Annotated in this window: 101 protein-coding genes, 1 tRNA gene, 1 other RNA gene, 2 pseudogenes and 1 riboswitch (2 of these 106 cut by a window edge); of the genes and pseudogenes, 59 read left to right on the top strand and 46 right to left on the bottom strand. The window is 61.1% G+C overall.

Translation table 11 applies throughout. The annotated features are described in order from the left end of the window. The 7 genes from ACOYO3_RS11565 to ACOYO3_RS11535 form a co-directional block, all read left to right on the top strand. A protein-coding gene (locus tag ACOYO3_RS11565; protein WP_002512850.1) for an acyltransferase crosses the window boundary here: on the top strand, positions 1–336 show its 3' portion. The gene continues 282 nt to the left of window position 1, outside the view; 336 of the gene's 618 nt are visible here — the last part of the coding sequence; its start codon lies beyond the left edge, outside the window; the stop codon is at positions 334–336. An 83-nt stretch (positions 337–419) separates the two neighbouring features. Beyond that, positions 420–1,532 (top strand): DegT/DnrJ/EryC1/StrS family aminotransferase, encoded by a 1,113-nt coding sequence (locus tag ACOYO3_RS11560; protein WP_002512851.1) that lies wholly within the window; start codon positions 420–422, stop codon positions 1,530–1,532. Further along, positions 1,532–2,524, top strand: a complete 993-nt coding sequence (locus ACOYO3_RS11555; RefSeq protein WP_002512852.1) for a Gfo/Idh/MocA family protein — start codon at positions 1,532–1,534, stop codon at positions 2,522–2,524. Before ACOYO3_RS11560 ends, ACOYO3_RS11555 begins: the two co-directional genes overlap by 1 nt. A gap of 101 nt (positions 2,525–2,625) precedes the next feature. After that, a complete protein-coding gene (locus ACOYO3_RS11550; RefSeq protein ID WP_002512853.1) occupies positions 2,626–4,008 on the top strand; it encodes an O-antigen ligase family protein in 1,383 nt (460 codons plus the stop codon). A 159-nt stretch (positions 4,009–4,167) separates the two neighbouring features. Further along, positions 4,168–5,790: a peptide MFS transporter gene (locus ACOYO3_RS11545; RefSeq protein ID WP_002524614.1), complete on the top strand. Its 1,623-nt coding sequence runs from the start codon at positions 4,168–4,170 to the stop codon at positions 5,788–5,790. Between the two features lie 126 nt (positions 5,791–5,916). Next, positions 5,917–7,218 (top strand): NAD(P)/FAD-dependent oxidoreductase, encoded by a 1,302-nt coding sequence (locus ACOYO3_RS11540; RefSeq protein WP_002524615.1) that lies wholly within the window; start codon positions 5,917–5,919, stop codon positions 7,216–7,218. Between the two features lie 15 nt (positions 7,219–7,233). After that, positions 7,234–8,034, top strand: a complete 801-nt coding sequence (locus ACOYO3_RS11535; protein WP_002522898.1) for an SDR family NAD(P)-dependent oxidoreductase — start codon at positions 7,234–7,236, stop codon at positions 8,032–8,034. 63 nt (positions 8,035–8,097) lie between these two features. Here the strand turns inward: ACOYO3_RS11535 and ACOYO3_RS11530 are convergent, their stop codons facing one another. Genes ACOYO3_RS11530 through ACOYO3_RS11520 form a run of 3 tightly spaced genes read right to left on the bottom strand, consistent with a single transcriptional unit; the run spans position 8,098 to position 11,387 of the window. Next, the gene (locus tag ACOYO3_RS11530) at positions 8,098–8,355 is read right to left on the bottom strand and encodes an HPr family phosphocarrier protein (RefSeq protein ID WP_002512857.1); all 258 of its coding nucleotides are present in this window, start codon (positions 8,353–8,355) and stop codon (positions 8,098–8,100) included. 35 nt (positions 8,356–8,390) lie between these two features. Beyond that, a complete protein-coding gene (locus tag ACOYO3_RS11525; RefSeq protein ID WP_002512858.1) occupies positions 8,391–10,403 on the bottom strand; it encodes a PTS fructose transporter subunit IIABC in 2,013 nt (670 codons plus the stop codon). A 9-nt stretch (positions 10,404–10,412) separates the two neighbouring features. Continuing rightward, complete coding sequence (locus tag ACOYO3_RS11520) at positions 10,413–11,387, bottom strand: 1-phosphofructokinase (protein WP_002522899.1); 975 nt, start codon at positions 11,385–11,387, stop codon at positions 10,413–10,415. A 129-nt stretch (positions 11,388–11,516) separates the two neighbouring features. On the opposite strand from ACOYO3_RS11520, the gene ACOYO3_RS11515 reads away from it, so the two are divergent. Continuing rightward, complete coding sequence (locus ACOYO3_RS11515) at positions 11,517–11,702, top strand: hypothetical protein (RefSeq protein WP_002515812.1); 186 nt, start codon at positions 11,517–11,519, stop codon at positions 11,700–11,702. Here ACOYO3_RS11515 and ACOYO3_RS11510 read toward each other — a convergent pair. Continuing rightward, positions 11,692–12,453 (bottom strand): DeoR/GlpR family DNA-binding transcription regulator, encoded by a 762-nt coding sequence (locus ACOYO3_RS11510; protein WP_002515873.1) that lies wholly within the window; start codon positions 12,451–12,453, stop codon positions 11,692–11,694. The two genes, ACOYO3_RS11515 and ACOYO3_RS11510, sit on opposite strands and share 11 nt — an antisense overlap. A 164-nt stretch (positions 12,454–12,617) precedes the next feature. Between ACOYO3_RS11510 and ACOYO3_RS11505 the strand changes: the two genes are divergently transcribed. From ACOYO3_RS11505 to ACOYO3_RS11475, 7 genes are all read left to right on the top strand, one after another. After that, a complete protein-coding gene (locus ACOYO3_RS11505; protein ID WP_002524617.1) occupies positions 12,618–13,916 on the top strand; it encodes a nucleotide sugar dehydrogenase in 1,299 nt (432 codons plus the stop codon). Further along, positions 13,900–15,159: an O-antigen ligase family protein gene (locus ACOYO3_RS11500; protein WP_002517283.1), complete on the top strand. Its 1,260-nt coding sequence runs from the start codon at positions 13,900–13,902 to the stop codon at positions 15,157–15,159. Before ACOYO3_RS11505 ends, ACOYO3_RS11500 begins: the two co-directional genes overlap by 17 nt. Positions 15,160–15,277: 118 nt before the next feature. After that, positions 15,278–16,393: a glycosyltransferase gene (locus ACOYO3_RS11495; RefSeq protein WP_002550553.1), complete on the top strand. Its 1,116-nt coding sequence runs from the start codon at positions 15,278–15,280 to the stop codon at positions 16,391–16,393. A gap of 97 nt (positions 16,394–16,490) precedes the next feature. After that, positions 16,491–17,564, top strand: coding sequence for a non-hydrolyzing UDP-N-acetylglucosamine 2-epimerase (gene wecB, locus ACOYO3_RS11490; protein ID WP_002522903.1), 1,074 nt, complete (start codon positions 16,491–16,493; stop codon positions 17,562–17,564). Then, entirely contained in the window at positions 17,564–18,685 is a 1,122-nt protein-coding gene (locus ACOYO3_RS11485; protein WP_002524619.1) for a glycosyltransferase, read from the top strand. The genes wecB and ACOYO3_RS11485 overlap by 1 nt, the downstream gene beginning before the upstream one ends. A gap of 77 nt (positions 18,686–18,762) precedes the next feature. Beyond that, a complete protein-coding gene (locus ACOYO3_RS11480) occupies positions 18,763–18,906 on the top strand; it encodes a hypothetical protein (protein WP_002518636.1) in 144 nt (47 codons plus the stop codon). A gap of 1 nt (position 18,907) precedes the next feature. Continuing rightward, positions 18,908–19,855: an endonuclease domain-containing protein gene (locus tag ACOYO3_RS11475; RefSeq protein ID WP_002525533.1), complete on the top strand. Its 948-nt coding sequence runs from the start codon at positions 18,908–18,910 to the stop codon at positions 19,853–19,855. A 343-nt stretch (positions 19,856–20,198) separates the two neighbouring features. On the opposite strand, the gene ACOYO3_RS11470 is transcribed toward ACOYO3_RS11475, so the two are convergent. Beyond that, positions 20,199–20,495 carry a hypothetical protein gene (locus tag ACOYO3_RS11470; RefSeq protein WP_427305896.1) on the bottom strand — a complete coding sequence of 99 codons (297 nt, stop codon included), beginning with the start codon at positions 20,493–20,495 and terminating at the stop codon, positions 20,199–20,201. Next, complete coding sequence (locus tag ACOYO3_RS11465; RefSeq protein WP_002522907.1) at positions 20,492–21,874, bottom strand: NAD(P)/FAD-dependent oxidoreductase; 1,383 nt, start codon at positions 21,872–21,874, stop codon at positions 20,492–20,494. The genes ACOYO3_RS11470 and ACOYO3_RS11465 overlap by 4 nt, the downstream gene beginning before the upstream one ends. A 126-nt stretch (positions 21,875–22,000) precedes the next feature. Here ACOYO3_RS11465 and ACOYO3_RS11460 point away from each other — a divergent pair, with 126 nt between their 5' ends. The 4 genes from ACOYO3_RS11460 to ACOYO3_RS11445 all read left to right on the top strand — a co-directional run bounded on the left by ACOYO3_RS11460 (position 22,001) and on the right by ACOYO3_RS11445 (position 28,179). After that, a complete protein-coding gene (locus ACOYO3_RS11460) occupies positions 22,001–22,648 on the top strand; it encodes an NUDIX hydrolase (RefSeq protein ID WP_002512869.1) in 648 nt (215 codons plus the stop codon). Beyond that, positions 22,630–25,146: an ATP-dependent helicase HrpB gene (hrpB, locus tag ACOYO3_RS11455; protein WP_014172411.1), complete on the top strand. Its 2,517-nt coding sequence runs from the start codon at positions 22,630–22,632 to the stop codon at positions 25,144–25,146. The genes ACOYO3_RS11460 and hrpB overlap by 19 nt, the downstream gene beginning before the upstream one ends. Before the next feature lie 169 nt (positions 25,147–25,315). Continuing rightward, positions 25,316–25,419: riboswitch (TPP riboswitch) on the top strand. Between the two features lie 34 nt (positions 25,420–25,453). Continuing rightward, positions 25,454–26,083 carry an ECF transporter S component gene (locus ACOYO3_RS11450; RefSeq protein ID WP_002512871.1) on the top strand — a complete coding sequence of 210 codons (630 nt, stop codon included), beginning with the start codon at positions 25,454–25,456 and terminating at the stop codon, positions 26,081–26,083. Further along, positions 26,080–28,179, top strand: coding sequence for an ATP-binding cassette domain-containing protein (locus tag ACOYO3_RS11445; protein WP_427305894.1), 2,100 nt, complete (start codon positions 26,080–26,082; stop codon positions 28,177–28,179). Before ACOYO3_RS11450 ends, ACOYO3_RS11445 begins: the two co-directional genes overlap by 4 nt. A gap of 12 nt (positions 28,180–28,191) precedes the next feature. Here ACOYO3_RS11445 and ACOYO3_RS11440 read toward each other — a convergent pair whose 3' ends face one another. Next, positions 28,192–29,367: a glycosyltransferase family 4 protein gene (locus tag ACOYO3_RS11440; RefSeq protein ID WP_002512873.1), complete on the bottom strand. Its 1,176-nt coding sequence runs from the start codon at positions 29,365–29,367 to the stop codon at positions 28,192–28,194. 92 nt (positions 29,368–29,459) lie between these two features. Beyond that, positions 29,460–29,879: a DoxX family protein gene (locus ACOYO3_RS11435; RefSeq protein WP_002512874.1), complete on the bottom strand. Its 420-nt coding sequence runs from the start codon at positions 29,877–29,879 to the stop codon at positions 29,460–29,462. Between the two features lie 138 nt (positions 29,880–30,017). Between ACOYO3_RS11435 and ACOYO3_RS11430 the strand changes: the two genes are divergently transcribed. Continuing rightward, positions 30,018–30,242, top strand: a complete 225-nt coding sequence (locus ACOYO3_RS11430) for a hypothetical protein (RefSeq protein ID WP_002521019.1) — start codon at positions 30,018–30,020, stop codon at positions 30,240–30,242. 203 nt (positions 30,243–30,445) lie between these two features. Here ACOYO3_RS11430 and ACOYO3_RS11425 read toward each other — a convergent pair whose 3' ends face one another. From ACOYO3_RS11425 to ACOYO3_RS11415, 3 genes are read right to left on the bottom strand one after another with little or no spacing between them, the layout of a single operon-like run. Beyond that, positions 30,446–31,453, bottom strand: a complete 1,008-nt coding sequence (locus ACOYO3_RS11425) for a dihydroorotate dehydrogenase-like protein (protein ID WP_002524623.1) — start codon at positions 31,451–31,453, stop codon at positions 30,446–30,448. 23 nt (positions 31,454–31,476) lie between these two features. Further along, positions 31,477–35,091, bottom strand: a complete 3,615-nt coding sequence (gene nifJ / locus ACOYO3_RS11420; protein WP_002524624.1) for a pyruvate:ferredoxin (flavodoxin) oxidoreductase — start codon at positions 35,089–35,091, stop codon at positions 31,477–31,479. Positions 35,092–35,106: 15 nt separating this feature from the next. Next, entirely contained in the window at positions 35,107–36,924 is a 1,818-nt protein-coding gene (locus tag ACOYO3_RS11415) for an NAD(P)-binding protein (protein WP_002518640.1), read from the bottom strand. A gap of 248 nt (positions 36,925–37,172) precedes the next feature. On the opposite strand from ACOYO3_RS11415, the gene ACOYO3_RS11410 reads away from it, so the two are divergent. Beyond that, positions 37,173–37,490: a thiamine-binding protein gene (locus ACOYO3_RS11410; RefSeq protein WP_002515786.1), complete on the top strand. Its 318-nt coding sequence runs from the start codon at positions 37,173–37,175 to the stop codon at positions 37,488–37,490. Between the two features lie 21 nt (positions 37,491–37,511). On the opposite strand, the gene ACOYO3_RS11405 is transcribed toward ACOYO3_RS11410, so the two are convergent. Beyond that, positions 37,512–38,174 carry a FadR/GntR family transcriptional regulator gene (locus ACOYO3_RS11405; protein ID WP_002522913.1) on the bottom strand — a complete coding sequence of 221 codons (663 nt, stop codon included), beginning with the start codon at positions 38,172–38,174 and terminating at the stop codon, positions 37,512–37,514. 493 nt (positions 38,175–38,667) lie between these two features. Between ACOYO3_RS11405 and ACOYO3_RS11400 the strand changes: the two genes are divergently transcribed. The 5 genes and pseudogenes from ACOYO3_RS11400 to ACOYO3_RS11380 form a co-directional block, all read left to right on the top strand. Continuing rightward, positions 38,668–40,356, top strand: a complete 1,689-nt coding sequence (locus ACOYO3_RS11400; protein ID WP_002524626.1) for an L-lactate permease — start codon at positions 38,668–38,670, stop codon at positions 40,354–40,356. A 42-nt stretch (positions 40,357–40,398) separates the two neighbouring features. Continuing rightward, entirely contained in the window at positions 40,399–41,205 is an 807-nt protein-coding gene (locus ACOYO3_RS11395) for a (Fe-S)-binding protein (RefSeq protein ID WP_002524627.1), read from the top strand. A 3-nt stretch (positions 41,206–41,208) separates the two neighbouring features. After that, positions 41,209–42,744 (top strand): LutB/LldF family L-lactate oxidation iron-sulfur protein, encoded by a 1,536-nt coding sequence (locus tag ACOYO3_RS11390; protein ID WP_002522917.1) that lies wholly within the window; start codon positions 41,209–41,211, stop codon positions 42,742–42,744. Continuing rightward, positions 42,741–43,421, top strand: a complete 681-nt coding sequence (locus ACOYO3_RS11385) for a LutC/YkgG family protein (protein ID WP_002522918.1) — start codon at positions 42,741–42,743, stop codon at positions 43,419–43,421. Before ACOYO3_RS11390 ends, ACOYO3_RS11385 begins: the two co-directional genes overlap by 4 nt. Before the next feature lie 133 nt (positions 43,422–43,554). Beyond that, positions 43,555–43,773: pseudogene (locus tag ACOYO3_RS11380) on the top strand (ATP-binding cassette domain-containing protein); the annotation flags it as partial. Here ACOYO3_RS11380 and ACOYO3_RS11375 read toward each other — a convergent pair. Together ACOYO3_RS11375 and ACOYO3_RS11370 are read right to left on the bottom strand one after the other, a co-directional pair. Beyond that, complete coding sequence (locus ACOYO3_RS11375; RefSeq protein WP_002522919.1) at positions 43,767–43,964, bottom strand: hypothetical protein; 198 nt, start codon at positions 43,962–43,964, stop codon at positions 43,767–43,769. The pseudogene ACOYO3_RS11380 and the gene ACOYO3_RS11375 overlap by 7 nt on opposite strands. A gap of 19 nt (positions 43,965–43,983) precedes the next feature. Then, a complete protein-coding gene (locus ACOYO3_RS11370; protein WP_002522920.1) occupies positions 43,984–44,355 on the bottom strand; it encodes a hypothetical protein in 372 nt (123 codons plus the stop codon). Between ACOYO3_RS11370 and ACOYO3_RS11365 the strand changes: the two genes are divergently transcribed. Then, the gene (locus tag ACOYO3_RS11365; RefSeq protein ID WP_002522921.1) at positions 44,344–44,532 is read left to right on the top strand and encodes a hypothetical protein; all 189 of its coding nucleotides are present in this window, start codon (positions 44,344–44,346) and stop codon (positions 44,530–44,532) included. The genes ACOYO3_RS11370 and ACOYO3_RS11365 overlap by 12 nt on opposite strands. Before the next feature lie 586 nt (positions 44,533–45,118). On the opposite strand, the gene cydC is transcribed toward ACOYO3_RS11365, so the two are convergent. The 7 genes from cydC to ACOYO3_RS11330 form a co-directional block, all read right to left on the bottom strand. Further along, the gene (cydC, locus tag ACOYO3_RS11360; RefSeq protein WP_002522922.1) at positions 45,119–46,723 is read right to left on the bottom strand and encodes a thiol reductant ABC exporter subunit CydC; all 1,605 of its coding nucleotides are present in this window, start codon (positions 46,721–46,723) and stop codon (positions 45,119–45,121) included. After that, positions 46,720–48,288, bottom strand: coding sequence for a thiol reductant ABC exporter subunit CydD (gene cydD, locus ACOYO3_RS11355; protein ID WP_002525776.1), 1,569 nt, complete (start codon positions 48,286–48,288; stop codon positions 46,720–46,722). The genes cydC and cydD overlap by 4 nt, the downstream gene beginning before the upstream one ends. Before the next feature lie 75 nt (positions 48,289–48,363). Further along, positions 48,364–49,437 carry a cytochrome d ubiquinol oxidase subunit II gene (cydB, locus tag ACOYO3_RS11350; RefSeq protein WP_002517210.1) on the bottom strand — a complete coding sequence of 358 codons (1,074 nt, stop codon included), beginning with the start codon at positions 49,435–49,437 and terminating at the stop codon, positions 48,364–48,366. 12 nt (positions 49,438–49,449) lie between these two features. Further along, positions 49,450–50,970 carry a cytochrome ubiquinol oxidase subunit I gene (locus ACOYO3_RS11345; RefSeq protein WP_002522924.1) on the bottom strand — a complete coding sequence of 507 codons (1,521 nt, stop codon included), beginning with the start codon at positions 50,968–50,970 and terminating at the stop codon, positions 49,450–49,452. A 199-nt stretch (positions 50,971–51,169) separates the two neighbouring features. Next, positions 51,170–52,675, bottom strand: a complete 1,506-nt coding sequence (locus ACOYO3_RS11340; RefSeq protein WP_002524632.1) for an APC family permease — start codon at positions 52,673–52,675, stop codon at positions 51,170–51,172. Between the two features lie 110 nt (positions 52,676–52,785). Next, positions 52,786–54,786: an ABC transporter ATP-binding protein gene (locus ACOYO3_RS11335; RefSeq protein WP_002522926.1), complete on the bottom strand. Its 2,001-nt coding sequence runs from the start codon at positions 54,784–54,786 to the stop codon at positions 52,786–52,788. Next, the gene (locus ACOYO3_RS11330; RefSeq protein ID WP_002525526.1) at positions 54,783–56,519 is read right to left on the bottom strand and encodes an ABC transporter ATP-binding protein; all 1,737 of its coding nucleotides are present in this window, start codon (positions 56,517–56,519) and stop codon (positions 54,783–54,785) included. Before ACOYO3_RS11330 ends, ACOYO3_RS11335 begins: the two co-directional genes overlap by 4 nt. Positions 56,520–56,790: 271 nt before the next feature. On the opposite strand from ACOYO3_RS11330, the gene ACOYO3_RS11325 reads away from it, so the two are divergent. Beyond that, positions 56,791–57,900 carry a helix-turn-helix domain-containing protein gene (locus ACOYO3_RS11325; protein WP_002517109.1) on the top strand — a complete coding sequence of 370 codons (1,110 nt, stop codon included), beginning with the start codon at positions 56,791–56,793 and terminating at the stop codon, positions 57,898–57,900. Between the two features lie 206 nt (positions 57,901–58,106). On the opposite strand, the gene ACOYO3_RS11320 is transcribed toward ACOYO3_RS11325, so the two are convergent. Beyond that, positions 58,107–58,616, bottom strand: coding sequence for a hypothetical protein (locus ACOYO3_RS11320; protein WP_002524635.1), 510 nt, complete (start codon positions 58,614–58,616; stop codon positions 58,107–58,109). Between the two features lie 132 nt (positions 58,617–58,748). Here ACOYO3_RS11320 and lysS point away from each other — a divergent pair, with 132 nt between their 5' ends. Then, positions 58,749–60,281 carry a lysine--tRNA ligase gene (lysS, locus tag ACOYO3_RS11315; protein ID WP_002517110.1) on the top strand — a complete coding sequence of 511 codons (1,533 nt, stop codon included), beginning with the start codon at positions 58,749–58,751 and terminating at the stop codon, positions 60,279–60,281. Positions 60,282–60,319: 38 nt separating this feature from the next. On the opposite strand, the gene ACOYO3_RS11310 is transcribed toward lysS, so the two are convergent. After that, a complete protein-coding gene (locus ACOYO3_RS11310; protein ID WP_002517214.1) occupies positions 60,320–60,601 on the bottom strand; it encodes a cell division protein CrgA in 282 nt (93 codons plus the stop codon). A 121-nt stretch (positions 60,602–60,722) separates the two neighbouring features. On the opposite strand from ACOYO3_RS11310, the gene ACOYO3_RS11305 reads away from it, so the two are divergent. After that, entirely contained in the window at positions 60,723–61,553 is an 831-nt protein-coding gene (locus ACOYO3_RS11305; protein ID WP_002517097.1) for a DUF881 domain-containing protein, read from the top strand. A 90-nt stretch (positions 61,554–61,643) separates the two neighbouring features. Here ACOYO3_RS11305 and pknB read toward each other — a convergent pair whose 3' ends face one another. The 8 genes from pknB to ACOYO3_RS11265 form a co-directional block, all read right to left on the bottom strand. Beyond that, positions 61,644–63,542 (bottom strand): Stk1 family PASTA domain-containing Ser/Thr kinase, encoded by a 1,899-nt coding sequence (pknB, locus tag ACOYO3_RS11300; RefSeq protein ID WP_002524636.1) that lies wholly within the window; start codon positions 63,540–63,542, stop codon positions 61,644–61,646. A gap of 46 nt (positions 63,543–63,588) precedes the next feature. Beyond that, on the bottom strand, positions 63,589–65,016 hold the full coding sequence (locus ACOYO3_RS11295; RefSeq protein WP_002524637.1) for a peptidoglycan D,D-transpeptidase FtsI family protein: 1,428 nt from the start codon (positions 65,014–65,016) through the stop codon (positions 63,589–63,591). Next, positions 65,013–66,404, bottom strand: a complete 1,392-nt coding sequence (locus tag ACOYO3_RS11290) for an FtsW/RodA/SpoVE family cell cycle protein (protein ID WP_002524638.1) — start codon at positions 66,402–66,404, stop codon at positions 65,013–65,015. The genes ACOYO3_RS11295 and ACOYO3_RS11290 overlap by 4 nt, the downstream gene beginning before the upstream one ends. After that, complete coding sequence (locus tag ACOYO3_RS11285) at positions 66,401–67,888, bottom strand: PP2C family protein-serine/threonine phosphatase (RefSeq protein WP_002517157.1); 1,488 nt, start codon at positions 67,886–67,888, stop codon at positions 66,401–66,403. The genes ACOYO3_RS11290 and ACOYO3_RS11285 overlap by 4 nt, the downstream gene beginning before the upstream one ends. Before the next feature lie 3 nt (positions 67,889–67,891). Further along, positions 67,892–68,380, bottom strand: a complete 489-nt coding sequence (locus tag ACOYO3_RS11280) for an FHA domain-containing protein FhaB/FipA (protein ID WP_002524639.1) — start codon at positions 68,378–68,380, stop codon at positions 67,892–67,894. A gap of 2 nt (positions 68,381–68,382) precedes the next feature. Continuing rightward, positions 68,383–69,072: an FhaA domain-containing protein gene (locus ACOYO3_RS11275; RefSeq protein WP_002517207.1), complete on the bottom strand. Its 690-nt coding sequence runs from the start codon at positions 69,070–69,072 to the stop codon at positions 68,383–68,385. Positions 69,073–69,243: 171 nt separating this feature from the next. Then, complete coding sequence (locus ACOYO3_RS11270; protein WP_002522937.1) at positions 69,244–70,287, bottom strand: hypothetical protein; 1,044 nt, start codon at positions 70,285–70,287, stop codon at positions 69,244–69,246. A gap of 73 nt (positions 70,288–70,360) precedes the next feature. Further along, positions 70,361–71,323: a phosphotransferase gene (locus ACOYO3_RS11265; RefSeq protein WP_002524640.1), complete on the bottom strand. Its 963-nt coding sequence runs from the start codon at positions 71,321–71,323 to the stop codon at positions 70,361–70,363. Between the two features lie 388 nt (positions 71,324–71,711). On the opposite strand from ACOYO3_RS11265, the pseudogene ACOYO3_RS11260 reads away from it, so the two are divergent. Continuing rightward, positions 71,712–71,920, top strand: a pseudogene (locus ACOYO3_RS11260) (rRNA methyltransferase). Here ACOYO3_RS11260 and ACOYO3_RS11255 read toward each other — a convergent pair. From ACOYO3_RS11255 to ACOYO3_RS11230, 6 genes are all read right to left on the bottom strand, one after another. Next, positions 71,917–72,618, bottom strand: coding sequence for a hypothetical protein (locus ACOYO3_RS11255; RefSeq protein WP_002525523.1), 702 nt, complete (start codon positions 72,616–72,618; stop codon positions 71,917–71,919). The pseudogene ACOYO3_RS11260 and the gene ACOYO3_RS11255 overlap by 4 nt on opposite strands. 9 nt (positions 72,619–72,627) lie before the next feature. Continuing rightward, a complete protein-coding gene (locus ACOYO3_RS11250; RefSeq protein ID WP_002524315.1) occupies positions 72,628–73,539 on the bottom strand; it encodes a hypothetical protein in 912 nt (303 codons plus the stop codon). A gap of 40 nt (positions 73,540–73,579) precedes the next feature. Next, a complete protein-coding gene (locus ACOYO3_RS11245; RefSeq protein ID WP_002525522.1) occupies positions 73,580–78,343 on the bottom strand; it encodes a DUF6531 domain-containing protein in 4,764 nt (1,587 codons plus the stop codon). Between the two features lie 119 nt (positions 78,344–78,462). Next, on the bottom strand, positions 78,463–79,185 hold the full coding sequence (locus tag ACOYO3_RS11240; protein WP_002524643.1) for a hypothetical protein: 723 nt from the start codon (positions 79,183–79,185) through the stop codon (positions 78,463–78,465). A 205-nt stretch (positions 79,186–79,390) separates the two neighbouring features. After that, positions 79,391–79,475: transfer RNA gene (locus ACOYO3_RS11235), tRNA-Ser, on the bottom strand. 79 nt (positions 79,476–79,554) lie between these two features. Beyond that, positions 79,555–79,920 carry an RNA-binding S4 domain-containing protein gene (locus ACOYO3_RS11230; protein ID WP_002522945.1) on the bottom strand — a complete coding sequence of 122 codons (366 nt, stop codon included), beginning with the start codon at positions 79,918–79,920 and terminating at the stop codon, positions 79,555–79,557. Between the two features lie 127 nt (positions 79,921–80,047). Between ACOYO3_RS11230 and ffs the strand changes: the two genes are divergently transcribed. The 8 genes from ffs to ACOYO3_RS11190 all read left to right on the top strand — a co-directional run bounded on the left by ffs (position 80,048) and on the right by ACOYO3_RS11190 (position 88,679). After that, positions 80,048–80,144: signal recognition particle sRNA small type (gene ffs / locus ACOYO3_RS11225), an RNA gene on the top strand. Between the two features lie 37 nt (positions 80,145–80,181). Then, positions 80,182–80,559, top strand: a complete 378-nt coding sequence (locus ACOYO3_RS11220; RefSeq protein WP_002518667.1) for a hypothetical protein — start codon at positions 80,182–80,184, stop codon at positions 80,557–80,559. A 94-nt stretch (positions 80,560–80,653) separates the two neighbouring features. Then, complete coding sequence (locus ACOYO3_RS11215) at positions 80,654–83,500, top strand: DNA polymerase III subunit gamma and tau (RefSeq protein WP_002524644.1); 2,847 nt, start codon at positions 80,654–80,656, stop codon at positions 83,498–83,500. Between the two features lie 109 nt (positions 83,501–83,609). After that, positions 83,610–83,933, top strand: a complete 324-nt coding sequence (locus ACOYO3_RS11210) for a YbaB/EbfC family nucleoid-associated protein (RefSeq protein ID WP_002522947.1) — start codon at positions 83,610–83,612, stop codon at positions 83,931–83,933. A 30-nt stretch (positions 83,934–83,963) separates the two neighbouring features. After that, complete coding sequence (gene recR / locus ACOYO3_RS11205; protein ID WP_002524645.1) at positions 83,964–84,569, top strand: recombination mediator RecR; 606 nt, start codon at positions 83,964–83,966, stop codon at positions 84,567–84,569. Positions 84,570–84,676: 107 nt separating this feature from the next. Then, positions 84,677–85,252: a PadR family transcriptional regulator gene (locus ACOYO3_RS11200; protein WP_002524646.1), complete on the top strand. Its 576-nt coding sequence runs from the start codon at positions 84,677–84,679 to the stop codon at positions 85,250–85,252. Between the two features lie 5 nt (positions 85,253–85,257). After that, positions 85,258–86,040 (top strand): ABC transporter ATP-binding protein, encoded by a 783-nt coding sequence (locus tag ACOYO3_RS11195; protein WP_002524647.1) that lies wholly within the window; start codon positions 85,258–85,260, stop codon positions 86,038–86,040. Further along, positions 86,040–88,679 carry an FtsX-like permease family protein gene (locus ACOYO3_RS11190; RefSeq protein ID WP_002525519.1) on the top strand — a complete coding sequence of 880 codons (2,640 nt, stop codon included), beginning with the start codon at positions 86,040–86,042 and terminating at the stop codon, positions 88,677–88,679. Before ACOYO3_RS11195 ends, ACOYO3_RS11190 begins: the two co-directional genes overlap by 1 nt. A gap of 3 nt (positions 88,680–88,682) precedes the next feature. Here the strand turns inward: ACOYO3_RS11190 and ACOYO3_RS11185 are convergent, their stop codons facing one another. Next, positions 88,683–90,149 (bottom strand): threonine/serine ThrE exporter family protein, encoded by a 1,467-nt coding sequence (locus ACOYO3_RS11185; protein ID WP_002524649.1) that lies wholly within the window; start codon positions 90,147–90,149, stop codon positions 88,683–88,685. Between the two features lie 479 nt (positions 90,150–90,628). Here ACOYO3_RS11185 and ACOYO3_RS11180 point away from each other — a divergent pair, with 479 nt between their 5' ends. The 6 genes from ACOYO3_RS11180 (at position 90,629) to ileS (ending at position 99,358) form a co-directional block, all read left to right on the top strand. After that, positions 90,629–91,429 (top strand): HAD-IIB family hydrolase, encoded by an 801-nt coding sequence (locus tag ACOYO3_RS11180; RefSeq protein ID WP_002524650.1) that lies wholly within the window; start codon positions 90,629–90,631, stop codon positions 91,427–91,429. Between the two features lie 9 nt (positions 91,430–91,438). Beyond that, on the top strand, positions 91,439–92,248 hold the full coding sequence (locus tag ACOYO3_RS11175; RefSeq protein WP_002524651.1) for a Cof-type HAD-IIB family hydrolase: 810 nt from the start codon (positions 91,439–91,441) through the stop codon (positions 92,246–92,248). Positions 92,249–92,850: 602 nt separating this feature from the next. Continuing rightward, entirely contained in the window at positions 92,851–93,585 is a 735-nt protein-coding gene (locus ACOYO3_RS11170) for an ATP-binding cassette domain-containing protein (protein WP_032499998.1), read from the top strand. A gap of 50 nt (positions 93,586–93,635) precedes the next feature. Continuing rightward, entirely contained in the window at positions 93,636–94,787 is a 1,152-nt protein-coding gene (locus ACOYO3_RS11165) for a hypothetical protein (protein WP_032499999.1), read from the top strand. An 11-nt stretch (positions 94,788–94,798) separates the two neighbouring features. Continuing rightward, positions 94,799–95,389, top strand: a complete 591-nt coding sequence (locus ACOYO3_RS11160) for a hypothetical protein (RefSeq protein ID WP_002524654.1) — start codon at positions 94,799–94,801, stop codon at positions 95,387–95,389. Between the two features lie 645 nt (positions 95,390–96,034). After that, a complete protein-coding gene (ileS, locus tag ACOYO3_RS11155) occupies positions 96,035–99,358 on the top strand; it encodes an isoleucine--tRNA ligase (RefSeq protein WP_002524656.1) in 3,324 nt (1,107 codons plus the stop codon). A 114-nt stretch (positions 99,359–99,472) separates the two neighbouring features. Here ileS and ACOYO3_RS11150 read toward each other — a convergent pair whose 3' ends face one another. The 4 genes from ACOYO3_RS11150 to ACOYO3_RS11135 all read right to left on the bottom strand — a co-directional run bounded on the left by ACOYO3_RS11150 (position 99,473) and on the right by ACOYO3_RS11135 (position 103,421). Further along, entirely contained in the window at positions 99,473–100,852 is a 1,380-nt protein-coding gene (locus ACOYO3_RS11150) for a serine dehydratase subunit alpha family protein (RefSeq protein WP_427305889.1), read from the bottom strand. A 21-nt stretch (positions 100,853–100,873) separates the two neighbouring features. Continuing rightward, the gene (locus ACOYO3_RS11145; RefSeq protein WP_002524658.1) at positions 100,874–102,133 is read right to left on the bottom strand and encodes an amino acid permease; all 1,260 of its coding nucleotides are present in this window, start codon (positions 102,131–102,133) and stop codon (positions 100,874–100,876) included. A 13-nt stretch (positions 102,134–102,146) separates the two neighbouring features. Then, positions 102,147–102,290 (bottom strand): hypothetical protein, encoded by a 144-nt coding sequence (locus tag ACOYO3_RS11140; RefSeq protein WP_002524659.1) that lies wholly within the window; start codon positions 102,288–102,290, stop codon positions 102,147–102,149. A 105-nt stretch (positions 102,291–102,395) separates the two neighbouring features. Beyond that, positions 102,396–103,421 carry a Gfo/Idh/MocA family protein gene (locus tag ACOYO3_RS11135; protein WP_427305888.1) on the bottom strand — a complete coding sequence of 342 codons (1,026 nt, stop codon included), beginning with the start codon at positions 103,419–103,421 and terminating at the stop codon, positions 102,396–102,398. A 106-nt stretch (positions 103,422–103,527) separates the two neighbouring features. Between ACOYO3_RS11135 and ACOYO3_RS11130 the strand changes: the two genes are divergently transcribed. From ACOYO3_RS11130 to ACOYO3_RS11120, 3 genes are read left to right on the top strand one after another with little or no spacing between them, the layout of a single operon-like run. Continuing rightward, positions 103,528–103,827 carry a WhiB family transcriptional regulator gene (locus tag ACOYO3_RS11130; protein WP_002517165.1) on the top strand — a complete coding sequence of 100 codons (300 nt, stop codon included), beginning with the start codon at positions 103,528–103,530 and terminating at the stop codon, positions 103,825–103,827. Beyond that, positions 103,824–103,997, top strand: coding sequence for a DUF4177 domain-containing protein (locus tag ACOYO3_RS11125; protein ID WP_002517217.1), 174 nt, complete (start codon positions 103,824–103,826; stop codon positions 103,995–103,997). The genes ACOYO3_RS11130 and ACOYO3_RS11125 overlap by 4 nt, the downstream gene beginning before the upstream one ends. Then, positions 103,994–104,449, top strand: coding sequence for a RidA family protein (locus tag ACOYO3_RS11120; protein WP_002517122.1), 456 nt, complete (start codon positions 103,994–103,996; stop codon positions 104,447–104,449). The genes ACOYO3_RS11125 and ACOYO3_RS11120 overlap by 4 nt, the downstream gene beginning before the upstream one ends. Positions 104,450–104,531: 82 nt before the next feature. On the opposite strand, the gene ACOYO3_RS11115 is transcribed toward ACOYO3_RS11120, so the two are convergent. Then, positions 104,532–105,263: a Crp/Fnr family transcriptional regulator gene (locus tag ACOYO3_RS11115; protein ID WP_002524660.1), complete on the bottom strand. Its 732-nt coding sequence runs from the start codon at positions 105,261–105,263 to the stop codon at positions 104,532–104,534. Positions 105,264–105,348: 85 nt separating this feature from the next. On the opposite strand from ACOYO3_RS11115, the gene nth reads away from it, so the two are divergent. From nth to ACOYO3_RS11100, 3 genes are all read left to right on the top strand, one after another. After that, positions 105,349–106,077, top strand: a complete 729-nt coding sequence (nth, locus tag ACOYO3_RS11110; RefSeq protein WP_002518679.1) for an endonuclease III — start codon at positions 105,349–105,351, stop codon at positions 106,075–106,077. Then, positions 106,074–106,661, top strand: a complete 588-nt coding sequence (locus ACOYO3_RS11105; protein ID WP_002524661.1) for a TlpA family protein disulfide reductase — start codon at positions 106,074–106,076, stop codon at positions 106,659–106,661. The genes nth and ACOYO3_RS11105 overlap by 4 nt, the downstream gene beginning before the upstream one ends. Before the next feature lie 89 nt (positions 106,662–106,750). Then, positions 106,751–107,314 carry an NUDIX hydrolase gene (locus ACOYO3_RS11100; RefSeq protein WP_002518681.1) on the top strand — a complete coding sequence of 188 codons (564 nt, stop codon included), beginning with the start codon at positions 106,751–106,753 and terminating at the stop codon, positions 107,312–107,314. 80 nt (positions 107,315–107,394) lie between these two features. Here the strand turns inward: ACOYO3_RS11100 and ACOYO3_RS11095 are convergent, their stop codons facing one another. The 3 genes from ACOYO3_RS11095 to ACOYO3_RS11085 all read right to left on the bottom strand — a co-directional run bounded on the left by ACOYO3_RS11095 (position 107,395) and on the right by ACOYO3_RS11085 (position 110,072). Then, positions 107,395–107,931: a phage holin family protein gene (locus ACOYO3_RS11095; RefSeq protein WP_002517058.1), complete on the bottom strand. Its 537-nt coding sequence runs from the start codon at positions 107,929–107,931 to the stop codon at positions 107,395–107,397. A 96-nt stretch (positions 107,932–108,027) separates the two neighbouring features. Beyond that, a complete protein-coding gene (gene nhaA, locus ACOYO3_RS11090; RefSeq protein WP_002524662.1) occupies positions 108,028–109,290 on the bottom strand; it encodes a Na+/H+ antiporter NhaA in 1,263 nt (420 codons plus the stop codon). A 167-nt stretch (positions 109,291–109,457) separates the two neighbouring features. Continuing rightward, the gene (locus ACOYO3_RS11085) at positions 109,458–110,072 is read right to left on the bottom strand and encodes a class I SAM-dependent methyltransferase (RefSeq protein ID WP_234886117.1); all 615 of its coding nucleotides are present in this window, start codon (positions 110,070–110,072) and stop codon (positions 109,458–109,460) included. 272 nt (positions 110,073–110,344) lie between these two features. On the opposite strand from ACOYO3_RS11085, the gene ssd reads away from it, so the two are divergent. From ssd to ACOYO3_RS11045, 8 genes are all read left to right on the top strand, one after another. Continuing rightward, positions 110,345–111,403 carry a septum site-determining protein Ssd gene (gene ssd / locus ACOYO3_RS11080; RefSeq protein WP_002518683.1) on the top strand — a complete coding sequence of 353 codons (1,059 nt, stop codon included), beginning with the start codon at positions 110,345–110,347 and terminating at the stop codon, positions 111,401–111,403. After that, a complete protein-coding gene (locus tag ACOYO3_RS11075) occupies positions 111,400–112,566 on the top strand; it encodes a TadA family conjugal transfer-associated ATPase (protein ID WP_002517205.1) in 1,167 nt (388 codons plus the stop codon). The genes ssd and ACOYO3_RS11075 overlap by 4 nt, the downstream gene beginning before the upstream one ends. Then, positions 112,563–113,333, top strand: a complete 771-nt coding sequence (locus tag ACOYO3_RS11070) for a type II secretion system F family protein (RefSeq protein WP_002517431.1) — start codon at positions 112,563–112,565, stop codon at positions 113,331–113,333. The genes ACOYO3_RS11075 and ACOYO3_RS11070 overlap by 4 nt, the downstream gene beginning before the upstream one ends. Further along, the gene (locus ACOYO3_RS11065; RefSeq protein ID WP_002524663.1) at positions 113,330–113,617 is read left to right on the top strand and encodes a hypothetical protein; all 288 of its coding nucleotides are present in this window, start codon (positions 113,330–113,332) and stop codon (positions 113,615–113,617) included. Before ACOYO3_RS11070 ends, ACOYO3_RS11065 begins: the two co-directional genes overlap by 4 nt. 18 nt (positions 113,618–113,635) lie before the next feature. Then, entirely contained in the window at positions 113,636–114,079 is a 444-nt protein-coding gene (locus tag ACOYO3_RS11060; RefSeq protein ID WP_002518684.1) for a type II secretion system F family protein, read from the top strand. Between the two features lie 208 nt (positions 114,080–114,287). Beyond that, the gene (locus ACOYO3_RS11055; protein ID WP_002517142.1) at positions 114,288–114,575 is read left to right on the top strand and encodes a DUF4244 domain-containing protein; all 288 of its coding nucleotides are present in this window, start codon (positions 114,288–114,290) and stop codon (positions 114,573–114,575) included. Positions 114,576–114,664: 89 nt separating this feature from the next. Next, positions 114,665–114,982: a TadE family type IV pilus minor pilin gene (locus ACOYO3_RS11050; RefSeq protein ID WP_002524664.1), complete on the top strand. Its 318-nt coding sequence runs from the start codon at positions 114,665–114,667 to the stop codon at positions 114,980–114,982. Continuing rightward, positions 114,979–115,016: the start of an Rv3654c family TadE-like protein gene (locus ACOYO3_RS11045; RefSeq protein WP_002517366.1), read on the top strand. It continues 370 nt past the right edge of the window; only the first 38 of its 408 coding nucleotides appear in the window; its start codon is at positions 114,979–114,981; its stop codon lies beyond the right edge, outside the window. The genes ACOYO3_RS11050 and ACOYO3_RS11045 overlap by 4 nt, the downstream gene beginning before the upstream one ends.

Raw genomic sequence — 115,016 nt, 5'->3', positions numbered from 1 at the left:
CCCGACGGCTCCCTCAAATCTGCTGACGACTGGGAGCAGGTGGGTGTGACCTGCAAGCGTGGCTGCTCTGTTGGCGCCCGTTCGGTGTGCATTGCGCCTGTCACTATTGGTGAGTGGGCCACGGTGGCTGCCGGCTCGGTCGTCACCAAGGATGTCCCGGCATATGCCTTGGTGGCCGGCGTCCCGGCCCGTCGCATTAAGTGGGTGGGCCGGTCCGGATTCCCGCTAGATCCCGACGGTGAGAACAAGTGGATCGACTCGCGTACCGGAGACCGGTTCGTCGAGGATCCTGCCACCGATACGCTGACCCTGGTTAGCGAGGGCGAGCAGGCCTAAGGCCGTCGTCCCCCAATACCCCCTCGTGGGTGCTACGGCGCCCACAAACCGGACCTCCCGTCCGAATAGTTAGGAGCTTTCACGTGACCGCCCAGTTCATTCCTCCCGCTAAGCCGATCCTCGGCGATGACGAGCGTAAGGCCGTCGACGAGGTTATTGCCTCCGGCATGGTCGCCCAGGGCCCCCAGGTCCACGCCTTCGAGGACGAGTTCTCCTCCCAGGTCGTCGACGGGGTTCACTGCGTCGCCGTCAACTCGGGAACCTCGGCCCTCCACATTGGCCTGCTGGCCTCTGGCATCGGTGAGGGCGACGAGGTCATCGTCCCTTCCTTCACTTTCGCCGCTACCGGCAACTCGGTAGCCCTATCCGGCGCCAAGCCGGTGTTCGCTGACGTCGACCCGGTCACGTTTACCCTCGACCCGGCTTCCATCGAGGCCTCTATTACCGACAAGACCGCCGCGATCATGCCGGTGCACCTCTATGGTCTCCCGGCTAACATGGCCGAAATCGTCGCGATCGCCACAAAGCACGGTCTCAAGATCTTCGAGGATTGTGCCCAAGCCCACGCTGCCAGCATCGACGGCAAGCATGTCGGTACTTTTGGCATCTTTGGAGCTTTCTCCTTCTACCCGACGAAGAACATGACCTCGGGCGAGGGTGGCATGATCACCACCTCCGACCCGGAGATCGCCCGTAAGGCTGCCATGCTCCGCAACCAGGGCATGGAGAAGCGTTACGCCAACGAGTACGTTGGTCTCAACAACCGCATGACTGACATCCACGCTTCCATCGGACGGGTGCAGTTGACCAAGCTGGCCGGCTGGACCAAGACCCGCCAGGAGAACGCGGCGTTCCTGTCGTCCAACATCACCGAGGCCATCACCCCCGCCGTGCCGGAGGGTTATGTGCACGTGTACCACCAGTACACGATTCGTCTTGAGGGAGCTACTGGTGAGGAGCGTGACCGTTTCGTCACCGCTCTCAAAGAGGAACACCAGGTTGGCTCGGGTGTCTACTACCCGATTCCGAACCACCGGCTGCCGTCGCTGGCCCCCTACGCTCCGGGCCTGGAGCTGCCGAACACCGAGAAGGTTGCCGCCGAGTGTGTCTCACTGCCGGTCCATCCCTCGCTGTCCCAGGCTGACCGTGAGCGCATCGTTGCCGCTGTCAATACCTGCGCGAAAGCAGGTGCCTGATGGCGAATCTGCGCGCCGGCATGGTCGGCATCGGTTCGATGGGCAAGAACCACGTCCGCAACCTGCGCGCCATCGACGGCGTCGATCTGGTCGCGATCGCGGATGCCTCCGGCAAAGACCCGTTTGGAGTCGCCGGTGACCTACCCGTTCTCCCCGACGTCGATGCGGTCATCGAGACTGGTATCGACTACTGTGTCGTCGCTGCCCCGACGAAGTTCCACGAGGAGATCGGTCTCAAGCTGGCTGAGGCGGGGGTCCACGCCCTCATCGAGAAGCCGCTGGCCTACGACACTGCGGCTGCGACTCGTCTGGCTGAGGCCTTTGAGAGCAAGGGTCTGGTGGGCGCGGTCGGCCATATCGAGCGATACAACCCGGCCTTGCAGTCGTTGCGTAAGCGTCTGGAGAACGGCGACCTCGGTGACCTCTACCAGGTGGCTACCCGCCGTCAGGGGCCATTCCCGGCCCGTATCGCTGACGTCGGCGTTGTCAAGGACCTCGCTAGCCACGACATTGACCTCACCGCGTGGGTTACCCAGCGTGAGTTCGAGTTGGTCGCCGCTCGCACCATGTTCAAGGCTGGCCGCGATTACGAGGATATGGTCTCGGCGACTTGCCAGCTCTCGGGCGGGCTCATGAGTAACCACCTCGTCAACTGGCTGACCCCGACTAAGGAGCGTCGCACCTTCGTGACCGGCGAGAAGGGTATGTTCGTCGCGGACACTCTGACCGCCGACCTCACCTTCTACTCCAACGCCAAGGTTGCGACGGTATGGGACGATATCGCTAACTTCCGTGGTGTTGCCGAGGGTGACGTGACCAGATTCGCGATCCCGAAGCCCGAACCACTGCGCACCGAGCATGAGAACTTCCGTGACGCGGTGCTGGGCAAGGAATCCGACATCGTGACGATGACCCAGGGCGCCACGGTCGTCCAGGTGTGCGAGGCGATGATCACCTCCGCCGCGACCGGCGAGTTCGTCAAGATCTCCTGACGTAACAGTAGTCGGGCCGGGCCGCTAAGGTCCGGCCCGATTCTCACATCTCTGCTCGATTTTCCCTGCGCCCCGGAGCGGCCAGCTGCCCCACAGGTAGGATGACTCCCATCTTTCGTCTCCATGATTCCCCAGACGGCTCCTCGGCCGTAACATTATTGCGCTCGGTTGCCCCCATCGAATGGTTCAGCGGGGCAGCTGAGGTCATCGTCGCGTGTCTTTTCGTCACCTGCACCTTCGTAACGGTCGCCCAGCCTGTCTTTGATAATGGCGCATGCCAGTTGATGCTCCCGCTGTTTGCTGTAGCGGCACTGGTACTCGAAGCGTTGTGCATCGTGCGGGATGTTCGAGGGGTGCCGTCGCCGCGCGAGTGGTCCCGTTCCCTCATTATCGTGACGTGCAGTTTCGTGGCGCTATTGGTATGGGGTGCGGTCTCAATCCCGTTTCACGAACATCTCATCTACGACGATTCCATGGGAGTTACCCGGGATCTTCCGCTATATGCCCTAGTGATGCCTCTGGCGGAGGCGACGGTTACCCTTCTCGTGGCTATTTTCGCGTGCCGGATGATCGCGGTCGGGAACCTTGAAGGCGCGCTGTGGCGGTTGTCGATGCTGATGGCCATCGCTAACCCAATTGACCTTGTTCGTGAGTACGTCGAAGGCAATACCACCGGATGGCGGGTTGCCACCAGACTCGGTGGGGCCGCCATCTGTCACGTCCTTCTCATCCTGGCCCTGGCCGTTGCTGTGGACGCCGTGATACGACACCGCCACCGGATTCTCTCCAGCGTGGCTGCTGTCAGCCATCTTGCCTGTTTGGCAGCATCCGGGTCTCGCGCCGGAACCATTAGCCTGGCACTATTCGTCATCGGGCTGGTATTTTTCGGACGTTCTTACCGGACGCGCAGCCGGAAACAGCGGACCGTCATCGCAATGTTGGGACTCTTGGCAGCAGGGGTAGCCATATGGCTAGTGTCGACGGTCCGTTCTGGGTCTCTTGTCGATCCGGCGCGTGCGCGAACCTGGGCATTGGCGGGACGTGTTGTTGTGGATTCGCCGAGCCATTTCTTGGTGGGAACCGGATACGGAACAATCTGGCCGTGGTTCGCTGTCGAGTCCACCTTTATGCCCGAATCATCCCACGGGATGCGCCGAACTCTTTATGGTTACAGCCTCCCACACGCCCACAGCCTCATCGTCCAGGTTGTCGGTGAGCTTGGTGTGATCGGGCTGGCCCTGATTTTGGTCTGCCTGGGAACTGTTATCGCGGTGTGTGTCAAGGGAATTCGCGGAGGCTATCCGCTTTTATCCTTGGGCGTGCTCGCAACAATGCCGGCTTTCCTCATGGACACCTACCTCATCAAGAACTTCCCAGTAGCTCTGTTCTGGTGGATCTTCACCTTGGCACTCTGCCGGTTAGTGACCACCGGGGATGCGGACGTCGAGGGTGACTCAGGCTACCGCGAGGAGAAGTACGCCTGAGAATAAATAACTTTTGGTCGCGCGCGAGTAGTACTTTCGTACTAGCCTATCTTCGTCATTATTCACACTTGTGACGACGCTGTCGCGATGCGATGAACACAGGCACCACTGTCTAGGCACAGGTCGGTCATCCCCTGGGGGGAGTTCCGAACCATTGTCTTGGAGGACCTCGTGGTGCCTCATAACATCGGAAAGGAAGGGAAAATGTCCCTCGAACCGCTTGATGTCGACGCGGAAGGCGTCGCCGCCGCCACCAAAGCACGAGGTTTTCGGCCTAAGCATCTGGTGACAGGACCCTCGCGTGACGACAAGTCATTCTTGGGCCACCCCGGCGGTTTGCCGTGGATGCTCCAGGTAGAAATGTGGGAGCGGTTCTCGTGGTATGGCATGCGCGCCATCCTCGTCTACTTCATCACCGACACTTTGGCCCATGGCGGGCTGGGATTGCCGATCAACGCCGGCCAGGTTGTTATGGCTTCCTACGGCGCCGCAGTGTTGTTGATGACGATTCCTGGCGGTATCTTCGCTGACCGCATCCTCGGGCCGTGGATGTCCACCCTGTGCGGCGGTCTCATCATCATGACGGGTCACGTCATCCTGGCGATTCCGCAGGTGGTGACGTCATGGATCGGCCTCATCTGCATCGCCATTGGCACAGGTTTTATTAAGCCGAACCTCTCCACGGTGGTAGGAGGTCTCTACGATGACGGCGACCCCCGCCGCGATCAAGGTTTCCTGTACTTCTACATGTCGATCAATATTGGATCTCTCTTCGCGCCGATCGTCACCGGCCTCCTCAAGGACCATTACGGCTACCACGTAGGTTTCATTGCCGCTGCTATCGGTATGGCTCTGGGGCTGATCGCCTTCTTCCATGGTCGTTCCAAACTGCGTGAGTTCGCCTTCGACATCCCCAATCCGCTGGCCCCCGGCGAGGGTCGCCGGATGGTGCTCCGCGCGTTGGGTATTGCCGTCGTCGGTGCCGTCCTTGCCATCGGTTTCAAAGCCTTGCTGGGCGAGTGGACCTCGGCCATCGCCTACGCTCTGTTCGCCTTTGCCTCGGTGACGGCACTGAGCTACTTCTTGACGATGTTCCGCTCCCCGAAGGTCTCTGATCGTGAGCGTGGCCATTTATGGGCATTTGTGCCGTTGTGGGTTGGCCAAGTGCTGTTCACCATGATCTTCGAGCAGGCGGCCGGCAAGATGGCCACCTTTGCTAAGGACAACACCGACGGCCACATCGTCGGGTCGTGGTCGGTGGAGCCTGAGCAGTACCAAACCATTAACCCGGCTGCAGTCTTGATCCTGGCTGGCCTGCTAGGCATGTGGTTCCGGCGCAGAGAAGGGAAGTTCCCCAATACCCCGCAGAAGTTCGCCATTTCGGTGTTCATCATTGGTATAACCGCCCTCATTATGGGATTCGGTTTCCGGAGTTGGCCAGGTGGGAACAGACTCGCACCGTGGTGGCTCCTGGCGGTGGTGTTCGTCATTCAGACTGTTGCTGAGCTGTTCATGAACCCGATCGGTTTGTCGACCGCGACCAAGCTAGCCCCGAAAAAGTTCGCATCCCAGAACATGACCCTGTGGCTGCTCGCCTCAGCCTGTGGCCAGGGCCTCGCCTCGGTGACGATCGAGCGCACCAAGAACCTTGGTGACGTGGTGTTCTACTACAGCCTAGGTATCGTGACGATCCTTGTAGCGGTGGTGCTCTTCGTGATCGCCCCATGGACCCAGGCGAAGATGAAGGATGTCGACTCCGTTGCCGAGGAGGGTGACGTCTGACCTCACTCCCAACCCATTGCGAGGTCCGTCCCGTTTGGGGCGGGCCTCGTGCCTTGTCAGGGGGTTTACGCGTGGTGTGGTAATCCGGTTTCTGGTGGCGACGGCTGCCACCCCTCGTGGCAAGACATGCCGTTGCGTGCCGATATGCCATACGAAGCTTGGCCTAGTGCGAAAAGCTCGCTGGAACCCTCGAAGAGGCAGGGTCGGCAGGTTACCGTGGTCGGTGTACGCATCGTTTCGACGATGAACCCCATCCTGGGAGCAGATATGACGACGTACCAGTACCTCATTGTCGGTGGCGGGATGGCCGCTGATTCTGCCGCCCGCGGTATCCGCGACATCGACAAGAAAGGGTCGATCGCCATCCTCAGCGCTGACGTCGACGCCCCGTATCCTCGGCCAGCGCTGAGCAAGAAGCTGTGGACCGACCCTGAGTTCACCTGGGACCAGGTCGACCTTGCTACTGTCGCTGACACCGGCGCGGAATTGCGGCTCGGCACTGAGGTGCTCAGCATTGACCGTGACGACAAGACCGTCCTGACCGCTTCCGGCCAGGTATTCGGCTACCAGAAGTTGTTGCTCGTTACCGGCCTCACCCCGTCGCGCATTGACGATGACGGCGATGCCGTCCTCTACTTTCGGTCTGCTCGGGACTACCAGAAGCTGCGTGCGCTGGCCCAGCCCGGTCACCAGTTCGTGGTCGTCGGCGGCGGATATATCGGTGCCGAGCTTGCTGCGGGCCTCGTCCAGCAGGGCTGCGAGGTCACCCTCGTCACCCTCGATCCGACGCTGGGTGGTTCGCAATTCCCGGCCCAGATTGCGTCTGAGTACCAGAAGCTTTTCGCCGATGCTGGGGTGCACCTCGTCACTGGGAAGCGCGTCTGTTCGGTGCGCAAACATGAAGTGGCCGAGGTCACCCTCGATGACGGCACTATCCTCCAGGCTGACGATGTTATCGCGGGTTTGGGGGCATCCCCGGTCACCAAACTGGCCGAGGAAGCAGGCCTTACCGTTAATGATGGGGTCGTCGTTGATGAGCAGTTGCGCACCAACGATCCGGCCATCTGGGCCGCCGGAGACATCGCCAATTACCCGGACCCGGTGTTGGGCCGCACCCGCGTCGAGCATGTGGACAATGCCACCGCTATGGGCAAGGCGGCCGGCCGCATCATGGCGGGATCAAAAGACTCCTACACCCATACCCCGATGATGTACTCACAAGTCTTTGGGGTGCGCTGGGAGGCAGTCGGCACCCTCGACTCCAGCCTCGCGACCACATCAGTGGAAGCTGGGGATGGGCAGGTCGTCTATTACCTGTCCGACGGCAAGCCTGTCGGTGTGCTGCTGTGGAACCTTCCCGGACGCACCGACAAGGCCGTCACAGTGCTTGCCGATCCGCCAGAGGACCTATCGACTGCCATCAGCTAACCACGAGGAGGAATCATGGATCTTGGACTCAACGGACGCACTGCGCTCATCACTGGCGCTGATTCGGGTATTGGCTGGCACACCGCGAAACTCCTCCTTGCCGAGGGAGCCAACGTTGCCATCACCGACCTCGACTCTGACGAACTCACCCAGGCTGCGCAGGCTCTCGACGTCGCTGATGACCGTCTCGTCGCCCTCCCGGCCGACGTCACTGACGCTGACTCTCTGGCGAAGCTGCACCAGCAAGTGAAGGACGCCCTCGGTCCGATCGACATCCTCGTCCAGTCGGCCGGCGTGACCGGGGCCCAGGGTAAGTTCCACGAGATCGATGAGGAGGGCTGGCGTTCCACCCTTGACATTGACCTCATGGGTCCGGTGCGGGTGCTGCGCGAGTTCCTCGATGACTTGCGCACGGGTGGCTGGGGGCGTGTCGTGCTGCTGGCCTCTGAGGACGGCGTCCAGCCCTACGACGACGAGATCCCCTACTGCACTGCCAAGGCCGGAGTATTGGCTCTGGCTAAGGGTTTGTCGCGGACCTATGCCCGTGAGGGACTCCTCGTCAACGCCGTTTCTCCAGCCTTCATCCATACCCCGATGACTGACGCCATGATGAATAAGCGGTCCAAGGAGCTTGGCGTTAGCTTTGACGAGGCCATCGAGTCCTTTCTTGACCAGGAGCGCCCCTATATGGAGCTCAAGCGGCGCGGCGAGCCTGAGGAGGTGGCTGCCGTCATCGCTTTCCTATGTTCGGACAAGGCTTCGTTCGTTAACGGATCGAACTACCGCGTCGACTCCGGATCGGTGGCCACTTTTTGAGGTTCGACATTGGTGCCTGTGGGGCCGAGTCACGATGACAGCGGCCCCATCGTGGAGGCTGGCTCAGGCGTCGAGGTTAGAGGCAACCAGGTCGGCAATGGTGTTGACGTCGTCCTCGTTATCGCCGGCGACCGTCACTGGGTCACCTGCGCTGGCACCGAGGGTCATGATGAGCAGCACGGACTTGGCGTCAATTGGCTCGCCTCCCTCGGTAGCTAGGGTGACGGTTGAACTGAGCTTGGCAGCCTCCTGCGAGATGACGGCGGCGGGGCGGGCGTGGAGTCCGACAGAGGATCCGACCTTAACGGTTTTGCTGGCCACGATGGTGTTCCTTTCGGGGTTGTGGTGTGGAAATTTTACGCGGCAGCCGCGGCCTTGCGCCGGGCTGAGGCTTTGAGAGCGGTTACGAGCAAGGCTGCCACGAGGGTGCCGACGACGATGGCCAGGATGAAAGCCCAGACCCGATCAATGGCAAAGAAGACGAAGATTCCGCCATGGGGAGCTTTAGAAGCGGCCCCCAGAGCCATTGACAGGGCACCGGTGGTTGCACCTCCGACCATCATCGAGGGAATCACTCGTAGCGGATCCGCAGCTGCGAACGGGATGGCGCCCTCGGAGATGAAGGAGGCTCCCAGCAGCCAGGCAGCAGTGCCGTTTTCACGCTCGGCAGGCTGGTAGAGCTTCGGACGCAGGGTCGTCGATAGCGCCATGGCCAGCGGGGGAACCATCCCGGCAGCCATGACGGCGGCCATCACTTTGAGGGATCCGACGTTGGTGACCGCGAGGTTCGTTGTCGCGAAGAGGTAAGCCGCCTTGTTGATGGGGCCGCCCAGGTCAGAGCACATCATGAGTCCCAGGACGATTCCGAGGATGACGGCTGAGGCGCCGCTCATGCCGCCTAGCCAGTTGTTGAGGGCGTTCGTCAAGGCTGCCAGCGGACGTCCCAGTACGACATACATCAACCCACCGGCGACTAGGGACCCGACGAGCGGGATGATGACAACCGGCATGAGGCCACGCAGCCAGCGCGGCGGGTTGAGACGGGTGAACCAGTAGGCGACGAAACCGCCGAGCAGACCACCGATGATGGCACCGATGAATCCCGCTCCGGTCACCCCAGCGACGGCACCCGCTACGAAACCGGGGGCGATGCCGGGGCGGTCTGCCAGGCCGAAGCCGATATACCCAGCCAGGGCAGGTAGCAAGAAGCCGAAAGCCGCTTGCCCGACGGCGAAAAGGACCGCGCCGATGTAGGTCATGGTGGCTGACCCACCTAGAGCATGGGCGGTTGGCGTTGGCAAGTTGTTGAAGGTGTTGTGCAAGGCAATATCCATGCCGTCCTTGGCAATCTCATACCCGCCGAAGAGGAATCCCAGGGCGATGAGCAGACCACCCGCGGCGACGAACGGAATCATGTAGGACACGCCCGTCATGAGGGCCTGCTGGATGCGCTTGCCCCAGCCAATGTGAGATCCAGCCTGCTCGGGCTCCTGCTGTTCGCCATGGCCAGCGGGGACCCGATGGGCGTGTGGGTCTTTGGAAGCGGCGACGGCCTCCGAAACCATCTTCTCAGGCTCGTCGACGGCCCGCTTCACCCCGGACTCAATGACTGGCTTGCCTGCGAAGCGCTCCCGGCCCTTGACGCCAACGTCGGTGGCGAAAATGACAGCGTCAGCACCCTCGATGTCGGCGGTGCTGAGAGGCTCGGTGGCGGTGGATCCTTGGGGCTCGACCTTGACGTCAACACCCAGCTTCTTTCCAGCAGCCCTCAGGTAGTCGGCGGCCATGTAGGTGTGGGCGATGCCGGTGGGACAGGCCGTAATGGCGACGATGCGGGGCGTATCGGAGGCGGTATTGGTTACCGCAGCGTGCCCAGGAGCGGGGAGGGCCGTTGCAGATGAGGTCGAGGCTTCTTCCTTCGGCTCGACGACCCCACCGATAAGGTCGACGACGGTTTGCGCGTCGGGGGCCTGGCGCAACTGTTCGACGAACTCAGGATTGACGAGGGCGCGAGCCAGCTTGGTCAGAAGTTTCATATGGTCCGCGCCGCCGTCTTCGGAGGCCGCGATCATAAAGATGAGGTCGGCCGGGCCGTCAGGTCCATTGAAGTCGACAGCGGGCGACAGCCGGGCGAACCCCAGGGATACCTGAGATACCGCGGCTGAGCGGCAGTGGGGGATGGCGAACCCACCGGGCATACCAGTCGGACTTTTGGACTCGCGGTCCAGAGTGTCGTGGGCGAGGCCGTCAGCATCGGCGCGTCCAGCGGCAGCAATGAGTCCGGCGACTGAGGTGATGACCTCGGTTTTGGTCGAGCCGAGGTTGGCGTCAAGAGATACTAATTCCGGGGTAATGAGAGGAGTGCTCATCGGTTCTCCTTACAGGTGGGTGAGGCTGACGTGAATGGCGTCGGCCTGTGACGGGGTTGGCATGGTTGACCCCGGTAGAGCGGCGGCTGCTGTGCCCCACGCCACGGCGGCGCGCAGACAGTTTTCGGGCTGGTCGCCGCGGGTGCGCGCCAGCAGGAATCCGGCCAGGGAGGAGTCTCCGGCGCCAACAGTCGACTTCACCTTGACCGGCTCTGGCCGGGCGTGCCAGGCGTCGTGTTCGGTGATGAGCAGAGCGCCGGTCCCGCCCAAGGTGACGATTACCTCGGCGATGCCGTGCAGACCTCGGGCGGCCACGACAACGTCGTCGAACTGTCCCCTTGTGGCAGCGGACTCGAGGGAGCCGCCGTCAATCCCGCATAGTTGGCCGAGCTCGACGGAGTTCGGCTTGACGAGGTCAGGGGCACAGTCGGGGAGGCGGACCGCCAGTTCTTGGAGGGGTTGATCGGAGGTGTCGACGGCGACCTTGACGCCGACCTCATGGAGGCGGTCGGTCATTGTGGCATACCAATGTGTGGGTACGCCCGGGGGTAAGGATCCTGACAGTACGACCCATTGCGCGCCGGAGGACTTCTCGACGATGGCCTCCTCAACTGCGGTCAGCTCCTCAGGACTGAGGTCGGCTCCGGGCTCATTGATCTTGGTTGTAGTGCCGTCAGGTTCGGTGATGGTGAGGTTGGTTCTCACCGCTGCCGCAACGGGTACAACTTGGTGCGGGATGTCGTCGTGGTTGAGGCCGAGGGTCAGGCGGCCCTTGGCTCCGGCTGGCACCACGGCGCAGGTTTCGATTCCAGCCCCACGAAGGACTCGTGAGATGTTGACCCCCTTACCGGCGGCGACCTCGGTGGAACTGCCGAGTCGGTTCACCTGCCCGCGCCGCAGCGGCCCAGCTATGGGCGCTGTGCGGTCAATGCTCGGGTTGAGCGTGACGGTGACGATCACGTGGACTCCTTCGGCTTTGGCCAACGGTTCCTCGGGCCCGAGAGAACCATCAATGTTGGGATGTGTGACACTCTAGTTCGTAAACACACTAATACGGACATTTGTTGTGTAGGTTTCTCGGAGCGAGGGCTGGCATAGGTGGTCCAAACATCGATGTGGCAATCCGGGTTACGACGTGGGGTACTGCCATGGGCGATGGTTGCTGACGCGATCATCACCCAGATTTCCACACCGCGCGGTGGAGCTTATCGAAGCGGTGTTCGTGGCGTCCGGTGTGATGCTCTCCAGCAGATAAGGGGGCTGTGTCGCTGGTTACCAGAAGCCGATGTCAGGCGATAACGATTTCGACGCCAGCTTTGTGCAGCATGTCGACTTGGTGAGGAGTCACCCCAGAGTCGGTGATGATGACGTCAACGTCGCCCAGCTCTGCGAACCTCATCGTCGATTCCGCACCCATCTTCCGAGAATCGGCGAGAACCACGACGTGATGGGCGCTCGCGACCATTGCTGCCTTAGTTGCGACTTCATCGGCGTCAGGAGTGGATAAGCCGTGCGTCGGGGAAATGCCGTTGGTGCCCATGAAGGCAACGTCGACGCGGAGTCGGGAAATGGCGTCAACGTTACCGACGGTGGCCTGAGTGGTGGGGCGCAGTCGTCCTCCCAGCAGGTGGACGTCACAGTTGCTGTGGGTAGCCACCGTACTGGCGATCGGGGATGAGTTCGTAAAGACGGTGAACCGCCTTGTGGAGGGCATGATCGACGCTAACCGACCGGTTGTCGATCCGGCGTCGAGGATGATCGACCCCTTGTCACTAGGTAGATGGGATAGTGCCGCCCGGGCGATTTGTTCCTTCTGCGTCACTGCCGAGGAGTCTCGGGTGGCGAGGGGCTGGTCGCCCAGCAGGTCGAACTCGATCGGGATAGCGCCACCGTGTACCCGCCGCAGCATTTTCTGATTGCACAACTGGTCGAGGTCACGGCGAATGGTCTCGGGGACAACTCCTAGTGCAGTGGAGGCTTCAGCAACCGATACTCGACCGGTCTCGCGGGCAGTATCGATCAGCCACTTGTGTCTTTCGGCGGGATACACGGGCTCTCCTTGGGAATACCACTCGACGCAACTGCGGATTGCGAAAGGCCTTGTCGGGGCCTGGTGCGAGCGTCTTTGCGACGGCGTGAGCATAACACGGACTCGTCGAGGTGCCGTACCCGGATAGACTGACGGAGTATTCGCGAATCCCAAGGAGTTCAGGAATGAAAATTGCCGTCGTCGCCATGGGCAAGATCGGGCTTCCCCTGGCCGTGCAGTTCGCCGAGAAGGGTCACGACGTCATCGGCGTCGACGTGCAGCAGCGCGTCGTGGACGAGATCAACAAGGGCAATGAGCCTTTTCCCGGTGAGGCCTTTCTTGACGAGAAGTTGAAGAAGCTTGTCCCGGCAGGCAAGCTCACCGCCACCACCGACTACTCCCAGGCCATCCCCGGCGCCGACGCGATAGTTCTCGTCGTCCCGCTCTTCGTTAACGACGAGACCTGGGAACCGGACTTCGGCTGGATGGAAAATGCCACCAAGTCGCTGGCCGAGCACCTCACCCCCGGCACCCTCATCTCCTACGAGACCACCCTGCCGGTCGGCACCACCCGCAATCGCTGGAAGCCCATGATCGAGGAGATCTCTGGTCTGAGTGAAGGCAAAGATTTCCACCTCGTCTTTTCCCCGGAGCGCGTTCTCACTGGTCGCGTCTTCGCTGACCTGCGTCGTTACCCGAAACTCGTCGGCGGCTTGAACGACGAGGGCACTGCCAACGGCATCGACTTCTACCAGCAAGTTCTCGACTTCGACGACCGTGACGACCTTCCTCGCGCCAACGGCGTCTGGGACATGGGCACCGCTGAGGCCGCTGAGATGGCCAAACTTGCCGAGACCACCTACCGTGACGTCAACATTGGCCTGGCCAATCAGTTCGGCAAGTACGCTGCGGCCAACGGCATCGACGTCTACAAGGTCATTGACGCCTGCAACTCGCAGCCCTACTCCCACATTCACCGTCCCGGCATTGCCGTCGGAGGTCATTGCATCCCCGTCTACCCGCGCCTCTACCTATGGACCGACCCGGACGCCACCATCGTCCGCACTGCCCGCGAGGCCAACATGACGATGCCCCAGTACTGCGTCGACCAGGCCGCCTCGGTGCTCGGTGATCTGTCCGGTAAAAAGATTGTCGTCCTTGGCGCTTCCTATCGGGGCAAGGTCAAGGAAACTGCTTTCTCCGGGGTTTTCCCGACTGTTGACATCCTCGCCAAGGCTGGCGCTGACGTCAGCGTCCACGACCCGATGTTCACCGACGAGGAGCTCGGCAAGTTCGGCTTTAAGGCCTACCACATCGGCGATCCGGTTGACGGCGCTCTACTGCAGGCCGACCATCCCGAGTACGCCGAACTGACCCCGGCGGACCTGCCGGGTATCAAGGTGCTCGTCGACGGTCGTCACGTCGTCGATCCAGCCGTATGGGGAGACGTCGAGGTCATCGTCGTTGGTGACGGGGAGGCCTGAGTACTCCGGCAGCTTCCTCGACAAGATCGTCGAGGGGCTGTTGGTGCTGTTGCCTCCGGCAGCCCTCCTGGGGCCCTGGGCCGGCAGTGGAAGAGTGTTCGGCTACCGCATCTTGGTGGTGTTGCTAGTCGGGTGCGCAGTGACGGGATGGATTTATCCCATCTGGGTGCGACGATTCAGTCGCGCAGCTTGCGCCATCGTGGTCGTTGCGGTGGCGTGGGCCGTAACCGGTGTGGTAGGTGCTATGAGGCTGGGCCCGCGTCGGGACCTTTCGAGTCTGATGGGGGCCGGTCTTGCCCTGGCGGGGGCATGGTCAGTGGCGAGACTTATCTCGGATAGGCACATACGTCGTGAGCGTGCCTTACGCGATGTTGCGATCGGTTGGGCGGTCGCAGTCTGGGTGGGGGCACCGCTGGCCGTCTGGGAAATCCTTACCGCGCGACACTTGGGCACTTACGCCGACGGGGCATGGCGGAACCATCCAGGGCTTTATCGCCAGCCGGCGACGTGGCTCACCAACCCCAACCTTTACGCGGTTTTCCTGGCTGTAGGCTCCGTGTGGGTCGGTGTGGTTGGCGTGCGAAGCGCTACTCGGTGGGTGCGGATAGCTGCCATAGCCACGGCGGTGACCGGTTTAGGGCTGTTACTAGCGACGGACAGTCGCATAGTCTACGCGGCGCTGTTATTGGCCGTTATGGTGCGGTTGTGGGCGGTTCGACGGTGGCGCTGGGTGCTTCCCGGGGTGGTCATGGCCGTCGTCGTGGTAATCGTGGTGACGCACCTGCACCAAGCCGGGTTGGTATGGCACAGGTTCATCGGTGTACTGATTCACCACAACGATGAGGGCCCATCATCCTTCGCGGTGAGGACTACTTTGTTGGCTTGGGGTCTTGCGCTCGTGATGGAGTACCCCCTGCTTGGAGCGGGTCCGGGAGGATATCGGGCTAACATCCTCGCTGCGCCAAAGCGATGGTTTCCGCATGGCAAGTCCGATCCCCATAACGGGATCCTGGAGATTGCCTCCCAATACGGTTTGGTCGTTACCGCCCTAGTGGCAGTGTGTTGGTGTCTGGCCATTGGTCGATGTTGGCGGTCACGACGATGGTGGGGGGCTGCTCTCATCACTGCAATGCCGGTGCTCTCACTTGCCAACAGCACCTACTTGGTTCAGTCGGTGAACCAACTCGGGTGGCTGGTATGTGTTTTGGCGGCGAGTTCGTCCCGTCAGGAAACGCCGCAATGACGAGGTGACTGAATTCCACCGCATGTCGTGTCTGGACGTATGTAGGTCACGGTAGTGTGGGACCGCCGGTGCCTTAAAGGAGAGCGGGCATCGGCGTTGCAGTACGAGAGGGGAAGGTGTGCGGATACTTATTGTCGGTGCGGCATCGTCCATCCACACCGTTCGATGGGTCAATGGACTGGTCAAGCGAGGTCACGAGGTTCACCTGGCATCAGTCCATCCGGTGGGCCGTCACTCCATTGATTCCCGAGTCCGGATCCATCTGGCCCCACACGGTGGGAAGGCAAAATACGTCGTCAATGCCGGCTGGCTGCGATCAGTGGCGGCTGGGGTGCAACCTGACATCGTCAACGTCCACTATGCGACCGGTTATGGTCTGCTCGCTCGTCTTGCCCATATTGACGCCCCGACGCTGCTGTCGGTGTGGGGAAGTGACGTTTACGATTCCCCCCGGGCAAATCCCCTCATGCGTCACATGGTCCGATCCAACTTGGTCTCAGCTACTCGGATCGCATCGACAAGCCACTGCATGGCGCGTGTCACGCGTGACTTGGTGAACAAACCCATATCCATTACCCCCTTCGGCGTTGATACGGAAATACTCACGCCCCCTGACAGGCGGCGTGATGCGAACGACGGTGACGGGGTGGTGTGCATCGGGACTATCAAGGCTCTCCACTCCAAATATGGGATCGGTGAACTCATCCGTGCCTTCAGTCGGGTCCATGATGAGCGGCCTAATACCGTCCTTCGTATCTGGGGCGGCGGCCCAGACGAGAATCCCCTCAAGGTCTTGGCTCGCCGTCTTGTCCCGGACGGTTCGGTGGAGTTTCGCGGTGCCATTGATCATTCTGAGGTCAGAGATGCCTTGGGTAGTTTGGACATCTTTGCCGCCCTATCGACCCTGGATTCGGAGTCTTTCGGAGTGGCGATCATCGAGGCGGGAGCCTGTGGACTGCCAGCGGTCGTCAGCGATGCGGATGGTCCGGCAGAGGTCGTCGAGGATGGTGTTACCGGCTTGATCGTCCCCCGTGGTGACGTTATTGCCAGCGCTACTGCCTTGATGCAGCTGGTTGATGACGTTGAGTTGCGTCGGCGTATGGGTGGGGCTGGTCGCCACCACGTCGTCGAGACGTATTCGTGGGAGCGTAGCCTCGATCTCATGGAGCTGGCGTATCGGGACACCATCGATGATGCAGCGCGCCAACATTGTTCAGGTCGTCACGGTGGGTAGTGGAAGGTAGAGTGCCAGCATTGCGCCCAGTTCCCGATTCGGGCGCTGCCATGTGGCCTCGGGGAGAGGCTGACTATCTCATCGAGAGGATTGCGTCGTGCGCGTCGTGAGTATCGTCGGGGCTCGTCCCCAATTCGTGAAATTGGCCCCGGTGGCTAAGGCTTTCGCGGCCGAGGGGATTGACCACAAGATCATCCATACCGGGCAGCATTACGACGTCAACATGTCGGATTCCTTCTTCGCCGAGCTCGGGATCCCGAACCCGGACCTGCATCTTGGTGTAGGAGGCGGCTCTCACGGCGTCATGACCGGTCGGATGCTCGAGCAGCTTGATCCGGTGCTTGAGGACATGGACCCAGACTGGGTGCTCGTTTACGGCGACACAAATTCGACCATTGCCGGCACCCTCTCGGCGGTGAAGATGCACCTGCCGGTGGCCCACCTGGAAGCCGGGCTGCGTTCCTTCAACCGTCGCATGCCCGAGGAGCACAACCGAGTTCTCACCGACCACGCCGCAGACCTGTGCCTGGCCCCGACCGAGGTAGCCATGGGGCATCTGGCCGATGAGGGGCTGGCCTCCCGTGCAGTTCTTGTCGGGGACGTCATGACCGACGTGTGCCTGCAGGTGCGCGATTCCGTCCTCGCCAACCCGCGCCCGGTACCCGGTGTTGAGGTGGGTGAGGAGTACGTTATGGCGACGATCCACCGTGCCGACAACACTGACGACCCTAAGCGTCTGGTCCACATTCTTGACGCCCTCGGCAGCCTAGATCGCAAGGTCATCCTGCCGGTACACCCGCGCTTGCGCGCCCGCGCCGAGTCCGACGGCTTTACTGTCGCCCGCGGCAACCTCACCACCATTGACCCGTTGGCTTACCCCGACATGGTTAACGCCGTCACCAACGCCGCTGGCGTCATCACCGACTCGGGTGGTTTGCAAAAAGAAGCCTTCCTGCTTGGCACTATCTGCACGACGGTGCGCACCGAGACCGAGTGGGTGGAGACCGTCGAGAACGGTTGGAACGTGCTTGATCCCGATGCCGAGCACCTGGGCGAGTACGCCACGCGCCCGCACCCCGAGGGCGATCCGGGGTATCCCTACGGTGACGGCAAGGCGGCTCGCAATGTCGCCACCGTGTTGTTGAAAGCCGGCGAGCGAGACCGTTCCTGATGGCGAATTCTTCCCGCCTCGGCAGGGTCGTCTCCCTCTCGACAGTTCATCACGGTCACGACAACCGGGTTTTCAACAAAGAAGCCAAGGCACTTGTCGCAGCTGGGCACGACTACCACCTCGTCATTTCCGCTGACCGTGACGGGATCGACCAAGGGGTCCCCGTCGTCGCCTTACACCGCGAGGAAGGCCGGGTCCGCCGACTCGTCGTCAGTCAGCGGGAAGCATGGCGCCACCTGCAAGCCCTCCAGCCCGAGGTGCTGCATATTCACGACCCGGAGCTCATTCCGCTGGCACTGGTGTGGCGTTGGCGCCATCACTGCAAAGTAATCTACGACGCTCACGAGGATCTCATCGGCCAGGTTGACACTAAGCCGTACCTAGGCGCGGTGACGCGGCCGCTGGCCAAGATGGCCGCTCGTGGACTTGTGGGGCTAGCCGAGCGCAGCGCCGACGCCGTCGTGGCGGCTACACCGACCGTGGGGGAAAGGTTCCGCCGCGCTGCAGTGACGGTAGTGCGAAATTACCCGTGGCTGGGTAACTACACGGTGCCACCCAAGCCGGTGCCGGGGCAGCTCGTATACGTCGGGGACTTGTCGGAGGAGCGCAAGCTTTCCTTCATGATCGAGGTGACGCGCGCAGTCCGTAAGCAGGTGCCACAGGCGCATTTGGTGCTGGCCGGACGTGTGCTGCCACGCTGCCAGGAAACGGTGGAGCATGCCGTGGCAGAAGGGTTTGTGGAGCATCTCGGTCTGGTCGCCCCTACCGAGGTGCCGCAGGTGTTGGCCAGCGCGCAGGTCGGACTGGTCTTCCTCAAGCCGCTGCCGAACTATGTCGCGTCGTTGCCGACGAAACTGTTCGAGTACATGGCTTCCCGAGTGCCATTTGCGGCTTCGGACTTTCCGGCCTGGCGCGAGATGTTCGATGGTTACGGGGCTGGGATTTTTGTTGATACTGAGGATGCCGCAGCTACTGCAGATGCCCTGAGCGAGCTCTTGGCGGACCCGCAGCGGTGTCGGGAGATGGGCTGTGCTGGGCGTCGAGCGGTTGAGTCGGGGCTCAACTTCGAGTCCCAAGCCGAGGCCTTGATCGATCTGGTAGCCGGTTTGCTCGAGGGCTGATTCCCCGGTCCCGTGCCCGGCCAACAGTTGGTGGAGTCTCCGCCGCCCTTTCCAGCTTCCGTGTGGTGATTCGGGTAATGATCGGCCTCAAAGCCATCCCCGGTAGCAGGCGCTGGGGTCACGAGGCAGTTTTCCACAGGCTGCGTGAGTACCCCGGCCGAGGTTGTCCACAGAACCGAAAATGGTTGGAGGAAATCGGCTCCTCCGACGACAACTTTTAGTGTGAGGAATCTTGGAGAACGACTCGATCGACGCGGCGTTGCCCGTATTTACCGGCACAGCTATGTCCGAGGCCAGGCCGACCGGGCGGTAGCTCGAGGGGAGGCTGTCCGCATCCTGCCGGGGGTCGTCGCTGCGTCTGCTGTGGCCCGAGACCCGAGGATCATTATCCGGGCGTTGTTGTTGTGGCACCGTGACATTGTGTTGGTCGGAAAGGCTGCCCTTATCATGCTCGGGATGAAAGCCCCGGGTACAACCCGGCCCATGGACTTCTACGGCGTTAAGGATGTGGAGGCTTTCTCTACAACTCGTTGTCTCACCCGGCCGGGAATTCGAGTGCGTCGGTGGCATATACCTCACTGGTTTATAACCGAGCGAGAGCAAATTCGCATCGCTACTGCTGAAGTGTCGGTTCTCATACTGGCTATTCAGGGCGAGTGGGGATGGGTGTGTGAGGCCCTCCGGCAACGAGTCGTGACGCCCGAATCATGCCGGCAAGCTCGTAAGAGCCTGACAGGTCGGTATCCCAAGACCAAGGTTGATGCTGCTCTGGCCGACATCTGTCTGGCTGCGTGGTCGATTCCAGAACTAGAGATGGGCAGGGTACTGCGTGCTACTGGGATCACGGGGCACAAACCGAATCACAAGGTTCGTGTGGGCGACCGCTACTACTACTTGGACCGGGCCTTCGAGGCTGAGAAGGTGGCTTTGGAAATTGATGGCCGATCGGTACACGGGACGATTGACGGGTTTGAGGCGACCATGATGCGCTCAGCGCATTTAGACCGCCACGGCTGGAAGGTGCTTCACGTCACCCCAATCATGTTCCGCGAGGACCCGAGGTTTGTCCTAGACTGGCTCGCCTCCCACCTCCACCGGCGTCATCGGCCCAAAACTATGTTTACCGAGTTCGCTTTGCGACGAATTATGAGCGGCGCCGCCCCAGCTTGAGGCGCGGCTCGGTACATGGCTCACGTGCCGGAAACCAGGCCTAACCTTGCCCTATCCTTCGCGGCCCCTCGGCTCTGCTGCGCTGTGGAAATCGGGGTGATGATCAACCCAGCTGCAATCTCACGCAGCATGACCGGTGCTTAGACACCCGATTGCCACACGACGGGAGAAGGACCCCTAGGGGAAAGCTCAAGGCTAGCCAGCTCAAACCAGGAAGCTTAGAGGTCTGGCATGGGAGCCCTGGTGAGTGACTCCACCTAAATCGATGGGTAGTGCTGCTCCCGGTTCGCGTCTCACTACGACGAACGGAGGGGCGACACTCTCGCGTCACCCCACCGAATCGTCACTTGTAGGAGTAGAAGTCCGGGGCTGTTGAGACTCGTCCGGTGCCACCCATCGGGGTTGCATGACCATCAGCTCGAGGGTCGCGACGTTGGGTCACTCGCCCGCCGGAAGGCTTGCGCGTGGCGAGATTCTCGAACAAGGACGGGTCCTGGGAGCCCGTTTTCCTACCCTTAGGGCCTTTACGCATGGCTATCAGTGCGATCCCGATAACGGCGACAGCAGCCACCGCGACGGCAACGAGGGTGCCCTTGTTGATCTCTTCAGGGTTGACTTCGGGCTTACTCATCTTTTTCACTCTTTCCCATCAATGGGTTTGGCGCCCTTCTCATCATCGTCGCGAAGGGCATTCTTGTTCATGTTCTCCTTACCCTCCTCGCTGAGAACGTCACCGACGATGGCTCCGGCCTCGCGATGGAAGGCGATGTAGCGGGCGCCGAGGTTTATCATGGCTTGCAGACGGTTGCGGCCGCCCAGCAGGGTGAAGATATGCAGGGTGACCCACGTCAGCCATGCACCGATACCGGTGAACTTGAGCTTTTCGGACAGCTGCACGACGGCCGAATTGCGGCCGATCGTCGCCATCGTGCCTTTGTCGTTGTACTCGAACTTCTCCAGCGGCTCGCCGAGCTCGAGGTGAACGATCTGACGAGCAACGCACTCGCCTCCCTGGATGGCGGGTTGGGCGAGCTGGGGCTTGGGATCCTCGGTGTTGATGGCACCGTCGCCGACAGCAAAGATGCGATCCTGGCCTTCGACGAGGAGGGTGCCGTCGGTAGCAATGCGGCCACCTCGGCCCTGCTCAAATCCCCAATTCGTAACAGACTTGTGGGCACCGACGCCAGCGGCCCAAATGACCATGTCGGCCGGGAGAGTCTGGCCGTCCTTGAGGAGCACGGAATCCTCGCGCACCTCAGCGATGGCGGTATTGGTGCGCACATCCACGCCGCGCTTCTGCAGTTGGCGGCGGGTGTAGTGGCGCAGCGCTGGGTCGAAGGGCATGAGGAGGTGGTTGGCCATCTCGACGAGCGTCACGTGGACCCGGTCGGTGGACACATCCGGGAAGATCGCCGGGATGCCGATTGACTTCATCTCGGCGAGGGTGCCGGCCATTTCGACGCCGGTCGGGCCGCCGCCAACGATGATGACGTCGAAGGTCTTGTCACGTTGGGTGTCGAGATCCTCAAGGTAGGTGAAGATCGCGTCGCGAGCGCGCAGTGAGGATGCACGGGTGTAAATGGTGTACGAGTTTTCTGCGGCACCAGGGGTTCCGAAGAAGTTGGCCCCGACGCCCTGGGACAAGACGAGGTAGTCGTAGGAGATCGGGTCGCCGTTGTCGACCTCGACAATCCGGTTCTCGGTATCGATACCGGTCACACAAGCGCGACGGAAGTGGGTGTGAGGACCGTTGTTAGCGGCGAAGGAGCGAAGTCGGTAGGTGACATCGCCAGGGTTGAGACCGCCGGTTGCCACCTGATACAGCAGCGGCTGGAATGTGGTGTACGGGTTGCGGTCGATGAGGGTGACGTCGCATCCTGCCTCGGCAGTCTTTTCGGCAGCAGCCAAGCCGCCGAATCCGGCGCCGACGATGACAACTCGGGGCTTGGAGTCCGTCAGAACCGGTTTGCAGCCCAGGCCCGGCAGGCCGATGTCTGACAACAGGTTATTGATGCCCATCTAATCCTCCGAATGATGTTGCAATGAGACGATACTCCCAAAAATGTGGTGTAACTCGCAATGAGTGAGGTCTCATTGAGAGGCGCGGAAGGGGCACTTCCGCTTCCAGCGTGACAGGCTGGGACCATGCCACATCTCCATACGCAGCCGCACGGACATGACGTGACGATCAGTGCGTGGATCCTCAGACAGTTTCCGTCTGACGGCGTTCGTCGTCAGCAGTGGAAGGCGCTGGTGCACAAACACCGCAAAATGAACCTGTGGATCCAGCCTGGCGGGCACGTCGAACATACCGAGAATCCCTGGCAGGCCCTGGCACACGAGCTTCATGAGGAGACGGGCTACAGCATCGACCAATTGAGTGTTCTGCAACCCTGGGACCGGCTGCCCGACGGCATACACGACCTCATGCATCCCACCCCGGTGCTCCTCAACACCCACAGCCCCTACCCGGGCCATTTCCACTCCGACATCGTCATGGCGATGGTCGCCCATGGCGATCCGGCGGAAAAACCGCGCCCGGGGGAGTCTCAAGAGCTGCAGTGGGTCAGTCCTGACGAATTTGCCACGTTGCCGGGGGCCGAGCCTGACGCAGTCATGATCATGACGATGATCATTGAAAGGGTGGCTGATTCATGGTTGGCGATTCCCGCGACGAGCTGGTCCCTGGCTGACGCTCCCGCTGAGGCGATGACCGATCGGTCTGTTGCTGAGGCCACCGCTCCTGACCCTCTCGACGACAGGGAGACGCTGGGGTGGGGGACCGCTCAGTGACGAGGAATTGTGGTCCAGACCTGGCGAGAGTTGGGGCTGGGCTTCCGGTTGCCGCCTACCGTGACGAGATCACCACGGCTTTACATGGTGGGCGGGCCGTCATCGTGGCTCCACCGGGTACTGGTAAGACAACATTCGTCCCGCCGTTGGTGGCCTCGAGGTGTTCTGGTCGGGTTATCGTCACCCAGCCTCGCCGGGTGGCAGCGAGAGCCGCTGCTCGCCGACTTGCCGCGCTAACCGGGACCCGCCCCGGGGAGTTCGCGTCGCACACCGTGCACGGCGAGTCGACGACAACCCGCGACACCAAGGTGGAGTTCGTTACTACCGGGGTGTTGCTGCGCCGTCTACTCAGCGACCCCGACCTGACTGGGGTGGATGCTGTCGTCCTCGATGAGGTCCACGAACGGCACCTCGACGCTGACCTGGTCGTGGCAATGGTGTGCGAAGTTGCTCAATTGCGCGATGATCTGACCATTGTCGCGATGTCGGCGACCGTTGATAGTTCCGGGTGGGCGGCCTTTCTCGGTGGTGTTGAGCCGGCGCCGGTTGTCGAGGTGGCCTCCGCTCTGCATGAACTCGAGGTGGAGTGGGCACCGGCAGCTGGTGCTGCTGTGGAATCTCGGGGAGTGAGTCGCGAGTTTCTCGGTCATCTTGGCACTGTGACCGTTGACGCGCTTGATCGCCACACTGAAGGGTCGGCACTTGTTTTTGTTCCGGGCGCCCGCGAGGTCGACCACGTCGTCGCGGATTTGCGTTCCCGACTCGCCGGGATAGATGTGGTCGGGTTGTCCGGGGCGATGTCGGCACGTGAGCAGGATCACGCTCTGTCAGATCCGGGGAATGTGCGCCGCGTTATCGTCTCGACGGCTGTCGCAGAATCTTCCCTGACGGTGCCTGGTGTGAGGCTCGTTGTTGACTCCGGGTTGTCACGCGAACCGAGACTCGACCGTGGTCGAGGTATGGCGGGCTTAGTGACGGTCCGGGAATCCCGCGCCTCAGCAGTGCAGCGCGCCGGACGCGCAGCTCGTCTGGGCCCAGGGGTAGCCGTGCGCTGCCTGCGTGCCCAGGACTGGGCGGGCATGAATGCCGACCCTACCCCCGAGGTCGACCACGCCGACCTTGTGGCGTCCCTGTTGTCTTTGGCGGTGTGGGGATCTCCTCGTGGCGAAGGGATGGCACTGCCAACACCATTGCCACAGGATCGGGTAGCTGCGGCCGAAGAGGAACTGCGAGATCTGGGTGCTGTCGACGCGGAGGGGCGGATTACGGTGAGGGGGCGTCACCTTGCCACGTTTCCCCTTGACCCACGTCTGGCAAGGGCTTTGACCGACGGTGCCGCCATCGTCGGATCCCGCCGCTGTGCTGAGATCGCCGCCATGCTTGGCCTGGAAGACGGCCAGGTCGACCTCGTTGGGCAATGGCGTCAATTGCGATCGGGGCGACACCCAGAGGCTGTGATGTGGCGCCGCGAAGCTGATCGGCTGGCCCGGCTCATCAACGACGTTCCCCCTACCGACATCACCGATGACGATGCCGTCGCCACCGTCGTTTCCCTCGCTCGCCCGGGGTGGATTGCTCGCAGTCGAGGGGAGGGTTCCGCGTCGTATCTACTGGCCTGTGGCACGGGGGTTGACCTTCCTCGCAACTGCCCTCCAGGGCTGCTCGGGCAACCGTGGCTGGCGGTGGCACGTACCTCGCGCATTACTAGTGGCGCCCTCATCCGGGCCGCTGTCCCGCTCTCGGAGTCGGCTGCTTTGGAGTCCGGTGAGGCGATGCTGACGAGCGACACAACGGTGACTTGGGATGGCGGGAAAGTACGGGGCAGGCGGGTGTTGCGCCTCGGTGCGATCGAGTTGTCGTCGACCCCGGTCCGCCCAGATCCGGTACGGGCTCGCCACGTGGCGCTGGAAGCGGTGAGGTCTGGGGGACTTGACGTAGCGAGCCTGACGAAGAACGGTGAGTCTTTGCGACGCCGTCTTGCCCTTGCCCATCGGGTGTTTGGCGATCCCTGGCCCGATGTCAGCGATGAGGCTCTGCTAGCCCGCGCCGAGGAGTGGCTTGACCTTGACGCGTTGGCGGCAGGACGGGGAAGTGACGCAACTTCGGGGTTGCGGGGGCTGCTGGGCTGGCGGGAATCCGCTCGTCTTGACGAGGTCGTCCCCGAGACCATCACCGTCCCCAGCGGTTCGCGGATCCGCATCGACTACCCCGAGCCTGGCAGTGACACCTCCCCGGTTCTTGCAGTCAAACTTCAGGAGTGTTTTGGCTGGGCTGACGGCCCGACGGTGTGTGACGGCAGGGAGAGGGTGGTCCTCCACCTGCTATCCCCGGCGCGACGGCCCTTGGCCGTCACCGACGATCTGGCGAGTTTCTGGGCCAGTGTGTATCCCGCGGTGAGGGTTGAAAACCGGGGGCGCTACTCCAAACACCCGTGGCCGGAGGACCCCATGACAGCCACACCTACTAAGCGCACGAACCGCGCCCTGCGGGGGAACTGATGTGGCGTCCTCCAGGGGCAAGATACGTGTGGTGAATTGGTTTTTGATCCCGTGGGTAACCACCAGGAGTGGCTCCGGGGTGTTTCCCAACCATGATTGCCACGGATGGTTTGCGGGCGTCGAGTGGCGTCGAGCGGTGGTGATCTCACGGCGTCATAGCTATGATCGAGGGCAACGACAGGGGAGCATCGTCGGATGCTGAGAGTGGGCACTGCCCAGACCCTCGAACCTGAACCGGTTAGGACCGGCGTAGGGAGTCGGGCTCTTCGCGCTTTCGCGCCCCTTCCGAATGAGCGGAAGGACTTCTATGACCAACGACAAACTCACCGTGCGATACCGCACTATCGACATCGTGACCCCAGTGATGATTGCTGTGGCATTCGGCGTCATCTTCCTCGGTTATGGAGCGGTATATAGCCTCCTCAAGCCGGCCACGTCGGTGTATCTGCCCATTGAGGGCATCCTTTCTGGCATCTGGTTCCTGCCGGCACTTCTTGCCGGGCTCATCGTTCGTAAGCCGGGCGCAGCCTTACTCTCCGAGGTTCTGGCGGCCACCGTTGAGGCTGCTCTCGGCGGCCCGTGGGGGGCTGGCACCCTCATTTCCGGTGTCGTCCAGGCCCTGCCGATGGAACTATGTTTGCTCGTCGTCGCCTACCGTAAGGCCGGTCCGAAGCTCGTCCTGGTGGCCGGGGCTCTTACCGGTTTCGCTGAGGCCATCTACGAGCGCATCTCCTACTACCCGATGTTCCGTTTCGGCGATACGATCGTCTACTTCGTTTTCATGATCGTTTCCGGGGCTCTGCTTGGCGGTCTGGTGGCATGGGGTATCGTCCGTGGCCTCGCGGCTGCCGGTGCGCTCAGCCCCTTCGCAGTTTCTCGTGAATTGCGTGGCGGGAAGTCACCCCGGAGCACAACCTCATCGCGAAACCTGTCATGACTGACGTCTTGGCCTATGCTGACCACGTTGACGAGGTTTCTAGTCGCCGGGCGGTGCCGGTGGATGTCGAGGAGTTGACGGTCGGCGTTCCTGATCGCGACGAGCCCATTCTTGGCCCCATCGACCTCCATTTGGCGGCAGGATCCCGGATACTTGTATCTGGACCGTCGGGGGCTGGTAAGACCACTTTGCTGCACGCCGTCGGCGGCTTACTGGAGGAAGAGAGCTACGACCTCACCGGGCGGGTGAACACGTGGTCCGGCGACGTGAACGTCGGACTGTTGCAGCAGGAACCGATCCACTCCGTCGTTGCTGCTACATGCGGACGAGACATCGCTTTTGGCCCGGAGAACCATCGTGTCGCGCGTGAGGACATCTGGTCGATCGTCGAGGATTCCCAACGACGAGCCCGGTTCACCATGCCCATGGACCACTCGACTACGAAGATGTCCGGCGGCCAGATGCAGCGCCTCGCCATCGCCGGGATCCTCGCCACCAATCCCGGGCTGTTGCTGCTTGATGAGCCCATTTCCATGCTCGACGAGGAGTCGGCTACGGCGATCCGTGATGAGGTCGCCAGGATGGCCCATGACCGAACTGTGCTCGTCGTCGATCACCATCCCGACCAGTGGCGTGGCGTCCTTGACCAGGTCGTCGAATTGACCGACCACGGCACCCTCAAGAAGATCTGGGACTTTGAAGACTTCCTGGACTCGCGTGAGGCAACGTCATTGCCGCCACACACCTCCATCGCGGGCGAGGTGGTTGCTTCTACCAGCTCCCTCGATGCCCACCGTCCCCAGTCCGACGACGTGCTGCTGCGTGGTGTCACCATGTCTGCCCGGCGTGGTCACATCACCGTTCTGTCGGGCCCGAGTGGGGTTGGCAAATCCACCCTGCTGAGGCTGCTCGCTGGCCTTGACGTCCCCGCGTCTGGCGAACTCACCCTGCCTGACCAGACCGCCTGGGTGCCGCAGAACCCGGAGAATTACCTGGTGGCTCGAACGGCTGCCGACGAGTTGTTTGCCTCGCCGATGGTCCCGGAGAACGCCGATCTTAGGGACTTGGTGCGGACCTTCGGGCTCAAACCGTTCCTGGACTCCCACCCCATGACGTGCTCCGGGGGCGAGAAGCGGCGCCTTGCTATCGCGGCAGCTGTGGCCCAGCTCCCCGACCTTCTCCTCCTCGATGAGCCGACTGTCGGCCTCGACGACGACCGCGGCGTGAGCGTGCTGTCAGCGATTCGTGCTGCTGCTGACTCAGGTGTCGCCGTCGTCGTTTCCTCCCACGATCGTCAGGTCATAGCTATGGCAGACGAGGTTGTCGACGTCGCCTCTTACCGCGTCCCGGACCCCACTCCCAATGAGCGTCCGGGAGAAAAACCGGCCTTCCTGACGACGATCAACCCCCTCGTTGTTTTTCTCATTGCCATTGCTGGCATTTTCGGGTCTCTCTTTGTGCGCTCCCCCCTCGTGGGGGCTATGGGACTTATCCCGGCTGCCGTGATGGCCCCGATGTGCTCCCGCCGTGTCAAACCCTTGGTGGTGCGGACGGTGCCGGTTCTCATCGCTGCGGTGATGCTGGTCTGGACGACCCTGTTACTGCACAGCGGGTTCACTGACCCGTCCGCCTGGAGCGAGGCGACTCGTCAGGGACTGAGGATTCTCGTCTTTGTCCTGCCAGGGGCGCTGGCCTCGGCGGCCATCGACCCTACTCGGTTGGGTGACGCCTTGGCCCAGCAGACCCACCTGCCGCAGCGTCCGGTGGTGGCTTCAATGGCCGGAGTGGTGCGGATGGGTCACCTAGGTGACCAGTGGCACATTCAGTCCGATGTACGTAACTTGCGCGGGTTGGGCCCCAAGCGGTCCCTGTCCTCGCGGATCACGTACCTGTCGTCAATGACCTTCGCGATGGTGCTGTATGCCATGAGGTCCTCGGAAGTCCTTAGCCGAGCGATGGATTCCCGCGGATTCGCGACGGCGACCCGCCGGACCTATGCGCTGGAGTCGCGCTGGCATGCTCGTGATCTGTGGGGAGTGGTGCTTGCAGCGTTTGTTGTCGCGGTTCCAGCCCTGGCGGCGGTGTTGTTCGGCTGAACTGACGCGCGCTCAGCGATATAGTGCTTTCTCGAGCACCCTCGCCAGCTTGTCGACGGATGCCTGCAGGGAGTACTTGTTTGCCATGAGTTCACGGGCCCGCTCGTGCCAGCGCTTCATGGTGGCTTCGTCGGCGTCACGTACCCGCTCGATACCGGCTACCAGGTCAGTGGAGTCGACGCATGCGCCCACCTCGTCGTCGCTGATGACGTCGCGGATGGGCACCTTGGCGTTGGAGACGACGGCTAGCCCGGCAGCCATGTAGTCGTAGAGCTTGTTGGGGCTCATACCTTTGTCGAAGACCGACTGCGGGGATACCGTGTGCAGACCGACGTCGCAGGCCGACAGGATGCGCACCAATTCTGACTTCGGCACCTGGTCGTGGAAAGTGACGTTGGTTAGGCGGAGCTTGGCGACTTCGTCAATGGCCCACTGCTTACGCGCCCCGGCACCGACCAACAGAAAGTTGACGTCGGGCAGGCGACGGGCGGCATCGACGATGAGGTCCAGTCCGACGTAGTTGGCATGGGTTCCCGAGAACACCGCGGTGAACCCGGAGATGCCGTACTCCTTGCGCAACTCTTCGCGGGACTCTTTGACTTCGTATTCAGCCAGGTCGGCGCCATTAGGGACGACGGTGACCTTGTCGACGTTAATGCCGAGTTCGCGGAAGTGGTCCTCCCAGCCCTTCGTGACGACGACGATCTGGCGAGCGTGGGCGTAGATGGTTTTTTCCAACCCTTGCAGCACCTTGTGCAGGGCTGACCCCTCCTTGAGGGCGCCGCCCGATACCAAGGATTCCGGCCATAGATCGCGGACTTCGACGACGAATGGCTTGCGACGAAGAGCGGCGACGACCATCCCGACTGCGGGGGACAAAATCTGTGGGGAGGAGGCAAAAATGACGTCGGCCGGGCGGACTAGGGCGCGGGCTCCGGCGCCGGCGGCAAAGGCAACCCAGCCGAGGACCCGCTTGACTCCGTTGCCCTTGTACTCCGGGATCGGGACGAGGGTGTAGCGCGGGTCGTCAACCGTCATGCGCTCACCGGAGGTGTGGTTGATGTTGGCAGCATAAAAATGGGGCTGCCAGCCGCGCAGCCGGGAAAACATGTCAAAGTTCCGGGTGATGCCGCCCGATCCCGGTGGAAAGGCGTAGTGATTGATCACGCTGACCTTGCGTTGCGGCATCTTTCCTCCTGGGTTTGGGCGCACACTAACCCTACCGGGCATGGTCGCTGCCTATGGACAGAGCCACGACCGGAGCCGTAGCCCTGAGGGTGTTAGTCCTCGCGGGTGCCTTCCAGAGCTAGGCCCACCAGGATGGGCTGGAAGAGCAAGCGAATTGCGCGCTTGCGGTCGTCGTCAAGGCCGAATCCATCCTTGTGCTCGACGAGTTGGCCGACGTTGCCAGGGAAAATTGCGGCGAAGAAGGCAGCTGCGCTGCGTCCCCAGAACTTCTTGTGACGGCCTGACAGTAAGGCGGCGCCGAGGATGATCTCGGCGGTACCTGACAGCCAGACAACCGTGTCGTCATCGACCGGTACCCAATCGGGTACCTGAGCTTGGAACTCCTCGCGGACGAAGGTGAGGTGACCGACACCGGCGTAAGCCAGTAGCCCGCCTACTCCGAGACGGCTCAAGGTGCGTAAGGGGTGGCGCTTCGAGGGCGATGGGGCAGTGAAGTGTGATGGGCGGGACATTGATCCTCCTGACGACCGGAAGCGGTACTCAATCGATGATAACTCGTGGAAATTCTGGTTCTGTTTCGTCGTGGAGGCAGCCAAGGTAGCGCGGGGCCCTCTGCGGAACCCGTTTACCACGGCTGGCCCCAGGGTCCGCTGACCGATTCCGGCAGCGGCCGATCATGGCGCTCGGATCGGTTCCCTGAGCTTGTGGCTGGCACGTTCAAGATGACGTCGAGTCGGGGTGATCATGTGATGGCCTCGCGCACCAGCATTACAGCTCAACCGGCGGGTTCGACACCGCGCCTTTGCGGTAGCGCCCTGGCCATTGGATACCGCTATTCGCTCGAGAGGTGGTGTGGTATCTCGGTTGGTGAGTAATGACTGAGCAACCTGAGATGGCACCGGACATCATCATTACCCCGATTGCCACACGCGGGGAGAGCCGGGGAGAGGTGCGAGGTTGAGGAGAAACGTGGGCTCTCCCGGGCAGGGCGCATCGCCCGTGCACTTGTCAGCGATAGGTGTCGGACATAACGAGGGGCCGGTGACGATCGCCACCGGCCCCTCTGGACATTCGAGGGTCAGGATCCGTAGGTTGTTTTGGCCTTCTCGAGGGCCGCGACGTAACCATTGCGTTCGTACTCGGCGGTCGACGCATCATTTGGGACAGCGAGCATTCCGCGCAGCGTGTCGAGGTTGACCTCCTTGCGTGGCAGGTAGGACTCCAGTCCTTTCTGCAGCTCGGTCGCGTACCCGGTGCCGTGACGCACCAACGCTGAAGTGGTCATAACGACGTCGGCTCCAGCAAGCAGGTATTTGACAACGTCGGCGGCGCTCTCGACACCTGAGGACGCAGCCAGCGATGCGCCAATGCGGCCCGACAGTGCAGCAATCCACGTCAGTGGCAGGCGAGCGTCAGCCGGGGAAGACAGCCACACCCCGGGCTCTACTTGCATTGTCTCGACGTTGATGTCGGGCTGCAGGAACCGGTTGAACATCACTAGGGCGTCGGCACCAGCGGCATCCAGACGGGTGGCCATATTGCCCAGGGCCGAGAAGAACGGCGAGAGCTTGACAGCAACCGGTACACTCACGGCGTCTTTGACGGCCTGGACGATCTCGACGTGGCGGTCTTCGACTTCTTCGGCTGATTGTTCAAGGTCGCCGGGCACCATGTAGATGTTGCACTCGATGCCTGCCGCGCCGGCGCCCTCCATCCGCTTGGCGGTGTCGACCCAGCCGCCGTTTGTGGCCCCGTTGAGGGACGCAATGACGGGGATGTCAACGGCATTGGCGCTGGCCTCCAGATGGGCGAGGTAGCGTTCGGTAATGCCGCCTTCGTTGCTGGCCACGGTCGGGAAGAAGCTCAGCGACTCGGCGAACGAGTCCATGTACTCTAGCTCGATTTCGGCTTGCCGAGCCTCCTCGTGCCTCACCTGTTCCTCGAATAGGGAGTACATGACGATGGCTCCGACCCCGGCGTCGGCGAGGGCCTTGACCCCGTCGACTTTCTGCTGGATGGGGCCGGCGGAGGCAACTAATGGCGACTTCAGGGTTAGCCCCATGTACTTGGTGTGAAGATCACTCATGACACGTCATTCCTTCGTGGCTGTCAGGCGCGGTTGGATGAAGCGGCGAACTCGGACATACGGGCATCGACGGCGAAGTTCTCGGCGGTGCGAGATGCCATTTCGGCATACTCGGCGTAGCGACGTTCCACCTGGCGCTGGCCCAGGTCCAGCAGACGTTCGGCCTCTTCCGGATGGGCCTTTTGGAGCATCCGGTAACGCAGTTCGAGCTTGGTGTACTCCCGCCACGTCTCGTCGGGTTTGGGGGAGTCGAGCAGGAATGGGTTGCGCCCTTCGTCGGCTAGCACCGGGTTGTAACGCATCAGCGGCCAGTGTCCACAGTGGACCGCCTTGTACTGCTGGTCCAGGCCGTTGCGCAGGTCATAGCCGTGGGCGATGCAGTGGCTGTAGGCGATGATGAGGCTCGGGCCAGGGTAGGCCTCGGCCTCGCGGAAGGCCCGCAGGGTTTGCTGCGGATCGGCGCCCAGGGCCACGCGGGCGACGTACACCGACCCGTAGGCGATGGCCTGCAGGGCCATGTCTTTTTTGGCGGTGGGTTTGCCAGCCGAGGCGAATTTGGCGACCGCGCCTAGCGGGGTCGATTTCGATGCCTGACCACCGGTGTTGGAGTACACCTCGGTGTCGAGGACCAGGACGTTGACGTCGCGGCCGGAAGCGAGCACGTGGTCGACGCCACTGGAACCGATGTCGTAAGCCCAACCGTCACCGCCGATAATCCACACCGACCGGCGCAGTAAGTGGTCGGCGACGCTCATGAGGTCGCGCACTGCCGGGGTCTGTTCCATGTCGGCGAGCTTGGTTTGGAGCTCCTTGACGCGGTGCTGCTGGCTCTGCAGGTCGTGCTCGGTCAGCTGCGGGGCGTGTAGCAGATCCTCGACGAACTCCGGGTCGAGCTGACTGGACACCTCCTGGAGGCGGCGTCTGGCTAGCTCGGTTTGGACGTTGGCCGCCATCCGCATACCCAGGCCAAACTCGGCGTTGTCTTCGAATAGCGAGTTCGACCATGCCGGGCCACGTCCTGATGCGTTCTTGCCCCACGGGGTCGTTGGTAAGTTACCGCCGTAGATGGAGGAGCATCCAGTGGCGTTGGCAACCTCGGCGCGGTCACCGAAGAGCTGGGTGATGAGCTTGACGTAAGGTGTCTCGCCACATCCCGAGCAGGCCCCGGAGAACTCGAAGAGGGGCTCCAGGAACTGGGTGCCTCGTACGGTGGCGAAGTCGACACGGGAGCGATCATTAACCGGGATCGTCTCGAAGAACTTCACGTTCTCGCGCTGGACGGTCTTGTCGAGGTGCTCTTCAAGGTTGATGGCCTTGCGGTCGGGTTCCCCGACTGGGTGGGCCGGGCAGGCCTCGACGCACAGTCCGCAGCCGGTGCACTGGTCGGGGACGACCTGCAGGGTGTAGCAGGACTCCGGCAGACCGGCGGCATTGAGTTCTGCGGACTGGAAGGATTCCGGGGCACCCTCGAGCTGAGACTGCGGGTAGTACTTGGAGCGAATGACGCCGTGCGGGCAGACGAAGGCGCAGTTGCCGCACTGGATGCAGGCGTTGGGCTCCCAGGTGGCGATGACGTCCGATAGCGTCCGCTGCTCGTACTTTGTGGTGCCGGCAGGGTAGGTGCCGTCATCGGGCAGGGCCGACACGGGCAGCAGGTCGCCGAATCCCTCGATCATTCGGGCGGTAACATTCTTGACGAACTCGGGGGAATCCTCGCGCACAGCCGGGATGAGGCTGTGGTTGGCAGTCATCTGGTCGGGAACCTTGACCTGGTGTAGGTGTTCCAGGGAGGCGTCGACGGCCGCATGGTTCATCTCGACGATCTTCTGGGACTTTTTACCGTAGGTCTTTTGGATCGAATCCTTGATCTTCGCGATGGCCTCATCCTTGGGCAGCACGCCAGAGATCGCGAAGAAGCAGGTTTGCAGGATGGTGTTGGTGCGGTTACGCAGACCCACCTTGCGGGCTACGGACAGGGCGTCGATGGTCCACAAGTCGAGGTGCTTATCGAGGACCTGACGTTGCATGGTGTCGGGCAACTTGTCCCACACCTCATCGACCGCGTACGGAGAGTTGAGTAGGACGGTGGTTCCCTCGCGGGCCATTGTCAGCACATCCATCGACTTCAGGATCCCCCAGGCGTGGATACCGATGAACCCTGCCTGGCTGACCAGGTAGGGGGCCTCAATCGGCTTGGGTCCGAAACGCAGGTGGGAAGTCGTCTTGGAACCGGACTTCTTAGAGTCGTAGACGAAGTAGCCCTGGGCGTAGGTGTTGGGGTCCGATCCGAGGATCTTGATGGTGTTCTTGTTAGCACCGACGGTGCCGTCAGAACCCATGCCGTAGAACACTGCGCGGATCGTTGTGGGATCCTCGATGTCGAGGGGTTCCCATGGCAGGGATATGCCGGTGACGTCGTCGTCGATACCGATGGTGAAGCGGGGACGCGGACTCTCCAGCTCGAGCTCGGCGACGATCCCGGCCACCATACCGGGGGTGAACTCCTTTGACGAGATCCCGTAACGGCCGCCTGAGACAATCGGCATGGAATTTCGGGTGCCGCGGGAATAAGCCTCGGATAAGGCAGCCAGCACGTCGAGGAAGAGGGGCTCGCCGTTCGAGCCGGGCTCCTTGGTGCGGTCCAAGACGGCAACGGTACGAGCTGTCTCCGGGATGGCTTTGACGACCTCGGCGACCGGGAAGGGACGGAACAGGTGCAACTCGACGAGACCGAGTTTGTGCCCGCGGGCGTTGAAGTGGTCGATGGTGTGCTCGATGGTGCGGGCGCCAGAGCCCATGCAGACTATGACCTCGGTGGCTTCAGGATCACCGTGGTACTCAACGAGATGGTATTGACGTCCGACGACCTGGGCGAACTCGTCCATGAGGGACTGGACGATGCTCGGCACCTTCTCGTAGTACTTGTTTGCGGCCTCACGAGCCTGGAAGTGGGTGTCGGGGTTCTGGGCGGTGCCGCGGATGAACGGGTGAGCCGGAGAGAGGGCGCGCTCCCGATGAGCGTGGACGAGGTCATCGGTGATGAAGTGTCGGATGTCGTCGTCCGAGAGCATCTCGAGCACGTTGAGTTCGTGGGAGGTGCGGAAACCTTCAAAGAAGTGCATGAAGGGCACGCGGGAGTGCATCGTCGCTGCCTGGCTGATGAGGGCCAGGTCGTGGCATTCCTGCACGGTCGAGGAGCACAACATGGCGAAGCCGGTTTGACGGCAGGCCATGACATCCTGGTGATCGCCGAAGATGGATAGGCCCTGGGCGGCTAGCGAACGGGCGGCCACGTGGAAGACCGTGCTGGTGAGCTCACCAGCGATCTTGTACATATTCGGGATCATGAGCAGTAGGCCTTGGGAGGCCGTGAAGGTGGTGCTCAGGGCGCCACCCTGCAGAGCGCCGTGTATCGCCCCGGCGGCGCCACCTTCGGACTGCATCTCCATGACGGTGGGGATGTCTCCCCAGATGTTCTTGCGCCCGGCGGCAGACCACTCGTCGGCGGTTTCAGCCATCGGGGAGGACGGGGTGATCGGGTAGATCGAGCACAGTTCGTTGCAACGGTAGGCGACCGAGGCGGCGGCGGTGTTGCCGTCGGCAATGGTGCGGACGCGGGAGTCGGAGCTATTTGCCATGGTCAGTCCTCCTTCTCAGTTCTCGGAGTCGACGGTGAACTTCAGCGAAGCTGACCGTTGTGGATTAGGTTCAGGACGCACCGCCCAGCCGGGTGTGGGGTTGCCAGATCCCTGTACGGTGGCCGGGTCCGTGCCTTCGGGAATCATCTCAATAGCATGAACTGGGCACTGGTCGAAGCAAGTGGCGCATCCGGTGCATTTGTCGTAGTTGAATTCGTAGCGGTGGCCCTTGCCGAGCTTGATAATGGCGTCCTCAGGGCAGGAACCGTAGCAGCCGTCACATTCGAAGCAGTTACCGCAGGATAGGCATCGTCCGGCTTCGAAGTGGGCCTGATCGTCGGTGAGTCCACCGACGACCTCGTCGAATCCGACGCGCTGGGTCGGGTCGAGTTCGGGCTGGTGACGACGCAGGTGATCGCCGAAGTACCACAGGTTGAGGTCGTTGAAGCCCACCGTGGTGTTCTTGGCGGTCGGGTAACCGGACTCGCGGTTCAGCCACAGGTCGATCTGACGGGCGGCGCGTTTGCCGTGGCCAACGCCGATCGTCACGGTGCGCTCGGAGGGGACGGTGTCGCCGCCGGCGAAGATACCGGGGACGTCGGTCATGAGGGTTGAGGGGTTGACGTCGACGACGTCGTTGCGGAACCTCATACCGGGCATCTTGTGTAGGAAGCTGGTGTCGGCGTCCTGGCCGACGGCAAGGATGACGGTGTCGGCTTCGAGTTTCTCGTAGCGACCGGTGCCGTGCGGCTTGCCGTCCTCGTCGAGTTCCATGACCTCGACGGTGAGGTCGTCGCCGACGTCAGTGATGGTGCGCAGCCAGTTCATCTGGACGCCCTCGCGCTCGGCTTCTTCGCGCTCTTCGGCGTGGGCGGGCATCTGCTCTGCGGTGCGTCGGTAGACGACGATGGACTCCTCGGCGCCGAGGCGCTTGGCGACGCGCGCGGCATCCATGGCGGTGTTGCCGCCGCCGTAAACAGCTACGCGGCGTCCAATGAGTGGCTTCTCGCCGGCGGCGACGTTGTGCAAAAAGCTCACGGCGTCGACCATTCGGGAGGCATCAACGGTTGGGATGTCGACGCGTTTGGATAGATGGGCGCCGATGGCCACGAAGACGGCGTCGAAACGCCCCTTGGCCTTTTCTTCCATGAGGTCGTTGACGGGATGGTTGAGGACGATCTTGATGCCGAGGTCGGTGAGACGTGCTACTTCGGCGTCGAGGATTTCGCGCGGTAGACGGTATTCGGGGATGCCGTAGCGCATCATGCCGCCGACTTTGTCGCCCGCGTCGTGGATCTCGACGTCGTGGCCAAGCATTGCGAGGTGGTAGGCGGCAGACAGGCCGGCCGGGCCAGCGCCAATGACGAGGACGCGGTGCCCGGAGGGCTCCGTGGGCCTGGTGAACGTCCAGCCCTTTTCAATGGCAAGGTCACCGAGGTAGCGCTCCACGGAGTGAATGGACACGGCACCATCGAGGTCGGCGCGGTTACAGGCCACTTCGCAGGGGTGGTAGCAGACACGACCGTGGATGGCAGGGAAGGGGTTGTCGGCGGTCAGTTGACGCCATGCCTTCTCTTCTTCGTGGGCCTTGATGAGGCGCAGCCACTCCTGAATGTTTTCGCCGGCTGGGCAGCCAGCATTACAGGGAGGAAGCATGTCGAGGTATACGGGTCTGCGGGTACGGGTGGGAGTAACGCGGCCGGTCGTGCGGGCTAGGTCAGGACGTGCAGTGATGTCCTGGTTTTCCCTGATGACGTACCCGTTTGGGTCGGTGGTGTCACTCGTCATAGTCTCGGCGCTCATACCTGGCTCTTCCTGTTGGAAATGCGGCATTTCAGATTGCGAATGTGGGGTTCGCAAACGAACCTACAGCCGATGTTAGACCACATGTGAAAGGGCGTGCAGGTCAGGGTATAGGAGATGAAATTTGGTGCAGGAAGGTTTGCCTAAACCGCATCCGAGATTTTGGAATTACGAACCATTTTATTATCGAAATATGGTGAGGTATGAGGACTCGCAGCGGTGTGTGCCCTCGATGTCAAACTCGGTGGTTTCCTGGCCGATGGTGCAAGACTGGAACCATGATCGTTGCCTTCAGTCTTGTTCCCAGTGGTGGCCGAGCTTCACGGGAGGACGGTGGCGTTGCCGACGCCGTTGCTGCTGCTGTCAGAGTGGTTCGCGATTCTGGGTTGCCCAACCACACTTCGTCGATGTTCACTGAAATCGAGGGCTCGTGGGATGAGGTCATGGATATCGTTAAGCGGGCTACCGAAGCGGTTGCGCAGTATGGCACTCGGGTGTCGCTTGTACTCAAAGCCGATATTCGTCCCGGGCGTACCGGTGAGATGACGGCCAAACTGGAGCGACTCCAGGGGGAGCTGGATAAGCAGCACAACTGACCGCGGGTGAACCGGCGTTAATCATCTGTCGATGAGCAGGGTGTTGTAGGTATTGCGGATGTGCGCCTCGGTGACCTTGGCTGCTCGCTCGGAGTCGCCATTCTCGATCGCGGCAAGCATTTCTTGATGATCGCAGACGAGACCGTCACGCCATTGTTCCCACCCAATAAGGGAATGCTCCGCTTCCAAGATAGGTAGGTGCACCGCCTCGCGAATGGCCACCGTCAGGTCCCTCATGAGGCGGTTGTCTCCAGCTTCGGCTAAGGCGACGTGGAAGGCAGTGTCGAGGGCGTTGAAGGAGTCAGGTTGCATAGCGTCGTGCATTTGAACGAGGAGGTCTGTCGCCCGAGTTAAGGGCACAGGGGCGCGCACATTTGCCGCTGCAGCACAGGCAGCTTTTTCAAGCGCTATACGGGTTTCAGTGAGATCAGCGAACGAAACAACGTCGAGGGCTAATTGCAGCCGCAGTATGCGTCCCATGGCGTCTGAGGGGCGGGCGTCGACGCGGGTTCCATTGCTGCGTCCGGTGCCTGAGGACAGGATCCCCTGGGCCTCTAAAGCCCGAATGGCTTCTCGAACCGCTCCCCGACTGACGCTTAGAGAAGCTGCGAGCTCTCGCTCTGGGGGAAGACGAGAACCGTTGACCCACCGTCCGGCGAGGATTTCGTCGTCAATGTGGCGCATGACAACCGAGAACCCCCCCGATTTCGAGGCGGTGCTCGAATGGGTCACTGATGCCTGATGTCCAGCGTGTGGGTCTGGTCGACTGGAGCCGGCGTCGCGGGTCTGTGTCATGGCTGGGATCCTCGTCGGTGAGTTGATTCGTAGGCGCCAATAGTTCATCTTATGTCCACCTCATGAGCTTCCCGGGGCGATGTGGTGTGATCTCGGCGATTCTCATAGTGGCTTGGTGCGGTATGTGAGGTACGCCTGAGTCGAGATGTGCGCAGTCCGGTGCTGGACGTCGCCGCGCACGCTCACAACATATTTAAAGTCATTGACAGCGTAGGCAAACCTTAAATGCTGCACAAATAATTGTTAAGCTAACTACGAATTGAACGGAAGTGCTTGACGTCCATCGAAAAAGGTCCTACCGTCATATTGGTCGGACCAAATCGGTCCGACCTTGCCAGCGGTTAGCCGACCGTAGGCAGTGGTTGAACAACGGAGTTCTTCGATGGTTCTTCTCCAGACCTTCACCCCATCGGCCAACCCGCTGGGGTCGCAATGGCTGTCGGCCCTCTTGGCAGTCCTGCCGGTGCTGGCCATGCTCATTACCCTTGGTGCGCTGCGTTGGAAGGCGCACCTGGCTGGCCTCTTTTCGTGGTGTGTTGCCCTCCTTGTGGCGATCACCGCCTTCCGTATGCCGATCGGAATGGCGTTTTCCTCAAGCGTCCAAGGTTTCCTCTACGGCCTCTTCCCGATTTCATGGATCCTGCTGGGCGCCATCTGGATGTATCAGGTGACGGTCATTTCTGGTCGCTTCGACGACCTGCGCCGCACCTTCTTCCTCATCAGCGACGACCCGCGTGTGCTGGGCATCCTCATCGCCTTCTGCTTCGGTGGTCTACTAGAAGCCCTGGCCGGGTTCGGTGCCCCCGTCGCCATCGCCGCTGCGATGCTCATCGCTATCGGATTCGGCAAGCTCCGTGGTGCCATCACTGCCTTGGTCGCTAATACCGTCCCGGTGGCGTTCGGAGCCGTCGGTCTGCCGGTTCTCATGGCCGCCAAGACCGGTGGCTTGGACGTCGCGATGGTGGCCCCGGTCACCGCCCGTGTTTGCGCCGTGCTCTGCCTCGTCGTCCCCTTCCTCATGCTGGCGATCATGGACGGCCGTAAGGGTGTTCGCGAATGCTGGCCCTTTGGCCTGTTCGTCGGCGTCGTCTTCGGTGTGACGAAGGTCATCGTCGGCGGCACCCCGGTCTACAACCTCACTGAGATTTTCGCCGCCGTCGTCACCGTCGCCCTCTCCCTGCTTTTCCTTAAAGTCTGGAAACCCAAGGGCGGCCGCGAGGCCGCCGAGCGCATCGGCATCCCAATCGATCCGACCGTCGAGATCGAGTCGGTCGAGGCTCAGGAGGTCGACACCTCTGACCTCACTGGCAGCCGTATCTTTATGGCCCTCGTTCCCTACATCCTCGTCATCGTGGTCTTCGGTATCGCCGCTATCCCTGCTGTCAAGGACAGTTTCAAAGCCGCCGACGTGAAGATGGCCTGGCCTGGCCTATCCGGACTCATGACCGCCGGTGGCGAGGCCGCCGCCCACCAGGCATACACCTGGCAATGGCTGTCCCAGCCGGGCTTCTTGCTTGCCATCGTCGCAATTCTCGTGGGCTTCATCTACCGGGTGCCCCTCGCCGACGTCACTAAAGAGCTATGGATCAACGCCAAGAAGATGAAGTTTTCGATGCTGACCATCGGTTTGGTCGTCGCTTTGGCCTATGTGATGGGTGACTCCGGCCAGACCCTTGCTCTTGGCATGTTCATCGCTGGGGCAGGAGCGGTCTACCCGTTCCTCGCCCCGATCCTCGGTTGGATCGGCACGTACGTCACCGGATCCGATACCTCCGCCAACATCCTGTTCTCTGGCTTACAGAGCAGTGTGGGACAACAGGTCGGTGCTGGGTCATATCTTGGTATGGAAAGCATGCGGCATTTGCTGGTTGGTGCGGGCGCATCCGGCGGTGTCGTCGGCAAGATGATCTCCCCGCAGTCGCTGACCATCGCGGCCACCGCGATAGGTCTAGCCGGCGGCGAGTCGGTCATCCTGCGCAAGGTTTTTAAATTCTCGATCATCCTCCTCGTCCTGATGTGCATCATCGTCGGCCTCATGTCGACCCCGGTGCTCGGATGGATGGTCCCCTGAATCTGCTGACGGTTGACACCGCCTGGCATCCGTTCATTATCAATGGAGGTCACCATGACAACCACTACAAGCCCTGGCGCCAGGGCTACCTCGCCCGGCTTGCCGGGGGCGGGTATGACCGTCGGGCTGTTCATTACGTGCATCAATGACGTGATGTTCCCTCAAACGGGCGTGGCCGTCACCACCCTGTTGGAGCGCCTCGGCTGCAAAGTTGAGTTCCCACGGAAACAGACCTGTTGCGCCCAGATGACGACCAACACCGGATACTTCGACGAGGGTATTCCCACCGTCCGCCAGTACGTGCGAGCCTTCGGAGACTACGACTACATCGTCGCCCCCTCGGGGTCTTGTGTCGCCGCCGTTCGTGATCAGCACCCGATGCTCGCCGAGTATGCCGGAGATTCTGGTCTGGCCAAGGAGGTCGAGCACACCAGCCAGTGCACCTACGATCTACCCGAGTTCCTCATCGACATTCTCGGGGTCACTGACGTCGGCGCATATTTCCCGCACCGGGTGACGTATCACCCGTCTTGCCACGGCAAGCGGCTGCTGAACCTTGGTGATCGTCCCTACGATCTGCTGCGTCACGTCAGAGGCATGACCCTGGTCGACCTGCCGATGGCCGAGCAGTGCTGTGGGTTCGGCGGCACTTTCTGCATTAAGAACCCCGATATGAGTGCGGCAATGGCCAACGACAAGGCCCGCCACGTCCGCGAGACCGAGGCTGAGTACGTCGTCGCCGGCGATAACTCCTGCCTTATGAATATCGGTGGTGTGCTATCGCGCCAGAACTCGGGCGTTAAGCCGATTCACATCGCCGAAATCCTCGCCAACACTGAGGAGGACTGACCCATGGGCACCGAATTGCGTCGCGTCACGTACGGAAACCACGGCGTCGCCCGGCTGACCCCAGCTCCCGACAAGCCCGGCACGTACATGGGCATGCCGAAGTTTTCGAAGGCCGTCAAGGGTGAGTTGAACTTGTCGGTGCAGCGCAAGAATATGCGTAATGCCACCACGACGATTCGCAATAAGCGCGCCATGCGTGTCTCCGAATCCCCGGATTGGCAGGATCTGCGTGATGCTGCCGAGTCCATCAAGAATCGCGTCGGCCGCCACCTCGACCATTATCTCGTTGAGGCGGAGAAGAACCTGACTGCGAATGGCGTTCACGTCCACTGGGCCCGGGACGGTGAGGAGGCCAACCGCATCGTCGCCCAGATCGCCAAGGATAAGGGGGTTGACGAGGTCGTCAAGATCAAGTCGATCACCAGTCAGGAAACTGACCTCAACGAGTACCTCGAAGAGCAAGGCATCGCGGCGTGGGAGACAGACCTGGCTGAGCTCATTGTGCAGCTAGGCCACGACCGTCCGTCCCATATCGTCGTGCCGGCCATCCACCGTAATCGTGCCGAGGTCCGCGAGATCTTCCTGCATGAGATGAAGAATTATGGCCGTCCGGCCCCCGAGGACATCTCGGAGAACCCGCCGGAGCTGGCCAATGCGGCTCGTCTGCATTTGCGCGAAAAGTTCCTGCGTGCCGAAATGGCCGTCTCGGGTGGCAATTTCGTGCTCGCCGATACCGGGTCCCTAGTGATCGTTGAGTCTGAGGGCAATGGCCGTATGTGCCTGACTCTGCCGGACACCCTGGTGTCGATCGTCGGCATCGAGAAGGTGCTGCCGAGTTTTGACGACCTTGAGGTGTTCCTCAAGCTGTTGCCGCGTTCGGCCACCGGGGAACGGATGAACCCGTACAACTCGGTGTGGAGCGGTGTGACCGACGGTGACGGGCCACAGGAACAGCACGTCATTTTTCTTGATAACGGTCGTACCGACGTGCTTGCCGACACCCTTGGCCGCGAAGTGTTGAGGTGCATCCGGTGTGCTTCGTGTATCAACATTTGCCCGGTGTACGAGCGGGCGGGCGGTCACGCTTACGGCTCGGTGTACCCGGGGCCGATCGGTGCTGTGCTCAATCCGCAGTTGCGGGGCGTGGAGCATCCCGTCGATCGTGGTCTGCCGTATGCGTGTTCGCTGTGCGGTGCGTGTAATGAGGTATGCCCGGTGAAGATCCCCTTCACCGATATCCTCCTCAAGCTGCGTAATAAGGTGGTCAAGTCCGAGAAAGCCGACCGTATACCGCAGGACTACGAGGTGGCCGGCGAGATGGGTCTCATGAAGACGGCCTCGTGGGCGTTCAGTGATCACAAACATTTCGAGGCGATCCAGGTTGGCTCGCGTGGCGTGGGACGTGTTCTGCGGGGCAAGAAGATGGGGCCGGTTCCGGTGCCGGTGGCCGAGCGGTGGCTTAAATATCGCGACGTTGACGCACCCCCGGCTGACACTTTCCGCACCTGGTGGAAGAAGAACAGACAGGAGCAGCGATGACCACCATCAGCACTGATCCGGTGGCGCGTACCGAGATCCTCGCCCGGATTCGTCGCGCCAGCACTGACATCACCAATTCTGACCCGGTCGCAGATGTGCCGATCGAGTGGGAGTACGGCACTGGCATCGACATGGACGACGTGGTTGGCACCTTTGTCGAAAAGGTCATCGACTACAAGGCGACCGTCGTGCGGGTCAAGGGGGCTGACGTTCCCCAGGCCGTCGTTGAGGGGCTGAGGTCTACCGGTGCTGAGCACAGCGCCGTCGTTCCGGTCGGTTTGGACAAGTCCTGGGTGGAGGCGATCAAGACTGCCGGGTTTGACGCCCGCCTCGATGATCCGCAGCTATCGAAGAAGGAGCTCAATGACACCGATGCTGTCGTCACCGGCGCTGCGTGTGGTATCGCTGACACGGGCAGCATCGTGTTGACCCACGTGGAGGACCAGGGGCGTAGGGCCATCACCCTTGTCCCGGATCGCCACGTCTGCGTCGTCAAGGCTAGCCAGGTGGTTTCCGACGTCCCGGAGGCCATCCAGATCGTCAAACCGGCGGTGCATGAGGGACACCCGTTGACCTTCATTTCCGGTGGTTCGGCCACCTCTGACATTGAGTTGTCCCGGGTTGACGGAGTGCATGGGCCTCGTCGGCTTTATGTCATCGTCGTCGACGACCGGTAAAACACGACCAGAACTAGTGCCCCGGTTGAGGGACCGGGGCACTGCTGTGCCTGAGGGTGTAAGGAAGATGCGCCGTTCAATGCAGCCGGGTCTGTTTGGCTGCTTTCGTGACGTTCCAGTACGATCAGCGACGATGATCATTGACGATGTGACGTTTTCCTACCGGCGTCACCACGAGGTCCTGCACGGTGTGACCGTCGAGCTTGCTCCCGGCAGGACCGTCTTGCTGGGCCCTAACGGGGCAGGTAAGTCCACTCTGTTTTCTCTGTGCTCGGGATCCAGGGCGCCCACCTCGGGGAGGATCGGTCTGGCCGGGGTGGCTGAGGCGTCGTCGCGGACGTTGCGTCAGCGAGAGTCTGAGCTGCTACTACGTGCGGTGGCAACATGAATGACCGCTGACGCAAGGCCGATCACAGCGAAGGGGATGTAAAGCCACCAGTGCGTGCCGTGAGTGAGCGCATCGGTGATTTTGACGACGATGAAACCGGCGACAAGCCAGCCGACCAAGGCCAGGAAGGCGTTGCGCCAAGAGCGTTGAAACATGGTGATGAATCTCCTTAGCCTAGAACAGGCAGCCGCTGACAGCGTCGCCAACGCGGACCCAGCCGTGTGCGTCGGAGCGGTACCAAGCCCAGCCAGCTCCCGCAGCACAGAGCACAACGGCCCCCGGTCCGACCTTCTTCGCGAGGAACTTCCCCGCTTTGAGTCCCTTTGGGGCCATTACCTTGACGCCTGACCAAGTCTTGCCAACGACCCATCCAGCTTTTGAGCCAAGCCACTTGGCTGCGCTGGCGACCTTCGATCCGCCATGCTTGATTGCGGACCAGATTTCCGACCACGATGGGTCGGCGACGATTGGATAGGTGTAGCCACCGCTTCTGTGGTCGACGACCTGGGTGAGCTTACTACCATGGATCTCGTAATGCGTTGGCACAGGCCGGCCGATTGCGTCGCGAGCCCATGCACGTTCGACGTGGCCAACTTGAACGAGTTCGTCGTTCGAATCCGCATAAAACAGATCAGCGCCGCCATGCCCGTCGCTGCTGATCCGAGTGATGTTGTGGAAGGTGTAGGAGAACGTTTGAGGAGCGCTCTCAGTCAGGAGGATTGAGTGGACTGTTGCTTCACCTTCAGCAGGGGTGGTGATAGCTAGTGCAAAGTTGTCCGATCTGGCATCGTCGCCGAGAGTTGCGACTGTGCTATCGCTGCTCCTCGTGACGTTGCTGGAGGACCCGGGTAGGGAAACTGAGAAAGACTCATTGTTTGAGAAGTGAGTAATTGAATTACCGCTATTAGAGGCACGAACTTCAGTACGTTCGGTGTCCTGAGCTGTTGATGCAGTCGTAGAACTATCACTAAAGAATTCTCGGTATGTTGTTGGTGCGACACTGGCGGAGGCGGCTGCACTGCGGGTGAGTGCTGCACTGTCGTCTGCACTGAGGATGGTCGTGGAATGTGCAGGGGCCGGTGTGGTTGTTGCGAGGAGGCAGACGGTAGTGAGACAGGCGAAGGGGATCTGAAGCGAGGGTCGTATGGACGCCATAGCCGAAAATGTAACAGGGTCGGTGTCACAATTAAGTAACGACTGTGTAGATTCCAGATTTAATCTCATTTGTGCTGAAGGTCGCCACTGCAGCTGATTCGTGAGGTTGAGTGACGTTCGTCGTTGGCGGTCCCTTGCGAGTTTGCTGTGTAAGTTAGCCCACTTCCCACACCCGGTCGCATCGTGCCATGACGAGAGGGTCGTGGGTGATGACCACTTTCGCGGCCCCACCGGTGGTCGCCCACAGGTCGCTCATGAGAGCCTCGGAGGTCTCGACGTCTAGGTGCTCGCTGGGCTCGTCGAGGATGAGCAGATCGTGAGTTGCAGGATCGGCTGGAGTGCCATGGTTGACGAGCACCCGCGCCAAGGCCAGGCGTTGGGCCTCACCGCCTGACAGGGAGCTGCCGTCCTCGGTGACCACTCGTCGCGGCGGAATTGCTAGGCCAGCGCGAGACAGCGCTGTGAGAACCTCGTCCTCGGTGGCCTCTTTGCAGCCGATGCGTACATTTTCGCTGATTGACGTTGCGAACACATGGGCATTCTGGGCCAAGTAACGCACCCGCCCGGTCGTCGTCACTGTCCCGGCCAATGGGGGGATGAGTCCCATGATGGTTGCCGCGAGGGTTGTCTTTCCAATTCCTGACCTGCCGACGATGGCCACCGATTCTCCAGCCGCCACCTGCAAGTTGACGTTCGAGAGCACGGGCTGGTCTCCCGGCCAACCAACCGTCAGCTCCTCGATCACCAAGGAGGGTTTTTCCTCGGAAGCGGCCGCGGTGGGGGAATCGCCCACCCCGACCTGAGGCGCGTCGAGCACCTCGGCTACCCGCTGCAGGGCCGCCATGGCACGGGTATGAGTCTGGGCAGCCCCCGTGAACGCTCCGAACACCTCGTGGAGGGCCAGTGGGGTTAGCACCAGCACAGCCAGGATTCGCCCACCGATACGCCCGTCGGCAACCGCATTGCCACCGATCCATAGGGCCGAGACGACTGCTAATCCGGCTGCCAGGATCTGACCTGCGGTGCCGAGACCTCGTCCCCATGCTGCTCGTTTCTCGGCAGTGCGCAACCGGGAATCGACCTCCAACACGTCGGCCAGGATCGCGTCCTGGGCTCCGTAAGCCACCAGATCTGGGGCGCAATGGGCCAACTCGCGAGTGCGGTCGGCCAACTGACCACGCAGCGGCACCAAGGAAGAGTCGGCAGCCCGGGACAGGCGTTGGGTGATCGCCGGCATGACGACGGCCGCCAGTAGGGCCGACAGTAGTAGGACCGCAGCCGAAGCCAATGAGAACCGGGCTAGCAGGACCGTCGTGCCAATGATGACGAGGCTTGACGCGCACGCCGGAACGATCACCCGCACGACCATGTCCAACACCGCGTCGACGTCGGCAGTAACCCGTACCAGCAGGTCACCCCGGCGACGTCCCAGCAGGGTGGTACGTGACAGCCGGTCGTAGACCCGCATCCGCAATGCCCCCTGCATCCGCAGAGCCAGGTCGTGGCCTACCAGACGTTCGGCGTAGCGGAAGACACCGCGGGAGATGCCGAAGAATCGCACCCCGACGGCTGCGGCCTCCAGGTAGAGCACCGGTGGCATCTCTGCGGCCCGAGACAGCAACCACGCTGACACACCCATGAGGGCCACCGACGCCCCGGATGCACACGCGGCGAGCAGGGTCGACAGGACGAGTAGCCAGCGACCTCGCGGGACATCCCGCAACAGAGTCTTGAGCAACTGGGTGGTTCGCGCGTTCATGCCAGCACCTCCAGGTCGACGACCACGTCAGCTGCCGCGATGATGTTGCGACGATGGGACACGACGAGCACCGATGCTCCCGAGGCACGTACCGCCTCCAACACGGTCGCCTCGGTGTCGGCGTCAAGACCTGCCGTCGGCTCGTCAAGGACCAGCAGACCGGCCTCGGCCTGCTCCACCCGCACCAGAGCGCGGGCCAAGGCCACACGACGACGTTCCCCGGCGGACAGACCTTCGGCGTCGTCGTCGATACGCTTATTCAACGGGATTGCCGCGGCTCCGCAGCGATCCAGGGCGTCGCGCAACATGGCCTCGGGCGCATCCGAGCACCCTAAACGGATGTTCTCGGCCACCGTACCGGCCATCATCGCTGGCACCTGGGGCACGTAGGCCAGCTGACGTCGCCACGACTGCCATACCGATTCGTCGGCTCCGATGAGCTCGCGATCGCCGACGAGGATAGACCCGGAATCGGGGTCGATGAATCCGAGCACACACGACAGGGCGGTCGTCTTGCCACCACCGGAGTGCCCGACGAGGGCGACGACACTCCCGGGCTCGATGCGCAGAGACAACCCGTCAGGGGCGGCACGATCCGTCCCTTCATACGTGTGCGTCAACCCGCTGATGACCACCGGGACCTCGCGAGGTGAGGCGATCTCGACGTCGCTCTTGGGTGCCGTCGGCCGCCCGGACTCAATAAGCCCGAAGGACACCTCTGCGGCGGCCATTCCGTCAGCGGCATCGTGGAAGAGCACCCCCACCTGCCGCACCGGCAGGAAAACTTCGGGGGCGAGGATGAGGATGAACAGGGAGGTGCGCAGGTCCATTCCGCCAGCGGCAACCCGGAAACCGACGGTAACGGCCACCAGGGCTACCGAAAGGGTCGCCAATAGCTCAAGGACGAAAGAGGACAGGAAGCTGATGCGCAGGGTGCGCATTGTTTCGGAGCGGTTGGCCGCCTCGGTGCGGCGCAGCCCCTCGAGTTGGGCGCGGGCTCGCCCGAAGACCTGCAGGGTCGGCAGCCCAGCGACCAGATCAGCGAAGTGGTTGGCCAGTCGGGTGGCTACCTTGAACCGTTTTGCTACGGCCGCCTCGGTCCGCCAGCCAATGAGGGCCATGAAAACGGGGATGAGCGGGATCGTCACGACGACGATGACGACGCTGGTGAGGTCGTTTAGGCCGATCGCGGTGGCTAGCACTACTGGCACGATGACGGCCAGTACAAGCTGGGGAAGGTACTTCGAATAGTAGCCGTCGAGGGCGTCCAGACCTGTTGTCATCAGGCTGATGAGGGTTCCCGATGGCATCGTTGCGTCAGTGGGACGCGACAACCTGGCTTGCAGGATGTCGCGCCGCAATTGCGACTTGACTGACGCTGAAGCTCGATGAGCCAGGGATTCTTGCAGCCAGGCGAGGCAAGCTCGACCACAGAACACCGCCGCAAGCAGCCCGCACCACATCGCCACGCCGTCGAGATGATGGGCGGCGAAGACCGACGAGACACCACGGGACAGCAACCAGGCCTGTGCGAGGATGAGCAAAGCCGTAGCCACGCCCACCACGCACAGACCTGCGAGAAAGGGAAGAGTGGCCCGCGCCCGGCGAACCAGGCGCGGATCCAGCGGAGCTGCCACGGATTAGGCAGCCACCGCGGTGTCCGGGATGGCCTCCCGAGTGAGGCGCTTGCGGAACACCCAGTAACTCCAGACCTGGTAGGCCAGCACAATCGGCACGAAGACGCAGGCGCTGATCGTCATGATCTTCAGTGTCCGGCCGGTTGCGGAGGCGATCCACATGTCGAATGCGATACCCGACGGGCGGTACCCGAGGTTACCGTACATGGCGAACATGCAGGCAACGATCATGAGGGCGATACCCAGAGCGGTGCACAGGAAAGCCAGCCCCTCGCGGCCCTTGGCGACGACCGCCGAACCAGCGGCCAGCAGCACGACGACGAGCAAGCAGATGATCCAGGTGAGCACCTGACGTCCGTCTCGGGTGACGTACATGATGTTGAACATCAAGGCCCACACCAGGGCAACGACGGTGGCGATCCAGCCCAGCTTGGCCGAGGTCTTGCGAGCGCGGTCGTGCATGTCACCCATCGTTTTGAGCGCGACGAAGTTAGCTCCGTGAGCGCAGAAGAGCACCACGAACAGAATGCCGCCGATGAGGGCGAACGGGGTGAACAAGCCCCAGAAGGAGGTCGTCACTAACGGCGCAGTGCCGCCGTCTGGGGTCGAGTGCGGGCCGACGGCCAGGCCGCGGACGAAGTTCGCGAAGCCGACGCCGAGCACCAAGGTGGGCAGGAAGGAACCAATAGTGGCCATCCAGTCGAAAGCGTTGCGCCACGAGGAGGACGGGTTCTTCGAACGATATTCGAAGGCAACGCCACGGACGATGAGACCGAGCAACACCAGTAGTAGTGGCAGGTACAGACCGGAGAACATCGTCGCGTACCAGCCGGGGAAGGCGGCGAAGGTAGCGCCACCGGCGGTCAGCAACCACACCTCGTTGCCGTCCCAGGTCGGTCCGATGGTGTTGACCATGAGACGACGATCCTTGTCGTCACGTCCCAGGAAGGGCAGCAGCATGGCGACGCCGAAGTCGAATCCTTCGAGGAAGAAGAATCCGACCCACAGAACGGTGATGAGGACGAACCAGACGATCGTCAGGGGCGAGTGGGCAGTAGTTTCAAGAACGGGAAGCATGTCGTTACCTCCTCAGTATGCGAAGGACAACGGAGTGTCCTCGCCCTCGGTAACAGGTTGATCACGGGTGGAGAGCTCAGGCAGCCCCTCCTTGAGGGCCTTCCAGAACAGCCCCACCTCGACGACCGCCAGAATTCCGTAGACGACGGTGTAGGCGATGGTCGAGAAAAGCACGCTGCCGGCCGAAACGTTGGGTGAGACGGCTGCCGTAGTTGGCAGCACACCCGCGACGATCCAAGGCTGGCGTCCCATCTCCGTGAATATCCAACCGAAGGAAATGGCGAACAGTGGCAGCAGGGGTAGGGCGATCATGAAGAAGGTCAGCCACCCGTGCGGCTTCGGGTTGCGGCCTCCGCGCATTGCGATGAGCATGACGAGGCCGATAAGGCCACCGATCATGCCGAGGGTGATCATGATGCGGAAGGTCCAGTAGGACAACGGGACGTTCGGCTCGAGTTTGATGCCGTTGGCGTCGATCTTCTGACGCAGCACATTCTGGTAAGAGGCCTGCAGGGGGGTCTGCGAGCCGTCCTTGCGATGGTAGGTGTACTCGTGGACCTGATAGCTCTTGAGCTCGTTGATGCCCTTGACCTGCGAGCCCCACTTGCCGTTACCGAGGAAGCCGAGCATGCCGGGTATCTTGAGAGCCCACACCTCCTCCGAGCCGTCCTTGTTGCCGATGGTCAGCACTGAGAAGTCCGAGGTGTTCTGGTAAGCCGCCTCGGCAGCAGCCATCTTCATGGGCTGTGCGTCGGTCATGACCTTGCCCTGGTAGTCGCCACTCAGCACAACGCCGACGCAAGCGACAATGAGCACCCATGCGCCGAACTTCGAGGCCCAGCGCCACGTGCGGACGCTCTCGACCTCTTCGGCGTCGGAGATCTGGGAGGTGGTGCGTCCCCTGGCGACTTTGGCCAAGTGCCAGAAGGCGATGGCGGCGATAAGGGCGCCAGCCACCGTGTAGGAAGATGAGATCTGGTGAACGAAAGTCGCCTTGAATACCGGATTGCTTAGCACGGCCCCGAAATCGGTCAGCTCGGCCCGGTGGGTGACTGGGTTGTAGCTGGCTCCGACAGGATTCTGCATCCAGGAGTTTGCCGCGAGGATGAATACTGCGGAGATCATGGTGCCAATGGCGGTCAGGTAGATGCACGCCAGGTGGACTCCCTTGGGGAGTTTCTCCCAGCCGAACACCCACAAGCCAACGAAGGTGGACTCCATGAAGAAGGCCACCAAGGCCTCAAGGGCCAGCGGAGCACCGAAGATGTCGCCAACGAATCGCGAGTATTCCGACCAGTTCATGCCGAACTGGAACTCCTGCACGATTCCGGTGACGACGCCGAGGGCGAAGTTGATGAGGAAGAGCTTGCCGTAGAACTTGGTCAGACGAAGATAACGGTCGTTGCGGGTCTTAAGCCACACTGTCTGCATCACCGCCACGAGCATCGATAGCGCGATCGTGATCGGGACGAAGAAGAAGTGGTAGACCGTCGTGATCCCGAATTGCCATCGGGCGATCAGTTGGGCATCCATGGCGGGTACCTTACTATCCGAGGTCACCGGTTTGGCCCGACTGAGTGGTGTTGCGCAAAAACAGACCAAAAGGCCAGGTGCGTGCCATGTTGCTGGTGACGTTCGCGCTGCATCCGCATGACCGCCGAGACCAGTTAATCGCACGTCGGTTCGCGCCTGTGAGCCCCCGTTGACGGTTGGTCACGCCTCCAGGCGCCGTTTAAGACTCAGTGGAGATACCCGCCCGGCGTAGTGGAGCCCCACGCCAGTAGCCGATGAGCGCCATGACGATGATGAACGCCAGGGTGCCGAGCGTCAGCGCCTCGAAGGAGGCATACGAGACCCCCTGGGCTTTGGAGAAGTCGTGAGGCATTCCCACAAGGGCCTCCAGGGTGCCTGGGAAGATGCTCACCCATGACCCAAAGGCGACAAATGTCGTCGTCACTACGCACATGAGGATGAAAAACCAGTTCGGGCCGGCCCGGAAGGGCCGTTCGACGTCGGGCTCGCTGAGCCGCAATTTGGCTGCGGCGGGGATGATAAGCAGGTAGCTGAACAGGTAGGTCGTTACTGCCACTCCGAGGACGACGTTAAACAGGTCAGCGCTAGAACCCGTCAACTCCATGGCGGCGAGCATGAAAAGAGTGGAGACGATCCCCGATAACAGGTTGACGTGCACCGGCGTGCCCAGCCGGGGGTGGAACTTTCCGAAAAACCCACCGAAGAAGGAACCATCAGCAGCGGCCATGGCCTGCATTCGGTCGGACATGATCATCCACGCCGCGCCCTGACCGATATTTGCCAAAGTGAACATAACGAGGGCTAACGCCATCATCGGTTCGGCAGCCGGCCCATATACCGAGAAGACGGTATTGACGGCTTTAAGCAGTCCCGAGACTCCGTCGATGTCGGAGGGGGGCAGGACGAGCAAAATCGTCGCCACTGGAAGGAGGTAAAAAATTCCAGCCATAGTGGCCGAACGGAGCACCGAGACCGAGACGTCGTGCTGGGCGTTGCGCATCTCCCCCGACGCGCTCGATCCACCCTCAAAACCAAGGAAAGCAAAGAGCAGTAAAGGCGTCAGGGTGATGAATCCGCGCAGGGTGGGAGAGAAGTTACCAAGACCGAGGGGCTGGACGCCGTGTTGGGCCGCATACACGGCTGCCGTGACTAAGAACAAGCACAGGAAGGAGATTTTGAAAAAGGCGCCGGCAGTAGGAATCCATTTGGCTTTCGCTAGGGACAAGATAGCGGCGAACACCGTTAGCCAGATGAAGGCCAGCTTAAATAGGTAGTCACCAGCTGATCCTGCGGAAAAGTGAACGAGGTGGTTGCGGGCGGCCTCCGCGTTGAGGAAAGCCATCGAGCCGCCCACCCATACCGGCTGGGTGATCCAGGTGAAGACACTGGTGACGGCGGCAGCTGGCCGCCCAAAGGCACGTCGGGTCCATAGGTACACCCCTCCCTCGCCGACGAAGGCCGAGCCGGTCTCGGCGAAGATGAGGGAATAGGGGATGAGGAAGACGATGATGAGGAATACCAGCCAGGTGAAGGTTTCGGGGCCTTCGGCTGAGACCGATCCCAGCATCTCCAGCCCGACCACCGCAGAGACGATGAGGAAGACGATGTCGAATCGGTTGAGGGTACGTTGCAGGACCTTCGTCTGGTCCTTCGCCATGTCAGTGTCGTTGTGGGCAGTCAGCTGGGAGTTTTTGACCTCGGCCATGGGTCTCTTTCGTCGATGAGAACGACCGGCTGGGGGCTGGCCGGACGCTGTGCCCCGGCGGGCACCCCATCAACTTTAGAGCCTGTTGCTAAGAATGTGGGTGCGGTGTCTCATTCGTGACTCGCCGCGGCGAACTGCGCTTGGTACAACTCGTAGTAGTGGCCCTGGTGTTCGAGCAACTCACTATGGCTTCCCTGCTCGACGATGTCGCCGTGTTCCATGACGAGGATGAGGTCAGCGTCCCGGATAGTGGAGAGGCGATGGGCGATGACGAAGCTAGTACGCCCCTTGCGCAAGTTGGCCATCGCCTCCTGAACGAGCATCTCAGTGCGGGTGTCCACCGAACTAGTGGCTTCGTCAAGGATGAGTAGGTCCGGGGCCGCTAGGAAGGCCCTAGCGATGGTGATGAGCTGCTTTTGACCCACCGAAACATTGGATCCGTCCTCATCAATGATGGTGTCATAGCCGTCGGGCAGGGTGTGGACGAAGTGGTCGACGTGGGCGGCTCGCGCCGCGTCAAGGATGTCTTCTTCGGATGCTTCAGGGCAGCCGTAGGCGATGTTGTCGTGGATAGTTCCGCTGAATAGCCAAGTGTCCTGTAGGACCATGCCAAGCCGGGAGCGCAGTTCGGCGCGAGGGACTGCGGAAATATCAACGCCGTCAAGGGTGATGGTTCCGTCATCAATCTCGTAGAACCTCATGAGCAGATTCACCAGCGTCGTCTTGCCGGCTCCCGTGGGTCCGACGACCGCAATCGTCTGTCCTGGTTCTGCGACCAGGGATAGGTCGGTGATGAGAGGCTTGTCCGGGTTGTAGGAGAAGCGAACGTGGTCGAAGACGACTCGTCCCTTCGTGGCTGGGAGGCTTCCGTGAGTATCCGTGGATAATTCGTCGGCGTCGAGAACTTGGAACACCCGCTCCGCGGAAGCCACCCCGGACTGCAGCAGATTTGCCATGGAGGCAATCTGGGTTATCGGCTGGGTGAACATTCGGGAGTATTGGATGAAGGCCTGCACGTTGCCTAGCGGCATCTGGCCCTTCGCCACCCGCAGACATCCGATGAGGACGATGATGGCGTAGTTGGCGTTACCGAGCAGGAACATCACTGGTTGGATGAGGCCGGAGACAAATTGGGCCTTGGTGGTCGCCTGACGCAGTTCCTCGTTTCGTTCGTGGAATTCCTGGGCGACAGCCCGGCTGCGCCCGAAGGTTTTGACGAGGGCATGGCCGGAGTGCGCCTCCTCCACCCACGAGTTGAGTTCGCCGGTGGCTTTCCACATCTGGGCGAACTGTCCCTGGGCCCTCTTGCCGATGAGGCCTGCGATGACCCCGGCGATCGGGATGACGACTAGGGAAATGACGGCCAACAGCGGTGAGATCCAAAACATCATGATCAACACGCCGATGATCGTCAACAGAGCGTTGAGGAGCTGCTGCAAGGTTTGTAGCAAGGTCTGGGAGACGTTGTCGATGTCGTTGGTCATCCGGCTCATGAGCTCGCCGTGGGGCTGACCATCAAAGTACGACAGTGGCAGCTTGTCTAGTTTGGCACTGACCTGGCGGCGCAAGTCGTACATGGATCGCTGAATGGCGGTGTTGAGCAGGAACCCCTGCAGGAACATTAAGAGGGCTGCGCAGGCGTACAGGCCCAACGCCCAACCTATGATGACGCCGAGCCGGTGGAAATCGATGCCGGAACCGATGACGACATGAGGATATTGCTGCAGCAGGGTGATGATCTTTCCTCGATCTCCACCGTGGCTGGCTTTTCCGAGTGTGTTGATGAATGTGTCGGCTGACATGCCCCGGGCTGCGGGAATGTGCTTGCCTATCTGTTTTCCGACGATGCCGCCAAAAATGACGTCGGTGGCGCGGCCCAGGATTTTCGGGCCGATGACGTTGAAAGCCACTGAGATCGCGGCCATGATGACGACGATCGTCAGCGTGATGCGATGGGGTTTGAGCTGGCCGAGCAGTCGCTTGAGGGAGGGCCCAAAAGAAATGGGTTTTTCGGCAACCTGACTACCACGATGGCCTTGTTGGGAGGAGGCCCGGGCGATCTCAGCCTGCTCATTCCTGGTAGGTGCCTGCTGGGCGTCCTTGCCGGTCATGCCGCCTCCTCGATCGATAGCTGGGAGTCGACAATCTCGAGGTAGGTCGGGCATGACTTGATGAGTTCGTCGTGAGTTCCCCTACCGACGATGTGTCCGGCGTCGAGGACGAGGATCTGATCGGCGTTGCGGATCGTCGAGACCCGCTGGGCGACGATGAGCATCGCGGCGTCGCCATGATTGGCCTCGAGGGCGGCTCTGAGTCGGGAGTCGGTGGCCACGTCGAGGGCGCTGGAGGCATCGTCAAAAATGTAAATGTGGGGATCTTTGACCAAGGCTCGGGCGATGGATAGGCGTTGCCGCTGACCTCCGGAGACGTTGGTGCCACCTTGGGTGATGGTGGCCTCTAACTTTCCGTCCATGTGGGAGACGAAATCGTCTGACTGTGCGACGTGCAGGGCGTTCCAGAGCTCCTTGTCAGTTGCGTCGCAGCGACCATCACGCAGGTTTGACGCTACCGTGCCACCGAAGAGGTAGGGCCGCTGGGGCACCAGTCCGATGCAGCTCCATAGGGTTTCAGGGTCGTAACGGCGCACGTCGGTTCCGTTGACGAGTACTTGTCCGTGAGTGACGTCGACGAGCCTGGGGATGAGGTTGACCAGGGTTGATTTCCCCGACCCAGTGGAACCGATGATGGCTGTCGTCGTGCCACGGGCCAAGGTGAAGGAGATGTCGTGGAGAACCGGCTCAGAAGCGCCGGGGTAGCTGAATGTAACGTCGCGAAACTCTAGCAAGGTCGGAGCGTCGGGCAGGGCCATTACAGGTTCGGGATCAATGGTGAGAGACGACGAGGTGTGCAGCACTTCCTCGATGCGGTTTGCGCATACCGAGGCTCGTGGCCACATGACGATGAGCATGACCGCCATCATGACGCTGATGAGAATCAGCATGAGGTATGTGGTGAATGAGGCCAAAATGCCGACTTCGGTCTGTCCGTCGTCAATCCGTGTGGCCGCAAACCAGAACACCGCAATCTGGGACAGGTTCATGATGAGCATGACGAGGGGGAACATCGCCGCCATAGTCCGGCCGACGTTCACCTGGATGTCGCGCAGGGAGGAGCTGGTGGCGTCGAAACGTGCCGCTTCGTGGCGCTCCCGGGCGAAAGCTCGCACTACGCGGATGCCGGTGATTTGTTCACGCACGACTCGGTTGAGGTCGTCGATGCGTTTCTGCTGACGCTTAAACAGTGGCCCCATCCGGGAGACGATCAGCCCCGCACCGATGGCTAGCAGGATGACTGCCACCATGATGATCCACGACAGGGAAACGTCGGCGCGCACGGCCATGATGATCCCGACCATCATCATGATCGGCGCCCCGATGAGCATTGCCAGGGTCATAAAGACCAGCATTTGCACCTGCTGGACGTCGTTGGTAGTCCGGGTAATGAGTGATGGTGCTCCGAATTTGTTGATCTCTCGGGCCGAGAAGTCAAGGGTGCGGGTGAAGATGGCGTCGCGAATGTCACGGCCCGTTCCCATCGCCACCTGAGCGGCGAGATAAACCGCAATGACCTGGCAGATGGTCTGCCCTAAAGCGATCGCCAGCATGAAGAGGGAGTGGGTGGTGACATATCCGGTATCCGCTGTTACGACGCCCTTGTTGATGATGTCTGCGTTGATGGTTGGCAAGGTCAGGGCCGCGATTTGGGCGCAAACCTGCATAACGATGATGACGGCAACGTGCAGCCGATAGGCCCTCAGGTGTCGGGTCACGAGTTTTGCCAGCACGAATACTCCTCGGACGGGGATGTGTGCAACCGCCGCCGGTTTGCCGGATCAATGCGAGCGGCACGACCACCTTAGTGGAGTTCACGGTTGGTCGCCCGCATGCGGTAGGTCGGTAGGCTGTGTGTCGCAGGAGGTGGGGTGTTGTGAGGGGGATGAGACGCTTGTGGTGGCGGAGTTCTTCTGGTTGATTCTGACGGGGTGTGCAAGCTCACCGACGAGCAGTAGCGGGTAAGATATTGGGATTTTCCCAATTTTCGCGTAGGATGTCTCCATGAGTGAAGATATGCGTGAGATTGGGGAACGTATCAAGTCGCGGATGCCTGAGGGTATGACCCAGCAGTCACTGGCTGAGGCAATGGAGATGACGCCTGATGCCTTGTCGCGAATGCTCAACGGAAAACGTGGTATCACCATGACCGAGTTGGGCAAGGCTGCGGAGGTGCTCGGGGCCAGTGCTCATTGGTTGGTGACGGGGCACAAGGATCCCTATGCCATGAGGTTTGCCGCTCGGCACACGTATGATTTCGATACTCATCGGCATATCAACGAAGGACGGGAGAAAGATCGCGAGGTCCTCGACCATATAGCTGAGGTGTACCGGGCCGCGCATGGAAGTCTCAGGGCTAGTTCGGTGGTTCTGCCGAAGACCGCCAAACAGATGCGTGAAGCATTGGGTGATGGATTCGTTAATGACTTCGCCGCGCGCGTGAAAGAGGTTCTCGACGTTGACGTCATGAAGCGTTCCGGATTGTCGACGGATTACTCTCTGTGCATCGTCGGGCGGCGCGTTGTTGTGCTGAACAAACAGTTCTGGGCTCGTACGACTTGGTCTCTGGCCCATGAGCTAGGGCATCTCGTTCAAGGGCACCTGGATCGTGATGGAGACATCGCGGGCGAGGCGGACGAAAAACAAGCGAACGCTTTCGCTGCGGAATTGCTGCTGCCCGAGAAATGGATGAGGAACTTCAATTGGCCCGCATTGACCCGCGCGGATGTCGCTCGGATGGTTTGGGAGGCCAAGGTCTCGGCTGCTGCGATGAGGGTCAGAATTGAGACATTGAGATTGAAAGCGTCGGATGAGGTTCGCGAAGCCTTGGAGCTGACGACTCCGAAGTTACTCACACTCGCCAGAACTAGCGCGGCGGAGCGATACCGAGATGTATTCGTCCCTGATTGGTCCCCGACTGTCATAGCTGCGTTGCTTGAGGAGACGGAGAAAGGTAACGCGGATCCGATGCTGACTTCCAGGGTTTTAGGTGTCCCCGTTGACGACATCGATTTTCCTGAGCCGCCGAGCGAGGAGGAGATGGTCGAGCGGTACGAGAGAACGATGTTGGATCGTCGTAGGCGTGACGACGGGGCTGGGGAGTCTGCATTGTGACGATTGAGGATGGGATCGGGTGGACGTAGGTCTCGAACCAGGATAAAGAAGCGTTGCGAGCACTTCAGTCGTTCCAATGCACCACAGATCGACCGAAGTCCCCCGGGGGTAGAGCGCTGCGACATCCTAAGCCGTGGGAGCTCGAGGTCCAGAGTTACTTTCGCGACAGAGGGTGCGGAAGGGCCAAGAAAAGAGGCACGCGGCGTTTACTGCTCGCGCGGAGGAGCGGGGTCATTGTGGCCGCCGCGGACACTGAAGTGAGTATTAGCAAAGATGGCGACGGCAGCTATGTCAATTTCTTCATCTGTGCAGTTGCCATAAATGTGTCCGAGCGAGGCAAAGGGGGCCGATTGGCCAGAGAACTCGTGCAGGTTCTCAAGGATTGCGCTGTGCAGAAAGCGCGTGAGGGAGGGCTGCCGAGGGCCAAAGTGTATGGGCGCATTGACGCTAATAATGAGCCGAGTGTGCATTTGGTGGATGACATGGGATTCGAGTTGGAGCAGATGGAGTCTGTGCATCTTCAGACTTGGTCCACCATGCTTGGCGTTTAGTTCGTTTTCCCCGACTGTGATGGGCGAACGGTGCCGGAAGCCGGCAGTCGATTGCTTCAAGGTGCGAGGGGTGGGGCCACTACCCGCTGACTTGACGTCCTTGCCTGCGTACACCACGTCGTCACAACCGTGCAGGTTGGTGAAGGTCTCTTTGCGTATGACCATGCGTGCACTCCAAGCACCAGGAAGGTAGCGGAGATAAGGAATTAGGTAGCTAGTTAGAGGTGATGACAACTTCGAAGGCGGGATAGCATAGGTGAAATCGTCGTCAGCTTGTTGTTTCGATAAGATTCCCTGGTGAGTTCTGACACTGCATCCAGCCAGTCCCCTGACGTCTCCGAGCAGATGCAGGTCCGCCTCGACAAGCGGGCCCGGATCATCGCTGACGGAGGCCAGGCTTATCCGGTCGATTTGCTACGCGACCACACCCTGGTCCAGGTTCGTCAGAAATACACCGACGACACCGGGGAGCTGACCTTGGCGCCTGGCGAGGAGACCACCGATGAGGTCACCGTCGGCGGACGTGTCGTCTTTGTCCGCAATACCGGCAAACTGTGTTTCGCCAGCTTGCAGGACGGGTTTACCGAGACTTCCAACGGTGAGCGGTTGCAGATCATGCTTTCCAAAGCCGAGGTGGGCGATGAGTCCTTGGCTGCGTGGAAGTCCGACGTTGACCTGGGTGACCACGTCTGGGTGCGTGGCCGAGTCGTCGTCTCTCGTCGTGGTGAGTTATCCATCATGGCTGCTGAGTGGCGGATGGCCTCCAAGGCTCTGCGTCCGCTGCCGACCCTCCATAAGGAGCTCTCGGAGGAGAGCCGGGTGCGTCGTCGCTACGCGGATCTCGTCGTTCGTGAAGAGTCTCGCCAGATGGTGCGCACCCGCGCCGTTATCACCCGCGCGGTGCGTCGCGCCCTCGACGAGCGCGGTTTCCTTGAGATCGAGACTCCGATCCTGCAGTTGGTCCACGGTGGTGCCGCAGCCCGCCCGTTTAATACCCACCTCAATGCCTTCGACATTGACATGAGTTTGCGTATCGCTCTTGAGCTCTATCTCAAGCGGACGATGGTCGGCGGCACCGATCGGGTCTACGAGATGGGTCGGGTCTTCCGCAACGAGGGTATTGATTCCAGCCACTCGGCCGAGTTCTCTATGCTCGAGGCCTACATGAGCTGGGGCAACCAATTCACTATTGCTGAGGTGATCAAGGACATCATCATGGCGGTGGCCGACGCCCTCGACGTCCATCAGATTGAGACCCCCAAGGGCACTATCGACCTCGACGGGCAGTGGCGTTGGGTCAGCGTCTACCCAGGCCTGTCGGAAAAACTAGGGCGTGAAGTCACCCTTGACACCCCGTTGGAGGAGTTGCAGTCCATCGCCGCTGAGCACGAGATTGAGATCGACCAGTCTTGGGAGGCCGGCAAGGTCGTTATGGAGCTTTTCGGTGAACTCGTCGAGCCGGGCCTTATCAACCCCACCTTCGTCTGTGATTACCCGGCTATCGCCCAGCCGCTGGCCCGTCCGCACCGCGACGATCCTCGCATGGTTGAGGCCTGGGACCTCATCATTGGCGGGATGGAGCGCGGTACTGGCTTCTCCGAGCTCGTCGACCCAGTCATCCAGCGCGAAGTGCTTACCAAGCAATCCCTCGCTGCTGCCGCGGGTGACCCTGAGGCGATGCAGCTTGACGAGGACTTCCTCGAGGCCCTGGAATTCGGCTGCCCGCCCATGGGTGGTCTGGGGCTGGGTGTCGACCGGCTGGTGATGCTCTTTACCAACGCTGGGATCCGCGAGACGATCCTCTTCCCGCTGCTCAAGCCGGAACACTGACTGAAGGCCCGCCGGGACATCCCTGGTGGGCCTCCCGCTCATTTCCACAGGGTAGCGACGCCGAATCCAGCAGCCATGAGCCCCATGCCGATGAGGATGTTCCAGTCACCCAGGTTGCTGATACCGGGGATCTGATTACCTGCGATGTAGTAGACGATCAGCCACAACACTCCGAGTAAAAAGAGGGGGACGAAGACCTTCGGGACCCATGAGCGATCAACCGGTGCAGCCTTTTTTTCGGCTCGTCGTTCGTCCATTGTGGCCCGGTTCTTGGCCTGGGCCTTCTTCTTGGCTTGCGGTCTGACCTTCGATTCGGGCACGGTGACTACTCCTGGGGTTCGAGGACACGCCCACCGAGCGTGATGGGACAAGTCTTGCTTGACTAGCCTAGAGGACGATCGCCAATTCCGGCGACACGGGTCAGCCTGCGAGGAGGGGACGATGAGCGACGACAACGACCCTGATGACGTCCGTCCCGACGACGCATCCGTCGATATCGACGAGGATAGATCGCAGGCTACGACAGACCCCTCTATTCAGGACGTCCGTTCGGATTCGCGGCACCCTCGTCTAGCTAGATCCGCCAGCGTGATTGTCATGGCCCTGGCTGGTCTCATGATGACGACGGCTGCTATCAATTCACGCGGTCACGATCTTCGGCCCGAGCGTGATACCGACATGGCCACCCTGGTGCGTAGCCAGGCCAGTCACAACGCCGCCTTGCAGAAGGAGGCAGCCGGTCTGCGGGCGCAGGTGGAAGACCTTTCCAAAGCTAATCAGACTCCGGGCGTCACGTCCTCGGTCATCTCGTCGGCGTCGGCTTTAGCGCCGTCCGTTGGTTTGGAAGCTGTCAGTGGTAAAGCCCTGCGCGTCACGCTCGACGACGCGCCCCTCAGCGAGAATCCGGACGGGGTCGACGCCAACATGCTGGTCGTCCACCAGCAGGACATCCAGATGGTTGTCAACACCTTGTGGTCTGGGGGAGCAGAGGCCATGACCATTCAGGGGCAGCGAGTCATCTCCACCACAGCCGTGAAATGCGTCGGTAATACCGTGGTCCTGCATGGCGTGGCCTACGCTCCTCCCTACGTCATCGAGGCGATCGGGGACCTCAACGCCATGCAGAAAGCTCTCGACACCTCTGAAGCGGTGCGCATTTACAAGGAATACGTGAGTGCTTACCAGCTCGGGTGGTCGGTGGAGAGAGCTGGCCAAGTCACCATGCCTGCCTACACCGGCGCCGTTGCTGTGAGTCACGCCACGCCGCGTTGAGCCGGGCAATTTAGCGGACGCTGTGGTGTGGGGACATCGAAGCCCCCGCTAGCGCCAGCCAGATGAGCCCGCCGATGAGCGCATCGGGCTTCAGCGGCCCGACGACGAACTAGTCGTGGGTACTGCAGTCGTCGGGGCCGGCGGGACCGGTGCGATTGACGACGAGGACGGTTCCTCGGAAGGAGCGGAGTTCGTCGGTGGCTCGCGAGTAGGCTCTGGGGCTGGCGGTGCCACGGCAACGAGCACCTTGATGGCCGTTGACCTGTTAGCAATAGCCCCATAATCCGGATCCTGGTCAAAGACCGTTCCTGGAGCAGCAGAGGACGTCACCTGACGCTCCACCGAGATGGAGAATCCGCTTGATCCAGCGGCCGAATTAGCCTCTTCGACGCTCATACCCTTAAGGTTCGGCACCACCGACTTGCCGGTGGCGATCGTCAAGGTGACCTGCTGATCTGGGGTCAGTGTCGTTCCGGCTCCCGGGCTGACAGCGTCAACGGCGCCAGCTTTCGCCGAATTCGGCTCAGTCTTGGGGTCGTCGTTAGTTGCCTTGATCTGGCTATCAGAGAACCCGGCATCCTTAAGGGCTTTAAGGGCGTCGTTCTTAGGCAGTCCGACGATATTGCGCGGGATCGTTAGCTGCTTCGGGCCATCGTTAACCGTGATCTTCACGTCGCTACCGGCAGGAACCTTCTCGTTAGCGGCTGGGCTTTGCGAGACGACCTGGTTGGCGGTCGCCTGGTCCTTTTGAACGTGGTCGACCTGGACCTTCAGACCGGCATTTTCCAGGGTTGAGGTTGCCCCCTGTTGGCTCAAGCCGGTGACGGCTGGAACTTTGACCATCTTCACCGTTCTGGATGGTGTAGGAGCCGGAGAGGGCTGCGAGGACGAATTAAAGATCTTATGTAATCCGAACCCGAGCAGGGCGAGCAGCACCACGACTACGATCGTGACGATGATAACCGGCCAACGTTTACGATGCGGCTCTTCAGGCTCCTGGGGACTTTCAGCGCTAGCAGGGCTGGCCTCGTCTTGCTGAGCAGCAGTGGCAGGGACGGGATCGGTTGCAGCGGCTGGAATAAGGTGAGTCTGCTCCTCGGTATCAGCCTCAGAATCGGCGTAATTCTGCATCGCAAAAGGTTCGCGTCCCGAGAGTAGGCGATCAATGTCGTCACGCATCTGCTTGGCAGTCTGGTAACGATCCGCCGGGTCCTTGGCGAGCGCCTTGAGGGTGATTGCGTCCATCTGATGGGTGATCTCAGCGTCCAGGGAGGACGGTGGGGCCGGGACCTCGCGGACGTGCTGGTAGGCCACCGAGACGGGGGAGTCACCGATAAACGGTGGGCGCCCGACCAGCAGCTCATAGAGAAGGCAGCCGGTGGCATAGATATCAGCGCGATTGTCGACGGTCTCGCCGCGGGCTTGCTCAGGGGATAGGTACTGGGCCGTGCCTATGACGGCGGCCGTTTGGGTCATGGTGGCGGAGGTGTCGGCGACCGCTCGTGCGATACCGAAGTCCATGACCTTGACGTAGCCCTCGCGGGTGAGCATGACGTTAGCTGGTTTGATGTCGCGGTGGACAATGCCGGCGGCGTGGGAGTAGCTCAGCGCATCGAGCACACCTTGAGTGAACTCCAGGGCACGCCGGGGGAGGATCTTGCGACCGTCACGTAGCACGTCGCGCAGGGTGTGACCGTCAATGAGCTCCATGACGATAAACGGCACCGGCAGGCCGGTAGCCGGGTCTTTCGTTTCACCTGTGTCGTACACGGCGGCGATATTGGGGTGATTAAGCCGCGCAGCCGACTGCGCCTCGCGCTGGAACCTCGCTTGGAAGGTGTCGTCGCTGGCGAGGTCAGTGCGCAGCTTCTTGACCGCGACGTCGCGGCCAAGGCGGTGGTCGCGGGCCTTCCAGACATCGGCCATGCCGCCACGACCGATGAGATTCTGCAGCTCGTAACGCCCGGAGAGCCAACTCTCAGCGCTCATTGAGGGATCTCCTTTGTGTTGACGTAGTGGGTTGTTTGTCTGCTTGTCATCTCATCGCCTCGATGACATCTCTAGCGATGGGAGCCGCGAGTCGGCCTCCTGAGACTTCATTGATGGCGGTGTCCGAAGATTGGATGAAGACCGCTACTGCGACGTGCGGGTTGTCCGACCATCCGACGAACCACGCATAGGGGGCCTTACCTTTTACCGTCTGGGCGGTGCCGGTCTTACCGCCGACGGTGGTCCCATTAATGCGCGCCCTCTTGCCAGTGCCATTGTTGACCACCGAGACCATCATCGCCTTCAGCTGCTCGGCCGACTCCTTTGTCATCGGTTGAGACATCTGCTTCGGGTGATGTTCGGAGACTACCTGCAGGTTTGATGCTCTCACCTGCGCGGTGAGATAAGGGGTCATGAGTTTGCCGCCATTGGCGATGCCGGCAGTCACCATGGCCATTTGCAGCGGAGAGGCTGCGACGTCGTACTGGCCGATGGAGCTCTGCGCCAACTGCGCATCGGTGAGGTTCTGCGGGAATCTTGATGCGGCTGAGGACACATCGGAGTTGACAACCTTGCCAAACCCGAATCGCTCAGCCTGATCTCGGATCTTGTCTTGGCCCAGGCTCACGCCAACTTTACCGAAGGCGGTATTGCACGAGATGTCAAGGGCGTGGGCCAAGGTGATCCTGCTGCCCCCACAGTTGGTCTCGTTCGTCAGCGGGGTGCGAGTGCCCGGCAGGATCCAATTTTCCGGTGAGTCGACCATGGAATTCGGGTGGTACCCGTTCTGGAGAGCTGCCGCGGCGGTCACCAGTTTGAATGTTGACCCCGGAGGGTAGATTTCTCGGGTCGCGCGGTTCGTCAGCGGAGACGACGGGTCCGCAACGAGGTTCTTCCATGCTCGGGTGGTGTCATTGAGGTGGTGGGAGGCAAGCTCGTTGGGATCATAGGAGGGGGACGACGCCATAGCCAGCACCGCGCCGGTGGTGTAGTCCAATGCGACGACAGCGCCCTTCTTTCCCCTGAGTCCGTCCCACGCGGCATCCTGTGCTTTGGCGTTAATCGTCGTGGTGATAGAGCCGCCTTCAGGTTTGTGGCCAGATAAGGTGCCGGTGATGCGAGAGAGCCATTGGGCATCGGAGGTTCCGGTGAGCTGGGCGTTCTGGGTCTGCTCCAGCATGGATCGCCCGTAGTAGTAGGAGTAATACCCGGTGATGGGTGCGTACTTCGGCCCCGACGGGTACACACGCTGATAGGCGAACTTGCCATTGCTTGACGTCGTGGTGGCGATCGGTCTCGAACCGACGAGGATATTGCCGCGGTTCTGGGAGAACTCCGCGTCACGCACCCGGACGTTGTGGGGATCGTTGTTGAGACTGGCCTGCCGGAACATAGCCGAACCTGTGAGGTTGACCATGAGGGCCAGGAACATCAGCCCGGCGAGCAAAGAGACTGCGCGAATTTGTCTATTCATCGCGTGCCTCCGGTGATGGCCTGTTGCGGATCAGGTGCCGGGACGGTGGCGGTGAAGTCGTCGGCAGGCTTTCGGTTCCGGTGTGAGACGATCATGATGATCGCAACGATGACCCAGTTTGCGATCAACGAAGAACCACCTTGACTCATAAATGGCGTTGTCAGACCGGTCAATGGTAGAAGGCGGGTGACGCCACCGATGATGGCGAAGACCTGCAGGGCGAGGGTGAAGGACAAGCCAGCGACCATAAGCTTGCCGAAGTCATCACGGCAACCGAGGCTGGTGCGCATTCCGCGGGCGGTAAGGATGAAGAAGAGCACGATGACGGCCATGAGGCCGGTGACGCCGAGTTCCTCACCTATGGATGTAGCGATGAAGTCACTCCACGCTAGCGGAACCATGCCGGGGCGTCCTAACCCCCAGCCGCGTCCGGCTAATCCTCCCCAGGCGAGCCCGAATTGTGCCTGGATGATTTGGTAGTTCTGGGTGTAGTTGCTGAATGGGTGCAGCCATGAGTCGAAGCGAACTCGTACGTGGCCGAAGCAGGTATACGCCAGCACAGCGCCGCCGAGGAAGCTCACCGCCCCTAGTATGGCCCATCCGACTCGTTCGGTGGTGATGTACAGCATCACGACGAACATGCCGTAGAACAGCATTCCGGTGCCCAGGTCGTTCTGGTAGACGATGACGAGCATCGTTGCTACCCACATAACGGCAATTGGCCCGAGGTCGCGGGCGCGCGGCAGAGTGATTCCAAGGATCTTGTGTCCGGCGCGGGAAAGGACGTCACGATTGTCGACGAGGTAGCCAGCAAAAGCGATAGCGAGCACGACCTTTGATACTTCGGCTGGCTGGAAGGTGTAGGAGCCAACGTGGATCCACACCCGCGACCCCAACGTCGCCATGCCCAGGCTCGGCACCAAGGGCAGCATGAGGAAAACCAGGCCCACAATGAACAGTACATACGGGTAGCGCTGCAAGTTGCGGTGGTCGCGCAGGATGAGCAGCGTCGCGACGAAGAGGACAATACCCAAAGCCGTCCACAAAGTCTGGGCATCCATGCGGTGATAGTGCGGATCAGGAATGTAGTCGATGCGATGGATCATCGCTAGCCCGAGCCCATTGAGAGTGAAGACGATAGGCAGGATTACCGGGTCAGCGTAGGGAATGACGAACCTCACGAAAATATGCGCGACGATAGCCACCGCCAGCCACACGCCGCCGACGGTTGTCCACGTATCTGGCAGCACGTGGTTGATGTTGAGCTCGGTGAGAACCCATCCGCCGAAGCCGATAGCCCAGGCGATGAGGAGCATGAAGAGTTCCGTCCAGCGCCTCTTGGCCTGGATGACGACGGTGCCGTCATCAAATTCCTGTCCGATACTCATTGGCAATCCCCCGAAGTGACGGCCGGGAGGTCGACTTCATGGCCTGCGGCGCTCGGTGAGGGCATAGCGGAAGTTGGCGTCGGCATGGCCGGGGTTGGTACAGCGGACGGCTGGGGAGTGTGATGGGCGTTCGCGGTGGGTCCGCTGGCGGAAGGTTGCGGGGGTGTTGAGGGGGGCGTCGCGGGTTTAGTAGGAGGTGGCGCAGTGGCAGCCTCCCTTATTACCTTGCACTGTTGAGCCCCAGTACGCAGTTCAGCAACTGTGGCGTGGGCTGAATCCATGGACGAGACCCTTATATTCCCCAAGACGCGGTCTCGGTAATAGCGGGGAAGATCAGCAGTTTTGATGTTGGTTTTCTCGGTGACGTGAGATAGCTGAATCCAGGCTAAATTGTCGGGTGATCCTTGGTAGATGGCTACTGTGTCGTCGTCGGTACCAACGTAGTACTGGGTGTTGAGGTAGGCGCGAGCGCCAAAAATGCCGCCGACTACCACAGCGACGAAGGCCAAGATGACGACGGGCCACAACCAATGGCGGCGGTGACGGGTCATGGAGTCAACGGGGGCGTAGCGCATCGACTCTTCAGCCTCGGAGTCGAACAATACGGTTGACTTGCCGTCATTGTTTGTCGCGGATGCCGGTTGATCGAGGGGCAGTGGGGCGGTGACCTCATGCTCGGGTACTTTGCGGGTCGTTGCTGCGCCAATGATGTGTGGTTCGGAAGCGTCCAGGTTGGGGTCGGCCTCAACGACCTCGGCGACGACGATGGTGATGTTGTCAGTGCCGCCGCCAGCATGGGCGTCTGTTGTGAGCAGATCGACGACGTCGTCGAGGTTGGTGGTGTTGAGGTGCTCGCCGATCGTATCGTCGTTAACCAGACCGCATAGTCCGTCGGAGCAGAAGAGAATGCGGTCACCCAAACGAAGATCCACGATCTGAGTGTCCGGGATGTGCTGAGGCTGACCATTAAGCACCTTGAGCAGGAGGGATCGGTGCGGGTGAACAGCGGCCTCCTCGGGAGTAATCCGCCCATCGTCAATAAGAGACTGCACCCAGGAATGATCGTGAGTCATACGCTTCATCCGGCCTTGACGCAGCAAATAGCCACGGGAGTCGCCGATGTGAACGATGCCAAGCTGGGTACCAGAGAACATCGCGCCACAGAAGGTCGTTCCCATCCCTTCAAGGGAGGAGTCCCATGCGACGAGATCCGCCAGTTCGTCGTTGGCGTCGGCTACCGCACCGGAAAGAACGGTGAGCATCTCCTCACCTTGGGGGCGAGCTGGTGAGCCCTCGCCGGAGAACCTTCGGTCGGCCTTAGCAACATGGCGTACCGCGACGGTCGAGGCAAGGTCACCCGCGGCTGCGCCTCCCATGCCGTCAGCGACGACGAGCATCCTCGGGGAGACGTATCCCGAGTCTTGATTATTGCGTCGGACCAGACCGATTTCGGAGTGGCATCGAATATCGAGGGAAAAGGCCATTGCTCATCGCCTACCGGTGACGGTCATGGTGGTCCTGCCAATTCGCACCTCGTCCCCCACCGACAGGCGCGTCGGATTCTCGATGCGCTCACCGTTGACATGGGTGCCGTTGGTCGAGGCCAGATCCTCAACGAACCATGCGCCGTCGATCCCTGGGCTGAACTCGGCATGGCGGGTGGAGGCGTAGTCGTCGTCGATCGGTAGGGTGCAGTCGTTGCCGCGCCCTACCGTGACGCCGTTGGCTAGCGGAACAAAGGTGCCAGCTCGACTCCCCGAAATGACCTGCAGGCCGGTTGGTATTGGGGCAGGCTCACGACGACGAGTTCTGCGGCCTTTACTGCGTCGTCCGGATTCCACGGCGGCTTCTCCAGCATTGCGAGGAACCCGGTGACCGTAGATATCGGTACGAATGACATTGGTGACAAACAGGATGAAGATCCACAATATCGCCAGATAAGCGATGCGTAATAGTGTGACGAGAAATTCGCTCACGATCAGATCCTCGTCGGCGAGTGGACCAGCATCCTCGTTGAGCCGATCTCGATGCGTGACCCGTCGCCAAGTTCGGTGCTGGTGACCTTGACGCCATTGACCGTCACCCCATTGGTGGAGTCGAGGTCCTCAATGGACAAACCAATGTCGTTGCCCTGGGGCCAGACGTTGATACGAGCATGGAGGCGAGAGATACCCGGATCGTTGATGCGGATGTCGGCGTCAGACCCACGGCCAATCGTCAGTCCCGGAGGGGTGAGGGGATGGCGCACCCCGTCGACTTCCAGCACGAGCGGTGCACGCCGATCTGAGACGGCCTTTGCGTGGTTTTCCCCGGTGAGGACGGTGAACTTACCCACTGGAAGGGCGTCGTCTAAGTCGTACCGAATGTGGATAGGCCCGTTGAACACGTAGTGACGTTCACTGGCGTGGTCGCGCAGGGTTGGGATGATCTCGGCGTTAAGGGTCTTGGTGTAGGGGACTAGACGCTCGTAATCACGGCTGGACAAGCGGACGACGAAATCGTTCGGGACCAGTGACTTGTCGCGGGACAGGATTTGCGCCTCGGAGTCGAGCTCGCGCTGCAGCCGACCAGCGATCTCCACCGGTTCAACCTCGCCACGGAAGGCGCGCGCGAAGACGCCGCTGACGGCACCTTCGATCGACTTCTCGACTTTGTCCAGGAATCCCACCCGGCTCCTCCTTCCGGCTACATGTCGGGTTCGGCGCCCGTTTCACACGGGCAACCCCCCATGCGAGTGTACCCAGAAGGTTTGACGGCGCCGCGTGGAGACCGTGTTCCGCGTGGCGAGTGGGTGGGCCGAACACGTTCTCGGATACGCTACGCGCCGTAGAGAACCGGCTCAGTGGTGACTCCGCCCAACATTGAACATGAGGTCGAGCCATGCCTCGCCGATCTTTGCGCCGGCGTGGTCGGCAAGGACCTCGGCGACATACTCCCGTTGGATCCGACGCAGCGGTGCGTCAGCCATGCCCTGGGCCAGGGCGCTCGACAACTCGCCGGCGGCAGGGTATCCGCACCGCGACAAGATGTCAGCTGCCGCAGGGGTGTCGGCGTAAGCGGCTGCGGGCAGGCCGGCGCCAGCGGCGTCGAGGATTCGGGAGGCCAGATCTTCCTTGCGGGTCATGACGAGGGCCAACTCGCTCTGGTTCATAACCGTGTTTTCGGATCCAGCTGGGTGAATACCGACGTCGCGGCGGGCTGCCACTGCCGAGCGGGCTCTGGATTCATCGTCAAGGCAGATCTCCAAGGACCAGCCGGGCACAACTTGGCAGGCGTGGTCGAAGGCGAGGAGAGCGTCGGCAAGCTGCTCATCGGTGCACGGGCCAAGTAGGGCAATTCGGTTGGGGCGGTCGCCAGGGGCCGGACTGCCGCCAGTCGCCGGGACGCCGATGGAATGCACCGGGACGCCGAGGTGTTCCCAAGGTTCGGTCTGGGGGTTAGGGGTGACGACAACGTCAACAATTTCCGGAAGCTTGTCAGGAGCGTTGTCAGGGTCGGTGGCGAGCAGGACGACGACGGGGCGGTTCGACTGGGCTTGAAGGCCGACGATCTCGTCAAGACGACGGGGATCAGTAACGATAAGTGCGCACTGGTGGTCGAGGCTCTCAACGAGTTCGTGGCGCGCCGTCCCCTGACGGTGACGTGACCATTTCGCTAGCACCTTGTGTGCCGGGGCAGGCATTGACGAAGCGGTGTCCTCGGATCCCTCGATCGGGAGCTGTGACACATCGATTCCCCGCCGGGAGAACTCGTTGGTGAGATCGGCGACGAGACGGCCAGGGCGGCCCTCGCCTGCGGCGGTCACCATGACGATGCGGCGGAAGCCGCGGGTGACATGGGTTGCCCGGTTGATGGTCTTGGCCAGGCCGAGATTGAGGTGCATGGTGTTTATTCTGCCGCGCGAGGGGGCTCATGAGAGGGGGCTCATGAGGGGCCGCACCGTTTCAGTTCGATAGTTACGCGAGGTGTTCGGAGGCCCACAGCCAGGCGCGTAATCGACTTGCCCGCTCGCGCTGAAACTCGCGGAATTGCGGCATTCCAGCGGGGTCGGGATTGCGGCATTCGCGTTCTGAGAGCCCCAAAATGGCGACGAGAAAGTCGACGATAGGTTCGACTGCTGGTCCGCCGTGAGTGGATGGGGAGAACTCAGCCGCGACGCGCTTAACTAGGTCATCGGCGCGATTCCATCGCGGGGCGTCAATTGGATCGGTGTGAATGATATCGACGATGAGTCCTGCAGCGTCGACCCATGCCGGGCCGATCACGGCATGGGACCAATCAACGAGAACAGTTCCGCTAGTGCGCAAAAGCACGTTGTCGGATCGAACCGCGTTATGGATAACGGTGTCACCGTAAGCGTGGCGGGCGAGCCGCTCGACGCGTCCGGCGAGGTCGGGTAGGCGCTCGATGAGCCAGGGGTCGAGGTCGGTGGGGGTGTCGGCCATGAACTGTTCCCACACCGAGGGGGTGTTTTGCAGGCGTGCCGAAAATGGTTCCCACTGCTGGTGGAAATCGGCCGTCACTTCAGTCAGCCGGGACAGCGAAGCAAGGGTGGTGTCGATGTCCTCATCTGACCAGGGCAGGTCGGGGTGGGGGCCCTCGATGTCGGAGGTGACCATGCCTACCCATCCATCGACGTCGATGCGACCAAGTAGGCGCGGGGCGGGCGCGGTGTCGGGGAGGAGCGACAGCAGGGTGGCTTCACGACGGTTGAGGCTGGGGATGGCCTCATTGATGGCTGGATGGCCTATTTTGATGAAGGCATGGGAGCCATCGGCGGTGACGACTCGCGATGCCACGCCAGGAGTGGTGCCGTGGGTCTGGACGTGATCGACGGAGACCGGGGACCCCAGAATTTCGGCGACTCGATGGTGAACCGAATCGGGCAGTTGATCCCAGCGGACTCGTGATGGTTTCATGGACGCCTCCTCGTGCCCTTAGCCCATACTTTAGTTCACGACGTGGCCGTCGTGGCGGTACCTAGGTTCGGAAGTGCAACACCTTCTAGCGTGTGAGTGTTCAAGTCGTTACGCGGAGGGGATTGCTTCCTTGCGTTTAGGGTACCGGCTTGCCAGTCCGGTCGATCGCCACCGGTAACGGACCAGCATTCGCCTACCACTATACTCTGTGTGGAGGCTCTCGGTATCCCCCAAGCTGACCTGGATAAGGTTTGTCGCGAGATCAACACTCGCTCCCGGACCTGCCTAAATGGACGCATGGTTGCTGACATGTTCGACGAACATATTGACTAACTCCGGTTATCATCAACACCACCTGCATCCGTCGTAATTCCAACGAGAACTTAAGGTGACGACGGGAGAGACCGAAATTGCCAGCGATGGGCCGCATTTTCACATCCCGGTATTCGTGGTTTTCGGGTCGATCGGGTGATTTTCGTCGAATCGGATCGTGTGGTTGTCGAGATGGCCAAACTGCGTCCATACCTTGTCTTGATCAACGCTAAGTCTCCTTGGGTGTATAGATGGGGGCGGTCTAGTTCTGGGTGGTGGTGTTAGTTGTCGTAGTGGTGTGGTGGTGGGGTGAGGGCGTTGAGGTGTGCTAGTTGTTCGGGGTGGGTGTCGTAGAAGTCGCGGTGTTCTCGATAGGCATAGGCTGCCAGGATGTTGCGCCATATTTGGGCTTCTTGGTCCCAGTTGGGGTCGGTGATGTTGGCTTGGGGGAGTTGGATGTGGCGGTGGTGGAGTTCTTCGGCGAGTCGCAGATGTACGAGGGCGTAGTCGTATCGGTGGTAGTCGATGTTGATTTTGGTTTTTCCGGCCCAGATTTTGTAGCGGTGGCCACCGATGTCGAATCGGGTGATGTCGGTGAATCGGATTTGGTGGTAGAAGAGGTGTCCGAATCGGGTCCAGATTTTGTCGTAGTCGACGCCGTATCTGCGGAGTGTGACGTCGCTGAGAATCCAGACGGGCGTTCCGAGGAAGAAAATGAAGCAAAACCATCCTCCGATGCTGTCCCTGATTCCGTCGGAATTACTCAGGAATATTGACAGCATGCCCCAGGTGATCTCTGCTGTGAGGGGTAGCCATACTGGGACTAGGCCTTTGGCTTGGGAGAATACGCGTGGGTGGTGTGGGTCCCAGCCCATGACGCGTAGTGCTTCTTGGACTCGGTAGGCTCCTTCGGCGGGTAGTTCGAGTGATGCGTCATCGTTGGGGCCGAATTCGCGTGGCCCGGCGCTGTTGTCTATAAACATGATTTGGAGTTATTTGGAGGTGTGTAGCCCAGGGAAGCTGGTGTGGGCTGCGTTTCCTAGGGTGTGGGCTGTCTTCTTGCTGAAACCATCAGCAAAATCATGGGGATCCTGGCCATTCATAGCGGTGGAGATTTCCTGGGTGGTGGCGTCGGCAATCGCGCCCCTCACTAGCTCGTGGCCAAACGTGGAAAACTGCTGCTTCACCCCCATCGTATCCGTCAGCAGCGCGGGCCCGCGCTTGAAGCAGCCATTATTGAAACTGATGTTTGGCCGCGCCATTGCGTTCCCTCGTGCTGACAAGACCACCCCGAAGATAGCGTTGCCATTGGCCTGGGCCAGACCGCTCGCACTGAAATGCTTATCATGAGACATGGCAGTATCCATGATGTATTGCGTGTTGGAGGCGGCGAAATTGGATGCTGCCGAACCCGCGAAGTGATGTATGTACATGGTTTCGAGCGCATCGAGATCCCCACTCTTGGCGGCCAGCTTCAGAGCGTTGTTGGCGGCAGTGTTGGCGTTGAGTATTCCCTTCAGCCCGGTCTGGGCGAATCTCACCTCATCGCGAACGCTGAACTTGGTGATGGCTGCTGCGGCGGTGTCGGAGTGTTTCAAAACCTGGGTGCCAACAAGGTTGGTGGTGCCTGCCCCGACACCTCCCACGACAAACCCGATGAGGGCTTCTTTGCTGACTGTTCCCCAATTTACATCCCCGGTTGCGTATTTCTGGGAGCTAGCGGAAAAGCCGCCTGAGATGAGTCCCCCGGAAATGGCCGCGGCTAGGAGGGGTCCTCCTACGCCCGTGGCCGCTACGGCGATACCGCCGATGACGAGGCCGGCACCGATCAGGAAGTCCCGGGAGAGGATCCGGTCTTTGTGGGTGGCCCACCAGTGGCTGATCGGATCGGTGATGTGATGCACGAGTGTGCCGATGGGGTGGGTGAGGAGTGCTAGTTGGTCGTCAGTGACGGGGTGGGTCCCGAGAGGATCGGTGAGGGGTGAGGGGGTTGTTGTTGGCGTAGTCGTAGGGGTTGTTGGCCCATAGTGCGCCGGCGGGCGAGGTTAACGGGTCAGGAGATAAGAAGGTGGTGGTGGTAGTTGGGTCGTAGAGGCGCGCCCCCCACCAAGGGTGACTATCAACCACTAGCGCGTTCCCGGCCATCCTGATCGTCTCGGGGACACCCTCAATAGCGACCGTAGCTGGTTGGTAGGGGTTGTCAGGGTCGGTGGGCATCACCTCACGCCATAGGTTGGTATCGCCGATGGGTGTGGCACCGAGGATGCGTCCTCCTGGTAGGGGAAGCACAGGATGACCATCAATCGAGGTGGGAGCCCCGGTTACAAGGTCCCAGTCCACTCGCACCTGCTGGTCCCCAGTGGTGATACGACTGGCGCGCCCCAATGCATCGACGTGAGTCGATACGGTCGTGGCGTCGGTGGTGATGCCAGACAGCCAACCTCGCCCATCCCAGGAGTAACGCTCCTCCTGGCCGTCTGGGCTGGTCGCACTGATACGCCGTCCCGCCGCGTCATAGCGATACTGGGTGGCAGTGGCATGCCCGTGTGCGCGCGTACACGTCTGCGCCAGGTGGCCTTCCTGGTCCCAGGTGAAGGTGGTGTCGGTTCCGGATGTGGCGTGGCTGGTGAGCCGGCCATAGGTGTCGTGAGTCCAGTTATGTTGTGTGCGGGGTCCGGTCGCGTTGATGAGCGACCCAGCCTCGTTATAGCCGTAACTCCAACACCCTGATGGTCCTTCTATTCCGGTAACCCGCCCCTGAGCATCACGGGCGACACGCGTGACGCGCCCATCATGGGCATACCCACACACCAGGCCGCCATCATGATCCCAGTGATCGTGATGGTTGGGGGTGGTGACGTCGGTGAGTCGCCCGGCACTATCCCAGGCCAGACTCGCGGCACCCAAGGCGGAGTGAGTAATCTGGGTGGGTAGCCCGTCGCCCCGGTAGGTGTATGACACGGTCGCGTGGGTGTCATTGGCGCGGGTCAGGCGGCCCTCACTATCCCAATCCCAGTGGTGGCGACTGATGACCTTACCGTCACCGTCGGTGGTGGTGTGGTCACAGACGAGACCGCGCACATCGACGCTGATGGTGTGGTGAACGGGAACCGCAGGATCGCTGTGGTCGTCAATGTGAAGCTGGCGGGCCTCAAAGTCCCACCACCTGCGGGTGGAGACCTGCCCGTCAATGGTGACTGTTTCTACTCCGTCGCGCGTGTCGTAGCTAGTCGTGGTGCCGTCAGGGCCGGTATGGCTGGTGAGACGCCCCGCTGGGTTCCAGGTGTAGCGGTGGGTTCCGCCGGCAGGATCGGTGGATTCCACAACCTGATCTAGCTGGTTGTACCGGTAGGTCGTTAGCGCGGTGGCGTCGGTAGTGGTGACCAGTCGTCCGCGTTTGTCCCAGGTGTAACGGTGGACGCCGCCGGCGGGATCGACCGCTGTGATGAGTCGGCCAGCGGTGTTGTAACGGAAATGTCGGGTTCCGGCGACCGGATCCCAGGTGCGCGTGGGTCGCCCACACCGATCGTAGCCGTACCGTGAGACGCCACCAGCCGAGTTAGTCGCTGCCACCAGTTGGCCAGCAAGGTCGTAACTGAAGTGACGCTGTCCGTACACTAGATCGCAACTGAACACGAGTCTGCCGCATGGGTCATATCGGTACTGGCTCACTCCAGCGCCAGGAACATGACTGAGCACAACACGTCCCATGGCGTCATACTCGTAGCGCGCGGTCTCGCCAGTTGGATCAGTTACTGTCGCCACCTGGAAATCTGAGGTGTAGGAATAGCGCGTCACGCGGCCTGCGGGATCGGTGACATCAACCATCCTCCCACACGCGTCATAGCTGTAACTCGTGCGCAACCCGGTGGGACTGACGAGGGCCACAATGCGGCCCGCTAGATCGCGCTCCACATGGGTCACCGCGCCAGACTCGTCCTGAAACTCAACCGGTCGGCCACACAAATCACGCGTGACGATCTGCTGGGCACCAGTGACATCGGTGACGGCAGTAGTAAGACCGTAGGGATCGGCATCGACGCGGTGGAGTTGGTGCCCGTGACTATCCGAGGCGGTGCTGGCAGTGAGACCGTCAGTAAAGACCCTGGCGAAACCGGCTGGATCAGTGACGCCGGAAAGATTGCCATCAACGTCATAGGCATACGTCCACCTGGCCTCGTCCGGTGCCACCACCTGCGTCAACCGCGATAGCGCGTCATGGATGAAGCTCCAAGCGCTGCCGTCGGGGAGCTGCATGCCCGCCAGGTTCCCCAAGTGGTCGTAGGAGTGTTCAATGACGCGCCCGAGAGGATCAATGACCCTGGAGATCTGACCGTCTGGGTGATACTCCCACTTTGTGACCCCACTATCGGGGGCAACCAACTCGATCAGATGACCGGCCACATCATAACGATGCTCCCATGTCGCGCCATCCGGTGTGACCACGGCAGCCAGGCGGCCAGCATCGTCGTAGCTGAACCGCGTCGTGGCGCCACCCGGCGAGATCGTCTCGACGATCCGTCCCGCCTCGTCACGGATGAGGCGGGAAGCCTCCCCATGGGCATCCTCGACGCGCACCAATTCTGCATGATGGTCATAGGAAAACCTCAGGCTCACCCCGACAGGATTCGTGGCGCGCAGAAGCAATCCATCCTTCCACTCCGCAACGGTGACGCCACCGCACGGATCCGTGACGCGCACTGGATCACGCTCGGTGCCGTCATACTCGAAGGTGGTCTGGGCGCCATTGGCCAGGGTTGTGCTCACAAGCCGGTCCAGACCATCCCACGAACAGTCGATCGTGGCGCCAGTGGGAAGGTCCGTGTGCGTCAGTCTCCCTCGCTGGTCATAGCGGTGTGAGGTGACGTTTCCAGCCCGATCGACACAACGCACCATATTGCCGAAGGAATCGTAGGCCATCGAAACCTGGCCACCATGGGCGTCGACCACACCTGTGGTGCGACCGTGAGCATCACATATCCAGGTATTGGCATTGGTGCCATCCGCATCGCTGGCGGCGGTGACGCCCCCAGGCAGATACCTGAAATGGATAGTACGACCGTTAGTGGCTTGTTGGGACGTGATCCGGCCCCGGTCGTCGTAGCTGTTGATGCACTCCGCGTTGCCACATGCATCCACCACGGTCGTGATGAGCGTGTCATCCCACTCGTAACGCCGTGAACCGTCGGGCCTGTCCACCTGTACGAGTCGCTCTTGGTCGTCGTAGGAGTACCGGCAGCGACGGCCATCACTGGAAACAGCCGACATCACTTTGGTGCCGTCATACGACACCGAGATCCTGTAGCCCCACGACGTTTCCATCGCGGTCACGCGATCGCCTTCCCGCACGGTATGCACGACGTCTCTTTGCGAAGATCCGCTGCACACCCATGCGCCACCTTCAGTGAAAACCCATCGACCTCCCCGGTTGTCCGAGATCACCCACACCCATTTTGATGTGGCCGGATCGCGAAGGAACTCCGGAAGTTGGGAAGCAGAGACCCGGCTGAGCCACAGATTCTCACCCTGAGCTCGCCACTGTTCGACAGGCTTTTCGTCTTCCTCTGCCGGATTGGGCAGCTGATTGGTCGTCGGCAGGACTGCTGTCGGTGCAGCCTCCACCGCGAAGGCGATATGCCTGCCATCCTCACGCACCCACTCGACGCACCCCGGCTTGACGAGCAGGCACTGGTCAAGGATGCTGACCCACCCCGGGCCGAAAACCCCACCCTGTCCCCGAACAGCCTGAATAGAGTTGTACATCCTGCTGAGGACGAGGGGGGATGACGCTGCCGCGAAGGCCAGATCGGTCTCGGGCTCGATGAAATTCCCGGTTGCCGAGTTGATGGGATCCTCAAGGTATCCAGTGCGCGGATCAATACCCGACAGCCCCGGGGATGTGATGTCGAGATCGGTACGCCACAAAGGGGTTCCAGCAGCTCTCAAGGCGGCTCGCAGGGCAGAGTTAGGCAAGGTAATAACACCAGAGCCAGCAGCTTGAAAGGCCTTGGCTACCGCGTGCAACCACTCGACGTCTCCGTCATTGAGGCCCCGCCACCGATCCAGCTGCACGAACAGATCCCCGACCTCCACGGTGCCGTACTTGCACTGGGAGGTGAAGTCGTCGAACCAGCCCGCCAGGACTGATCCCGAGGGTACCTGTGCTGCGGCTTCCCCCAACACCTGCGCGGCACTGATGAGATCCTTGGGGTCCGCCGCAGATATTCCACCCGATGAGCCTCGGATCGACCGATCTTGCTGACGCTGGCGTGTCAAAGGCAGGCGGAGCAACTGGGGCGGCGGCGGCTCGGCGGGCGTGAGATTGGGCGGGACATCCACACCTGTGAAGAAATCCCGCACATGATCGCTAAAATCGTCATGCTGCGCCGCGAAGTCGCGAACCTTTTGTCGTCGCTCGTTCTCGAGTCGAGCCTGCTCGGTAAGATAGTCCACTATGTCAGCGGCGGCAGTCAATGCCTCCGACAACGCCTCGGCATCCGCCGAGCACACCTGCATGTTCTGTGCGAAGACAGTCGCGAAGAAACCTCGGAACTCTCTTGCAGCAATGGATTCGACACGAGGTGTACGCGCGTAGAAGATGTTTATCCGCTGTGAAGTCCACCGTAGCTGGGACGAGAACCCCTCGGCGGTTGAGAAGTTGAATTCCACCGGATTTTGATAGTCGCCGAAAATACTGAAATCGACCACTGAATGCTCCCTTGCTCTTTGGGCAAAGTGCAGCGTGATGCTCCACTGCCTGGCCTGCCGGCATGTCCTGAGCGCAGTCGGCAGGCGCTAGACTTTTGAGGGCTGCTATACGTTCTGTGTCACTTCTTGGCGATTCCCAGTGCTTTGGTGGCTGACTGCAGCGTGGACTTGACTATTCCGGCGTCTCGTCCGAAGATGCGGATCGCCTGATCATTGTTGAGCCAGATGTATGCCTGATAGCCGTGATCAGAGGTTCCGGTACTCCTTTTGATGGAGACATCGAAAAGAGCGGCTTGCTTGGAGATATTTTCGTAACCCTTGATGGGTGACGCCTTGATGTTTATTTCCAGGCCGTGATTGACACCTTGCGTGGACAACGTGGTATGACCACACTTGGAAGTTTGTTCTTCTTGTGATTTGTATGCCTTCTTCTGTCGGTCGGACATGGCCGTGGTGACGATGATTCGTGTGGATGGTTTGTCACTGACGGCCACGAGAGTGTCGCTGATCTCGTTTGAAGTGAGGCCGAGGGAGGACTGCCTGAGAGCCGCATCGCATCCAGCTGGGGAGATCTTCGCTTGACTGAGCGTCTTGTCGAGATTGTCCACAACGGGCCTGAGCTGAGAGTTGTCCTGGATGACAAACGTGTGGCCATCGATCTTCTTGTGGGAGAACGCCTTGGTGAAGTCGTCCTTGCTAATTCGCTTGACCGCCTTGGTGGACGGCGAGGGGTTTGCGGGGGTATCGGATGACGAGTTTGTCTTGTCCCCGCACGCTGCAAGGCCGATCGCCATGATGCCGACCATGCCCAGCAAACAGGTTTTCGTCAATTTCTTGGTCATTCTGTGGTCACCTTTGCGCCGTTTTGATTTATGCTCAGAGAAATATACCCGCTCTTTACGGCAGGACATAACCACCGGCCTTGAGGAGTGAGCGAGTGACGCTGGCCGAAAACCCGAAGTACTATTTCGCGATGGTCCCTGACAGAATGCAGTGAACTCAAATGAAAATGTCCGCCCCCGGATAGACCGAAAGGCGGACTTGCCGCGGAGGATACGAGATTCGAACTCGTGAGGGCGTGAACCCAACCCGCTTTCCAAGCGAGCGCCATAGGCCTCTAGGCGAATCCTCCGCTAAGTAGCGTACATGGACTTGACGCGTGGCGCCAATTCGGCCGCGAGCCGTGGTGTGTTAAGCCGGGCGAAGAGCCCTCAATAGCGAGAGTCTCGGCCTCGGAGCCGATCGATCTCGCGACGATCCTTCTTGGTGGGTCGTCCAGTCCCACGGTCACGGCGAGCGAGGGGAGCCGAGAGGTAGGCGGGTCGGGGAGCTGACAGATCTTCGTAAGCCTCGACCGCGAGTTTGGCGCCGACTCTTTTCGTGATCGGGTTGACGACTTTGAGGACCCGATCCCATCCGGGGGTGTGGATGGTGACGGTATCGCCGGGTTTCACGTCGTGGGAGGGTTTGATCGGGTCTCCATTGAGGCGAATGTGTCCGCCCTTGACGGCGGCGGTAGCCAACGACCGGGACTTATAGACGCGCACCGACCACAGCCACACGTCGATCCTCGTCATGATGCCTCCCTTGCCGTGGAAAACGTGTCAGCAATGTTATGGCGAGTCACGCGTTGTTGCAGCCGATGATGATTCGCGCAGCATTGCCACGGGTTGTTCCCCGGGCAGGGCGTCGGTTAAAGTGGAACTTGGTTCCCCGTGCGGCGGCACCTGACTGAACTCCCCCAGGACCGAGAGGTAGCAAGGGTAGGTTGGCTCTACCGGGTGCGCGGGGAGCCCTTTTCATGTCCGCGGCAGCCGTGCCTTATAAGGTTTCGATCAATGCCCGGGAGGAGGGTCGCTATGGACGATCAGCGACGCATCATCACGACCGACCGTGCTGGTTCCATCTGGGCAGGTATCACCTGGTGCTCGCTGTTGCTATTTATCGTCGCCGGCATCATCGGAATGATGGCTCAAACAATGCTGCCGGCCAATCTCGGTTACCCCCAGCTTCACGACAGCGGTGTGCCGACCTGGCTGACCTGGACAGTCGTCGGCCTAGACGTTGTGGCCTTCTTCATTCCCCCGCTCGTGACCACCTCGTGCGGCCGTAAAGCTAAGCGGCTCGGCCACCCGGTGCGCTCTGCGGTTCAGATCTCGTGGGCCACCTTCACCGTTGTGACGGTGATCAGCTTCTTGCTGGTTTTCTTTGGCTGAGGATGTTCCGCGCGGAGCTGGGCGGACCGATGAGAATGTGTCGCAGCCGTCAACTAGGGTTTTCACCGTGGATGAGAGGGCGCCTGAACCGGGCATGGAGAATGAGGCCGTTGAGCCTGAGGTCTTCGAGCAAGACGGTCCGGATCTTTTCGGTGACGAGGAGTCGCCGCGCCCCGTCATGCCTCCTGACGAAGCTACCCCTGATGATGACCTTCCCTCGGATCCGCGCGATCCAGGGCTGCTGGACGGCCCCGAGACCCCTGAGGAACCCGACGGCCTCCAGACAGACGAGGACGAGGAGGATGGCGCTGACGTCATTGAGCGGGTTCGGGAATTAATCGGGGAAGCCCCTGACAGCAACCCCGATGACGATCTTCCAGAGCTTCCGCTGGCCCTCTATCGGCGTTACCGTCCGGAGACCTTCGATGAGGTTATTGGTGAGGATCACGTTATTGAGCCTCTCAAGCGCGCGATCCTTAATAACCGCGTCAACCATGCCTACTTGTTTTCAGGGCCACGTGGCTGTGGCAAGACGACGACCGCCCGCATTCTTGCCCGAGCGCTGAACTGTGAGCAGGGTCCGACGCCGACTCCCTGCGGAACGTGTCAGTCCTGTCGTGACCTGGCCTGTGGTGGACCCGGATCGATTGACGTCATCGAGATTGACGCTGCCTCCCACGGCGGGGTCGATGACGCACGTGATTTACGCGAACGCGCCTTTTTCGCCCCAGTACATTCGCGTTACAAGATCTACATCATCGATGAGGCCCACATGGTCACCCCGCAGGGCTTTAACGCCTTGCTGAAACTCGTCGAGGAGCCCCCGCCACACGTCAAGTTCATCTTCGCCACCACAGAACCGGAAAAGGTCATCGGGACGATTCGCTCCCGGACTCACCACTACCCGTTCCGCCTTGTGCCGCCGAAGGTGCTCGTCGAGTATCTGGCTGAGCTATGCGGCAAGGAGGGGATCGACGTCGACCACGCCGTCCTGCCGCTGGTGGTGCGTGCCGGTGGTGGGTCGGTGCGAGACAGCCTTTCGGTGCTCGATCAGCTTCTCGGCGGTGCTGCTGACGGCCACGTCAGCTACGAGCAGGCGGCGGCCCTACTCGGCTACACCCCAGAGGCTCTCCTGGACGAGATCGTCGACGCCTTCGCCGCCGGGGACGCCCACCAGGTTTTTGCCACGATCGACAAGGTCATCGAGGTAGGTCAGGACCCTCGCCGTTTCGCTGAGGACCTGCTGCGTCGCATGCGCGACCTCGTCATCGTCTCGGCGGTCCCTGACGCCTGCCGGAGCGGACTCATCGATGTCTCACCGGAGCAGGCCACCCGGCTTACTCATCAGGTCGCCGGTTTCGGCGCAGGCGAGCTCACGCGTGCTGCCGAAGTATTGGCCACTGGGCTGACGAATATGCGTGGCACTACCGCCCCCAGGCTTCATCTAGAGCTGATGTGCTCGCGGATTCTCCTACCCGGAGCCGACACGGATGGTCGTGGAATCCATGCACGTTTGGAGCGGTTAGAGAGGAGGATCGGCGTCTCCGGCCCCGTTGAGGAGGTCGAACGTGCTGAGCGTCCGGTCACCGCCCAGCCTCCCACTCGCTATGCGGACACACCACAGCAGGCTAGTCCTCCTCAGCACTGGCCAGCGGAGAACCTTCAAAACCCGGAGCGTCGGTCCGCACCAGAACACCACGACGCCCCGTCGCCCGGACAGCGTCCATCTGGGCGTCCACGTCCCAGCCGTAAGGATTACCGGCCCGGCAATCAGCTTGCTGAACAGCCGCCGTCCAACCAGCACGGCGATGATGGTCAGATGTCGCAGGGACCAAGGCAGCAGGGCGGTCCGTCAACCAGTCAGCGCCAGCAACCCAGACCTCAGGACCACCAGCCGTCTCAGCGGGATCGTCAGGACTCCCCACCGGCCCAACCTCAACAGCCTTCCGCCGAACAAGGCGGTCGCGCCGACGATGCCATAAACATCACCACCTTGCGTCGCGAGTGGCCGCAGGTCCTCGAAGCCGTCAAGGATGGCGGACGTGTCGCATGGATGGTCCTCAATCAGTACGCCCAGGTGCTTGAGGTTCACGGCAATCAGGCCACCTTGGGATTCTCTAATATCGGAGCCCGGGAAAATTTCGCTGCCGGTAATTACCCGAAGGTCTTGCATGACGCCGTTGTGAAGGTGCTGGGAGTGGACCTGGCCTTCACTGCGGTCGTCGGGGAGCCTCCGGCCGCCGTCCGCCCCGAGTCCCATCCTGCTGAGTTTCAGAGTGGACCGGCTGCCCAGGAACCACCGGATGACGATCCCTGGGAGCAAGGGCCACACCATCAAGACTCGACGCGGGGTGGCGAACCGTCGGACCCTACTCATCCCGGTCGGGATCCTCAGGGCCGACCGGGTGACCGTCAGGCGATTTCCGACGACGCTTCAAAGGATGCGCCACCCCCGCCGGTGACCAGCTCCCATCCCAGCGAGGCTGGGGACGACGATCCTGCCCCTGATGCCACGACCGAGGACCAGTCCGCAGATGTCCGCGATGAGGTCGTGGAATCGGGACCCGTAGCTGGCGCCCCAGACCCTGACAGCGGTGGAGCTGCCGAACCTAAACCTGATCTGGTGCCAGGCCAGGATCACGTCGAGGCTGCCGGAGGCGCTGAGTCTGCGCGGCAGATCGACCCTGGTGGCGCATCCTCGCAAGGCCGTCCCTCCGCTGCTGCGGTCAGTACCGCGCACCGTTGGAGTGAGCGCGCTAAAGGAAGTGTTCGCCCTCTTGAGGTGACTTCGCGGTCAGCCCAGGTCGAGGAGCCGCCTGATGACGGCGGGGAGTGGGACGACACCGTTGTGGAGGAGTCCAACGAGAGTCCGATTGACCTCATCATGCGCGAGCTAGGTGGGGTCGTCATAGACACCGACGGTGACTCAACCGCCAGATGAATGCGAGCGGGAATATATCAACCCAGGATCTCGTCGTTACCGACGGCTACTGTGGATGACGACACCGCCCCACCGGCGAGGACCAGGGGCCACACACACGGGAGACACTATGACCACTGGAGGATTCGACCTCGGGGGACTTGACATGGGTGCCTTGCTCGCGCAGGCTCAGTCTGTCCAGAACCAGCTTGAAGCGGCCCAGAACCAACTCGCGGAGAGCAATTTCGAGGGCACCGCTGGAGGTGGCCTTGTTCGCGCCACGGTTACTGGAACCGGTGAACTCGATGCGCTGACGATCGCGCCCGAAGCCCTCGAAGACACCGACGCCGAGACCCTTGCGGACCTCGTTGTGGCTGCCGTCAAGGACGCCACCGGCCAGGCCCGCGCCATGCAGCAGTCTCTCATGCCTCAGATGCCCAGCCTTGGGCTGTGAGCTACCCCAGCACACTAGACAGGAGAATCGATGTACGACGGTCCGCTGCAAGAACTCATTGACGCCCTTTCTCGGCTACCGGGGATCGGGCCGAAGGGTGCGCAGCGGATCGCTTTTCATATCCTCGACGCCCCTGAGGAGGAGGCCAATGAACTGGCCGACGCCTTGCGCGAGGTCAAAGAGAAGGCCAAGTTCTGCAAGATTTGTTTTAATGTCTCCTCCGACGAGGTGTGCCAGTACTGCCGTGATCCGCGTCGGGACCAGTCGATGATCTGTGTTGTTGAGGAGTCCAAAGACGTTATTGCTGTGGAGCGTACCCGACAATTCCGTGGTCTGTATCACGTTCTTGGCGGAGCGATCTCACCGTTAGACGGAAAAGGCCCAGCTGATCTCCACATCCGTGAATTGTGCCAGCGGTTGGCTGACGAAACCGTTACCGAGGTGATCCTGGCCACCAACCCGAACCTTGAGGGGGAAGCAACGGCAACGTATCTTTCCCGCCTCATCGCGCCCATGGGCGTGACGGTGTCCCGACTAGCCTCTGGTTTGCCGGTTGGCGGCGACCTGGAATACGCCGACGAGGTCACCCTGGGGCGCGCCTTCGAGGGACGTCTCCGTGTGGGAGTTGGTGCCTGATTAGCGCTGTGTCTCACTAAGTGGGCAAAGGTCGGATAAGTCCTTGACCGACGAATATTGCGTATGCGACTATTGGTCGAGATCGAAGCACGGCACCCGGAGGTTACATGTCCATCAAGTTCGCCATCCTCGCCTTACTGGCTGAGAAGCCTCGTCACGGGTATGAGATCAAAAACGAGTTCGATCGGCGCACAAATCATACCTGGCCCTTGAACATTGGACAGGTTTACACAACGTTGGACCGTCTTGAGCGTGACGGGTTGTGTTATCGCGGAGAGGAGACCCCTGATGGCAGGGTTATCGCCACCATCAGTCCGAAGGGTCGCGAGGAAGTGCGTCGATGGTTCACTACCCCGATCGCCCCAGCCAACCCGCCTCGCAATGAATTGGCCATCAAGATCGCCCTGGCGGCTACGTCGAAAGATGTTGACGTCGCCACCCTCATTCAGGATCAGCGTCACGCCACCATGCACCAGTTGCAAGAGTGTCGTCAGGCCCGCCGTAGTGTCGCAGAGGACGACCTTGCCGGTCAGCTACTCGTTGACGGAATGATTTTCGCCGCCGAGGCAGAGATCCGTTGGCTCGACCACTGCGAATCTAAGGCGGTACAGGCTTCTCACGCCCACCCCCATCAGCCTGTCGAGCCAGTGACCGACGGCTCTAAGGCCGTCCAGGAAGCCTGAACCGTATGACGTCGACCCCGTTGCACGCCGCTGACCAGATCACTCCCACGATGCAGCGCACCGTGTTGTCCCTGGATCATGTGAGTCGTTCTTTCGGCGAGGGTGAGCAGCGGGTCGACGCCATCGTCGACGTCAGCCTAGGCGTCAACCCTGGTACCTTTGCCGCTGTCATGGGGCCGTCGGGGTCCGGTAAATCCACCCTCCTCGGTCTGGCTGGTGGGTTGGACCAGCCCACATCTGGAACTGTGTCGGTATGTGGCGAGCCGCTTGGCGGCATGTCCCGCGACGACCTGGCGCGGGTGCGACGTCGTCAGCTTGGTTTCGTCTTCCAGGATTACAACCTCGTGCCCGCCCTTACTGCTGTCGAGAACGTGTCTGTGCCGCTGGAACTCGACGGGGTGTCGGCCACTCGTGCCCGCAAGGCCGCCGAGATCGCCCTCGAGCGCGTCGGCGTCCCGGGATTAGTTGATCGCCACATCGAGAAGATGTCGGGAGGGCAGCGTCAACGAGTAGCCATCGCCCGCGGCATCGTCGGGGATCGCCGCGTTTTGCTGGCCGATGAACCCACCGGTGCTCTTGATTCGGTCACCGGCGACGAAATCATGGCCCTCATCCGGACCCTCGCTGACGAGGGAGTCGCCGTCGTCCTGGTGACCCACGAGGCTCGTCACGCGGCGTGGGCTGACCGGGTGATTTTCCTGCGAGACGGAAGGCTCGTCGACGAGTCCCAGGTCGTCAGCGATCCTATGGAACTACTCAACGACAACCCGAAACGTGGCCGGTGGTGATGTCAGCCCGGACCACGCCCGAGATGCCGACTAGCGCGGTTCGCCTCTCCGGAGACGCTATTGCCCGAGGACGGCCCCACCGCCGTCTCATCAATCGCCTGGCCGTACGTGACATCGGCAGGCACAAGTTGCGCTCCCTACTTATCGTGATGCTCATAGCGTTACCGGTGGCCATCATGTCCGGATTAGGGGTACTCCTGCGCTCGGACGGCAGTATCTCCGGCAGTCAGGCCCTCAACAACTACGGTGACGCCGACATGGTCATCAGCCCGATATCAAATTGGGATGGTCACTGTTCCCAGCAAGGGCCGACTAACCCGTACTGTGACGACGGTGCCGAGCCAGATGTGCGCCAACGAACCCAGCAACAGACGGCTCTGGCTAACCTGACGCTGCCCGGCCACAAACTGCACCTTTTGAGGACTACCGAGGCTAGCGTTTCCTGGCGGCTTGCCACCTTGTCGGCAACGGTCAAGGCGATGGACCTGACGACTATGCGTCCCTACCGCATGGAGTTCCCGCGTGGCCCCATGCCTACCGGCAATAACATCTGGGTGACCACCGGTGCTGCGAAAGATTATGGCTGGTCGGTGGGGTCCCGAGTAACCGTCAACGGGCACCGGTACACCATCACTGGGGTGGTCCGGGAAGAATGGCCGGGGAATGGTCCAACGTTCTGGGTAGCCCCTCGCAGCCCGTTGGCCCGTGGTGGAGAGCTCACTTATTACGTCAACGGTGCATCGCTCACGAGGCAACAAGTCGAGAAGCTTAATGCGTCCGGGGTGGGCGTCGCCGACCGCCGTGCCGAAGAGAGTGCCAGTCAAGGAGACACCTTCGAACGGGACATGTTTGCGCTGATACTGGCCGCTGGGGTGCTCTCGGCTATTGTCGTAGCCACTATCGCAGCCGCAGCATTCGCTATTGGCGCTCGTCAACAGCGGCGGATGCTCGCTCTGCTCGGCATTACCGGGGCCGCTCGACGTGACCTCATGGGTGTGATGATTCATCAGGGACTGCTGTTGGGCCTGACGGGGGCCCTCCTCGGGGTGGGCCTCGGCGTGGGTATGGGCAATGGCGCGGTGGCCATTATTCGAATGGTGTACCCCGACTACATCACCTATGGGGTCGATTGGGGATATGCCGCCGTCGGGTCCGTGGTCGGTCTGCTTGCGGCACTGACCGCTTGTTGGTTCCCGGCTCGTGACGTTGCCCGTCAAGACGCCCTCATGGGGGTCAAACATGCCGAATCTGCGGCACGGCCTGCGCGGCGACCAACGTTAGCGATCGTCATCGCGGCGATCGGTCTGCTCGCTGGTGTCGGTGGCGTCATATATGGCCGTCGTGGAACGACCGGCGACGTGATGGTGCGCCTGAATATTGGCATTATCGTCACCATTGTCGTGCTGTACCTGGCCGCTGTGTCTGCCATGCCCTGGTTGGTGGACAAGGTGTCGGGACGCAAATCGTCGCGGTTGCCGATCCGGTTCGCGCTGCGCGATCTTAACCGTAACCGAGGACGGGCGGTACCAGGGGTTGCCGCCTCCATGGCTATCACCGTGCTGGCATGCGCCGCCGTTACTTTTTGCGACAGTCTCGCCATCCAGGACAAGGCCGAATACGTCCCGGAGTTCGGAGACCACATTGGGGTTCTCGCTGGTGAACACGATGACGGGGTCAGGACTTCGGACGATCGTGTTGCCGGGGAGATCAAACGGGTCACTGCGGTTTTCGGGCCGCACGTGAAATATCTACGACCGGAGGAGCCGGTGACGTGCGGTCAGGACGGGAAGTACTGCACTAGCAGTCTCGAAGTCACCCCCAAAGTACCTAACGGAGCGATGTCGTCGACGGTGGCCATCGACGACGGTACTCTGTATGAGCTGCTGACTGGGGAGAAGGCAGACGGCAGGGTGATGAAGGCTCTCGATGATGGAGTCGTCCTGTTCTCGCCCGATGCCACACGGATTTCGCAGGCCATAATCTCTGACCATGACGAACGTCACGGTGCCGGCACCACCGTGCTTCCAGCTATCCATGCTCCCCACCATGCCCTGGGATACGGTGTGCCCAATCTCATCAGCCGTAGAACGGCAGCCAAGGTGCTTGGGGTAAGCCCCGACAACATGAAAACCCAATCCACAACGGTGTGGTTGCGGTTGCCGCATACTCCGACCGCGAAGGAAGGGGACCGTCTGCAACATTCCCTCATGGACGTCACCGGGTCACCCTCGGAGTTCATATGGGAAAAGGGGTACTCGGATATTTCCGGGACCGTGATGCGCTGGTCGGCGGTAGTGGGCACGCTGTTGGCGGTATGCGTGGGCGCCGTGGTATTGGCCTTGACTCTGTCCGACTCGAGGGGGTCGCGCACCGCCATCGCGTCGGTAGGGGCGTCAAAGGCGACCTTGAGACGAATGGTGGCAGCACAGGCCCTCGTGACGACAGGGCTTGGTCAGATCCTTGGCTTTCTCGTGGGGTTCGTGCCGGTTGCCGTTATGACGTGCGTCGGCCCCCGCTGGCCGATGCCAATGCCACTGCCGTGGCTGGCGCTCATCGTGTTCGCCCCGCCGGTGCTGCTGGCTTTAGTGACGATGGTCGCCGTACCAGTGCCGCGACCACGGATGCAGAGACTGGACTGACGCCTACCGTGCCCAAGTTCCCGTCACAGTCGGGTCAGTCTCAGTGTTGTTGAGAGCTGGATGGTGCGGATCCGCCGGGGGCTGGGATCGCCGACGGCGCCGTTCACGCGGGACGGCTTGACCAGCACCCCAGGAAGCGAGGGTCGCCAACCGGGACCGCAGATCCTTCGGGAGAGTGAATGGACGGGCCAGCAGCGCGCCGAAGCTGCCTCCGACGGCTAGCGCCACACCGACGAGCAGGGCCTCTAGAAAGAGGGTCCACCCAGCGTTCGAGGTGCCGCCGGTTTCGTTTTGCGCATTGACGATCATGTACAGGGCTCGGTACATCATGACGCCGGGCATGAGGGGGACGATGGCGATCGTCACCAAACCTAGCTGAGGCACCTTCCAGCGCTTCGCTCCCAGGCCTGCGATAAAGCCTGCCACCATGGCTGCGAGTCCTGACGCTGCCGACACAGATCCCGTCAACTGCATGCCGAGGAGGTATCCGGCCCAGGCTGCCGCCCCCAAGGCCGCACAGATCGCCAGGGTGCGGTATCCAGCGTGAGAAGAAATGCCGAAGGTCACGGCGATGACCGCGGCAGCGACCATCTGGAGGACCGGGTTGGTGGAGAACCCCAGGGCGGGCGAGATGTACCCGGGCACTCCGAGCCTCAGTCCGATCCACATCGCCGTGATGACGCCGAGGATGACGCCACCGGTTTGTACAAACCCTTCCAGGAATCGTCCGGAACTTGTGACGACGTAGCCGTCGAGGGCGTCCTGGGAGGCCGCGACGAAAGAGCCGCCGGCCAGCAGGGAGACGATTCCGGCGGCGACGATGAGGGACGGAGACAGCGGCAGAGGGTGATTGGAAGCCGCCATGTACACCATGACGATAAGGGCGAACGTGGTCGCGATGGCGCCACCGGCTGCCTGAGCAAAGAAATTCGTGATCCGCTTGCGCGCCATCGCCTGAACGGTGGCGTCGACGATGCACGTCGAGAAGAAGCTCAGCACGCCGTCCATGACGGTACCGCCGAACAAGGTGGACAGCCCTGCCCCCATGAGACCAATGTTCATAGTGACGAACCACTGACGGTACAACCGGGGGCTACGCGTGATGGCGGCCAAGCGGTCGGCGGCCTCCTCGAGCCCGACGGTCTTGTCGCAAATGTCATCGACGAGCAACTGCAGTTCACCCAGGCGCTGGTAGTCGTTGCTGCGGGAACGAACCACCCGCAACACGGTGATGGGGTCCTCGTCCAGTCCACGATGCTGGGTGACGATGACGGAAGTGTTCGTAATGTCGATATGGACGGTCACTCCGTAAGTCGCGGTGATGCGCAGGGCTATTGCGACGGCCTCAGACGCGGAACCTCCAACCGAGATCGCCATCACCGCGACGCGGGTGACGAGGTCGACGACACGTCGAGCCTGCATGATTGCCATCTCAGCGTCGCCCAGGTTGAGAGCCAGAGTCGGCTCCACTGGTGTCTTGGCGCGAAAGAGTTTTTCCAGCGAGACGCGACGGGTCCGGTGCGCCCTTGGTGGCCTGGAATGACGGAGTTTGGCTTGGCCATTGTGGGGAGAAACCGTCCTCGAGCGGGTCAGGGGCCACGACCTCGAAAGGTTGCCTACCGGGGCCATCCTCGTCGGGTTTTCCTCATCGACCGGGGGTTCAGGAGGGGTGGCGCTCGACTGTGGTGGGGTAGCGGGCTGGGCGGAGGCCTGGCCGGGACGGAAAATACGGGCGTCAATGCCGTCAGCAGTTCGTGGGATCCGGTCGTCGCCGTGCCAGGAGCGCGGATGATTTCGGGACGCGGATCCGCTACGAGCACCCGGCCGCTTCTCCGCCATCTGACACCCTCCTCGCGCCACGCAGGAACGCCCTGCAAGACCATTGTGATGGTCTTTACCGACGGTACCCAAACGGGGACGGATTCGGGACTTGTCGATAGGGTGACGGGGTGCTCATTGCGACCGACCTCGACGGAACCTTCCTCACCCCCGACGCCACCGTGTCTCCTCGAAACCGGGCTGCCGTGAAGGCCGCCGAGGCAGCTGGTATTCACGTCATTCCGGTAACGGGACGGGCTATTGGTGGGCTGCGCGTCATCGGTCCGGTCTTTCACCGGCATGCCCTGGTGTCTAACGGTGCTGTCGGTACGGACATGTCCACTGGCGAGACTCTCTTCACCGAGACGATGTCGGCTCGCACCGTGAAGTCCTACGTCGACCAACTCACTGCCGAGTGTCCGGGGGTGGTGTTCTGTGCGGAGGTTGGGGATTCCTCAGTCTTTCTCGTTGAGGAGGGGTACGACGAGATTGTCCCTGCCTTTGAGTCTGAGAATGATCCCGCCGAGCACGTTCTCGTCAGTCGTAAGGAGCTGTGCTCTAGTGAAGCCGTCAAGCTCATGATCGTGCACCCGACAGTGCTTGCCTCAGATATCTACCAGCTGTCCAGGCGTCTGCGGGTGCCCGGAGTTCACGCTACGTGGGCCGGGTTCACGGTGGCGGAAGCTGGACCAGCTGGCGTGACGAAGGCCAGTGGTCTGGAACGCATCTGCCAGCTCCTCGGGGAGGATCGCGCCCATGTCGTCGCTCTGGGAGACGGGGCCAATGACGTTGAGATGTTGCAGTGGGCCGGTGTGTCTTATGCGATGGGCGGCGCCAAGCCGGAGGCGATTGCTGCTGCGGACAGGCGCGCTCCCTCCTGCGAGGAGGATGGTTTCGCCGTTGTTGTCGAGGAGTTGCTGGCATCTCGATAATCTCGCAGTGTGCTCATCGCAACTGACCTTGACGGAACCCTCCTGACTCCTGACGGCGCTATCAGCCCTCGCACTCGTGATGCCATTCGCGTCGCAGAGAAGGCCGGGGTGCCGGTGGTGCCAGTCACAGCACGGCAGATTTACGGTATTGAGAAGTGGCGTGACGACTTAGGCCGCTGGGCACTGTGCTCCAACGGCGCCATTTGCTGGGACCTCCAGGCTCGCACCGTACTCTTTCGCCAACTCATGCCGGGTGCCGTGGCGAACGAGTTCGCCCACCGTCTCCTCGATGCCGCTCCCGGCACCCGCTTTCTGACGATCAAGGACGACGGGCTCACTTTCGCCTCCCAGCGCGGCTATGCCGAGTTGACGACTTTCGCTGACCATTCCCGCGAGCCATCCGACATGCCCGCCCTGGATCTTGACGAGGTGCTTGACGGAGACTGCCTCAAAATGGTCGCCCGCCATCCGAACCTGCCCGTCGCGGAACTCGCTGCGCGCGCGGCGAGCGTCGGTATGGCTGGCGAGGTACACGTCACTACCTCGGGCAAGCCGATGCTAGAGATTAGTGCTAAGGGGGTGGCCAAAGACTCCGGTTTGTCCATGCTGTGCGATCACCTGGGCATCGAGCAACGCGGCACCGTGGCCTTCGGTGACGGAGCTAATGACGTCGAGATGCTCGCCTGGGCGGGAGACTCCTACGCGATGGCTCATGCGGTGCCGTTGGCGGTCGCAGCGGCCCGTCACCGGGCGCCGTCGAATGCCGAGGATGGGGTTGCGCAGGTCATCGAGAAGCTGCTGGCGATGAGAGAACGGTGACGAACGACTCAGAGCCCAAAGTGGCGGTTGACGTAGAGGTACAGCCCCTTCGCAGGCGGGGATCTTAATAGTCGTAGATGTCTTGACGGCAACCAAAGTCTGCAAATATCCTTAGCTGCCGACGGCTCTCCGAGCGGCGGCGGGCATTAGGCTACGAGGACAAGCAGCGTGAAGAATCGAACAGTTGCAGGTGTGACCCTAGCGGCCACCTGTCTCGGCGTAATTGGGTGCGCCACGGCATGGGCAGAAACTTCAGATGGGGTTAGAAATACGTACATCTCCAACTGGGCGGTGGGACATGAGTCGTCCACGTGGGATGATCCTAACAGGCATGACGGCAGGACTAGCCTCTCGCACTACACGAAGTGTTCACCCGCGCCCGATAGTGCCGGTGTGATTCCTAAAACCGTAACGTACAATCTGCGTCGGGTAAAGGACTTCAGGCCAGATGTAAACATCGGTGATAAGACGCTGTCTTGCGCGAAGACCGGTTCCGTTTACTATGGGCGCCCGCCTGCCGGAACTTACAGGTTCCGGTTAGTTGGCCTGACGGGGGGATCCCCTACGTGGTTGAAGCTTTCTGTTCGTGATTTCCGGATCCGATGGTGACCCAGACACTACAGCTCGAAGGGGTTCACTTCTCCTATCCACGATGCAAATCCCGGCTTTTCACTGAACTGAACTTAATTCTGGGTGATACCGGGCCAACGGTTCTCTTGGGTCTTAATGGTGCGGGGAAAACTACCCTGCTGCGGCTATGTGCGGGAGAACTTCAGCCCTCAGCGGGGTTAATAGCCGTGAATGGGGGTAAACATCCTCGCTCTGTTGTGTCTCTGATGCCCCAGCAGATCAGGCCAATTCCTGGCTTCCGGGTGGTTGAGCAAGTGGCATATTCAGCTTGGCTCGGCGGGTGTAGTTCGTCCCAGAGTGAGAAGCGGGCAATTATGGCGCTAGAGGCAGTCCAATTAGAAGACCGCCTGAAGGATAAGCCCAATCAGTTGTCCGGGGGACAGCTGCGTCGAGTTGGTCTGGCTCAAGCTCTGGTAGGAGAACAGCCGATTGTTTTGCTCGATGAGCCAACTGCTGGCCTTGACCCAGCGCAGAAGCACGTATTCCGGAATCTGCTCACGGAGCTCGGCGCTACTCGTAGTTTTGTGGTGTCCACTCACGATACTTCCGACGTTGACTCAATGTACAACAGGGTCGTAATACTGCATAAGGGGCGCATTGCCTATGACGGATCTACCGATGAGTTCCTGATGCATGGTGCGGGATCTTCTCACGCGGCAGAGGCGGCATTTCTCGATGTCGTGGGTGTATCGGAGCAGGCGCGATGACGTGGCGTCTTCTGCTTCGACGGTCTTATGGCGTGCGTCTTGTGCCAGTAATGCTGCTCATGTGGTGGTATGGAGCATTTGGGAATCCTCCGGCACGCTCAGCTATTGAGCGAGCTTCCAGCATACTTTACGCATTCATGATGGTTGCGGGGCCTGTCGCGCTGAGTGCTTGCTTGGAACTTCGGAGATTTACTGAAGGCCAGATTCTAAAGAGATTATCCAAGCGGTCTCGGCTGAGAATTGTGGCGCCGTGGTGGGCAATTGCTGTTCTTCCTTCTACAATAGCTGTAGGCGTTTTCGTTCTGCTTTCAGGATCTGGGGATCAAATTGTAAAAATGTCGTTGATTGGTGTTGTCTGGATGCTCGCGTGGGGTGTCGTTGGCGCTGTGATTGGAATGTCATGGCCATTGGCATTAGCGGCACCGACGGCTCTTTTGATCCCATTTATACTCGTTTTGTATGGTCCGGCCGTATCGGTACTAGAATTGAGGTATCTGGTTGGTTATTACATGGACTGCTGTAATGTGGGGGAGATGCTAGATCCGCAAGTCCTTGCGGCCGGCATGACGATGGCATGCGGTGTTCTTGTTGTGTCTATGGTGGCGCTTATTGCGAGTAGGCTGCGCTATCATTCAAGTGCCATCGTGACCGTGATCTTGATTATCGGGTTGGTCTCAACAGTGTTAATTGGATTCCGTGAGGTGGAGGGTGTGGGTGCTTTTCCTGCCGTGCCTCGAACTGGGACGCAGACGTGTTTGAAGGATCCCACGGTGTGTACTTGGGATGCGCACGACCTCCAACTGCTGGGGCCCATAGTGCAGAAGGCAGATGCTGCGTGGAGGGCCAACGGGGTTCACGTTCCAAGGGCATACCGGCAGGGCATTGAGCAATCGACTCAAACAACCGTTTGGTGGTCGGCGTCGGCAGAGGATGTGTCTGAATCGGCATTACCCGCACTATCGGCAGTCGCGGAGGGCCTGGCTGTTGCTCCGTGTCAAGTTCGTCAAGACGAAGTGGAGATCTGGGTGCAAAATGTTCAGGATCGTGTTGTCGCTTGGTTGGTGGAACATTCAGGCATCAAGGTGCGAGACACAGCATTATCCCCAGAGACTCGTGAGTGGTTGAAATCCATCGATCGACTGCCGATCGAGAAGCAGGCCAGCATTATTGAACATGATCGAGCCCGGCTTCGGACATGTTGAGCGGTAATGTGCTGCTGGGCTGGAAAGCCTGGGCTCGAAATCGATCCCTGTTATCTTTGCTTGCAGCGACTGTGGTTTGTTGTGTCCTCATCGGACTCACTTCCGAAGTCATAGTCGCGATCCCCCCGTTTTTGACAGGCAGAGGTGTTGACGTTCCTAATGCCGCCGTGGTTCCCCTGTGCGTGGTCATCGTGCAAGGTTGGTGTCTTTCGCGGCGTGACACGCGGCTGGAAGCAGGATCCGAGCGGCGGACTGCACTTGCCGATTGTCTCCTGTCAACGACGCCGGCCGTCCTTGTTGGAATTTTGGCGTATGTGGGAAATCTCCCCGTCGGAATGGTTGCCACGCGAAATACTGTCGGATTGTCTGGGGTGACCCTTCTTGCCAACGCACTTGGCGTCAAAAGACTGTCATCCCTACCTGCGACTATCTGGGTTCTCATGAGTCTATTGGCGGGGAGCACCGCAAGTTTCGAAGCTCCGTGGTCTTGGCCGGTGAAGGATCGCACAGATGTACTGTCTGCAGTGCTTTCAGTGGCTCTCTGCCTTCTAGGGATCTCTGCCTTGCTGGTTAAGCCCCGCCCGTGGCGTAATCGTGGGTGATCCTCATACGCGAGGTCAACTGACTAGTGTGGGCAGGTGGGGTCCCTCCGGCACACGAGGATGATGGTGAGGCAGGGACCGTCGGGACGGGAACAAGCAACACCTCAAGCACATTTGGGTGTTCTCCTTCATGTCGACCTAGCTCGTGTCACCTATGACGGAAGACGTCTAGGACGCCGTATACCCAAGGTGGCTATTACCGCGCACAGAGCATCTCAGTGGTCCGTTGTTGACTCTGAAACCTGATTGCCACCGGTGTTTGCGGCAAGGCCTCGATCAAGTGACTACGTGCAGGCCGGGGGAGTTCCCAGGTGTGTGGCATTTCGGTAGGTGATGGTCGTTCCTGGCGTCTGTGGTGGCAACAATGCCGTAGAGCGACATCATTGCCACCGTGCCCGGAGACCCGCCACAGTTTTCTTCAGTTGGAGTAAGATGCTTGCGACCGCAAGGCAGTGATGGGGCGATCACCCCGGAGTCGCTGGAAGAACGGGCGAGTGCATACATCGCCTTAGTAGAACCAGCAGCGATCGACTAACCGAGAGGCCGACGTCGTTGACGTCGTGCAAGGAGGGTGGTACCGCGGGTACCCGGAGAATCCGGTGTGCTCGTCCCTCGGTGACCCGAGACGAAGGACCACCCGCTGCGATGACCGATGTGAACCCAGTTCGCTCCGACAACTGCAGGCAGTACAACAACGTGCCGCCACAGATCGACCTGCCCGCGATGGACCACGAGATCATTGATCTGTGGGCTCGTCAGCACACTTTTGACAAGTCCTTGGAGGCCACCAAGGACGGCCAACCGTGGACCTTCTTTGAGGGCCCGCCGACCGCTAACGGCCAGCCAGGTACCCACCACGTTGAGGCCCGGGTGTTCAAAGACATCTTCCCGCGTTTCAAGACGATGCAGGGGTTCCGCGTCGACCGCAAGGCAGGCTGGGACTGTCACGGTCTACCCGTCGAACTGGCCGTTGAAAAGGAGCTCGGGTTCTCCGGTAAGCCTGACATCGAGAAGTACGGCGTTGAGCCGTTCAATGCCAAATGTCGCGAGTCCGTTACCCGCCACGTCGATGCCTTCAGCGAACTCACCGAGCGAATGGGCTACTGGGTCAATATGGATGAGGCGTATTGGACGATGAGCCCGTCCTACGTCGAGTCGGTGTGGTGGGGTCTTAAGCGAATCTGGGATAAGGGTTTACTCGGCGAGGACCACCGTGTGGCCCCGTACTGCCCGCGCTGCGGTACCACCCTGTCCGACCATGAGCTGGCTCAGGGTTACCAGGATGACCGCGATCCGTCGATCTATGTGCCGTTCCCGGTGACGTCGGGCCCGCTGGCTGGACGCGCCAAGCTGCTGGTGTGGACGACCACCCCCTGGACCCTCGTATCGAACACTGCTGTGGCCGTCCACCCCGAGGTGCGATACGTCGTCGCCCACCAGGATCCGGTTCCGGAGGGGTCTGATGCCGTCGCTACTGCCTCTGCAGAGGATCCGGCCTCCCAGGACCTCATCATCGCTGAGCCACTGTTCGAAAAAGTGCTGGGTGAGGGGTGGAGCCTCACCGGCGAATCCTTCTTGGGCTCGCAGATGGAATTGTGGACCTACGAGCGCCCCTACAACTTCCTGGAGTGGCCGAAGACTGAGCGGGTGACGGTTGATGGACGTCCCACTCCTGCCGACGCAAACTTCGTCGTTCTAGCCGACTACGTCACCATCGAAGATGGCACCGGACTGGTGCATCAGGCCCCAGCCTTTGGCGCCGACGATCTACAGACCTGCCGTCGCTACGGGTTGCCGCTGGTCAATCCGATTCGCCCCGACGGTACCTTCGAGGAATCCGTGCCGCTGGTGGGCGGGCAGTTCTTCAAGACCGCCGACAAGCCGTTATGCGAAGATCTTGACAGGCGCGGAGTCCTATTCCGCTTGGAGATGCACTGGCACTCCTACCCGCACTGCTGGCGCTGTGACACCCACCTCATCTACTACGCCCAGCCCTCGTGGTATATCCGCACGACGAAGGTTAAGGAACAACTGCTGGCCCAGAACGAGGGCACCACGTGGTATCCCGAGACGATTAAGCATGGCCGTTTTGGTGATTGGCTGGAGAACAACATCGACTGGGCTGTCAGCCGGTCGCGCTACTGGGGTACTCCGTTGCCGTTGTGGCGCAACGACGACGATCACTCCGACGTCATCTGTGTGGAGTCGCTGGCCGAGTTATCCCAGTACGTCGGGCATGACGTCACCGGGATGGATCCGCATCGCCCGTTCATTGACGAGGTGACCTTCACCCGAGACGGCCATACCTATCACCGGGTGCCCGAGGTGGCTGATGCCTGGCTCGATTCGGGCTCGATGCCCTTCGCCCAGTGGGGATACCCGCATGTGCCCGGTTCGAAGGAGAAGTTCGAGTCCCACTACCCGGGTGACTTCATCTGTGAGGCCATCGACCAGACCCGCGGGTGGTTTTACACCATGATGGCCGTCGGAACCCTGGTGTTTGACGAGTCCTCGTATCGTAATGTGCTGTGCCTGGGCCACATTTTGGCCGAGGACGGTCGCAAGATGAGCAAGCACCTTGGCAACATCCTGTTGCCTATCCCGCTCATGGATTCTCATGGTACCGACGCGCTGCGTTGGTTCATGGCGGCCGACGGCTCCCCATGGAGTGCACGACGCGTCGGTGACGAGACCATCCAGGAGACGGTCCGCAAGGTTCTGTTGACGTACTGGAATACCGTGAGCTTCCAGGCCCTCTACGCCCGCGCCAATGGGTGGTCTCCAGCTCAAGGCACGCAGCAGGATGCCGACCCGGCGAGGGGGTCCGGGGATTCGAGGGGGTTCGGGGGGGTTGTCCCCCCCGCTGTAACACAGCGTCACGTGCTGGATCGCTGGCTCGTCAGCGCCACCAATGTGCTGGTACGCGACGTTACTGAGGCGCTGAACAACTTCGACACCCAGCGCGTCGGCAACCTCATTGCTCAGTTCGTCGACGAGCTGTCTAACTGGTACGTGCGCCGTTCCCGCCGTCGCTTCTGGGACGGCGATGAGGGCGCCCTGTGGACTTTGCACGAGACCCTCGAAACCCTCACTAAGTTGATGGCACCGATGGTTCCGTTTATCACCGAGCGGGTCTGGCAGGACCTTTTCGTGACGACAAATCCGCACGGCCCGGAGTCGGTCCATTTGGCAAGTTGGCCGGTGGTCGACGACTCGCTCATCGACGAGTCCCTGTCCGAATCGATGGATCTGGCCCGACGCCTCGTCGAGCTGGGGCGTGGTGCCCGTGCAGAGGCCAAGGCCAAGATCCGTCAGCCTTTGTCTCGCGCCCTCATTTCTGGTGCCGCTTTGGCTAAGCTGGACGAGGATTTGCAGGCTGAGATCCGGTCCGAGCTGAACGTCATGGCTCTGGATTCCTTTACTGCGGCTGGGGACCTCGTTGATCATTGTGCGAAGGGTAATTTCCGGGCCCTAGGCAAGAAGTACGCTAAAGCCACTCCGAAGGTCGCAGCCGCTATTGCCGCTGCCGATCCCGAGTGGCTTGCCTCCGAACTGGCCATCAAGGGGTCTGTCGAGTTGGATGTACCAGAGGTCGAGGGAGGTAAGGCCGTCGTGACTGCTGACGATGTGATCGTCTCCGAGCGTCCTCGGGAAGGCTGGAGCGTCGTCAACGAGCAGGGTGAGACGGTGGCTCTCGATTTGGAGATTACCCCCGAGTTGGCTCGCGCTGGGCAAGCCCGTGAGGTCATCCGTTTCGTCCAGGACAGCCGCAAGAAGGCTGGACTCGACGTTTCCGACCGTATCACCTTGGCGTGGTCTGCTAGTGCTGATCTGGCTAAAGCTATCGAGGAGCATGCTGAGCAGATCAGTCAGGAGGTGCTGGCGGTCCAGATGTCGCGTGAGCCCCGCGCCGACGACTGGGCCGTCGAGCTGGACCTAGGACTGGCGGTCAAGGTCGTCAAGGTCTGAGGACACGGAGGGTCGCCGTGCCGGCCCGTCGCCAGGTGTGGATCGACGGAGCAATATCGCGACGCGGTACCTCGCGCATCGGCCCGGCTGAGGCTGGGCCGATGGTCCCGTGATTCAGACGGTCTGTTTCGCCATCATCAGCGACAGGATCTCCGGATCGGTCTGTTTCATTCCTTCGGTTCCCAGCCGGCCGATGCCGCGAATCGCTGCGTCGACGTCATCGTGTACCAGCCCGTTCGTCCCAGGTACGCGTCGGCCTGCCAGCGAGAGCAAGGCGGCACGCCCGGCTGAATTCACTGAGGCGGAGACCTTCAACGCACAGCTGCAGCCTGCACCATCGCAGACCATGCCGACGACGTCGCCGGTCATTGATGCGACTGCGCGTTCCACCGCGCTGTAGGAGCCGTCTAACACCAGGCAGATCCCGGCTGCCGCGCCCATCGCTGCTGTGGTCGCGGCACAGAAGGCGGAGAGCACGGGAAGCCCGGCGTGGGCGTAGAGGGCGACGGCGTGAGAGAGGGCCAGGGCGCGCACGCGCCGTTCGTGGTCGACACCTGCGTAGTCCGCCGCGACAGTGACTGGGACGGTGGCGACGATGCCTTGGTTGCCTGATCCACTGTTGGTCATTGCCGGCAAGGGGGCACCGCCCATTCGTGCGTCTGAGGCGGCTGCAGTGTATGCGGTCATGCGTGTGCACAGGTCGTCTGAGGCCATGCCGCGGTCGATCGATCCGAGTATGGCGGCACCTTCACCAATCCCGTAGGAGCCGTCTCGTCCAGCATCGACCAAGGCGCTGTTGAGGCGTTCGGCTTCGGTAATGAACTCGATGCGCTCAATATCCACGGTGGTAGCGAAATCGTAGATCTTGGCCAGACTGAGGCCTTGGAGGAGTGCGGCCGTCGGGGGGACGTGGCCTGCGGCTGGGCGTTCCTTGCTCTCAGGGACTTCGTCGTCGCGGCTGACAAGGAATACGTTTGCGTGGTCGCCTGCAATACAGGCTCGAGCGTGGTGACCATCGAGGTGAAGGACGGTTTCGGCATAGAGGTCATCGTCCACATCGGCCACAGTGAGTTCGACGGCTCCTGAATCGACTAGGTGACGCGCCTTCTCTGCCGCGTCTTCGCTGACGTCGGCCAGGACCGCTAGCCCCGCATCGGGGTTGCCTGCGAGGGCTCCCACCGCTGCGGCGATCTCGAGGTCGGGCCGTCCGGTGCCGGGGACCATGACGGCCATGCCGTTCTTCATAATGTTGGGGGATACCCGAGCGTCAATGTGGAGAGAGTCGAGTTGTTTCGCGTCGCTTCCAAGAGCTCGTTTGGCGCGCGCTGCGGCATAGGCCAAGGCAATCGGTTCGGTGCAGCCGGTGGCTGGGGTCACGCCCTGGTGGAGGGCCTCAATGAGGTTGTTGATCTCAGAGGGAGAAAGCGGGGTTTGACATCGTGTTTTCTGCATCGAGTCGGCATTCCGGACTCCTTCGGTCGCCAAGGGTGTCATGATCAACCTTTCTGATAAGAATTAGCTGAAAGCCAGGAATGGCGAGACAACTAGAAGAATTCCTGTTGCGATAATGAGAATTAGACTCGGGCGTCGGAATTTGTGAAGTGAGGGAACTTTAAATACAAGATACGCTGGGATGAGGCAACCGATCATGCCGAAGATGGGACTGCAGATGGAGGTGAAACTCAGCACAGGGGCATTGAGGAGGATAGCACCCCACGACACTAGGATTGCAAAGACGAGGATGGACCATGAAACAATTTTCTTGTTGATTCTCTCCTCGGGGATGAGGCGGCGTAGCACGTTCATCGCAATTCCTTGGCATGCCTCACGGAAGCCGAGGAACACCCCGAAGTACGCCGTCATTACGGCGAAGATGTTGAGAATCAAGGAGAAAATCTTGACGGTCGTGCCTCCCATGCCCTGGGCCACCATCGCCAAGGTCGAGATGTTTTGATTGTAGGCTTTCACCGCTACGTCATGTCCCATGGTTAAGTTGAAGGAGATGGCATAGAAAAAGACTGTGATGAACAGTACGCTGAACGCGATGTTCATGGAGCACAAGGCCTTGTGATGTGCTACTTCGATTGACCTGTAGTGGGCCCGGTAGGAGATGACCATCGGACTGAGTGACTGGATGAAGAGTATCGAGGTCAATGTGAATGGGAGCATGATGATGGTCTGTTTCACCAGGTAGCCCAAGCTCGGGAAGGCCCCGACGTTCGCCAGGTTCCAGCTGCCGATGATCGCGAGGCCGAGGAAAGTCACGACAGACAGTTTCGTGAGTACCATCACCGTCGAGATTCGGAAAAGGATCTTTTCCGCTCGTGAGGCGATCGCCATCATGATGCAGATGACAACCAGACCATAGAACGGATTGTGCGACCACACAGTTTTGGTCACTCCGAAGGAATGGAGAAAAGAGGCGGAATCGTTGGTGAGGGCTGTCGAATAAATAAATACCCAGATCACCAACATGATGAAATAGAGGATACCGATAAAAAAGCCCCAGTTCTTTCCCAGATAACCTGAGATGACGCTTGGGTAGTCCTTGCATTCGGGTGATTCGGCCAAAGTGTTAATAAATAGCCTCTGGAACAGGTACATCGCGGGATAGGCGATCACCGATGAGACGAGGAAAACCCACAATCCGACTAAGCCGACCTTCACTGGAAGAAATACAATACCAGCACCGATAGCCATGCCGATGCTCATAATGATCCAGCCCCAGTCGGTGCTGTCAAATTTGATGGCTTTTCGCCATTCCTGCTCGGTCATACTGGCAGGTCGGTCAACAGTGACCAATGTATTCATGGGAATCAACTTCGTCGAGATTCGGATTTTTGATGATGCTAGCATACTCCTTACCCTGCATCGAACAGGTAGTCGTGGAGGTGTCCATGATTATCCAGCAGGGACGTAAGGGAAGTGGCACGTCAGTCACGGAGTTTGGACTTACTAGCGTCCGTACGATTTCCTGGAGGGGGCGAGGAGTGGGCGAGTGATCTGAGGAGTCACGGCCTGTTGTCGGGCCCAAGGTTCAGGCGTGGGACAGTTCAGTGTCGCCGTAGTTCTCCACACCGAGCTGGTCGAGGACTCGAGACATCGTCCTGGCTACCGCCAGCGTGTCGTCGAGTGGCATCGTCAGGCTCTCGGTGCGTCCGGCTCGCAGACATTGGCAGACCTCCATGAGTTCGTGAGCGTAGCCGCGGCCCAGCGCGGGGGTGTTGTGGATCTCCGGGATGACTCCGCGGCGGTGGATGAGGATACGGCTGGGGTGGTGGAACCTAGGCTCGACCTCTATCCAGCCGTCGGTGCCTTGAATAGTCATGCGTCCCGGACCGTCGGAGGTGAACGAGATGGCCAGCGTGGCGAATTTGTTCTTTGGGAAAGTCAGCAGCATCGAAGCGTCGGAATCCACCCCATTGGGGAAGTGGTTGCCACGGGCGATGACCTCGGTGGGCTCTCCAAAGAGGCGAATGGCGAAATCGAGGGCATAGACGCCGAGGTCAAGGGTTACTCCACCACCTAGAGCTGGGGAGAAGAGACGGTCGTCAGGGTCATAATCGCGCAGGGCGAACAAATCTCCCTGGATACCCGTCGGCTCGCCGATCGCGCCATTGTTGACGGCGTCGATCATCTCGGTAACGACAGGCAAAAACCGGGTCCACATCCCCTCCATGGCAAAGACCCTTTTAGCCCGAGCAGCCTCAGCTATTTCGGCAGCTGCATGGGCAGTTGCGGCGAAGGATTTCTCGACGAGAACAGCCTTCCCGGCGTCAATGGCAGCCAGGGCGATCGGTCGATGCTGAGGGTGCGGGGTTGCCACGTAAACGACGTCCACTGTGGGGTTGGTGATCATGTCGACATAGGAATCATGAGTGTCTGGGCGGGGACAACTCAGGTTCTGAGTAACCAGATCGGCAAAAGCATCGGCGCGGGCTGCCGACCTTGACGCGATAGCGCAGATGCGTGCTCCCGGGACATGTGCGAAGTCTTTAAGAATCGTGCGAGCGATACGTCCAGTGCCTGCGATTCCCCAACCGATGGTGGTCGTGGTGTCCATGGGGTAACTCTAGAGTAGGTGTATGCGATATCATGGTCCATCGTGCAGTCAGTTTGACTATTTGGTCCCTTGTCAAAAAGCATCCGTATCGCGTACCGTGAGATTCGTGGAAAGCAATGAAGCTGACGATTGGACGCTTCAGGCAAATTGCCGCGGTATGGCAGATGCCCTCTTTCCGGATGGAAAAGAGCAGCGCCGAGCTAGGCGTATCTGCACTGACTGCCGCGTCCGTCCGGAATGCCTTGCTGAAGCCCTGGATAACCGGCTTGAGTGGGGGGTCTGGGGCGGTATGACCGAGCGTGAGAGGCGACGCTTGCTGCGTGAGCGTCCAGACGTGACGAGTTGGCGCGATGTGCTGCTCGCTGACCGGGGAACTCTGACGAAGACGGCTAGGGTGAAGTCATGACCCGATGGGAGTACTTCACAGCACCGATTCTGGTGCACGCTTCGCAGCAGATCCTCAATAACTTTGGAGCCGACGGTTGGGAACTTGTTCAGATCGTCGCCGGCCCCAACCCCGATTCGCTAGTGGGCTACTTCAAACGTCCGCTGCCTGACCAGGAGGAACCCCGATGAGCGCCACAACGAGGTGTGCCGAATTGGGGATTACTCTTCCTCCAGTTGCGGCTCCGGTTGCCGATTACGTGCCGGCCATTCAGACCGGATCACAGATTCTTACCTCCGGTCAGCTACCCTTCGTTGATGGTGAGTTGACTGCCGTTGGCAAGGTGGGAGACGCCGTTTCCGCTGAGCAGGCCGCTGAGGCTGCCCGCGCCGCTGCTCTTAACGCCATCGCTGCGGCAGCTGACGTGGCCGGTGGGTTGGACGCCATTAAGCGGATTGTCCGAGTGGTCGTCTTCGTCAACTCCGCCCCGGACTTCACCGGTCAAGCTGGGGTAGCCAACGGCGCGTCGCAGCTGCTTGGCCAGGTCTTCGGCGAGCATGGCCGACACGCCCGCAGCGCCGTCGGGGTGGCCACCCTGCCACTCGGATCAGCCGTCGAGGTCGAACTGACCGTCGAAGTCTGATCGCGCCGGTTCCAGAACAACACTGTGGGGGCCAGGCGTTAACGCCTGGCCCCCACACTTGTGGATGTGAGGTGCCGCGAACTCAGTTGGCCCGCGATGCCAGCTTCTCCGGCTCCATGATGGTGACAACCTTGGGTCGCGCTGCGATCCATCCCCGAGCGGCGAAATCCGTCAGCGCCTTGTTGACGGTCTCTCGGGAGGAGCCGACGGCCTGGGCGAGCTCGTGCTGGGTGAGGTCGTGACGCACCACGATGTGCCCAGTTGACGGGTTCGCGGTACCGAAGCGTCGTGCCAGGTCGAGCAGGGTGTACGCCAATCGACTTGGGACGTCACCGGAGACAAAATGGGCGGTGTTGTCGTCGGCTCGACGCAGGCGCTCCGACAGGCGTCCCAACATAGCCAGGGCGACGTCGTGACGGCCTTTAACGAGCTCGCGCATCTGCGCACCCGGAGTCTTGAGCAGGCTGCAGCGGGTCACAGTGGTGGCCGTCGTGGAGCGGGTGCCGCCGTCAACCAGCGACAGCTCCCCAAACATGTCACTGGGGCCCATAAGCCACAACAGGGAGTCGCGGGGAGTGAGGTCATCGGCAGTTGTGGAGCGAGTGAGCTTCACCTTTCCTTCGACGACGAGGTACAGGTTGTCAGCTGAGTCTCCGGCCTTGAAGATCACGGTATTTCGCGGGCAGACTGACGCCTCACACATGGCCATGATTCGGGCGGCCGAGGCTGCGCCGAGAGTTGCGAAGAACGGTTGGGTCGCCGCTGTTGCCACCACATTTGCCATCCGAACATCTCCCCTCATGAGCACGTGCATCGTTCGACCATTCGTGGCCGGGCGTGTGCCTACATTGTGGCAGCTGTCACATTCGGTGCTGACACCGGGCCTCGATTCTCCTCCTATGCTTAGCTCCATGGCAGCATCCCCTAGCGCATCTCGACCTCAACGGGAGGACTGCCGCGCGTGCGCCAACGAGGTGCGAGCACTCCTTGCCAAGGCCTATCCAGACGCTCACTGCGAGTTGAATTACGCCGGTCCGTACCAATTGCTCGTTGCCACGGTGCTGTCGGCCCAAACGACGGATCGGCGAGTCAATACCGTCACACCCACGTTGTTCAACCGTTGGCCTGGCCCCCAGGCCCTGGCCGATGCTGACATTGGTGAAGTCGAGACAGTAGTCGCCCCGCTGGGATGTGGACCAACCCGAGCAGCGCGCCTGGTGTCGATGGGCGCGAAGCTCGTCGACAATTTTGACGGTGCCATCCCTGACGATCTTGACTCTCTTGTGACCCTGCCCGGAGTCGGTCGTAAGACCGCCAATGTTGTTTTAGGTAATGCCTTCGGCATCCCCGGAATCACCCCGGACACCCACGTCATGCGGGTATCTCGACGTCTGGGCTGGACCGATGCGACTACCCCCGCCAAGGTGGAAACCGACCTGGCTGAGCTTTTTGACCCGTCTGAATGGGTGATGTTGTGTCACCGCCTCATCTGGCACGGGCGGCGGCGCTGTCACTCGCGGCGTCCTGCCTGCGGGGTATGCCCGGTTGCCGAGTGGTGCCCGTCCTTCGGGGAAGGCCCAACGGATCCCGAGGAGGCCGCCACGTTAGTCCGGGAGCCGCGTCGATGAGGGGGATGAAGGTTTTCAGCGCGGTGATGGCCGCCTTGATGTTTGCTGGCTGCGGGGGAGATGCGGGCATGGCTCATCAGCGCGAGGATGCCGGAATACCGGGGTGCTCGCATCTGCCGTCGGGGCCGATTGCGAAAAGTTCCGGGCCGGCCACAGAGGGCCGGCCCATGCCTGATCACGGCTTGCAATGCCTTGGTGAGGGGCCGACGGTCTCCATGTCTCGGGCGACGTGGAGGGGTGTGACCGTCGTGACGATCTGGGCGTCGTGGTGTCGACCATGTCGTAGTGAGGCTCCGCTCATTGCGAACGCGTACCGCAGGTATCACGACCGGGTGCACTTCCTTGGCATCGATTACGCTGAATCTGACGCATCCGAGGCCATTTCGTTCGCGGGTGACGCGGGTCTGACCTTCCCCCACCTGCAGGATCCTGACAGCACTATCCAAGGCGCTTGGCAGATCAGTGGGGTGCCCGTCACCTTCATCGTGCGCGACGGAACTATCGTCACCCGTCACAGTGGACAGTGGCGCTCCCAGCGGGAGCTTGACTCTGCTATTGACAAGGTCATTAAGAGGACGCCATGAGTCACTTAAGTGCCCTCATCGCCAGTCTTGGCCGTGACGACCCTGATTTTTCGGTGGGACGACGACCTGGCGGCGGACGATCCTCGGCGGTGCTGGCCCTTATCAGCGAGGAAGGGAACGACATTGTCCTGACTCGACGACCACTGTCCTTGCGTCACCATGCTGGACAGGTAGCCCTACCTGGGGGTCGGGCTGAGAACACTGACGAGACGATCGTCGATACCGCCCTGCGGGAAGCCCACGAGGAGGTGGGATTGGACAGACGCCTCGTCACCGTGAGGGGAGTGCTGCCGACTGCCCACGTGGCTGCTAGCGGCTCTGATGTCACGACCGTCATCGCCACCTGGAGTGGGGCAGGGACAGTTGGGGTCGTGGATCCCGCCGAGGTGGCCATGGTGCAGCGTGTCAGACTGGCTGACCTGGCAAATCCGGCGGCTCGTGCCACCACACGTCACCCCTCGGGATATCGCGGTCCGGCCTTCGTCCTACCCGACATATTCGTGTGGGGATTCACTGCCCATGTTCTCGACGCTTTGCTCGATCGCGGCGGATGGTCCCGGCCGTGGGATCGGGAGCGCATGGTGGAGATTCCGGAAGGATATTTAGGGGCTCGACGTCTGCCGGAGGAGATGACGCCGAACGACATTCCTTGAGGTGCGGGTTCCGCGCCTTGATGGCTACATCATAGGCAACGGCCCTCCCACATAGCTGTGGGAGGGCCGTAATAGTTAACTCAGTCGCGCTCGGTCGCACCGCTAGCGCGGCGGGGAGCGGAAGTCCCGTCAGCCGCCACCGGAGCGGCAGGAGAAGGAATTTCGCTGGCGTCGATGCTGCTGCGGGCAGTGGCGTTGTACTTACCACGGGCGACGGCCGACTTGACCGCTGTGAGAGTTGATTTAGCCTCGTCAACGATGCCGGTCGGGGCTTTGACCTGAGATATTTGTCCCTTGCCGGCCAGGGCGAGGATGCCTGCCAGGATGAATAGGACGACAGCCATCGTCGCAAAACCGACAACTAGAGACAGCAGGATGTCCCAGTTGCCAATATGCTGCCACATAAGAGAAAAAGCGAAGGCGCCACACAGCCACAGCAACAGTGCGCCGACGATACCGAAGTAACCAGCGCCTCCGAACATGCCGACACCAATCCCGGCGTGCTTGGCGGCAGGCTTGATCTCCGCCGTCACCAAGGCCTTGGAGTCCTGGACCAACTTCTGGCCGTCAGTCTTAAGGTTGTCAATCGTATCGCCAACCGGGAGCTTGTCTGCCATGGGATGCCTCCGCGTGATGAATGTAATGATCTCAGCCTAACGGGAATAGGTTCGATCTGCTGTGTTCGGGTTGAGTTGTCGTCGCAGGAACTGGCTTTAGTCGTTGCAGGTACCGGCTGCAACCGGAACCTCGTGGGAATGCTTGGTCTGGCGCATGGCGTGACTTTTGCCGCGATGGTGCAGCATGGCACCACCAAGGATGGCCGCCAAGAAGGATGCCATCAGCACGGATGCCTTGGCCTCGTCCGCGAATTCGTGGTTCTTTGGGAAGGATAGATCGGTCATGAGCATTGAGACGGTAAATCCGATGCCCGCCAACACAGCTACCGCGATGATGTCGCGCCATACAACACCGCGACCCAGCTCAGCCGAGGTGAATCGGGCGGTGAGACAGGATCCGAGGGTGATGCCGATGACCTTTCCAAGAATGAGCCCGCAGACGATACCCAGCGAGATTGGGTGAGTCCATAGGGCCAGGAAGGTTTTCCCGCTGACGTGGACACCGGCGCTCATGAGAGCGAAAAAGGGGACGACGACACCGGCCGACCATGGCTCCACTTTGTGCTGCCAGCGATCAACGGGGTCGTCCAGGACGTCTTCCTCAGTGCGGGTCAGGAGGCCAAAAGCGACGCCGGCGATGGTGGCGTGGACGCCGGAGCGCAGCATGCACCACCACCCGACGATGAAGATCGGCACGTACCACCAGCCGTTATCAACGTGGAAGTGTTGCATCACTCCCCAGAGGCCGATGCAGGCGATCGCACCGGCGAGCCACCAGATGTCCAGGCCCGTGGAGAAAAAGACTGCGATCACGATGATCGAACCGAGGTCATCGGCAATGGCCAAGGTGAGCAGGAAGGCTCGTACGGCCTGTGGCAAGCCTGCTCCGACGATGGCTAGTACCGCCAAGGCGAAGGCGATGTCGGTTGCCATCGGGATGGCCCAACCTGCCGGGTGTCCGTCGCTGGCTAACACGTTGAATAGCGTGTAGATGCCAGCCGGGAACACCATTCCGCATACTGCGGCAACGATGGGGACCAATGCGTCAGCAGGTCGCGATAGCGATCCCTCAACGAATTCTCGCTTGAGTTCGAGGCCGGCGATGAAGAAGAAGACCGTTAGAAGGCCGTCAGCCGCCCACTGCTCGATTGTGAGCGGACCAAGAGCCAATTCACGGAAGAAATGGTACGAGTGATGACCAAGATTGGCCCACAAGAGGGCTGCGACCGTGGCTGCCAGCATCAGCATGCCGCCAGTGGTTTCGTTTCGGAAGATGTCAGACAGGTGAAGGGCGTTCGGGCCTGTCACCGGTCGAAGGATGCTCTTGCGAGGCCGCTTGTTCTTGCGGGAATCCGTCATAAATGCCTCTCGGGAACCCGCGGCGCGGGCTCAGCGGGATAGGGGACAGAGTCACGCCGACCAGACTTCCCGGCACACCCTGTGTAGCAGCATACCAAATTGGTGTGATGTCACCGATCGGCGCTCATAGGGTGGACGGACCGTGTTAAGGCACGGTGTGAGCGGGATCAGAGCGTGATCGTCAGGCCGTCGTCATGGGGTCGAATAGGGGTGGTGAGCTCATCGTGGTCGACCCAAGCCCGCCAGCATTCAAGTTGATAGGGCAGACGTAACCCGCTAGTCCCGGCAGAATCGTCGGCGAGTGCGGCAACCTTCGTGAGCACGTTGGAGCGGGCGTCGGAGTCGAGGGCCCGGACGGCCGGTCGGGCCGCAGCCATGGCGACGAGAGAGTCACGGTTGACCGGCACCCACAGGCGCTTGGTGGTGTGCTCGTCCTCCGGAAAGTACTTGCTGGAGATGAGTTCATGTACTGACTCGGTGCCGTAGTCGCCGCTCATAGCATTCTCATCGACGGTGCGCAGTAGCGCCGCAAGCCGCTTGACCCACGGAACAGTGTCATCGCGTACCAGCCAGGAGACGCCGAGGACACTGCCTGGGCGCAGGACGCGGGCGATTTCAGGTAAGGCGAGGCCGGGGGCCAATTCGTGAAAGCCCTGGTGCACCAAGACAGCATCGAAACTGGATGAATTAAGAGGTAACGATTCGGGCGACCCGCAGACGGCCATGACGCCAGGAATGCGGTTGAGTTTTTCCGCGGTATCGGGATCGCGGTGAACGGCCAGGACATCGGCCCCATGGGAGGCAACGGCTCGGCAATGGGCGACGGTCGGGCACAGCACGACGACTCGACTACCTGGGTCCACACGTCCGGCAGTCAGCCATTCGAATGAGCCGCTGGGAAGATGCGGTGCCGAAGAGACTGCCATGGCCCCGATTGTAGAGGGAATCGTGGTGGCCAGGGTTGTCCACAGGGGCTCGTCGGCGAGTTGGCACGGTTTTCCACAGATCTGACATTGGGTGACGAATTCTGCGGTTTCCGACGACAACTGAAGGTATGAAGATTCTTGGACAAGGACGGGGCGCTGCGGTGCATCGGCCTGCGCATAGTGCTGCCCCGGAGGAGACAGCGGTCGTCTTGGTGACCCGGGATAGTCGATTGGCGGAGGTCGTCGGGTCAGTGGCAGCCAGCGGTGGGGTTGGTGTGGAAGTCTTAGGGGGCCGCGAAGCCGTGTCACGGGCTTGGTCGAGGAATGGTCCATTGCTGGTAGGAGCGGACATGGCTGGGTCGGTGATGGCGTGGGGGCTGTCTCCACGGTCGGGCACCTATGTCGTCGGTTTCGACGCTGAGGAGGCGGCACGCTGGTCGGCGGGACTATCGGCCAGCGTCATCGTCGTGCCGCGAGCCAATCAGGTGCTTACTGAGATTCTCCATGACGAACTGGCGACGACATCGAGGGCCACAGTGGTGCAGGTGAATTCGAGTGGAGGCGGTACTGGGGTCAGCACCTTGGCATCAGGTCTGGCATGGGCCGCTGCGAGGTCGGGGATAAAAGTTGGGCTGGTTGAACTTAATCCCAGTGCCGGCGGGATCGACCTGCTGCTAGGCATCGAGAGAAAAGACGGGTGGCGGTGGCCTGAGTTGGCGTCGGCCCGCGGGGTGACGACTGATTTGGGGTCTCACGTGCCTTCCCTCGACGGTGTTGAGGTGGTGAGTGCAGGCAGGGTGGGTGTTCACGTGCCTCCAGCAGCTCGTAGAGCTGTGGTTGATTCCCTGGCTGGCGATCACGATCTTGTCGTCGTGGATCCGGGAGGTCTTGATACTCCGGAGGTCACGGTGAACGTCAAGGTCGGGGTGGTGGCGGCTGACCTCAGATCTGTGATGACGGCCAGAGGGCAGAACCTTCCGGACCTCCTCGTAGCGCGGCGAGGGCCGGGACGATCCATGCCTGACGAGGATATCGAGTCGGTGTTGGGGGTACGGCCCGATATGACGATCAAGGATGACCGCCGACTGGCTCGTGGCCAGGGGGACGGGGAAGCGCCATGGGTGGTGGCCTCCCGACGATGGCGTAGCGGGTGCGCTGAGCTCGTTGATCAGGTGATGGGCTCATGAGCGGAGAAGAACCGGATCTCAAGCTCGTCGAGCAGGTGCGACGCCGACTGGCTGGCCTTGCGCGGGACTGGACACCGATGGACGTCGCCCACGCCATTCTCGACTGTGGCCGGGTGGCTTCAGACAAAACCGTACTGGCGGTCGTCGAAGAGCTACGCCGCACCAGCACTGGGGCCGGGCGATTAGATCCTTTGCTGGCAATGGACGGGGTCACTGACGTCCTCGTCAACGGTCCCAACCAGGTGTTTATCGACCGCGGACAAGGCCTGGAACTGACCGACGTCACCTTCAGCGGACCTGAGGAAGTAAGGGCTTTAGCAGTGCGGCTGGCTGCAGCGGTGGGGCGTCGGCTCGATGACGGCAATCCGTGGGTGGATGCCAGGCTGCCAGACGGCATCCGGGTTCACGCTGTCTTGGATGTGCTGGCGAGGCCAGGGACCTGTCTTAGTTTGCGAGTGCCGTCCCGACGCTGCCTCTCCCTCGACGATTGGGTAACCGGAGGATCGATGGCACCGGGGTGCCGACGGATGATCGACACAATTTTGAGCCGGAAGTTGGCCTTCTTGGTAACTGGGGGTACCGGGACCGGAAAGACGACCCTGCTTTCCGCGATGCTGACGAGCTTGCCGTCGGACCAAAGGCTGGTCATTGTGGAGGACTCCCGGGAGATCTGGATCGACCATCCGCACTGGGTGTCAATGGAGGCCCGCGCAGCCAACTCTGAGGGTAAAGGATCGGTGACTCTGACCGACTTGGTCCGTCAGTGCTTGCGAATGAGGCCCGACCGGATCGTCCTTGGAGAGGTGCGAGGGGCGGAACTGCGAGATCTCCTCATGGCCCTCAATACCGGTCATGAGGGTGGTTGCGGGACGGTGCACGCCAACGGGGTGGCTGAGGTGCCGGCTCGTCTGGAGGCTTTGGCTGCTTTGGGTGGGTTATCTCGGGAGGCGGCATCGGCTCAGATCACCGCAGCCCTTCACACCGTCATTCATGTGGAGAGGGGAGAGAGGGGACGACGGGTGGCGGAGATTGGGGTTTTCGTCGATGTCGAGGGTCGAGCTGTGGTCCTACCCGCCGTGCGGTGGGATGCCGACGGCGTGATGACTCTTGGCGACGGTGCGGGGAGGTTGTCACAGTTGCTCGGAATGGAGGTGGCGCGATGACGGTCATCGGAGCCTCCTTGCTTATGGGGTTGGCAGTATGGATAGCGATGCCATCCGCCACAAGGAAGCAGGAGGGGCGGCATCTACCAGCGTGGTCGGGGATACCGGTGGGGTTCGTGGTGGCCTGGTTGCTTTTTGGCGCGAGCGGTGTGGTGTGGGCCGTTATGACAGTAGTCGTGGGCGAAACGGTGCTCGTCGTTGTGCGCCGTCAGCGTCGGAGAGCCCAGATTCTTAAAGGCGGTCGCGAGGTTGCCCGGGCGACAAGGGCTTTGGCTGGACGGGTGTCGGTGGGAGAGATCCCCTCAGTTGCGCTAGAGCACGTGGCTGATGACGTGGAGGTATTGGCCCAGGCTAGGCGGGCTCAGGCAGTGGGCGGAAGCGTTTCCGACGCCCTCATTGCCACCTCCCGGCAACCAGGGATGGCTGGTCTGGTGCCACTAGCCCACGCGTGGCATTTGGCGGCGACAACAGGTGCGCCCCTCGCCCCAGCGGCGAAATCCGTGGCTGAAGGAACAGCTCGGCGAGCCCGCCTAGAAGCCACCCTCGACTCCGAACTCGCGGCGGCTCGGGCGTCGGGGCGGATCATGGGTCTACTACCTCTGGTCGGATTGCTTATGGGCCATGTCGTCGGAGCGCATCCGACGGTGTTCCTTACCACCACATGGTTAGGGAGGGCTTGCTTGTTGGGATCGACCTTGCTGGCATGCGTTGGGGTGCTGTGGAGTGAGTCTCTGGCTGATCGGGTAGCGAAGGAGGCACTGCCATGAGCGACATCGATGTGACGGGAACCCTCCTTCCGGCGATGATCATGGCCGCGATCGCAGCGTGGCTGGTCGTTCCGGCGACAGCACGAACACGTACTCAGGCTCGGAAACCGCCTCCCGCTTGGCTGGCTCCTCGCCCCGGAGCCCCAGCATCGCACATACGGGTGCTAGCGGGGCTAGTTGCGGCCTGCGCGGTCCTCATCGGCGTGCCGTGGCCGTTTCCAGCAGCGGCGGGTTTATCCGTTCTTGTGGGAACGGTGATGTGGTGGGGGTCTGGCCGGCTTTAGTCATCGGGGCATAGACGAATGGAACAGCATCGGGCGGCTCAGCTTCCTGAGGCCCTCCTGATGCTCTCGAGCGCGATGGAGGCTGGGCTGCCATTGCGGTCGGCAGTAACAACGGTAGCCGAATCGTTGGAAGGACCATGCGCTGAGGATTTGCGTCGGTTGGCGTCGTCTCTGGCGGCAGGAGTGCCGGACTCGAGGGCTTGGAACGATCTCGCGTCGGTAGAAGTGTGGCGTGATCCTGCTCAGGACGTCTCACGAGCCGTGGACTCTGGTGAAGGGATCAGCGAACTGTTGTCGGCCCATGCTGCGCAACTTCAGGTTGCAGCCGCAGAAAAGACCGAGAAAAAGGCACGTAAGGCGGGAGTTGACGCCATCGGTCCGCTGGTGTGCTGCCACCTTCCAGCCTTTTTGTTGGTTGGCGTGGTGCCGATTATCGCCGGAATGGTGTTGGGGGCGCTGTGACGACACGGGCTGTGTCGTGAGGGCACGGGCATGTCGTCCTGCCTGCCATCGGTTGTCCACAGGGGGTTTGGGTGACCGTAGGCGGGTTATCCACAGAAATGAAACTGACTGGCGGATTTTGGGAGCTCAGACGACAACTGGAGGTGTGAGGCACACGCCTCACAGAGGTCGGGAGTGGCCCGGCCTGATAAACAGACAGGAGACGACAGTGTCTGAGAACACCGATCCAACGACGGAACCCGTCATCTCTGCTAGGTCTCTCGACCTGGTTGGCGCTACTGATGTGGTAGAGCCCCGACATCGAGGGCGTTACCGAGCAGCGCGCAACAAGATCATTGATCGTGGCATGGCTACCGCGGAGTACGCCGTCGGCATGCTTGCCGCCGTCGCGCTCGCGCTGGTCTTGCTCAAGGTCGTCACCCACCAGGAGGTCTTCACGAAGCTGCTCAAACTGGTTGTCAGCATCATTGGCAAGGCAGGAGGCATGCTGCCGTGACCGGTCTGGCTCGTCGTGGCGGACGCTCGCGGGTGTCCGCCACGCCGGGTCGCTCCCCGCAGCGATCCCGGCAGCGTATAGCACGGGGGATGGTGACAGTCGAGATGGCTGTCAGTCTCATCGCAGCCACCCTGGTAGTGGCAACAAGTTGTTGGGTGGTGGGGCTGGTAGTCGTCGAGGATGCCTGCCGTACGACGGCCGCCCAGGTGGCCCGTCAGGTGGCTTGCGGGGATACCGCGTCGGCTCGGCAGGCCGAGAGTAACGCGCCCACCGGAGCCAAGGTATCTACAACCACATCCGGCGGCTGGGTGAACGTGACCGTTCAGGTCGACAGGTCGTTGGGGAGGATCGGGCCGGTACACCTGCGAGGGCAGGCCCGTTCTCCGATGGAACCGGGGCAGACATGATGAATTTGGCCTTGTCGAGAATCCGGACTCGTGG

Origin of the sequence: Cutibacterium sp. KBN10P07758 (assembly GCF_050286205.1) — a bacterium.
In the GTDB taxonomy this organism is placed as follows: Bacteria; Actinomycetota; Actinomycetes; order Propionibacteriales; family Propionibacteriaceae; genus Cutibacterium; species Cutibacterium acnes.
The sequence above is the reverse complement of the archived record's forward strand: the minus strand, read 5'-3'. Positions and strand labels throughout refer to the sequence as shown.

Excerpts from the sequence above, each read along its gene's own strand:
- ACOYO3_RS11340 (WP_002524632.1), bottom strand. The coding sequence starts at position 52,675 with ATGGCCGAGGTCAAAAACTCCCAGCTGACTGCCCACAACGACACTGAC.
- ACOYO3_RS11385 (WP_002522918.1), top strand. The coding sequence starts at position 42,741 with ATGACCACCATCAGCACTGATCCGGTGGCGCGTACCGAGATCCTCGCC.
- ACOYO3_RS11215 (WP_002524644.1), top strand. The coding sequence starts at position 80,654 with ATGGAGAATGAGGCCGTTGAGCCTGAGGTCTTCGAGCAAGACGGTCCG.
- ACOYO3_RS11050 (WP_002524664.1), top strand. The coding sequence starts at position 114,665 with ATGGTGACAGTCGAGATGGCTGTCAGTCTCATCGCAGCCACCCTGGTA.
- ACOYO3_RS11120 (WP_002517122.1), top strand. The coding sequence starts at position 103,994 with ATGAGCGCCACAACGAGGTGTGCCGAATTGGGGATTACTCTTCCTCCA.
- ACOYO3_RS11075 (WP_002517205.1), top strand. The coding sequence starts at position 111,400 with ATGAGCGGAGAAGAACCGGATCTCAAGCTCGTCGAGCAGGTGCGACGC.
- ACOYO3_RS11270 (WP_002522937.1), bottom strand. The coding sequence starts at position 70,287 with ATGCACCTCAATCTCGGCCTGGCCAAGACCATCAACCGGGCAACCCAT.
- ACOYO3_RS11460 (WP_002512869.1), top strand. The coding sequence starts at position 22,001 with ATGCCACATCTCCATACGCAGCCGCACGGACATGACGTGACGATCAGT.
- ACOYO3_RS11200 (WP_002524646.1), top strand. The coding sequence starts at position 84,677 with ATGTCCATCAAGTTCGCCATCCTCGCCTTACTGGCTGAGAAGCCTCGT.
- ACOYO3_RS11290 (WP_002524638.1), bottom strand. The coding sequence starts at position 66,404 with ATGAGTATCGGACAGGAATTTGATGACGGCACCGTCGTCATCCAGGCC.
- ACOYO3_RS11465 (WP_002522907.1), bottom strand. The coding sequence starts at position 21,874 with ATGGGCATCAATAACCTGTTGTCAGACATCGGCCTGCCGGGCCTGGGC.
- ACOYO3_RS11125 (WP_002517217.1), top strand. The coding sequence starts at position 103,824 with ATGACCCGATGGGAGTACTTCACAGCACCGATTCTGGTGCACGCTTCG.
- ACOYO3_RS11405 (WP_002522913.1), bottom strand. The coding sequence starts at position 38,174 with ATGCGCCACATTGACGACGAAATCCTCGCCGGACGGTGGGTCAACGGT.
- ACOYO3_RS11070 (WP_002517431.1), top strand. The coding sequence starts at position 112,563 with ATGACGGTCATCGGAGCCTCCTTGCTTATGGGGTTGGCAGTATGGATA.
- ileS (WP_002524656.1), top strand. The coding sequence starts at position 96,035 with ATGACCGATGTGAACCCAGTTCGCTCCGACAACTGCAGGCAGTACAAC.
- ACOYO3_RS11220 (WP_002518667.1), top strand. The coding sequence starts at position 80,182 with ATGCCCGGGAGGAGGGTCGCTATGGACGATCAGCGACGCATCATCACG.
- nifJ (WP_002524624.1), bottom strand. The coding sequence starts at position 35,091 with ATGGCAAATAGCTCCGACTCCCGCGTCCGCACCATTGCCGACGGCAAC.
- cydC (WP_002522922.1), bottom strand. The coding sequence starts at position 46,723 with ATGAACGCGCGAACCACCCAGTTGCTCAAGACTCTGTTGCGGGATGTC.
- ACOYO3_RS11230 (WP_002522945.1), bottom strand. The coding sequence starts at position 79,920 with ATGACGAGGATCGACGTGTGGCTGTGGTCGGTGCGCGTCTATAAGTCC.
- ACOYO3_RS11535 (WP_002522898.1), top strand. The coding sequence starts at position 7,234 with ATGGATCTTGGACTCAACGGACGCACTGCGCTCATCACTGGCGCTGAT.
- ACOYO3_RS11165 (WP_032499999.1), top strand. The coding sequence starts at position 93,636 with ATGCTGCTCATGTGGTGGTATGGAGCATTTGGGAATCCTCCGGCACGC.
- ACOYO3_RS11410 (WP_002515786.1), top strand. The coding sequence starts at position 37,173 with ATGATCGTTGCCTTCAGTCTTGTTCCCAGTGGTGGCCGAGCTTCACGG.
- ACOYO3_RS11555 (WP_002512852.1), top strand. The coding sequence starts at position 1,532 with ATGGCGAATCTGCGCGCCGGCATGGTCGGCATCGGTTCGATGGGCAAG.
- ACOYO3_RS11095 (WP_002517058.1), bottom strand. The coding sequence starts at position 107,931 with ATGGCAGACAAGCTCCCGGTTGGCGATACGATTGACAACCTTAAGACT.
- ACOYO3_RS11375 (WP_002522919.1), bottom strand. The coding sequence starts at position 43,964 with ATGTTTCAACGCTCTTGGCGCAACGCCTTCCTGGCCTTGGTCGGCTGG.
- ACOYO3_RS11480 (WP_002518636.1), top strand. The coding sequence starts at position 18,763 with ATGATCGGCCTCAAAGCCATCCCCGGTAGCAGGCGCTGGGGTCACGAG.
- ACOYO3_RS11060 (WP_002518684.1), top strand. The coding sequence starts at position 113,636 with ATGGAACAGCATCGGGCGGCTCAGCTTCCTGAGGCCCTCCTGATGCTC.
- ACOYO3_RS11210 (WP_002522947.1), top strand. The coding sequence starts at position 83,610 with ATGACCACTGGAGGATTCGACCTCGGGGGACTTGACATGGGTGCCTTG.
- ACOYO3_RS11265 (WP_002524640.1), bottom strand. The coding sequence starts at position 71,323 with ATGAAACCATCACGAGTCCGCTGGGATCAACTGCCCGATTCGGTTCAC.
- ACOYO3_RS11240 (WP_002524643.1), bottom strand. The coding sequence starts at position 79,185 with ATGACCAAGAAATTGACGAAAACCTGTTTGCTGGGCATGGTCGGCATC.
- cydB (WP_002517210.1), bottom strand. The coding sequence starts at position 49,437 with ATGCTTCCCGTTCTTGAAACTACTGCCCACTCGCCCCTGACGATCGTC.
- ACOYO3_RS11170 (WP_032499998.1), top strand. The coding sequence starts at position 92,851 with ATGGTGACCCAGACACTACAGCTCGAAGGGGTTCACTTCTCCTATCCA.
- ACOYO3_RS11150 (WP_427305889.1), bottom strand. The coding sequence starts at position 100,852 with ATGACACCCTTGGCGACCGAAGGAGTCCGGAATGCCGACTCGATGCAG.
- ssd (WP_002518683.1), top strand. The coding sequence starts at position 110,345 with ATGAAGATTCTTGGACAAGGACGGGGCGCTGCGGTGCATCGGCCTGCG.
- ACOYO3_RS11335 (WP_002522926.1), bottom strand. The coding sequence starts at position 54,786 with ATGACCGGCAAGGACGCCCAGCAGGCACCTACCAGGAATGAGCAGGCT.
- ACOYO3_RS11320 (WP_002524635.1), bottom strand. The coding sequence starts at position 58,616 with ATGGTCATACGCAAAGAGACCTTCACCAACCTGCACGGTTGTGACGAC.
- ACOYO3_RS11415 (WP_002518640.1), bottom strand. The coding sequence starts at position 36,924 with ATGCCGCATTTCCAACAGGAAGAGCCAGGTATGAGCGCCGAGACTATG.
- ACOYO3_RS11065 (WP_002524663.1), top strand. The coding sequence starts at position 113,330 with ATGAGCGACATCGATGTGACGGGAACCCTCCTTCCGGCGATGATCATG.
- ACOYO3_RS11440 (WP_002512873.1), bottom strand. The coding sequence starts at position 29,367 with ATGCCGCAACGCAAGGTCAGCGTGATCAATCACTACGCCTTTCCACCG.
- ACOYO3_RS11145 (WP_002524658.1), bottom strand. The coding sequence starts at position 102,133 with ATGACCGAGCAGGAATGGCGAAAAGCCATCAAATTTGACAGCACCGAC.
- ACOYO3_RS11325 (WP_002517109.1), top strand. The coding sequence starts at position 56,791 with ATGAGTGAAGATATGCGTGAGATTGGGGAACGTATCAAGTCGCGGATG.
- ACOYO3_RS11485 (WP_002524619.1), top strand. The coding sequence starts at position 17,564 with ATGGCGAATTCTTCCCGCCTCGGCAGGGTCGTCTCCCTCTCGACAGTT.
- ACOYO3_RS11115 (WP_002524660.1), bottom strand. The coding sequence starts at position 105,263 with ATGCACGTGCTCATGAGGGGAGATGTTCGGATGGCAAATGTGGTGGCA.
- ACOYO3_RS11285 (WP_002517157.1), bottom strand. The coding sequence starts at position 67,888 with ATGGCCTTTTCCCTCGATATTCGATGCCACTCCGAAATCGGTCTGGTC.
- nhaA (WP_002524662.1), bottom strand. The coding sequence starts at position 109,290 with ATGACGGATTCCCGCAAGAACAAGCGGCCTCGCAAGAGCATCCTTCGA.
- ACOYO3_RS11390 (WP_002522917.1), top strand. The coding sequence starts at position 41,209 with ATGGGCACCGAATTGCGTCGCGTCACGTACGGAAACCACGGCGTCGCC.
- ACOYO3_RS11515 (WP_002515812.1), top strand. The coding sequence starts at position 11,517 with ATGTGGCAATCCGGGTTACGACGTGGGGTACTGCCATGGGCGATGGTT.
- ACOYO3_RS11365 (WP_002522921.1), top strand. The coding sequence starts at position 44,344 with ATGCGTTGGCACAGGCCGGCCGATTGCGTCGCGAGCCCATGCACGTTC.
- ACOYO3_RS11445 (WP_427305894.1), top strand. The coding sequence starts at position 26,080 with ATGACTGACGTCTTGGCCTATGCTGACCACGTTGACGAGGTTTCTAGT.
- ACOYO3_RS11540 (WP_002524615.1), top strand. The coding sequence starts at position 5,917 with ATGCCGTTGCGTGCCGATATGCCATACGAAGCTTGGCCTAGTGCGAAA.
- recR (WP_002524645.1), top strand. The coding sequence starts at position 83,964 with ATGTACGACGGTCCGCTGCAAGAACTCATTGACGCCCTTTCTCGGCTA.
- ACOYO3_RS11400 (WP_002524626.1), top strand. The coding sequence starts at position 38,668 with ATGGTTCTTCTCCAGACCTTCACCCCATCGGCCAACCCGCTGGGGTCG.
- ACOYO3_RS11295 (WP_002524637.1), bottom strand. The coding sequence starts at position 65,016 with ATGAATAGACAAATTCGCGCAGTCTCTTTGCTCGCCGGGCTGATGTTC.
- ACOYO3_RS11305 (WP_002517097.1), top strand. The coding sequence starts at position 60,723 with ATGAGCGACGACAACGACCCTGATGACGTCCGTCCCGACGACGCATCC.
- ACOYO3_RS11135 (WP_427305888.1), bottom strand. The coding sequence starts at position 103,421 with ATGGACACCACGACCACCATCGGTTGGGGAATCGCAGGCACTGGACGT.
- nth (WP_002518679.1), top strand. The coding sequence starts at position 105,349 with ATGCTTAGCTCCATGGCAGCATCCCCTAGCGCATCTCGACCTCAACGG.
- ACOYO3_RS11345 (WP_002522924.1), bottom strand. The coding sequence starts at position 50,970 with ATGGATGCCCAACTGATCGCCCGATGGCAATTCGGGATCACGACGGTC.
- ACOYO3_RS11425 (WP_002524623.1), bottom strand. The coding sequence starts at position 31,453 with ATGAGTGATCTTCACACCAAGTACATGGGGCTAACCCTGAAGTCGCCA.
- ACOYO3_RS11195 (WP_002524647.1), top strand. The coding sequence starts at position 85,258 with ATGACGTCGACCCCGTTGCACGCCGCTGACCAGATCACTCCCACGATG.
- ACOYO3_RS11525 (WP_002512858.1), bottom strand. The coding sequence starts at position 10,403 with ATGAGCACTCCTCTCATTACCCCGGAATTAGTATCTCTTGACGCCAAC.
- ACOYO3_RS11255 (WP_002525523.1), bottom strand. The coding sequence starts at position 72,618 with ATGTTTATAGACAACAGCGCCGGGCCACGCGAATTCGGCCCCAACGAT.
- ACOYO3_RS11550 (WP_002512853.1), top strand. The coding sequence starts at position 2,626 with ATGACTCCCATCTTTCGTCTCCATGATTCCCCAGACGGCTCCTCGGCC.
- ACOYO3_RS11505 (WP_002524617.1), top strand. The coding sequence starts at position 12,618 with ATGAAAATTGCCGTCGTCGCCATGGGCAAGATCGGGCTTCCCCTGGCC.
- pknB (WP_002524636.1), bottom strand. The coding sequence starts at position 63,542 with ATGAGCGCTGAGAGTTGGCTCTCCGGGCGTTACGAGCTGCAGAATCTC.
- ACOYO3_RS11105 (WP_002524661.1), top strand. The coding sequence starts at position 106,074 with ATGAGGGGGATGAAGGTTTTCAGCGCGGTGATGGCCGCCTTGATGTTT.
- ACOYO3_RS11395 (WP_002524627.1), top strand. The coding sequence starts at position 40,399 with ATGGAGGTCACCATGACAACCACTACAAGCCCTGGCGCCAGGGCTACC.
- ACOYO3_RS11435 (WP_002512874.1), bottom strand. The coding sequence starts at position 29,879 with ATGTCCCGCCCATCACACTTCACTGCCCCATCGCCCTCGAAGCGCCAC.
- ACOYO3_RS11450 (WP_002512871.1), top strand. The coding sequence starts at position 25,454 with ATGACCAACGACAAACTCACCGTGCGATACCGCACTATCGACATCGTG.
- ACOYO3_RS11190 (WP_002525519.1), top strand. The coding sequence starts at position 86,040 with ATGTCAGCCCGGACCACGCCCGAGATGCCGACTAGCGCGGTTCGCCTC.